The 115,343-nt window shown below is 50.9% G+C and carries 102 protein-coding genes, 4 pseudogenes and 1 other annotated feature (2 of these 107 only partly in view); of the genes and pseudogenes, 35 read left to right on the top strand and 71 right to left on the bottom strand.

Going from position 1 to position 115,343, the window contains the following annotated elements; genetic code table 11:
* Positions 1-272, top strand: the 3' end of a protein-coding gene (locus ACX1C1_RS08740; RefSeq protein ID WP_458956706.1) for an AraC family transcriptional regulator. It extends 2,056 nt beyond the left edge of the window; 272 of the gene's 2,328 nt are visible here — the last part of the coding sequence; its start codon lies beyond the left edge, outside the window; it ends in the stop codon at positions 270-272.
* A 97-nt stretch (positions 273-369) separates the two neighbouring features.
* Here ACX1C1_RS08740 and ACX1C1_RS08735 read toward each other — a convergent pair whose 3' ends face one another.
* Positions 370-1,317 (bottom strand): helix-turn-helix domain-containing protein, encoded by a 948-nt coding sequence (locus ACX1C1_RS08735; RefSeq protein ID WP_458956705.1) that lies wholly within the window; start codon positions 1,315-1,317, stop codon positions 370-372.
* A 148-nt stretch (positions 1,318-1,465) separates the two neighbouring features.
* On the opposite strand from ACX1C1_RS08735, the gene ACX1C1_RS08730 reads away from it, so the two are divergent.
* The gene (locus ACX1C1_RS08730; protein WP_458956704.1) at positions 1,466-2,599 is read left to right on the top strand and encodes a Gfo/Idh/MocA family protein; all 1,134 of its coding nucleotides are present in this window, start codon (positions 1,466-1,468) and stop codon (positions 2,597-2,599) included.
* On the opposite strand, the gene ACX1C1_RS08725 is transcribed toward ACX1C1_RS08730, so the two are convergent.
* Positions 2,586-3,419, bottom strand: coding sequence for a helix-turn-helix domain-containing protein (locus ACX1C1_RS08725; protein WP_458956703.1), 834 nt, complete (start codon positions 3,417-3,419; stop codon positions 2,586-2,588). The two genes, ACX1C1_RS08730 and ACX1C1_RS08725, sit on opposite strands and share 14 nt — an antisense overlap.
* Positions 3,420-3,567: 148 nt before the next feature.
* Here ACX1C1_RS08725 and ACX1C1_RS08720 point away from each other — a divergent pair, with 148 nt between their 5' ends.
* Positions 3,568-4,350, top strand: a complete 783-nt coding sequence (locus ACX1C1_RS08720) for a LamG domain-containing protein (RefSeq protein ID WP_458956702.1) — start codon at positions 3,568-3,570, stop codon at positions 4,348-4,350.
* 63 nt (positions 4,351-4,413) lie between these two features.
* Here the strand turns inward: ACX1C1_RS08720 and serS are convergent, their stop codons facing one another.
* Positions 4,414-5,703 (bottom strand): serine--tRNA ligase, encoded by a 1,290-nt coding sequence (gene serS / locus ACX1C1_RS08715; protein ID WP_458956701.1) that lies wholly within the window; start codon positions 5,701-5,703, stop codon positions 4,414-4,416.
* A 382-nt stretch (positions 5,704-6,085) separates the two neighbouring features.
* A complete protein-coding gene (locus ACX1C1_RS08710; RefSeq protein ID WP_458956700.1) occupies positions 6,086-6,730 on the bottom strand; it encodes a hypothetical protein in 645 nt (214 codons plus the stop codon).
* Between the two features lie 131 nt (positions 6,731-6,861).
* Here ACX1C1_RS08710 and ACX1C1_RS08705 point away from each other — a divergent pair.
* The 4 genes and pseudogenes from ACX1C1_RS08705 to ACX1C1_RS08690 all read left to right on the top strand — a co-directional run bounded on the left by ACX1C1_RS08705 (position 6,862) and on the right by ACX1C1_RS08690 (position 10,645).
* Positions 6,862-8,027, top strand: a pseudogene (locus ACX1C1_RS08705) (ISAs1 family transposase).
* A gap of 233 nt (positions 8,028-8,260) precedes the next feature.
* Complete coding sequence (gene tnpA, locus ACX1C1_RS08700) at positions 8,261-8,662, top strand: IS200/IS605 family transposase (protein ID WP_458955617.1); 402 nt, start codon at positions 8,261-8,263, stop codon at positions 8,660-8,662.
* On the top strand, positions 8,659-9,783 hold the full coding sequence (locus ACX1C1_RS08695; RefSeq protein WP_458956699.1) for an RNA-guided endonuclease TnpB family protein: 1,125 nt from the start codon (positions 8,659-8,661) through the stop codon (positions 9,781-9,783). The genes tnpA and ACX1C1_RS08695 overlap by 4 nt, the downstream gene beginning before the upstream one ends.
* A gap of 505 nt (positions 9,784-10,288) precedes the next feature.
* Positions 10,289-10,645, top strand: a complete 357-nt coding sequence (locus ACX1C1_RS08690) for an NADPH-dependent FMN reductase (protein WP_458956698.1) — start codon at positions 10,289-10,291, stop codon at positions 10,643-10,645.
* Positions 10,646-10,735: 90 nt separating this feature from the next.
* Here the strand turns inward: ACX1C1_RS08690 and ACX1C1_RS08685 are convergent, their stop codons facing one another.
* Positions 10,736-10,987: a DUF2164 domain-containing protein gene (locus ACX1C1_RS08685; RefSeq protein ID WP_458957638.1), complete on the bottom strand. Its 252-nt coding sequence runs from the start codon at positions 10,985-10,987 to the stop codon at positions 10,736-10,738.
* Between the two features lie 263 nt (positions 10,988-11,250).
* Entirely contained in the window at positions 11,251-11,784 is a 534-nt protein-coding gene (locus ACX1C1_RS08680) for a YceI family protein (RefSeq protein WP_458956697.1), read from the bottom strand.
* Between the two features lie 263 nt (positions 11,785-12,047).
* Between ACX1C1_RS08680 and ACX1C1_RS08675 the strand changes: the two are divergent.
* Positions 12,048-13,290, top strand: a pseudogene (locus ACX1C1_RS08675) (ISL3 family transposase).
* Positions 13,291-13,945: 655 nt separating this feature from the next.
* Here ACX1C1_RS08675 and ACX1C1_RS08670 read toward each other — a convergent pair.
* The 5 genes from ACX1C1_RS08670 to ACX1C1_RS08650 form a co-directional block, all read right to left on the bottom strand.
* Positions 13,946-15,970, bottom strand: coding sequence for a DUF5050 domain-containing protein (locus tag ACX1C1_RS08670; protein WP_458956696.1), 2,025 nt, complete (start codon positions 15,968-15,970; stop codon positions 13,946-13,948).
* Positions 15,951-17,186, bottom strand: coding sequence for an ABC transporter permease (locus ACX1C1_RS08665; RefSeq protein WP_458956695.1), 1,236 nt, complete (start codon positions 17,184-17,186; stop codon positions 15,951-15,953). Before ACX1C1_RS08665 ends, ACX1C1_RS08670 begins: the two co-directional genes overlap by 20 nt.
* 11 nt (positions 17,187-17,197) lie before the next feature.
* On the bottom strand, positions 17,198-18,052 hold the full coding sequence (locus tag ACX1C1_RS08660; RefSeq protein WP_458956694.1) for an ABC transporter ATP-binding protein: 855 nt from the start codon (positions 18,050-18,052) through the stop codon (positions 17,198-17,200).
* A 40-nt stretch (positions 18,053-18,092) separates the two neighbouring features.
* A complete protein-coding gene (locus ACX1C1_RS08655) occupies positions 18,093-19,154 on the bottom strand; it encodes a beta-glucanase/beta-glucan synthetase (RefSeq protein ID WP_458956693.1) in 1,062 nt (353 codons plus the stop codon).
* Positions 19,155-19,281: 127 nt separating this feature from the next.
* Positions 19,282-19,686, bottom strand: a complete 405-nt coding sequence (locus tag ACX1C1_RS08650; protein ID WP_458957637.1) for a hypothetical protein — start codon at positions 19,684-19,686, stop codon at positions 19,282-19,284.
* Between the two features lie 525 nt (positions 19,687-20,211).
* On the opposite strand from ACX1C1_RS08650, the gene ACX1C1_RS08645 reads away from it, so the two are divergent.
* The 3 genes and pseudogenes from ACX1C1_RS08645 to ACX1C1_RS08635 all read left to right on the top strand — a co-directional run bounded on the left by ACX1C1_RS08645 (position 20,212) and on the right by ACX1C1_RS08635 (position 23,576).
* Positions 20,212-21,330, top strand: coding sequence for an LCP family protein (locus tag ACX1C1_RS08645; protein WP_458956692.1), 1,119 nt, complete (start codon positions 20,212-20,214; stop codon positions 21,328-21,330).
* Positions 21,331-21,361: 31 nt separating this feature from the next.
* Positions 21,362-21,994: a winged helix-turn-helix domain-containing protein gene (locus ACX1C1_RS08640; protein ID WP_458956691.1), complete on the top strand. Its 633-nt coding sequence runs from the start codon at positions 21,362-21,364 to the stop codon at positions 21,992-21,994.
* 339 nt (positions 21,995-22,333) lie between these two features.
* Positions 22,334-23,576, top strand: a pseudogene (locus ACX1C1_RS08635) (ISL3 family transposase).
* Between the two features lie 251 nt (positions 23,577-23,827).
* Here the strand turns inward: ACX1C1_RS08635 and ACX1C1_RS08630 are convergent.
* A complete protein-coding gene (locus tag ACX1C1_RS08630) occupies positions 23,828-24,112 on the bottom strand; it encodes a hypothetical protein (protein WP_458956690.1) in 285 nt (94 codons plus the stop codon).
* Between the two features lie 227 nt (positions 24,113-24,339).
* On the opposite strand from ACX1C1_RS08630, the gene ACX1C1_RS08625 reads away from it, so the two are divergent.
* From ACX1C1_RS08625 to ACX1C1_RS08600, 6 genes are all read left to right on the top strand, one after another.
* Positions 24,340-26,472 carry a multicopper oxidase family protein gene (locus ACX1C1_RS08625; protein WP_458956689.1) on the top strand — a complete coding sequence of 711 codons (2,133 nt, stop codon included), beginning with the start codon at positions 24,340-24,342 and terminating at the stop codon, positions 26,470-26,472.
* Between the two features lie 71 nt (positions 26,473-26,543).
* Positions 26,544-27,056, top strand: coding sequence for a hypothetical protein (locus ACX1C1_RS08620; protein ID WP_458956688.1), 513 nt, complete (start codon positions 26,544-26,546; stop codon positions 27,054-27,056).
* Between the two features lie 23 nt (positions 27,057-27,079).
* A complete protein-coding gene (locus ACX1C1_RS08615) occupies positions 27,080-27,565 on the top strand; it encodes a hypothetical protein (RefSeq protein ID WP_458956687.1) in 486 nt (161 codons plus the stop codon).
* Between the two features lie 63 nt (positions 27,566-27,628).
* Positions 27,629-29,947 (top strand): ATP-binding protein, encoded by a 2,319-nt coding sequence (locus ACX1C1_RS08610; RefSeq protein ID WP_458956686.1) that lies wholly within the window; start codon positions 27,629-27,631, stop codon positions 29,945-29,947.
* Positions 29,948-29,952: 5 nt separating this feature from the next.
* Positions 29,953-30,720, top strand: a complete 768-nt coding sequence (locus ACX1C1_RS08605) for a futalosine hydrolase (protein ID WP_458956685.1) — start codon at positions 29,953-29,955, stop codon at positions 30,718-30,720.
* Positions 30,721-30,826: 106 nt separating this feature from the next.
* Positions 30,827-31,708: a 1,4-dihydroxy-6-naphthoate synthase gene (locus ACX1C1_RS08600; protein WP_458956684.1), complete on the top strand. Its 882-nt coding sequence runs from the start codon at positions 30,827-30,829 to the stop codon at positions 31,706-31,708.
* A gap of 94 nt (positions 31,709-31,802) precedes the next feature.
* On the opposite strand, the gene ACX1C1_RS08595 is transcribed toward ACX1C1_RS08600, so the two are convergent.
* Both ACX1C1_RS08595 and ACX1C1_RS08590 read right to left on the bottom strand, forming a co-directional pair.
* Positions 31,803-32,144, bottom strand: a complete 342-nt coding sequence (locus ACX1C1_RS08595; RefSeq protein ID WP_458957636.1) for an ArsR/SmtB family transcription factor — start codon at positions 32,142-32,144, stop codon at positions 31,803-31,805.
* A gap of 4 nt (positions 32,145-32,148) precedes the next feature.
* Positions 32,149-32,580 carry an SRPBCC family protein gene (locus tag ACX1C1_RS08590; protein ID WP_458956683.1) on the bottom strand — a complete coding sequence of 144 codons (432 nt, stop codon included), beginning with the start codon at positions 32,578-32,580 and terminating at the stop codon, positions 32,149-32,151.
* 216 nt (positions 32,581-32,796) lie between these two features.
* Between ACX1C1_RS08590 and ACX1C1_RS08585 the strand changes: the two genes are divergently transcribed.
* From ACX1C1_RS08585 to ACX1C1_RS08575, 3 genes are all read left to right on the top strand, one after another.
* Complete coding sequence (locus ACX1C1_RS08585; protein ID WP_458956682.1) at positions 32,797-33,375, top strand: beta-class carbonic anhydrase; 579 nt, start codon at positions 32,797-32,799, stop codon at positions 33,373-33,375.
* A 322-nt stretch (positions 33,376-33,697) separates the two neighbouring features.
* On the top strand, positions 33,698-35,071 hold the full coding sequence (locus ACX1C1_RS08580; protein WP_458952756.1) for an IS110 family RNA-guided transposase: 1,374 nt from the start codon (positions 33,698-33,700) through the stop codon (positions 35,069-35,071).
* A gap of 549 nt (positions 35,072-35,620) precedes the next feature.
* Positions 35,621-36,475 (top strand): alpha/beta hydrolase family protein, encoded by an 855-nt coding sequence (locus tag ACX1C1_RS08575; RefSeq protein ID WP_458956681.1) that lies wholly within the window; start codon positions 35,621-35,623, stop codon positions 36,473-36,475.
* A 64-nt stretch (positions 36,476-36,539) separates the two neighbouring features.
* Here the strand turns inward: ACX1C1_RS08575 and ACX1C1_RS08570 are convergent, their stop codons facing one another.
* From ACX1C1_RS08570 to ACX1C1_RS08540, 7 genes are all read right to left on the bottom strand, one after another.
* Positions 36,540-37,463, bottom strand: a complete 924-nt coding sequence (locus ACX1C1_RS08570; RefSeq protein WP_458956680.1) for an alpha/beta hydrolase — start codon at positions 37,461-37,463, stop codon at positions 36,540-36,542.
* A gap of 26 nt (positions 37,464-37,489) precedes the next feature.
* On the bottom strand, positions 37,490-38,494 hold the full coding sequence (locus ACX1C1_RS08565) for a glycoside hydrolase family 88/105 protein (RefSeq protein ID WP_458956679.1): 1,005 nt from the start codon (positions 38,492-38,494) through the stop codon (positions 37,490-37,492).
* A gap of 23 nt (positions 38,495-38,517) precedes the next feature.
* A complete protein-coding gene (locus tag ACX1C1_RS08560) occupies positions 38,518-42,486 on the bottom strand; it encodes a fibronectin type III domain-containing protein (RefSeq protein ID WP_458956678.1) in 3,969 nt (1,322 codons plus the stop codon).
* Positions 42,487-42,664: 178 nt separating this feature from the next.
* Entirely contained in the window at positions 42,665-44,239 is a 1,575-nt protein-coding gene (locus ACX1C1_RS08555) for an extracellular solute-binding protein (RefSeq protein ID WP_458956677.1), read from the bottom strand.
* Between the two features lie 130 nt (positions 44,240-44,369).
* A complete protein-coding gene (locus ACX1C1_RS08550) occupies positions 44,370-45,245 on the bottom strand; it encodes a carbohydrate ABC transporter permease (protein WP_458956676.1) in 876 nt (291 codons plus the stop codon).
* Between the two features lie 14 nt (positions 45,246-45,259).
* Entirely contained in the window at positions 45,260-46,177 is a 918-nt protein-coding gene (locus ACX1C1_RS08545; RefSeq protein WP_458956675.1) for an ABC transporter permease, read from the bottom strand.
* Positions 46,178-46,449: 272 nt separating this feature from the next.
* A complete protein-coding gene (locus tag ACX1C1_RS08540) occupies positions 46,450-48,762 on the bottom strand; it encodes a helix-turn-helix domain-containing protein (protein WP_458956674.1) in 2,313 nt (770 codons plus the stop codon).
* 220 nt (positions 48,763-48,982) lie between these two features.
* On the opposite strand from ACX1C1_RS08540, the gene ACX1C1_RS08535 reads away from it, so the two are divergent.
* Together ACX1C1_RS08535 and ACX1C1_RS08530 are read left to right on the top strand one after the other, a co-directional pair.
* Positions 48,983-49,432 carry a hypothetical protein gene (locus tag ACX1C1_RS08535; protein WP_458956673.1) on the top strand — a complete coding sequence of 150 codons (450 nt, stop codon included), beginning with the start codon at positions 48,983-48,985 and terminating at the stop codon, positions 49,430-49,432.
* A 95-nt stretch (positions 49,433-49,527) separates the two neighbouring features.
* The gene (locus ACX1C1_RS08530) at positions 49,528-49,722 is read left to right on the top strand and encodes a hypothetical protein (protein WP_458956672.1); all 195 of its coding nucleotides are present in this window, start codon (positions 49,528-49,530) and stop codon (positions 49,720-49,722) included.
* Positions 49,723-49,736: 14 nt separating this feature from the next.
* Here ACX1C1_RS08530 and ACX1C1_RS08525 read toward each other — a convergent pair whose 3' ends face one another.
* The 9 genes from ACX1C1_RS08525 to murQ all read right to left on the bottom strand — a co-directional run bounded on the left by ACX1C1_RS08525 (position 49,737) and on the right by murQ (position 59,403).
* On the bottom strand, positions 49,737-50,924 hold the full coding sequence (locus ACX1C1_RS08525; RefSeq protein ID WP_458956671.1) for an anhydro-N-acetylmuramic acid kinase: 1,188 nt from the start codon (positions 50,922-50,924) through the stop codon (positions 49,737-49,739).
* A 133-nt stretch (positions 50,925-51,057) separates the two neighbouring features.
* Positions 51,058-51,972: an N-acetylglucosamine kinase gene (locus ACX1C1_RS08520; protein WP_458956670.1), complete on the bottom strand. Its 915-nt coding sequence runs from the start codon at positions 51,970-51,972 to the stop codon at positions 51,058-51,060.
* 199 nt (positions 51,973-52,171) lie between these two features.
* Positions 52,172-53,320, bottom strand: a complete 1,149-nt coding sequence (locus ACX1C1_RS08515; protein ID WP_458956669.1) for an exo-beta-N-acetylmuramidase NamZ family protein — start codon at positions 53,318-53,320, stop codon at positions 52,172-52,174.
* Positions 53,321-53,357: 37 nt separating this feature from the next.
* On the bottom strand, positions 53,358-54,065 hold the full coding sequence (locus ACX1C1_RS08510; RefSeq protein ID WP_458956668.1) for a PIG-L deacetylase family protein: 708 nt from the start codon (positions 54,063-54,065) through the stop codon (positions 53,358-53,360).
* Entirely contained in the window at positions 54,062-55,033 is a 972-nt protein-coding gene (locus ACX1C1_RS08505) for a GNAT family N-acetyltransferase (RefSeq protein ID WP_458956667.1), read from the bottom strand. The genes ACX1C1_RS08510 and ACX1C1_RS08505 overlap by 4 nt, the downstream gene beginning before the upstream one ends.
* A gap of 28 nt (positions 55,034-55,061) precedes the next feature.
* Entirely contained in the window at positions 55,062-55,922 is an 861-nt protein-coding gene (locus ACX1C1_RS08500; RefSeq protein ID WP_458956666.1) for a carbohydrate ABC transporter permease, read from the bottom strand.
* 17 nt (positions 55,923-55,939) lie between these two features.
* Complete coding sequence (locus ACX1C1_RS08495; RefSeq protein ID WP_458956665.1) at positions 55,940-56,839, bottom strand: carbohydrate ABC transporter permease; 900 nt, start codon at positions 56,837-56,839, stop codon at positions 55,940-55,942.
* A 130-nt stretch (positions 56,840-56,969) separates the two neighbouring features.
* Positions 56,970-58,415: an ABC transporter substrate-binding protein gene (locus ACX1C1_RS08490; RefSeq protein ID WP_458956664.1), complete on the bottom strand. Its 1,446-nt coding sequence runs from the start codon at positions 58,413-58,415 to the stop codon at positions 56,970-56,972.
* A 73-nt stretch (positions 58,416-58,488) separates the two neighbouring features.
* Positions 58,489-59,403 (bottom strand): N-acetylmuramic acid 6-phosphate etherase, encoded by a 915-nt coding sequence (gene murQ / locus ACX1C1_RS08485; protein WP_458956663.1) that lies wholly within the window; start codon positions 59,401-59,403, stop codon positions 58,489-58,491.
* A 498-nt stretch (positions 59,404-59,901) separates the two neighbouring features.
* On the opposite strand from murQ, the gene ACX1C1_RS08480 reads away from it, so the two are divergent.
* Together ACX1C1_RS08480 and ACX1C1_RS08475 are read left to right on the top strand one after the other, a co-directional pair.
* Complete coding sequence (locus tag ACX1C1_RS08480) at positions 59,902-60,255, top strand: deaminase domain-containing protein (RefSeq protein ID WP_458956662.1); 354 nt, start codon at positions 59,902-59,904, stop codon at positions 60,253-60,255.
* A 14-nt stretch (positions 60,256-60,269) separates the two neighbouring features.
* Positions 60,270-60,617 carry a hypothetical protein gene (locus tag ACX1C1_RS08475; protein WP_458956661.1) on the top strand — a complete coding sequence of 116 codons (348 nt, stop codon included), beginning with the start codon at positions 60,270-60,272 and terminating at the stop codon, positions 60,615-60,617.
* Positions 60,618-60,756: 139 nt separating this feature from the next.
* On the opposite strand, the gene ACX1C1_RS08470 is transcribed toward ACX1C1_RS08475, so the two are convergent.
* Positions 60,757-61,620 (bottom strand): MurR/RpiR family transcriptional regulator, encoded by an 864-nt coding sequence (locus tag ACX1C1_RS08470; RefSeq protein WP_458956660.1) that lies wholly within the window; start codon positions 61,618-61,620, stop codon positions 60,757-60,759.
* A 325-nt stretch (positions 61,621-61,945) separates the two neighbouring features.
* On the opposite strand from ACX1C1_RS08470, the gene ACX1C1_RS08465 reads away from it, so the two are divergent.
* Both ACX1C1_RS08465 and ACX1C1_RS08460 read left to right on the top strand, forming a co-directional pair.
* Complete coding sequence (locus tag ACX1C1_RS08465) at positions 61,946-63,235, top strand: 6-phospho-beta-glucosidase (RefSeq protein ID WP_458956659.1); 1,290 nt, start codon at positions 61,946-61,948, stop codon at positions 63,233-63,235.
* A 16-nt stretch (positions 63,236-63,251) separates the two neighbouring features.
* Entirely contained in the window at positions 63,252-64,247 is a 996-nt protein-coding gene (locus tag ACX1C1_RS08460) for an N-acetylglucosamine kinase (RefSeq protein WP_458956658.1), read from the top strand.
* Positions 64,248-64,366: 119 nt separating this feature from the next.
* Here ACX1C1_RS08460 and ACX1C1_RS08455 read toward each other — a convergent pair whose 3' ends face one another.
* From ACX1C1_RS08455 to ACX1C1_RS08430, 6 genes are all read right to left on the bottom strand, one after another.
* Entirely contained in the window at positions 64,367-65,278 is a 912-nt protein-coding gene (locus tag ACX1C1_RS08455; protein WP_458957635.1) for an NAD(P)/FAD-dependent oxidoreductase, read from the bottom strand.
* A 184-nt stretch (positions 65,279-65,462) separates the two neighbouring features.
* Positions 65,463-66,092, bottom strand: a complete 630-nt coding sequence (locus ACX1C1_RS08450; protein WP_458956657.1) for a flavin reductase family protein — start codon at positions 66,090-66,092, stop codon at positions 65,463-65,465.
* Positions 66,093-66,097: 5 nt separating this feature from the next.
* Positions 66,098-66,712 (bottom strand): alpha/beta hydrolase, encoded by a 615-nt coding sequence (locus tag ACX1C1_RS08445; protein ID WP_458957634.1) that lies wholly within the window; start codon positions 66,710-66,712, stop codon positions 66,098-66,100.
* A gap of 27 nt (positions 66,713-66,739) precedes the next feature.
* A complete protein-coding gene (locus tag ACX1C1_RS08440) occupies positions 66,740-67,726 on the bottom strand; it encodes a VOC family protein (RefSeq protein WP_458956656.1) in 987 nt (328 codons plus the stop codon).
* A gap of 91 nt (positions 67,727-67,817) precedes the next feature.
* Positions 67,818-68,273, bottom strand: coding sequence for a MarR family winged helix-turn-helix transcriptional regulator (locus ACX1C1_RS08435; RefSeq protein ID WP_458957633.1), 456 nt, complete (start codon positions 68,271-68,273; stop codon positions 67,818-67,820).
* A gap of 209 nt (positions 68,274-68,482) precedes the next feature.
* On the bottom strand, positions 68,483-69,904 hold the full coding sequence (locus ACX1C1_RS08430; protein WP_458956655.1) for an MATE family efflux transporter: 1,422 nt from the start codon (positions 69,902-69,904) through the stop codon (positions 68,483-68,485).
* A 224-nt stretch (positions 69,905-70,128) separates the two neighbouring features.
* Positions 70,129-70,408, top strand: a binding site (T-box leader).
* 79 nt (positions 70,409-70,487) lie between these two features.
* On the opposite strand from ACX1C1_RS08430, the gene trpS reads away from it, so the two are divergent.
* On the top strand, positions 70,488-71,477 hold the full coding sequence (gene trpS / locus ACX1C1_RS08425) for a tryptophan--tRNA ligase (RefSeq protein ID WP_458956654.1): 990 nt from the start codon (positions 70,488-70,490) through the stop codon (positions 71,475-71,477).
* 61 nt (positions 71,478-71,538) lie between these two features.
* On the opposite strand, the gene ACX1C1_RS08420 is transcribed toward trpS, so the two are convergent.
* Together ACX1C1_RS08420 and ACX1C1_RS08415 are read right to left on the bottom strand one after the other, a co-directional pair.
* Complete coding sequence (locus tag ACX1C1_RS08420) at positions 71,539-72,654, bottom strand: MBL fold metallo-hydrolase (RefSeq protein WP_458956653.1); 1,116 nt, start codon at positions 72,652-72,654, stop codon at positions 71,539-71,541.
* Positions 72,655-72,843: 189 nt separating this feature from the next.
* A complete protein-coding gene (locus tag ACX1C1_RS08415) occupies positions 72,844-73,590 on the bottom strand; it encodes a MerR family transcriptional regulator (RefSeq protein ID WP_458956652.1) in 747 nt (248 codons plus the stop codon).
* A gap of 234 nt (positions 73,591-73,824) precedes the next feature.
* Between ACX1C1_RS08415 and ACX1C1_RS08410 the strand changes: the two genes are divergently transcribed.
* On the top strand, positions 73,825-74,211 hold the full coding sequence (locus ACX1C1_RS08410; RefSeq protein ID WP_458956651.1) for a hypothetical protein: 387 nt from the start codon (positions 73,825-73,827) through the stop codon (positions 74,209-74,211).
* Positions 74,212-74,472: 261 nt separating this feature from the next.
* Here ACX1C1_RS08410 and ACX1C1_RS08405 read toward each other — a convergent pair whose 3' ends face one another.
* The 6 genes from ACX1C1_RS08405 to ACX1C1_RS08380 form a co-directional block, all read right to left on the bottom strand.
* Positions 74,473-75,699: a glycosyltransferase family 4 protein gene (locus ACX1C1_RS08405; RefSeq protein ID WP_458956650.1), complete on the bottom strand. Its 1,227-nt coding sequence runs from the start codon at positions 75,697-75,699 to the stop codon at positions 74,473-74,475.
* On the bottom strand, positions 75,650-77,578 hold the full coding sequence (locus ACX1C1_RS08400; protein WP_458956649.1) for a CotS family spore coat protein: 1,929 nt from the start codon (positions 77,576-77,578) through the stop codon (positions 75,650-75,652). Before ACX1C1_RS08400 ends, ACX1C1_RS08405 begins: the two co-directional genes overlap by 50 nt.
* 212 nt (positions 77,579-77,790) lie before the next feature.
* On the bottom strand, positions 77,791-79,656 hold the full coding sequence (locus ACX1C1_RS08395) for a family 20 glycosylhydrolase (RefSeq protein WP_458957632.1): 1,866 nt from the start codon (positions 79,654-79,656) through the stop codon (positions 77,791-77,793).
* A 221-nt stretch (positions 79,657-79,877) separates the two neighbouring features.
* Positions 79,878-82,157 (bottom strand): helix-turn-helix domain-containing protein, encoded by a 2,280-nt coding sequence (locus ACX1C1_RS08390; RefSeq protein WP_458956648.1) that lies wholly within the window; start codon positions 82,155-82,157, stop codon positions 79,878-79,880.
* Positions 82,158-82,159: 2 nt separating this feature from the next.
* Positions 82,160-83,707, bottom strand: a complete 1,548-nt coding sequence (locus ACX1C1_RS08385) for an extracellular solute-binding protein (protein WP_458956647.1) — start codon at positions 83,705-83,707, stop codon at positions 82,160-82,162.
* A 135-nt stretch (positions 83,708-83,842) separates the two neighbouring features.
* On the bottom strand, positions 83,843-84,115 hold the full coding sequence (locus ACX1C1_RS08380) for a hypothetical protein (RefSeq protein WP_458956646.1): 273 nt from the start codon (positions 84,113-84,115) through the stop codon (positions 83,843-83,845).
* A 291-nt stretch (positions 84,116-84,406) separates the two neighbouring features.
* Here ACX1C1_RS08380 and ACX1C1_RS08375 point away from each other — a divergent pair, with 291 nt between their 5' ends.
* Positions 84,407-85,096 carry a stalk domain-containing protein gene (locus ACX1C1_RS08375; RefSeq protein ID WP_458956645.1) on the top strand — a complete coding sequence of 230 codons (690 nt, stop codon included), beginning with the start codon at positions 84,407-84,409 and terminating at the stop codon, positions 85,094-85,096.
* A gap of 229 nt (positions 85,097-85,325) precedes the next feature.
* Here ACX1C1_RS08375 and ACX1C1_RS08370 read toward each other — a convergent pair whose 3' ends face one another.
* The 3 genes from ACX1C1_RS08370 to allB are packed head-to-tail and all read right to left on the bottom strand — an operon-like array spanning position 85,326 to position 89,277.
* A complete protein-coding gene (locus ACX1C1_RS08370) occupies positions 85,326-86,594 on the bottom strand; it encodes a pyridoxal-phosphate-dependent aminotransferase family protein (protein WP_458956644.1) in 1,269 nt (422 codons plus the stop codon).
* A complete protein-coding gene (allC, locus tag ACX1C1_RS08365; protein ID WP_458956643.1) occupies positions 86,591-87,880 on the bottom strand; it encodes an allantoate deiminase in 1,290 nt (429 codons plus the stop codon). Before allC ends, ACX1C1_RS08370 begins: the two co-directional genes overlap by 4 nt.
* A gap of 17 nt (positions 87,881-87,897) precedes the next feature.
* Complete coding sequence (allB, locus tag ACX1C1_RS08360) at positions 87,898-89,277, bottom strand: allantoinase AllB (RefSeq protein WP_458956642.1); 1,380 nt, start codon at positions 89,275-89,277, stop codon at positions 87,898-87,900.
* Between the two features lie 291 nt (positions 89,278-89,568).
* On the opposite strand from allB, the gene ACX1C1_RS08355 reads away from it, so the two are divergent.
* A complete protein-coding gene (locus tag ACX1C1_RS08355) occupies positions 89,569-90,648 on the top strand; it encodes a Gfo/Idh/MocA family protein (protein WP_458956641.1) in 1,080 nt (359 codons plus the stop codon).
* Positions 90,649-90,849: 201 nt separating this feature from the next.
* Here the strand turns inward: ACX1C1_RS08355 and ACX1C1_RS08350 are convergent, their stop codons facing one another.
* From ACX1C1_RS08350 to ACX1C1_RS08340, 3 genes are read right to left on the bottom strand one after another with little or no spacing between them, the layout of a single operon-like run.
* Positions 90,850-91,407, bottom strand: coding sequence for a chromate transporter (locus ACX1C1_RS08350; protein ID WP_458956640.1), 558 nt, complete (start codon positions 91,405-91,407; stop codon positions 90,850-90,852).
* Complete coding sequence (locus ACX1C1_RS08345) at positions 91,394-92,062, bottom strand: chromate transporter (protein ID WP_458956639.1); 669 nt, start codon at positions 92,060-92,062, stop codon at positions 91,394-91,396. The genes ACX1C1_RS08350 and ACX1C1_RS08345 overlap by 14 nt, the downstream gene beginning before the upstream one ends.
* A gap of 19 nt (positions 92,063-92,081) precedes the next feature.
* Positions 92,082-92,567 (bottom strand): Lrp/AsnC family transcriptional regulator, encoded by a 486-nt coding sequence (locus ACX1C1_RS08340; protein ID WP_458956638.1) that lies wholly within the window; start codon positions 92,565-92,567, stop codon positions 92,082-92,084.
* A 229-nt stretch (positions 92,568-92,796) separates the two neighbouring features.
* On the opposite strand from ACX1C1_RS08340, the gene ggt reads away from it, so the two are divergent.
* Both ggt and ACX1C1_RS08330 read left to right on the top strand, forming a co-directional pair.
* Positions 92,797-94,386: a gamma-glutamyltransferase gene (gene ggt, locus ACX1C1_RS08335; RefSeq protein ID WP_458956637.1), complete on the top strand. Its 1,590-nt coding sequence runs from the start codon at positions 92,797-92,799 to the stop codon at positions 94,384-94,386.
* Between the two features lie 121 nt (positions 94,387-94,507).
* Positions 94,508-95,722 carry an amidase gene (locus tag ACX1C1_RS08330; RefSeq protein WP_458956636.1) on the top strand — a complete coding sequence of 405 codons (1,215 nt, stop codon included), beginning with the start codon at positions 94,508-94,510 and terminating at the stop codon, positions 95,720-95,722.
* A gap of 105 nt (positions 95,723-95,827) precedes the next feature.
* Here the strand turns inward: ACX1C1_RS08330 and ACX1C1_RS08325 are convergent, their stop codons facing one another.
* Positions 95,828-97,252, bottom strand: coding sequence for an SH3 domain-containing protein (locus ACX1C1_RS08325; protein ID WP_458956635.1), 1,425 nt, complete (start codon positions 97,250-97,252; stop codon positions 95,828-95,830).
* A complete protein-coding gene (locus ACX1C1_RS08320) occupies positions 97,239-97,784 on the bottom strand; it encodes an RNA polymerase sigma factor (RefSeq protein WP_458956634.1) in 546 nt (181 codons plus the stop codon). The genes ACX1C1_RS08325 and ACX1C1_RS08320 overlap by 14 nt, the downstream gene beginning before the upstream one ends.
* A 183-nt stretch (positions 97,785-97,967) precedes the next feature.
* On the opposite strand from ACX1C1_RS08320, the gene ACX1C1_RS08315 reads away from it, so the two are divergent.
* Both ACX1C1_RS08315 and ACX1C1_RS08310 read left to right on the top strand, forming a co-directional pair.
* Positions 97,968-98,297: a PadR family transcriptional regulator gene (locus ACX1C1_RS08315; RefSeq protein ID WP_458956633.1), complete on the top strand. Its 330-nt coding sequence runs from the start codon at positions 97,968-97,970 to the stop codon at positions 98,295-98,297.
* Positions 98,294-98,980, top strand: coding sequence for a VanZ family protein (locus tag ACX1C1_RS08310; protein WP_458956632.1), 687 nt, complete (start codon positions 98,294-98,296; stop codon positions 98,978-98,980). The genes ACX1C1_RS08315 and ACX1C1_RS08310 overlap by 4 nt, the downstream gene beginning before the upstream one ends.
* Positions 98,981-99,164: 184 nt before the next feature.
* Here the strand turns inward: ACX1C1_RS08310 and ACX1C1_RS08305 are convergent, their stop codons facing one another.
* From ACX1C1_RS08305 to rlmN, 10 genes and pseudogenes are all read right to left on the bottom strand, one after another.
* Positions 99,165-99,359 (bottom strand): hypothetical protein, encoded by a 195-nt coding sequence (locus ACX1C1_RS08305; protein WP_458956631.1) that lies wholly within the window; start codon positions 99,357-99,359, stop codon positions 99,165-99,167.
* Positions 99,343-99,492 carry a hypothetical protein gene (locus ACX1C1_RS08300; protein ID WP_458956630.1) on the bottom strand — a complete coding sequence of 50 codons (150 nt, stop codon included), beginning with the start codon at positions 99,490-99,492 and terminating at the stop codon, positions 99,343-99,345. The genes ACX1C1_RS08305 and ACX1C1_RS08300 overlap by 17 nt, the downstream gene beginning before the upstream one ends.
* A gap of 21 nt (positions 99,493-99,513) precedes the next feature.
* Positions 99,514-99,942, bottom strand: coding sequence for a DUF1801 domain-containing protein (locus ACX1C1_RS08295; protein ID WP_458956629.1), 429 nt, complete (start codon positions 99,940-99,942; stop codon positions 99,514-99,516).
* A 229-nt stretch (positions 99,943-100,171) separates the two neighbouring features.
* On the bottom strand, positions 100,172-100,978 hold the full coding sequence (locus ACX1C1_RS08290; RefSeq protein ID WP_458956628.1) for an ABC transporter permease subunit: 807 nt from the start codon (positions 100,976-100,978) through the stop codon (positions 100,172-100,174).
* 12 nt (positions 100,979-100,990) lie between these two features.
* Positions 100,991-101,788: an ABC transporter permease subunit gene (locus ACX1C1_RS08285; RefSeq protein WP_458956627.1), complete on the bottom strand. Its 798-nt coding sequence runs from the start codon at positions 101,786-101,788 to the stop codon at positions 100,991-100,993.
* Between the two features lie 6 nt (positions 101,789-101,794).
* A complete protein-coding gene (locus tag ACX1C1_RS08280; protein WP_458957631.1) occupies positions 101,795-102,679 on the bottom strand; it encodes an ABC transporter ATP-binding protein in 885 nt (294 codons plus the stop codon).
* A 60-nt stretch (positions 102,680-102,739) separates the two neighbouring features.
* Positions 102,740-103,363, bottom strand: coding sequence for a TetR/AcrR family transcriptional regulator (locus tag ACX1C1_RS08275; protein ID WP_458956626.1), 624 nt, complete (start codon positions 103,361-103,363; stop codon positions 102,740-102,742).
* Positions 103,364-103,622: 259 nt separating this feature from the next.
* The gene (locus tag ACX1C1_RS08270) at positions 103,623-104,972 is read right to left on the bottom strand and encodes an ABC transporter permease (RefSeq protein ID WP_458956625.1); all 1,350 of its coding nucleotides are present in this window, start codon (positions 104,970-104,972) and stop codon (positions 103,623-103,625) included.
* An 89-nt stretch (positions 104,973-105,061) separates the two neighbouring features.
* Positions 105,062-105,730: pseudogene (locus ACX1C1_RS08265) on the bottom strand (ABC transporter ATP-binding protein); the annotation flags it as partial.
* A gap of 218 nt (positions 105,731-105,948) precedes the next feature.
* Complete coding sequence (rlmN, locus tag ACX1C1_RS08260; protein WP_458956624.1) at positions 105,949-107,010, bottom strand: 23S rRNA (adenine(2503)-C(2))-methyltransferase RlmN; 1,062 nt, start codon at positions 107,008-107,010, stop codon at positions 105,949-105,951.
* A 252-nt stretch (positions 107,011-107,262) separates the two neighbouring features.
* On the opposite strand from rlmN, the gene ACX1C1_RS08255 reads away from it, so the two are divergent.
* Positions 107,263-108,780, top strand: a complete 1,518-nt coding sequence (locus tag ACX1C1_RS08255) for a BCCT family transporter (RefSeq protein ID WP_458956623.1) — start codon at positions 107,263-107,265, stop codon at positions 108,778-108,780.
* A gap of 63 nt (positions 108,781-108,843) precedes the next feature.
* On the opposite strand, the gene ACX1C1_RS08250 is transcribed toward ACX1C1_RS08255, so the two are convergent.
* The 8 genes from ACX1C1_RS08250 to ACX1C1_RS08215 form a co-directional block, all read right to left on the bottom strand.
* On the bottom strand, positions 108,844-109,968 hold the full coding sequence (locus tag ACX1C1_RS08250; protein WP_458956622.1) for a TlpA family protein disulfide reductase: 1,125 nt from the start codon (positions 109,966-109,968) through the stop codon (positions 108,844-108,846).
* A 32-nt stretch (positions 109,969-110,000) separates the two neighbouring features.
* Positions 110,001-111,215, bottom strand: coding sequence for an S-layer homology domain-containing protein (locus ACX1C1_RS08245; RefSeq protein ID WP_458956621.1), 1,215 nt, complete (start codon positions 111,213-111,215; stop codon positions 110,001-110,003).
* A 153-nt stretch (positions 111,216-111,368) separates the two neighbouring features.
* Entirely contained in the window at positions 111,369-111,719 is a 351-nt protein-coding gene (locus ACX1C1_RS08240) for an MmcQ/YjbR family DNA-binding protein (RefSeq protein ID WP_458956620.1), read from the bottom strand.
* A gap of 110 nt (positions 111,720-111,829) precedes the next feature.
* Positions 111,830-112,573, bottom strand: coding sequence for a Bax inhibitor-1/YccA family protein (locus ACX1C1_RS08235; RefSeq protein WP_458956619.1), 744 nt, complete (start codon positions 112,571-112,573; stop codon positions 111,830-111,832).
* Positions 112,574-112,651: 78 nt separating this feature from the next.
* On the bottom strand, positions 112,652-113,395 hold the full coding sequence (locus ACX1C1_RS08230) for an MOSC domain-containing protein (RefSeq protein ID WP_458956618.1): 744 nt from the start codon (positions 113,393-113,395) through the stop codon (positions 112,652-112,654).
* 101 nt (positions 113,396-113,496) lie between these two features.
* Positions 113,497-114,081 (bottom strand): xanthine phosphoribosyltransferase, encoded by a 585-nt coding sequence (locus ACX1C1_RS08225; RefSeq protein WP_458956617.1) that lies wholly within the window; start codon positions 114,079-114,081, stop codon positions 113,497-113,499.
* 177 nt (positions 114,082-114,258) lie between these two features.
* Entirely contained in the window at positions 114,259-115,128 is an 870-nt protein-coding gene (locus ACX1C1_RS08220; protein ID WP_458956616.1) for a carbohydrate ABC transporter permease, read from the bottom strand.
* A 42-nt stretch (positions 115,129-115,170) separates the two neighbouring features.
* On the bottom strand, positions 115,171-115,343 hold the end of the coding sequence (locus ACX1C1_RS08215; protein ID WP_458956615.1) for a carbohydrate ABC transporter permease. 700 nt of this gene lie beyond the right edge of the window; 173 of the gene's 873 nt are visible here — the last part of the coding sequence; its start codon lies beyond the right edge, outside the window — the gene reads right to left on this strand; its stop codon occupies positions 115,171-115,173.

Raw genomic sequence — 115,343 nt, 5'->3', positions numbered from 1 at the left:
ATCTGACGCTGGAGGAATGTGCGGCCCGGCTGCATTACAACGCCAACTACCTGAGCAGCGTCTTCCGCAAAGAAACCGGGCATTCGTTCAGCGAATATATGACAATGTATCGGTTCAACATGGCTAAACGCTGGCTGGCGGACAGCGAGATGCCGATCAAGGATATCGCAGCCAAGCTGCGCTACAATAACCCGCAGAACTTTATTCGCTCCTTCCGCAAGCAAGAAGGCATCACGCCAGGCCAATACCGCGAACGCAAGCGGAGCGGATAAACCCGCGGATCGCGCAAGAAAACTGGGCAACGTAGAACGAGCGCCGGAGGGGCGCTCGTTCTTGTCAGCTATTCTTTATCCTCGATCTTCCCTACTTCTACATTCTACGCGTACTGTCGATCTTGCCCAACACTTGTATCGACTTGGCATATTCAGAAGGTCCCATGCCAACCGCCTTCTTGAATGACGCCGAGAAATAATGAACACTGCTGTAGCCCAGCAGCTCGGATAACTCCGTTACCGTCCGCATTTCTTCCCGAATATATTGTTTGGCGCGTTCAATTCGCAGATACCCGAGATATTCCATAATCGTTTGACCTGTATGACGTTTGAATTGCTCCTTCAGCTTGGTTGTAGAGATATGAAGCTCGCTGCTGATTTCACTGAGCGTCGGTCTAGCCGTTATGTGTTGTTCCAGATAAGCGATGATAGACTTCACCAATCGCTCCTCCTCCATGTCGCGGGCAGGCGTGTGCAGTGAAGGACCATCAACGTCTAACACTGTTCGATCCCCCACCGATTTCATCGCCGGGTCTGCCCCTGCTATCCCGTTGTCTCTCAATAGTAGGATCAACAAAATCTCCAGCCAGTTTTTGATCAATTGCTCACTTCCCGGCGGCGGATCCGGCTTGCGGACGATGGGGTAACGGAAAGGGTAGGCGAACGCATTCGTCCCCTCATTAATGATTGAACCCAGCAGATATTTTTGTTGATTATTTAGTTTGAATACACGATTGGCGAACCCATCCATGGCCTCGGAGCTGCAATCAAACGTTAATACGATCACATTCGAAGAGCTTCCGTTTACAGCGGATAGATCATGAAATTCATTCGGTTTATGAAAAATGAGACTGCCCTGCGACAATAGGTATCGCCGCTCATCCGCCCCCACTCCAATTTCTCCGGCATCGACGTAGACCATCTCCCAGAAGTCATGGGACTCCCCTGTGAATACAAAGTCCTTCCCCAGCTCGAAATAAAACATCGTAATGATATTCCGAATGTCGATGGTTAAGTTTAACGGTGTTCGCATTAATTCCGTCACTGTCGATGCCTCCCTCCAAAAAAGATAAAAAGTCCGTCTTTTATCGCAAAGATTATGTGGCAACGCTTCCACTATAATGAAGCCAATTCCTCTATTCTCAACTTACATGATCAGTATTCATAATACAACTAACAGGATGGTGTTATTGATGAAAGTTGGCGTTATCGGTTATGGTTTGCGAATCTCCAATGTCATTGCAGAGCTGAAGAAGGTAAACCCGGCATGTACAATTACCGCCATCGTTGACCCTAATGAACATGCGATCAAAGCCAAACAATTAGACGTACTCGCGCAGGCCGAATATTACGAATCTGCTCGTGCAATGATAGATGCCGGCGGACTCGATGGGATCATGATCGGCACTCGCTGCAACCTGCATACCGAGCTCGCTCTGCAAGTTCTGCCTTCTCGCATCCCGCTTTTTCTTGAGAAGCCGGTCGCCACTACGATGGCAGATCTTCAGCGCTTAAAGGCAGGATATGAAGAGTCACGAGCTCCCGTATGTGTCTCCTTCCCGCTGCGTGCAACTTCCATTGTGAAGCAGGTAAAAGAAATTATAGACTCGGGCCGCATCGGAACCGTAGAGCATGTACAAGCGGTTAATAACGTCCCTTACGGCGCTGTCTATTATCATAACTGGTATCGCGACGCCTCGTTAACCGGCGGTTTATTCCTGCAGAAAGCGACACATGATTTCGATTATATCAATTATATTCTCGGGATGACTCCTGTCACCGTGAGTGCGATGACATCCAAACAAATCTATAAGGGCAGTAAGCCGGCAGGACTGACTTGCAAGACATGTTCAGAGAATACAACCTGTCCTGAAAGCACAGCATTTGCGGAGGATGCGACGATACGTGAGAGCTGGACGCATTGTGTATTCGGCGAAGATACCGGCAACGAGGATTCTGGAAGCGCGCTCGTCATGTATGACACGGGCATGCATCTCTCCTATTCTCAAAACTTCTTTGCACGCAGAGGAGCCGCGGCCCGCGGAGCACGTTTCCTTGGTTACAAAGGCACGCTAGAATTCGATTTCTATACAAGCCAGATTAAAGTGTTTATGCATCACACGGGACGGACGGAGACGTATGACTTCGATGCAGGCGACGATCACTTCGGCGGAGATCGCTCGCTGGTCGTGAACTTCAACGATATGATGTTAGGCAAGGGCAGCTCGATCAGCTCGCTCGATGATGGATTGCTCAGTGCTTTGCAATGCCTCAAGGCGCAAGAATCAGCGCGAACACACACCTTCCAGCAAATCAGCTGGGACTAGCGGCCGTCCGATTATCGCCGAAACCATCGTTTCTAGCGGATTTTTCCTTGTAGAAGGATGAAGGCGATTGACCGGCCCAGCGCTTAAACATACGGTTAAAATACGATTGATCACAGTATCCAAGCCGATCTGCAATAACCGCAATCGTCATATCCCCATAGGTGAGCATATCCTTGGCATTCGCAATTCTCACCTGATGCATGTAGTCGATCGGCGTAATACCCACTACCTCACGGAATATCGTAGAGACATAATTGGGTGTCCTGCCAATCTGCTCTGCGAGCTGCTCGAGGCGAATCTGCTCCGAGTAATGTTCGATCATATACTGTTGGAGCTCGCGTACGTGAGCGGATTTCATCGTGGGTACCTTCATCTGCTCGAAATCGCGGCATGCCAGCGCCAACAGCTCCATGGTCAATCCGATAACATAAGGCTTGTAATAGGGCAAATTCCCGATCCATTGCTGCATTAATAATCCAAATCGTTGGTTGGCGTAATTATATTGACTTGCTGAGGTGTGGCAGATGGAATCACGGGGCTCCTGAAGGATCGGGAAGTGATCCCTCCACTCCCCAACCCCTGTGAAGTGCACAGAATACTTATGATGGGGCTGACCATCTATTGGAGCCGCATTCCGGAGGGAGCCTGACGGTATATACGCCCAATCCCCTTTGCTCAGCCGATGTCGTCGTCCGTTAACCTCATACAACACCTGTCCTTGCGTAACAAAGATCAGCATATCGTATAGGGTTATCGAACGCGGCTTTACCCAGCTCGCATCTTGAATATTATCGGCAAAGACAGCATGTAATTGTATCATCGCATTGTTCCTTTCTGCATGGCAGTTCGATTATCATTAAAGTCATGATCATAGAATTATACAAATAATTATAGGATTATTAATGGAGCGCTGACAAGAAGAGAAGTATGCTTTTCCTATAGAAGCTTAGAAGGAGAGTAGACTTGTTATGACTGACAATCAGCGTTTAATGGATGCTTTAATTTCGAATGAACATCTCGTAAGTTTATGGGACTTTCAAGAAGAGGGCGGGTCTCCGCGTGTAGCCAAAGGCCGTTGTGAATATGCGCTGCAAGAGATGGCAGGGCCTGTACATCGAACAGAGGAAGGCGTTCTGGGTCAATATTCAGCAGATATCGTGCATGGCCAGTGGTTCAGTATTCCAAGAAGCCTATGTCCGGAGTTAAACTTTCATAGTGATCGCAGTCAATTGACCGTCGCGGCTTGGGTGAAATGGGAGCTGCAGGAGCATCGAGGCTGCAAGGCGATTGCCGGCATGTGGGATGAAACACGAAGCAAACGACAATATTGCCTCTTTATCGATCTGAAAATATGGGACAGCGCTGAACAAGTATGCGGTCATGTATCCTCTGTTGGCGGTCCGACACCTGGGTATGAATATTGTATGACTACAGCAATTGGGAGCACACCGATCAGCAAAGGAGAGTGGCACTTTATTGCCTTCACTTACGATGGTCAATATGCCTCCTGTTATTTGGACGGCAAGCTTGATACCAGAGCACATTGGAACCCGTATTTGTACGACGAAGGCGGATTGTTTGACGGGGGAACCGATGGGGCAGATTTTACAGTGGCAGGCGTAGACCGCTCTAGCGAGCCAGGTAATTTCTATTCTGGCTTATTAGGAGGACTAGCCGTATTCGACCGTGCTCTCAGCGGAGCCGAAATCGCCCAGCTCTCGGAGTTGTCAGTCCTTCCTGCTGCAAGATAACATCAGTTGAGGAGCCTCAAACTTTGAGGCTCCTCTTCTATCTTCCCTTCGGCTTACAGCGGACTAGGTCGCTTGCGGCGCTCTCAGTTCCGTCATGCCGTACATATAAGGACGCAGCGCTTCTGGAATACGAATCGAGCCGTCCTCCTGCTGATGATTCTCAAGCAGCGGAATCAGGATACGCGGGCTTGCCACCGCCGTATTGTTGAGTGTGTGGCAATATCGTAATGTCCCGTCTTCGTCGCGGTAACGAATGTTCGAGCGCCGCGCCTGGAAGTCATGCAGATTCGACGACGAGTGGGTTTCGCCGTAGGCTCCGCGGCTTGGCATCCACGTCTCCAGATCATATTGTTTATAGGTCTTCTGCGACATATCGCCGGTACAGACCGCCATTTGACGGTAGGGAAGCTCCAGCATGGCCAGAAGCGCCTCCGCATGTCCGGTAATTTCTTGGAGAAGAGCCTCCGATTGCTCCGCATCCGCTTGGCAGATGACAACCTGCTCCACCTTGGCGAATTGATGCACGCGGTAGAGTCCATGTACGTCACGACCTGCCGAACCCACCTCGCTGCGGAAACACATCGATGCCGCCGCCAAGCGAATCGGCTCGCTCACGTCCACGATCTCTCCACCATAATACATAATCAGCGGCACTTCCGACGTTCCGACCAGATAACGCTCCTCCTCCGCGATCCGATACGTCTGATCCTCCCCTTGCGGGAAAAATCCTGTGCCTTTCATCGCTTCCTCCCGAACCATTAGCGGTATGTCCAGCGGCGTAAAGCCTTGCTGGAGCAACAGATCAAGCGCCAGCTGCTGCACGGCTCGATGCAGCAAAACGCCGTTCCCGGTCAAATAGTAATGGCGGCTACCCGCCGTCTTGACACCGCGCGGCACGTCGACCAGCCGGTGCAGCTCGGCGAGCGCCATGTGGTCCCGCCATTCGAAGTCGAATACAGGCGGCTCCCCCACCTTCTTGAGCTCCACATTTTCTGCATCCGAGCCCCCGACTGGTGTATCCGGCGACACGATATTCGGCACTCGCTCCCCGAGCAGCTCTACCTTGCGCATTACGGCTTCAAGCTCGCGCTCCACTGCAGCGAGACGCGCATTGAGCTCCCGCACCTCAGTCCGTCCTTGCTCCGCTTCCTTGAGATTCCCGCTTCGCATCCATGCGCCGATCGACTCCGACAGCTTGTTGCGCTTCGCTCTCAGTTCGTCCGTCTCGCCTTGCGCCTTCTTCCTTGCTTGGTCCGCCTCCAGCAGCTCTGCAATCGACAGCTTGATCCCTTTGAGATCCGCCGTCCGCTGTACTTCATTCGCATGCTCCCTGATCCATTTCATATCCAACATGTGTACCCGCTCCTTCAATTTGTAGTGGCCTGATCGATCCTGTCCGCAAAAAAACACAAAAAGCGCCCTCATCCCACTGGGACGAGGAGCGCTTCAAACTCGCGGTGCCACCCAAATTGACCGCGCGCGCATAGCCGCACGATCCACTTTGTTCCGCGATAACGGGCGGATTCCGGTTAACTTAGGAGCGGATCAGCGACGCAGACACCATCGGTCGTACGGTCTTGCTGCTTCCGTCTTGACGAGAACGCCTCCGAGTTGGATTCTCTTCATAGGCATAATGTCGAAATCGATTTTCACGTATTATAGCGTATGCAGCCTTGGCGACGCAAGCACCACATTACGGAAGTGTGCTTGGGTGCATATTGATGCCTCTTTTTGGTTATTCCCAATCTATATATCGTTCATCTCCGGCAAACAATTTATGAGCAACTAATCGCCCATTCTCATCAAACGCTCGTATCGTCCAGGTATCCTCCGAATAATCATCGAGAACAAATAACGCATACTGATTCTGCAACTCTTGTATCTGGTATGTGTCACTGTCTCTCCTGACTTCATCCAATGTCAGCGAATACGGATCCCATGGAGAAACTCCCTCCATATGTCCTCCGAACACAATGTATTTAATTTTCGAGTCTTGTGCCGTCTTGACGCCTGCCACGAACCGATCCTTCTTCTCACCTGTTCCTGTCGCGATGCCTGCAGCCTGGAATGGTTTACCCTCTTCCACTCGATAACCACTCGAACCTCCGTCGTAACGATACAATACGTCCCATTTGCGATCGACACGGGCGACTCCGAAGCTGCCGTCGAGCTCGTTCTCGAACAAAATCGCTTTACCGAAAGCCGTATCCTGCGATAGCATCACTTTCACTTTGCCCGGAATATGGCGGGTCTGCTCAAAGCTCCACCCTGTCATGAATTGCCATAGAACTACTACGATTAGCATGCAGCCTAATGAAACCAGAAATTTCTTCACTGGCACGGCTAATTCATGATGAAAGAAATTGAATGAATCAAACAAATGCTGGGTCCCCTTTTGCCAGTGAGGAGTAATATTTAGTGGCTCCATGAGTAGTCAGACCTCTTCTGCTACTTTCAAATCCGTTCCTCCTGAGGTAAGCTTGAAATTAACAGCATCTTCGGAGGGATCATATGAGTAACGAAAGATACGAGGGAACGTTTTTTGAGTATTTTGGCGATATGTTGGACACAAGGCAAGAAGGTAAAGTCTATCATCGACTAACAGATATCCTGTTCATTGTTGTGAGTGGTGTGCTTTGCGGCTACGATGAGTGGGACGACATTCATACTTGGGCTAACGTGCCCACTACACAAGCATGGTTAAGCAATCATATTGCGCTACTTCATGGCGTACCTTCCTTATCCACCATCAAGAGAGCACTTTCTATGATTCAGCCCGAAGAGTTTTCTAGTCGTTTTATCGACTGGATGTCGGGCACATTTACAGTGGGAGAGAAAGATGTCGTTTCCATTGATGGAAAAACAACACGTGGCTCTAAAAGCAAAGACCAAAAAGCGCTCCATACGGTGAGTGCCTTATGCCACTCCAATGGCCTCATCATCGGACAAACGAAGACGGACGAAAAGAGTAATGAAATCACAGCGATTCCAGCCTTATTAGAGCAATTGATGATCAAGGGATGTATCGTGACGATTGACGCCATGGGAGCTCAAAAGAAAGTGATAGAGCATATCGTAAAAGAGAACAAGGCAGACTACATCATTAATCTTAAGGGCAACAAGGATCCCTCCACCAAGAAGTGCGAGACTATTTTACAGAGGCAGAACGAGCCGGCACATTGGACAATGACGCAGAAATACAACAGCATTGCACCATTGACAACGGACATGGTCGCCAAGAACGCCGTACCTATTGGTATGCAACGAATCTGTTTAGGAAGATTGACGTAGCGCCGGACTGGACGAAGTTAATCGGAATCGGCATGGTGAAAAGAGAAGTTACAACGCTCACGAACCCTGAGCGCACGACGACTGAGACAGCTTACTTCATCGGAAGCGTAGATCATGTAGCCGACTTTGCTCGTGCAGCGCGAAGCCATTGGGGCATAGAAAGTATGCACTGGAGCCTAGATGTTATCTTCAGAGATGATCAGAACCAAACGCTGGATTTGGCTGCTGCTCAAAACTTAGCCATCGTCAAACGGATTGCCTTCAATATATTAAAGAACGAAACCACCATCAAGCCCAAAATGAGCAAGCCAAACAAACGAATTGTTGCGGCACTGGATTTGGAGTATCGTGATCATTTAATCCGCCAAGCGTTCAACCAGTTGTGATCTTGGTTGCATTACTAGTTATGTATTAAATTGGTTTCATGAATTAGCCGTGTCTTCACTGGCCCCTCCTTTCCCCCTTCCTATATTCCCTTTTTTCTTATTTTAACCTCATACGGCAAGAAGTCTCCTATCCTCTATAGGTGGGAGATGAATTCCCGTCTTCGAAGCGTTGCTTACAAAATACACGCCGTCATGATACAATCAGTAGTATAGTAGTAAATGGCGGTGATACTGTGGAATTAGACAATAATAATCATTCAGTATTCTTGATGTACTATCACCTTGTTTTAGTTATCAAATATCGTCGAAAAGTGATTGATGATCAAATATCGAATCGTCTCAAGGAGATATTCGAATATATTGCACCGAAGTACAATATTGCATTACAGGAATGGAATCACGACAAAGACCATGTTCATATTTTGTTCAAGGCACAGCCAAACAGTGAGTTATCTAAATTTATCAATACCTATAAAAGTGCATCATCACGTCTGGTCAAAAAAGAACATTCTATCATTAGAAAATCACTATGGAAAGAATATTTCTGGTCGAGAAGTTTTTGTCTGCTAACAACAGGCGGAGCACCCATTGAAGTGGTCAGACGTTATATCGAAAGCCAAGGTGAGAAGATATGAACAAAGCATTCAAATATCGGATCTATCCGAATGCCGAGCAAGAAATTCTCATCAATAAAACGTTTGGTTGTGTGCGATTTATCTATAATCAAATGCTTGCGAATCGAAAAGAAGTTTACGAGTCATTCAAAGACGATAAAGAAGCAATGAAGAAACAGAAATATAGGCTTCCAGCCGACTTCAAGAAAGATTTTGTTTGGCTCAAAGAAGTAGACAGTCTGGCGCTGGCGAATGCACAATTGAATCTGCAAACGGCTTATAAGAATTTCTTCCGAGACCCGTCTGTGGGTTTTCCGAAGTTCAAGAATAAGCATCACGATAAGAAATCCTATACTACGAACAATCAATGCGGCACGATTCGGCTCATAGACAGCAAAACCATCCGACTGCCTAAACTGAAAGATGTGAAGATTAAGCTTCACCGTCAGTTGCCAAAGGAAGCCATCATAAAGTCTGCAACGCTAAGTAAAACGGCAACGGGTAAATATTTTGTCTCCATATTGATCCAATACGAAGCACGAATAAATCTAGTAGAGCCAACCCCTGAAACGGTAGTAGGTTTGGATTATTCGTCTCGTTCATTGTTTGTCGATAGTCAGGAAAACAGTGCTGACTATCCAAAATTCTACAGAAAGGCAGAAGAAAGACTGAGAAAAGCTGCGCGCAAGCTGTCTAAACGCAAAAAAGGCGGTAAAAACCGTGAAAAGCAACGCCTTAAAGTAGCCAAGCTCCATGAAAAAGTAGCGAACCAGCGCAAAGACTTCTTGCATAAGCGCTCCAGGCAGATAGCCAATGCCTGCTCAGCCGTTGCCATAGAAGACTTACATATGCGTGGAATGGCGCAAGGACTCCGTCTGGGAAAATCTACGAATGACAATGGATTCGGGATGCTAAAGACCTTTTTGGGGTATAAGCTTGCGGAGCAAGGAAAACAACTTGTTGTGATTGACAAATGGTTTCCATCCAGCAAACGGTGCAGATATTGCCAAAACGATAACAAGGAACTTACAATGGCAGATCGAACTTGGATATGCCAGCACTGCGGCACAGCATTAGACAGAGACGTAAACGCGGCAATCAACATCAAAAATGAAGGTTGCCGGAAGCTAGGTATAGCCTAATCGGCACGAATCAGAACCGTTGGGCACACGGGGATAGCTTGGTCATGATGCTGGCATTAGCTGGTATGTCCCAAGAAGCCCCCACCTCTAAGCGTTAGCGCAGGTGGTGGGAGTATGTCACCTTATATTCTCATCAATGTCCTCCAGCATGCACCAGCAGCTGACGATTGAAGCGCGGAATTGAACCCCGCTTCCACTCCCTCTCCATTCACGATATGGAACCTACAGTTGCAAGACGATTCACGACTCGGAGAGGAGCGATGAATCTCTTATTGCCCAACACCAGCTATCAGTCAGTAGATACTGTAGGAGGCGCGCTGCCGCTTCACGCGGGTAGTAACCGCAAAGGGGCAACCAGCACAAGGTTGTCGGAATATGTAGCGTCGATTGTTGAAGCGAATGGCCATCAAGCGGAGGTTATAGAATTGTACGCGAAGCCGCTGCCTTTCTATTCGCCGGATAGCGAGTATGACAGCACCGAAGCGATCTCGGAGTGCAGCAGACGATGCGGGCTGCGGACGCGATCGTGCTGGCCACGCCAGAATACCACAGCGGTATTTCCGGCGTGCTTAAGAATGCGCTGGACCACTTGGGCCAGGATCATTTTCGCGGGAAGGTGGTCATGTCCATGAGCTCAGCAGGAGGCGCCGTAGGAACTAGCTCACTGCAGCAGCTGCAAGCAAACGTCCGCAACCTCCACGGTATCAATCTGCCGGAGTGGATTTCCATCGGCGGCGCGCAGCGTAATTGGTTCATGGAGTCGCATACCGACAATGAGGGCTCTGGCGGCGACATTCTCGACCGAGTCAAACGTGTCACCTTATCGTTCTTGGAGCTGGCTACGCGCTTGCGAGGCAAATAAAACGATCTTCTATACCTTATCTGCATACGTACCTTCATCCTAAGCACTAGCCGGATCTCGACAATCCAGCAAGTGCTTTTGTTTGTGTAACTAACGTCTGCCGCTCGGCAACGATTTTTTCAGGGCGTACATATCATCATCCACCGATGCCATCCGTTCCTCTAGCAGCTTGCGCGCATCGTCGATGGCAGCGTTGTAGAGATGAGGCGTCAGCTCGCTTAGCAAGAAATCAAGCAATTGCTCACCGGCGAGCTCCCCTATTTCCTTATCAAGCTCGGTCTCCATATAATTTTGAATACTGGATACCAGCTGCTGCTTCGTTTCTCTTGGCAGTTTCATCATCGTCACGGTCTATCGCCTCCCCGGTTAATCGTCTGGATTGCTCACGAAGCAAATGATACATTCATTTTCATTTTGCATCAAATATGCCCTTATGATCCATCAAGGTGAAACGGCTACGCCGTCCTTTGGCGGCGGGGCGCGTTTCATTCCGAGAATTCTAAGTCCAGATAAGGTGCGAAACTTATAAATTCTTAGAATTCAAGTAAAAACGGTCTGCCGGAGCATTCTCCGACAAACCGTTTCTTCTCATGAGCAGGCTGTTATTACGCCTGTTGCAATGCTTCGATCTCGATCGAAATTTTCACTTCGTCGCCGATCAGTACGCCGCCTGTTTCCAGTGCTGCGTTGTACGTGAGGCCGTAGTCGCTGCGGTTAAGAGCACCTTTTGCGCTGAAGCCTGCTTTGGTGTTGCCCCATGGATCTTTGCCAGAACCTTCGAAGCTCACTTCGAACGTTTCGGAGCGTGTTACGCCGTGCAGCGATACATCGCCAGTCACTTCGTATTCGCCTTCGCTGGACTTCGCGATGGATGTTGCTTTGAATTCAAGCGTTGGGAATTTCTCAACGTCGAAGAAGTCGCCGGATTTCAGATGCGCGTCGCGGTCGCCGTTGCGAGTGTCAACGCTGCTTAAGTCGATTTTGAACGAAATGTCAGCCGTCGTCAGATCGTTCACGTCCGCTTCGATGCTTGCTTCGAATGCGTGGAACGAACCTTTTACCTTGGCGATCATCATGTGACGAACGGAGAAGTCCACCGCGCTGTGAGATGCGTCTACTGCCCATGTTGCTTTTGTCATGTTAAAAACCTCCATATGGTTTATTGTCCTGCTGCTGCAGGCAAGTGATTCTCGTTGTCGCCATTTACTAACCTTTAATAATTAACTTACTTATGTTTTGCTGATGGATTTATCTTAAAACAAAGATAATTAATTGTCAACAGCTTTTTTGGCTCAACCTCAAAATCAGTGCTTGACGAAATAATCCAAGGCTGAAAATGGAAAAACATCTGCTAATCCTGTATTGTTGTAAGTCCTACCCAACAACAAAAAGGAATAGACAGATGCAGACTCAGTATATCAATGAAATGCTCAACTTGCCAAAGCTAAAGATTCACCATATTCTTTCCATCGATGCCGATGAACTTCATATAGAAGCTCAGCCACTAGACGACAAGCAATACTGCCCATGCTGTAGATCCGATCACAATGTCATCCGTAAAGGAAGCAATGACATGCGGACCGTCCGTCATCTTAGCGTATTTGAGAAGAAAACCTATCTGCACGTACCGTCTATTCGGATGTATTGTACACACTGCCGAGTCGGGTTTGTTTGGGCCTATGAATTCGTTGGATCCAAACAGCGTTTCAGCAGGCTCTTTCTCTCCCATACCGTTGAACAGGCTCTTGGTTCCACGGCTGCGCATAGCGCCCGAATGCAACAAGCGCAGGCCAGTACCGTACAACGCATGCATAACGAGGCGGTTCCAGTGGAATGCGAGCAGATCTATGAGCGCGTGTGGGAAGAAGCGCAGGGAACGACAGATCTGGTTTTGGGTGTCGATGACTTTGCCATCAAGAAAGGTCATACGTATAACACCGGTATTCACAACCTCAAAGGCGAGTCGATACTGGATTTTGCTGCCGGGTCGAAAGCTAGAGGAATTGCGAACATATTCTCGGGAGCACCCGGGATTCCTGCTACTAAACCCCAAAGCGGTGGTTATGGATTTGGCAAAGGCTTATCACACCTGGATCAACGAGTGCTTTCCGAATGCGATCCGGATAGCGGATCGTTTTCATGTTCATGGCTATGTGATCGAAAGCGTGCAAGAAGTTCGGAAATCCGTTCAGCACGCGCTGTCGTCACGGGCTAAAGCGTATCTTAAAGCTAACCATCGGTTGCTGAATCCGCCAGCGGAATCACTTGGTGAAGAAAGCAGAAAACGATTGGAGACGCTGCTGAACTACTCTTCGATTCTTCGCAGCGTGTGGGAATGGAAAGAGACGTTCACGATCTGGTATGACTGCTCCTCTAGCTTTTCCGTTGCTGAACTGGGATTTGAGCGTTGGTGTGAGCAAGGCGATCGAATCGATCATGACGCCGTGCGAAGCACCCTCAAAACGATGCGCAATTGGAAAGAGGAAATTGTGAACTACCATAAATGCCGTTGGACGAATGCGACCGTTGAAGGCCGCCATAATCGTATTAAAGCCTTCCAACGCCGCCACTATTTCACGAGGAATCGTAGTCGCTATGAAGCAGGTATTCTCATTAAATGTAACCGACATCGGATGTCGGGTTAATAGTCAAGCACTGATTTCGGTTTTGAGCCAAAATGATATTGATAAATCGAAATTTCAAAAGGTCAAATTTTGCCCGCTCCTGTTCTTCAAAATTGTTCCTGTATTAATTTCAATGATATTCGCACATGCCATCAGACCTTATTACAACCCACTCCCTGCCTCTCTAACCTCTTATAACCTTTCTAATGAGTATTTGCCCTCGCGATGATCTTGACGGTCTTATGGACGTATCTGTATATACATATAGAAATAGATCCACCCCATTTGAGAGCGGATCTATTCTTCTTGTATTATACCTGCCGTAATTTAGATCGTTTGCTCTGGTTCCAAGGTGATTTGGCGCTGTCTGTCCACAGGAAATCACTTAATTTCAGGCGTAAATTCCCGGATATATACTTCTAACTCCTGCACTTTGAATTGTAGATATAAAAAAGCCCGCTCTCAGCTGGTTTCAGCCAATCATCGGGTTTGTGTGATTATTCTCAGGTTGTTATCCATGAAGTATTTTAGTCGTCGTCATCTTAACGACCTCTGTTAATGTAGAGATGTCGATTAGGTACAAGTTCAACTTGTTGGCCATTTTATAGAACATTTCGTATAACACCTTCTTTTGAGCAGCCATCTTTTATTAGGAATGGATTTAAGATCGCTTCAATTACGAATCGAGCTCCTTATCCAAATTTATCCGATGTCGTTCAGGATCGCCTTTACCCACGTAGTTGATTGATTGCTCATCGTAATAAAATTCTACTACCGACACATCCGTGATCCTTTGAAGGGTCAATGAACTTAAATTCATAGCATATAATTTTTGCTGATCCTTTCGGTTTTGAAAAAATAATTGATTATTAGTCAATATAAAGTATTGTGTAACCACATCAGGAATGACTACCTCTATATCCGTCGTTGTATCATACTTGACCACTTGTGATTTCTCATTGATGTAGTAGATCATTTGTCCATCAAATGCAAGATGCTTTAGTACAGAGAAACGAATAATAACACGCTCCATACCTGTCGTTTTATGAATTTGGCGGATCTCGTCATGTCCTACAAAATAAATATTTTTCTCATCTAGAAAAAAACCGTTAATACTATAATAGAAAGCCAAATCTTTGTCATTCCTTTTGTTTGCGTTTATGAAAGTCTTAATCGTGTTTAGATTCTTTTCAAAGACGATTTTTTCATCAAAAGTTTCTGTATTTACTTCAATAACCGAGAGGCGGATTTTTTGCTCACGTGTTTTAGACTTATCTGAATCATATTTCATATAGTAGACATATATTCCATTTCCGAAAATCATCTTCTCCACTTTCGTTAAAGCTGTCATAGGGTTTCGGACAAAGTTTTGTTTTTCTTCTGTTAGTTTATCCTTAATCTCGATCATATTATCACTTTCACTTGTTTCATTCAGGTAAAAAAGATACTTCTCATTTTCAAATGAGTGTCTTAAGGAATAGTTATAGATATTATTTTCAGTGGGTCTTGTATTTATCGTGCAAGCAGATAGAAAAAATATAGAAACAATTAGCATTAAATGAAATGAACGCAGTTTGAATCTAGGTTTTACTATACACCATTTATTTGTATTCCTAATTAAAATAAACAGGAACATACCGGCACTTAGGCTGAGTGTGATAACAAACAGAACGAGCAATAACATGGTTGAGACTTCCTTAAACACGAATATTTTTTGATCATTTGCCATGTTATGAACATACTCATTTCCTCTAAATAACCCCGCTGATACAAGGAAACCGAGCGGGCCTGGCATAAAATATTTCGTTGACTCTAAATGGAATGCGAAATTAGGAATAAAAACGAGCGAAAAACAGGTAAATAGAGTTAATGCGTATTTTTTAATTAGAACGGATACAAACATGATTAAAATCACAAAACTTACGCTACCGAAAAGCTTAGAGGCTGTTAACCACAAAAATGTTTCAAACAAAGTGCCACTCTTATTTGATGTTGCAAAATAAGATAGACTTTGCAAAGGATAGTCTCCGTTTTCCAATCCATACTTCACGAAATAAAATCCGTATTTAAAAGCAGCATTGAGTAAACAAAGCATAACAACTATTATTAAAACCAATCCAACTTTACAAACAGCTTGATTTCTACTGCCCTTTTTCAGTGTTAGGATTATAAAATTCATCTTACTTTCAAATTCGAAACAAAACACAGGAGTAACAAGAACCAACAATAAAAGTATATATAAGAAGTCCAATCTGTCATTTGATAACAGTCCATCCCAACCATTGGTATACAAAAAAAATCTATTCTCCGGATTTTCTCTTATATATGTATATTGATCAAAAATAATCCTATAGCCTTTCTCATAGTTCAGAATTTCCAAGAGAGGAGTTGAGTTCAAAGTATATTCGTATTCATCAATATTTCCATCATAATAATCATCGCCCAACTCTTTTAGCTTAACTTCCGCTTTAGATATTTTTGCAGATTCATTTGTGAAGAAAATTTCTGTTTCCCCGGTATATGCACCGTTTACTTGATCGAGATAATGTGAATATTGTGATGCATTCAATTCGATTTCCGAGTTTGCAGGCTTGTCTAATATAACCATTAACGAAACACTGAAGAAAAAATACAGACCAATATAAAGTAAGCCCTTTTGATATAAGAGCATTTTCTTCGTTTCATAGATCCATAATGGCATACTTTTTTGCCCCCTTACGTAAACCATTCTTCTTTATGAAAACACTTATACCGATAGTGAATATAAATCCCCAAACAGATGCTAATAATAATGCAGCCATGTAGTTAATTATTGGGTACCCGAATAATGGAACGAATTCCGTTTTACGAAACAATTCCCGATTTACAACGAGTAAAAATGGATTGACTATTTTTAGTAATGTGCGTCCTGAACCGATATTCACTTCATGAATAAAAATGAAGCTAACCATTATTGAAAGGTTGATAATGAAAGGAATTAAAGCATTTCTGAAAAAGCAAGAAACTAATAAGAAAAACAGACTAATTACCAAAATCCCTATTGTTTTAACTAGGCCGGATAAAAGTGTATATTGACCTAAATTCACAGTAATTGAGGAATTCACGAAATCCTCAAGCGCGTACAACGGAGCAAAAAAGGATTCAATTGAACCGAAAAACAAGGAGAATGCAGCATAATCAATTGTCCAGAACCATGAGCAGAGTATGAAGACAAATATAACCGAGGCAAATAGTTTAGCAAAAACCATCTTGTTGTTCCCTAAGATTGTAGTTAGTATCAATAACTCCATATCCGTTTCTTTATCAGATATAAATACATGCATTAGGCTGTATAGACAAATCAACAACACTAAAACGGCAGAAAAATCGTACTGAACATAGTAATGGTACATTTCCTTATAAGTGAATATAGCGATTGATCTCTCCTGGAAAAGACCCTTCATGACTGCACTCTTCTTATACTCATAAGTATTTCCAATTTCTTGAAAAAAATCCATGTTACTCTCTGCAGCAGATGCAACTCGTTTAGCATACATTTTATATTCATAAGCATACTTTATAGGGTTCACAAAATTCCATAAGAAAAAGTTGCGATCCGTATATGCGTTCCCCCCAGTATAGGAATCCAGGTTACGTTCTGAACTTGCGGTAAGATCGGCGGTTTTAATTTCAAGGGGTCGATAAACCGCCATCAATTTCTCAATTTTTTCGTTTGTTATAGTTCCTCCGAATTCTTCATATTGGTTCCAGTAGAGTCCCTTCCAAGTCGGACTAGTGACACTATCCGAAAGTAACGAATTCGTATTCTGAATGCTGTGTATTTTAACGACACTCAATAAGGAGAATAACAGTACAGCCACAAGAATCGAAGGTTTAAGAAAGTGTTTTCGAAATTCAAAAACAATCAACTTAATCACTGTTCTCCTCCTTAAAAATAATGCAAAAATACATCTTCTAGGTTCGCTTGAACATTTACAGCGTTCACATCAGGTTTTTCTTCATGAATGACTCTTATGTGAATCTTTTCTTGATCCCGCATCATATTACTTATTTTAAACTGCTGTAACGATTTAATCGTTTTTTCGTTGGTTGCAGTAACCATCCACACCTTTTCTTTCAAACCGTCAATGAGGGATTGGGGCGAACCCTGTTTCATGAGTCTCCCTTCTTTTAACAAAAGGACCTGGTTCGCGATGTATTCAACATCAGAAACGATATGTGTAGCTAATAATACGATGCGATTTTCAGAAAATTGGGCTATTAAATTACGAAACCTGATCCTTTCTTGCGGATCAAGCCCAGCGGTCGGTTCGTCTAAAATTAGGATATTTGGATCATTGAGCATTGCTTGTACAATACCGACGCGCTGACGCATCCCTCCAGATAGAGCACCAATCTTTTTGTTGTAAGCATCACTCAGATTCACGATTTCCAATAATTCTTTTGCTCTTTTCTCTCCTTGATTTTTTGGAATATCCTTAAGAATGCACATATATCTTAGAAAATCTATCACTTCAAAATTTTTATAGAATTGCGGATATTGGGGCAAGTACCCAATATGGGATAGAAAGTGATTCCCCATTCTCTTGGTATCCATATCATTTATATAGACTTGACCATTATCGCTTTTCAAAATCCCCACAAAGATATTAATCAGCGTAGTTTTCCCCGCACCATTTGCTCCCAATAGTCCACATACACCGTTCTCTAGTTTTGCAGAAAAATCTTTTAAAGCATACTTTCCTTTATATCTCTTGGAAAGATTGTTAAACATCACTTCCATAAATAATTTCCTCTCTCTTAATAGGATTTATGAAATGCTCCTACTTATAAAGCAAGAGAGATGGCGTTTTGTTCATAAGGATTGCATCATTAGGGTAATCGTCCGCATTCAATGGTACAGAAACAATATAAAAGGTACTGAACTCTTCCAATTTATCTAAGTTAATTTCCGCTTTAACAGCTGACACATTCCCTTCTGTAATAACCGTTTCGAAGGAAGAGCTATTATTATTGGTAACTGCACTGTGGTTCATATAGAACGTATTTTTGTACCTGACACCTGGATGGCCGAACATATTAAAAGTCACATGAAGAACACCGCTTTTATCCACCCGGAAATTCTGATTGCCTACTTCATCATTAACAAACAACTCAGTAAACACACTTCTACTTAATGCAACTGCATCCAACCCCTTAGAGGAACTATGCCTCTCCAATAATTCTTTCGTGATCGGCTCTGTAGATACTTCTACCTTACTCAAAACTTCTTGATCAATAATCGGAGTGTAATCACTATACTCTGTATCTTGATTAAAGCTCAGAGATATTCCGGATTCTAAGGACCTATGGTATCCGCCATACGAGCTTGATTCTTTCATATCTGGTCTAAAGCTTGGATTGTATATACTCGATACACTTACGTGTAATATCTCTCCCTTTTTACCTGTTACAGGTGTAAATAAAAATTTAAATGTCGTTTCTTTATCATCCTCTATTAGATCAAAGATATGCATATATTCATATGGAGCGTCAGTTGTATCGATTTTGTAAGGCTGAGGGATTCCATCAACAAAAAGAAAGAAACCAACATTCTTTGCCTTCCCGGAAGCAGTGACGGAATAATCAATGCTTAATTCACCACCGTTGTACTCTAATGGTTTAACCTGACCTTTATCATCAAATTGGAGATTTATAAAACTATGGTTCATGCTACCCATTACTACCGTATTCTTTTCATCTGTTTCAAATGGATTATGATCTGTATCTGTCGCAATTTCAGAAGAGTTTTCTGCTTTCATAGATTGATTCGTAAGTGAGCAACCTGTTGCCAACGCAAATAAGACTATAATCACAAGTATTTGATATATCCCTAATTTTCTCACTCTACTATCCCCTCTTTTAAAGATAATCAAAACAATTTATACCCAAACAGAAAGAGCTATTTCAAACTCTGTCTGTTGGGTATATAAATTTTCTTAATTCTTTTTGTTGTTGAACGGTTGTTCCGGCTTAAAGAAGCGTGTAGGTGTAGACAGCTTTTGCGCTATATGTACTGCCACCTTGTACACCATGTGTTCCAAATGCTTGGTAAGACTGTGCGCCGAACAACGTCCAAAAATCAAACAGCGATGTCGCTCCTCGTGATGAAGGTACAGCAGTACCCGTACCTTCTGTAGCTCCGGTTTGGCTTTGCCATTCGACATTTCCTGTCAAGTAAGCATTATCATTATTCTGTGTTACGTTGGTAGTAAGATAAAAGTCACCAAGACTATAGTTCATCGAAATTGCGCCAGACAGTGTTCCGTATCCAGTAGCAGGTGTGCTAGAGTAAGCTGCAAATGCACCTGTAGCTACCATCGAAACAGAAATTGCAGCAACTGCCAAAGAACTGATGAGTTTTTTACCAAATTTCATTTTCACAAAACCACTCCTCGAATAATGTAATGTGAGTTTAAGAAAATAACCCTTAACATTTCACCACCTCTTTAAAAATCCCCCTAAACTCACTTCCAACTATATACAAAAATATCTTTTTTTGAAATAAACAAACCATAAACTTCCCATAAATGTTTTGTTAAATTTATTGTCCGGAAGTATTTGATGTTTAAGAATGTTTAGGTACTATGATTCACCTTTTAACTCTCTGATAGCAATCTACAGAACGCAGTTATCAATTGTTTAATTTCCGTTGAATATACCTGATTGGAGTGTCGAATTGATCATAAATTGCTTGATCGACAAGTGAAACATACTTACTAACTGGTTTAATTTTTTCCCAATTTAGGAATTTATCGAAATCCAAATTCGAAGGTTTGGATAAAACGAACCAGAAATGTTGAATTTCTATCTATATAATAAATTTGTAGATTTTTGTTACAAATCCCTCATATTATGTGATAGGATAATGTATGAATTCATAAGATTGGAGAGATAGAAATTATGGAACAACAAAAAAAGAGACGGAAAACGACGAGAACCAAGAAAAAGATGATTGTAAGAACATTTATAATCTTGTTGAGTGTTATTGTACTCTCGACAACCTTTATTATTTATCAGCTGAAATCGAACCTTGATGACATGATTTTACCTAGAACAGACAGCGCCATAGATCTTCCATCAGGAGATGGTAGCGAAATTGAACAAGAACAACCAGAAGCAAATGAAGATTTCTATGCTTTGGTGATTGGTTTGGATTATCGCGGAAATCATAATGCTTTTCTTACCGATTCAATGATGGTACTGCATATTATCCCTAAAGAATCAATGGTTAAAATGCTTTCGATACCTAGAGATCTGCTAGTCGAAAATTCTAGGGGGAATACGGTCAAAATTAACACCTTGTTTGGAGAAGGGTATTCACTCTATCGTGATAAAGCAGAAGACGATCCATCCATATTAACTGGAGATACAGTTCAATTGGGGACAATAAAATTAGATAAAGCCATACTAAGCGGATCGATGGCCAACACCCGTGATAAAATTCAAAGTTTATTAAAGATTGATATCGATCAAACGGTACTAGTCAATTTTAGTACTCTAACATCTTTGGTAGATGAAGTCGGTGGAATAGAAATAGATGTTAAAAGATCTATGAAGTACAGACCAACAAGTCTCTATTTAGAGCCAGGGTTGCAAGTATTAAACGGAGAGGATGCCTTAGGTTACGCTCGTTTCCGAGAGGATGATCGCGGACATCGATATTACGCTAGTGATTTCGAGCGAGGTCTACACCAACAGGAAGTTGTGAAAGCGTTAGTCGAAAAGATTCGATCTTGGGGAAATATGACAAAAGCTCATAACCTACTAGACATTGTATCGGACAACGTGAAGACAGATATTACTTACACGGATCTTTATGAGTTGATTACGAAATATTATGACAAATTTAATGGGGATTCCTTGAAATCGATTTCGTTTCCGGAGTTTTATTCTCCAGATGGAGATGTCATCATCCCTGACGAAGCACTCGAAAAATTACAAACAGCTTTTCGTACTACCGAGTATGTGGAAATTAGTGAATCTCGTGTAAATACTGATCATGAGGTCAAAATGAATTGATTCCAGTGAAATATAAGACATGGAGGTAAAAATGAATATATTATTACTCTCACATTGTATGGGCTCATCATTTAATATATTGTCAGAATTATTGCAAAGGAAAAATCATATTATCACAATTACCGATGAAAGTTGTTTACAACATATCTCTACAAAATTTATCGATCTCGTGTTATTGTATTATCCCAAGTTTGGAGAAAAGGAGTTAGGAATTAGCTTATTTATTCGCGAAAAGTGCCAAGCACCTATCCATATTATCAATAAATATTGCGATATCGTAAATGTATCGTTTTTAACTCAAAAAAATATTACCATAAATTCCGATCCTATCTCGTACCTAATGCAATTGATTCCTTTACATAAACCCAAGTCGGAAGAAGCACTCATTCATTTTAAATTAGATGCTCCCAGGCGAATTGTCATTATTAATAATCGAGAAATCGATTTAAGTCACAGGGAATTTGAAGTCTTACAGTTTTTATACACCTATAAAGGTGAAATCGTTGAACGTGTAGATTTGATTAATTCGATATGGGGCGGGATGTGCTCTGATGCCAACGTATATATCACGATTCAGAAATTACGAGACAAGATTGAAGATAATCCCAAGAAACCAAGTTTTATAACAACCAAAAGAGGCGGAGGTTACTTGTTGTCAATTTAAAACGAGTGACGATAAAGACGTTTAACCCTTACAAGCAAGTCCACCAAATCGATTATGCCCCAAATTCTTAGACAAGGTGCAGACTTAAATAACTGCGTATTGCTGACTTTAACGTTATGATGTATTTCAGCAGCTATCATGGCGATTACAAGCGATAAATTACTCTAACTCACTTCTGTCACAAATTTTCAGTTTGATCCTATAAGATATAGCATTTATAAATAAAGACTCAACCTCAAAATCAGTGCTTGACGAAATAATCCAAGGCTGAAAATGGAAAAACATCTGCTAATCCTGTATTGTTGTAAGTCCTACCCAACAACAAAAAGGAATAGACAGATGCAGACTCAGTATATCAATGAAATGCTCAACTTGCCAGAGCTAAAGATTCACCAAATTCTTTCCATCGATGCCGATGAACTTCATATAGAAGCTCAGCCACTAGACGACAAGCAATACTGCCCATGCTGTAGATCCGATCACAATGTCATCCGTAAAGGAAGCAATGACATGCGGACCGTCCGTCATCTTAGCGTATTTGAGAAGAAAACCTATCTGCACGTACCGTCTATTCGGATGTATTGTACACACTGCCGAGTCGGGTTTGTTTGGGCCTATGAATTCGTTGGATCCAAGCAGCGTTTCAGCAGGCTCTTTCTCTCCCATACCGTTGAACAGGCTCTTGGTTCCACGGCTGCGCATAGCGCCCGAATGCAACAAGCGCAGGCCAGTACCGTACAACGCATGCATAACGAGGCGGTTCCAGTGGAATGCGAGCAGATCTATGAGCGCGTGTGGGAAGAAGCGCAGGGAACGACAGATCTGGTTTTGGGTGTCGATGACTTTGCCATCAAGAAAGGTCATACGTATAACACCGGTATTCACAACCTCAAAGGCGAGTCGATACTGGATTTTGCTGCCGGGTCGAAAGCTAGAGGAATTGCGAACATATTCTCGGGAGCACCCGGGATTCCTGCTACTAAACCCCAAAGCGGTGGTTATGGATTTGGCAAAGGCTTATCACACCTGGATCAACGAGTGCTTTCCGAATGCGATCCGGATAGCGGATCGTTTTCATGTTCATGGCTATGTGATCGAAAGCGTGCAAGAAGTTCGGAAATCCGTTCAGCACGCGCTGTCGTCACGGGCTAAAGCGTATCTTAAAGCTAACCATCGGTTGCTGAATCCGCCAGCGGAATCACTTGGTGAAGAAAGCAGAAAACGATTGGAGACGCTGCTGAACTACTCTTCGATTCTTCGCAGCGTGTGGGAATGGAAAGAGACGTTCACGATCTGGTATGACTGCTCCTCTAGCTTTTCCGTTGCTGAACTGGGATTTGAGCGTTGGTGTGAGCAAGGCGATCGAATCGATCATGACGCCGTGCGAAGCACTCTCAAAACGATGCGCAATTGGAAAGAGGAAATTGTGAACTACCATAAATGCCGTTGGACGAATGCGACCGTTGAAGGCCGCCATAATCGTATTAAAGCCTTCCAACGCCGCCACTATTTCACGAGGAATCGTAGTCGCTATGAAGCAGGTATTCTCATTAAATGTAACCGACATCGGATGTCGGGTTAATAGTCAAGCACTGATTTCGGTTTTGAGCCGCTTTTTTTTGCCTCATTGTCCAGCAATAGAGACTCCCACTATACAATTCGATTGTCCGGCTGACTCCCAAACCAAAAACCGCCTCTGCAGCCGTTTCATACCGGCGCCGAGGCGGCACTTATTTATAGTTATAAACTTCTGAAACGAAGTACTTGTACATCTTCAAGGACTGCCATCTGGCATTCGACCAGATTCGAGCAGTCTGTCGTATTGCGGCGGTACTACTCTTCTGACTCGGAAGCCTCTTCAGCCTCTTCATCCGAAGATGCAGCCGCTTCTTCAGCTTCCTCTTCCAGCTCGGCTTCTGCCGCTTCAGCCTCTTCGGCTTCGGCTTCGTCCTCCGCAGCTTCCTCAGCGGCAGCATCCTCCTCTACAGCTTCTTCAGCTGCAGCTTCCTCTGCTTCTACCGCTTCAGCTTCAACTGCGGACTCCTCAGCTGCTGCTTCTTCCTCGATAAGTTCCACGATTTCTTCATTTCCTTGAACCACGTCTTGATCTTGGCTCATGTATATCACCTCCCACTTGTTAGTATCTTAATTGTAGCGCTTTCATAGAATGAGACAAGGGGTGTAAAATGTCGGATAATAAGAAGTTTTCGCCTTCTTTCGACGTTCCGCCTCCCCCCCGACCTGGGTCTAGGTATAGATTAAGACTACCGCCCGTTCAAACCACACGCTTACGCAGTTAGGATGGTTATAGTGAAAGTGTGTGAAAAAACGGGGGGCTTATCGCCATGTTTAGTTTGTTAGTTAACACAGGGCAAGCAGCAGTCGTGCTGCTTCTTATCGCGAGTTTGATTACCGCGAACCAATCCTCAAAGCTGATCTTCAGTCATAATGAAGCCATCTTGTATCAAAAGACGCGCAAGCTGATCAAATGGAGCTGGATTATCATTGCTCTAGCCCTGCTATCGATCACAGCGGATGCCATGCTGGCCGCTACGTTCCAGCCGATATTCTGGATGGATCGATTGCTGCTCAGAACTCCATTACTCCTGTTGACGACACTGTCGATACCGCTCGTTGCATTGCCGCGCATCTATAGACTGTTGCAACGGACGCGGGCGAAGTCTGAACAAGAGCTAGACGTTGCGCGAAGACGTCAAGCTACGGAGACCGGACTTATCATGCCGTTTAAGCTGACCGCGCTCAGCACTGCCGGCGCTCTCTACTTCTTGCTTAACCCGCCACTTCCGTTCCTTTGGTTCGAGGTATTGGTTCCGATCACGATCCTTGTCTTCGTCGGCGGTTTGCTCTGGATGCATCAAACAAGCCGTAACCAGATCGCGGCGGCCTCGGTGGAATCTACGATTTACCGCCCATGGAAACGCAGACTACGCATCAGCGTCTCCACGCTAGTCGCAGTAGCGGTGATGAGCCTGCCACTGCTAATCGCGGCTGACGCCAGCCGCTTGCCAGATCGTATGTCGATGATGACGGGGACGGCTGATTTCGGCTACCATACGACTACTGGACTCCAATCCGCGTCATTCATGAACCAATTGTTCCACGCCGATCACGAGTCACACAGTAACGAAACCTTAAGCAGACCGCATACCTCCATCACCACCCTCTCCGGTCCTACGGAGGGTAAAGCAGACCGCGTCTTCGAGCTTACCGCCAAGCAAGCCGAAATAAAACTGGAATCCGGCAAGGTCATCAAAGCTTGGACCTATAACGGCCAAATCCCGGGACCCGAGCTTCGGATGAAGCTGGGCGAGCTCATCGAAGTTCGGCTAACCAATTTGGATATCGAGGACGGGGTAACCATCCATTGGCACGGACTCGATGTTCCGAACGCAGAGGACGGCGTCGCCGGCGCCACACAAGACGCCGTGATGCCCGGTGAGTCGCATATCTACCGCTTCATTGCGGATCAGACCGGCACGTACTGGTACCACTCGCACCAGCATTCCAAGGAAGCAGTCGAAAAGGGATTGTTCGGCATGCTGATCGTGGATGCTCCGTCGTCAGCCAGCGAGCTCATGGAGGACATCACCGTTGCAACGCATGTATGGGACGGCGTTGGTTTCGCCATCGGGACAAATACGTCGCTTCAGCGCAAAACTATTCAGCCAGGCACACCAGTCAAGCTGCGACTGCTGAATACGGACAACTGGACACGCAAGGTCCATCATATAACCGGGACTCCTTTCAAAGTGACGGCCATCGACGGCATTGATCTGAACGAGCCGGACCAGTTAAACGGTACTGCCTTATATCTGACAACTGGTGCGCGGTACGATGTCGAATTTATTATGCCGGATACGCCCGTTTATATCAGCGTCAACCAGAGCAAGAAGCTTGGCATCCTCTTGACGCCAGATGATCAAGCCGACTATAGCGTGCCCGCGATCGACGAATCTGGCGGCACATTTGACCCGACGCATTACGGCAAGCCTGCCGAGACGCCCTTCGGACCGGACAGCAAGTTCGATCGCGAGTTCACGATGCTGCTCGATAACGGCCTTGCCTTCTATAACGGCTTGCCAGGTTTGTATGATACAATTAATGGGAATGTATTCCCTGATACCCCGATGTTTGTCGTCAAGGAAGGGGAGCTTGTGAAAACAACGATCATAAACCGCGGCGCCGTGGATCATCCCATGCATCTGCATGGGCATCATATGCTTGTCCTAAGCCGGAACGGCGAACGGGTCAGCGGCAGCCCTTGGTGGTCAGATACGCTCGACGTCCTCCCCGGCGAGGTATATGAGGTGGCTTTCTTGGCCGACAATCCTGGCCTCTGGATGGACCATTGCCACAATCTCCAGCATGCGGCGGCTGGCATGACGATGCATCTGATGTACGACGGCTTCACATCGCCTTTCGAAATCGGCGAGGAAGCGGATAATCATCCCGAATAAGCGGCTTTCATCTTGAATCATTGGATTCCTATAATCAGTTGTATATACTAATAGAACGGAGTGTATAAACCATGAATATGAAAAGCGTCAAAACAATCGGAGGCACCGTCATCCTGCTGCTAGGTGTCCTGCTGCTCATGAATCAAGGAGAAACATTCGGACCCGGCACCATCTTCGCTTACTTCTGGCCGTCCCTGTTCGTCATGCCGCTCGGCTTGTTCTTCCACTGGCTGTACTTCGGCGTTACCGGCCGTAAAGGAATCGGATTGTTAATTCCCGGCGGTGTGCTGATCACGGCAGGCATCGTATGTCAGATCGCCATGTTGTTCGGCAATTGGGCGTATATGTGGCCCGGCTTTATCCTAGCGCCTGCCGTTGGTTTGCTGGAGTTCTATTGGTTCGGCAACCGCAACAAATGGCTGCTCATTCCCATCAACATACTAACCGTGCTGTCGGTGCTGTTCTTCGCAGTATTTTCGTTCGGCGCCCTCTTCAACGAATTACTCAAGGGCCAACCCTATTTCGCGATCCTGCTCATCCTGGGCGGCGCCGCTCTGCTGACGCTGCGCAAGAAAGCCGACTAAGCGCTCACATCCAAGGAGGCAACATGTTAACCTTTCAGCAAAAAATCGATATCATAACGTCCTTTCCTGAACTTCAGCGAAAGGACGTTTCGCTTGGGCGCGTCAACTTCCATTACGAGGACAGCGTCCACGACAAGAAGACGGTCGTGTACCACTTGCATCCGAATGGCAACGGCTATGTCTATGCCGCCCTGCTTGGAGATGTGCCCGTAGATCCCAAAGGACTCGCCAATATTCGCGATTGCTCCGAGGAGGAGCTCCGTTCGCTTGTAGCTCGTGCCATTGCCTCTCTCTCCGGTGAAGACGAGGAAGCGGCGGAGTCTGATCGCCCTAGCCGCAAGCCTCTGCCGATTACGGAAATCTGGCTTAGCCCCGGCGGAGAAGCCTACACCTTGCTCTTCGACGAGGAAATGTGGTATTTGTATGCCGGAGAGCATATTGATATGGCTTTCGAATCGTACAAAGAAGCATTGGAATATTTGGCAGATGAGGAGTTTCGTCGCAACTAAAGGAATTTGGTCCCTCCGCGTCTAATTGTACTTAGTACAACTTAGAATGCGGGAGGGACATCCGTGTCCATTAAATCCAAGTTATCGCTCTCTATATCCGGAATTGTAACCATTATCCTCATCTTGAATATCGGTTTTTCTTATTATACGTCCAGGCTGCTGCAGACAACCGCGCTGGAGAATCAGATGCGCAGCATTGCGGAGCAGCTCGTCGTATCGGCCGACAATCAGGAGAAAGTGAAAGCCCAATTCGAAGTGGAGCTTGCACATAAACTCCGTTATGCAGCCATCGCCGTACAGATGAAGCTCGACCCCGATATTGCAAACGTTTCAAATTTGGACTTGATCAACCTCAGCAAGGAGCTGGAGCTGCACGACATTACGTTATGGCAGCGCATTGACGGAGAGATCGTATCCGTTCGTTCTTCGAACCCCAAAGAACGAAACCTTAACTCGACATCATGGGATTATTGGAATACGGCCTTCGGCCAACTGCTCGATCGGGAGCCGGTAACGGTCAAGAAGGGCTTCGCGTCCACAAACTTTTACTCCGGACCCATTAATTTCGCCGTTTCTAATCCGAATGAAATCAATAAGTGGGGATATTATTACGATGGTTCCACCAATTATATGATTAATACGATTATTAACGTTCAGAAAGATGGTATTTTTGATATGCTCGACAGCACCACTAAGCTTGTCGACCAGCTCATGGCATATGACAGCAGCTTGCTTGAGATTACCGGATTTGATCCCGAATTTTTTGGTCAGAAAAAAATCATCAAGATGAAAGATGGTATACCCGTCTATAATCTGGACGTCCGGGATATTAAGTTCGGCAATTACAATTACAGCAACATGTCAGGCGAGGATGCCGTCCACATTCAGAATGCGATTAAGCAGAACAAGGTTATTACCGACAAATTTGAGGCAAACGGCAAGAAGGTCGTTCGCAGCTTTTTCCCGATCACAACGAATGGATCGCCCTACGTTATCGGCGTAGCGTTCGATGAACATCAGCTCATGCAGCCCATCAGGCAGCAATTGATCGTTCATTCGATCATTTCGATTGGACTTGTCTTATTGGCCACGGTCGCAAGCTACTTTATCTCCGGTTACATGCTGCGTTCGCTGCATGCAATCATGCGTAAGGTTAACGCCATCGCATCAGGCAATTTTAACGATAGCATTACGATCCGCAAGAAGGATGAGATCGGATTGCTTGCAGCCAGAGTGAACACCATGGGCGCCAATATGCTCAAATATACGAATCAGTTGCGTGATGCAGCGACAGAGCTGCAGAGCACCAAGCAGTACCTAGAGTCGTTTGTTAACAATACATCCGACGCCATACACGTAGTCGACTTAGAATATCGAATCATGCAAGTGAATAATGCCTTCGAGAAGATGTATGGCTGGAAGAGCGAAGAAGTATTAGGCAAGCCGTCCCCAAGCATTCCCGAGGAATACTTGGAAGAACAACATCTGATGATAGATAAAGTGTTAAAGGGCGGCTCCGTCTCGGACTACGAAACCTTGAACCTTACGAAACGCGGGGAACGGATTGATGTAAGCCGAACGATATCTGCCATTCGCGATGAGTCGGATCAAATCGTCGCCATCGCCTCTATAACGCGTAACATTACGTCACGGAAACAAGCCGAAGAGATCCTGCGGCGATCCGAGAAGCTATCCGTCATCGGTCAGCTGGCCGCTGGCGTCGCTCACGAAGTACGTAATCCGTTAACCACGCTGCGCGGTTTCGTGCAGCTGCATAAGCAGACAGGCTCCTTATCGGCATCTCATCTCGATCTTATGTTATCCGAGCTCGACCATATCAACATGATTGTCAGCGAGTTCCTTGTTCTCGCCAAACCTCAAGCCAATCGTTACGCTCGTGTCGAGATTATGCCGATTATCAGCGATATCGTCATGATTATGGATTCGGAAGCAAGATTGCATCAGGTGAACTTATCCTATGCTGCAACCGAGAATTTGCCAGATATCATAGGTATCGGCAGTCAAATTAAGCAAGTGTTGATTAATTTAATCAAGAATGGCATCGAAGCAATGCCAACCGGCGGCGATCTTGACATCCGTGTCACAAAGTCGGAGACCGAGGAAATCGTCATTCAAGTGATTGACCACGGGACTGGCATTTCCGAAGCGGACATGATCCGACTGGGCGAGCCCTTCTTCACGAATAAGAATCAGGGCAATGGCCTTGGTCTGATGGTCTGCCAACAAATCATCGACAATCATAAAGGCCGCATTACCTTCCGTAGTACGCTGGGACAAGGCACCTGTGTCGAAGTCCGGCTTCCTGCCGCAGGCAGCGGTCCCATGGTCAGCGGATTCCTTGCAAGCGGCGAAGGAGCTTAACTGAAATGAGAATATTAGTTGTAACCGCCGTCGATGCCGAGCGCGATGCTGTGCTGCGCGGCATCCAAAGTGGCGAGATCCTGAAAGCTGATAGCGGCATGTCCATCCAAGAGGAGTCATTCGCTGGGGATGGAGCCGCAGTTGTCGGCAGATGTAATACTCGCTTCGAAGTCATCGCCGCAGGCGTAGGGCCTGCGTATGCAGCAGCTAGCACCGCCGCAGCGCTCTCTCGCGGCGATTACGACCTTGTCATCAGCGCGGGGATCGGCGGCGGCTTCCTGGGTGTCGCCGACATTGGCTCGCTCGTCGTTGCCGATGCTATTGTCGCCGCCGATCTCGGAGCGGAGACGCAGGATGGGCAGCTTTCCCTAGACGAACTAGGCTTCGGCACCTCCAGAGCGCCTGTCGACTCCTCGTGGAGCCACGAGATAGTTGACTTGTTATCGTCTGCCGGGCTCGATACGAAACTTGGATCGATCCTTACGGTTTCTCTAGCTACAGGACGAGCTGAGACGGCGGAGCTGAGGCAGCGACATGTGCCAGGCGCTGCCGCCGAAGGTATGGAAGGCTACGGCGTTGCTATCGCCGCAGCCCAGTTAGGCGTCGCCTGCACGGAGCTGCGCGCGATCTCCAACGCCGTTGGTCCACGCGACCGTGCGTCTTGGCGAATCGGCGACGCTTTGCGAGCGCTTGAGAGCGCCTTTCACGCGATTGCCGTCAAGTGCAACGATGCAGACTTCACCTGTGAAACCCGTGAAGGGATTCAATCCTAATGCCCAAATGAATTGCCGGCTATCCTTAGGTAGCATGGCACGTTATAAGCCCCTGTCGCTAACCGCGCAGGGGCCTTACTTCTAGCTCGAAAGGAGCGTATACGCTATGAATATCGCTTACTCACCATGTCCCAATGACACGTTTATCTTCCATGCCTGGGCGCACGGTCTCGTGCCGGGAGCTCCAGCGCTGAATGTCACCTATGCCGATATCGATATTACCAACCACCTTGCTGCGCGTCAGGAAGGTCCGGAGGTGATGAAAATCTCTTTTGCCGCCTTGCCATACGTGCTTGAGCATTATCAATTGATCCCTTGCGGCGGCGCGTTAGGACGCGGCTGCGGTCCGCTTGTGCTGACAAGGCCGGCTGAGCATAGCTCGGACAATGCCGACCTCGCGAGCGGCTCATTCCGCGGCGACGAGCTTGCAGGCAAAGTTGTCGCTGTGCCGAGCGACCGTTCAACGGCTTATATGCTGTTCCGCCTGTGGGCTGAGCAGCAAGTGAATGGCGGGATCGGCGAGATTGTTGTCATGCCGTTCCATGAAATCATGCCCGCAGTACGCGACGGCCGCGTTGATGCTGGGCTTGTCATCCACGAAGCTCGATTTACTTATGGCGACTACGGACTACGCATGCTTGTCGATCTCGGGAGCTGGTGGGAGTTCGACACAGGTCTTCCCATCCCGCTTGGTGCGATTATCGCACGTAAGGGGCTTAATGTAGAGGAGATCGCCGGCTGGATCCGCAGCTCTCTCGACTACGCCTGGAGCCATCCCGAAGCTTCTCGCGACTACGTTATGTCGCATGCGCAAGAGCTCTCGCCTCAGGTAGCCAAGTCGCATATCGATTTGTACGTTAACGACTTTAGCCGCGATCTGGGCGAAGCCGGCTATGCAGCAATCGAATCGCTGCTCGGACGCGCCGCGAAGCAAGGACTCGTGCCGGAGTTCGACTTAGGTTTGTTGCGGGATGGAAACTGCGATTGAACCCTTGATTCACAGATGTTACAAACAACGGCGGGCGTCCATAAGACTTTATCAGTCTTGGACGTCCGCCGTTTGTGATTCAATGATCGAGGGTTTAGGGAACTTGATTTCCTTCTTCGCCGGATTCTACGTAATGCTTCAGCATCGACAGCTTGTTCTCCCAATAGCGGTCGAAATACGACAACCAACGTTTCAGCTCCGAAAGCGGCTCTGGATTGAGTCGGTAGCGAGTCTCCCGTCCCACCTTTCGATCCTGCACCAACCCCGCATCGGACAATACGCGCAGATGCTTGGACACCGCCGTGCGGCTAATGGGGAAGTGGCTGCTGATGGCGCCGACCGGCATCTCTTGCCCGCCTAACATTTGTAATAGCTCACGTCTTGTCGGGTCGGCGATTGCCTGGAATATATCGAATTTCTGCTGCGGGATCCCCATCGGCTTATTGCCCTGCGTATGCAGCAAGCTTCTTGACGATGCCAACCCATCCGCCAGCCATACGTTCGCGCACGACAGCATGTTTTTCGCCAAAAGCTGTTGCCGTATCTGCGTTCCAGCCGCCATGTGTCAGCGTAAAGTTGGTGCCGCCTTCTGCTGCCTCCAGCTCGAACGTAACCGTCCAATCCTTGTCCCACTTGAAAGCAAGCTTATGCGGTGGATCCAGCTCCACAACCTCACAACGGGATTTCCCCCACTGCGGAGCCTCCAGATGAAATACATGTCCGAGCTCCGGCTGGAAGTCGTTCGGCATGAACCATGCGGCAATCCCTTCTGCCGTCGCCACTGCCTCCCACACCTTAGCTACTGGAGCTTGTATAAATACGCGTTGTACAACATCCTCCAGTTTCGATTCCGCTTGTTGTTTTTGTTCCATATGTGTATGCCATCCTTTCGTTTGTGTATCGAATTGGCTTTTTGACAAAGCGTGTTCTTCTTCACCAAATAGGAAACCTAAAGGTTTCATGTTTTGAATTATATGACACCCATAGGTTTCATGTCAACAATCGGATTTGACGTATGCGCTTACGATATGAATAATATAATAAAATCTATTTTTGACGATACATCATTAGATCGAGGAGGATACACCATGTCTATCGTTTCACAGCTTATGGAATTTAATAAGCAATTTGTCGAAGAAAAGCAGTACGAAGCTTATTTGACTGACAAGTTTCCAGAGAAAAAAATAGCAATCCTCACGTGTATGGATACGCGTCTTGTCGAGTTGCTGCCTAAAGCGCTCAACCTGCGGAATGGAGACGCCAAGTTCATCAAGAACGCCGGCGCGATCCTGACACAGCCGTTCGGAAGCGCAATGCGCAGCATTCTCGTAGCTGTCTACGAGCTTGGCGCGCGCGAGGTGCTGGTCATCGGTCACCATGGCTGCGGCATGACCAACCTGGATGCCAAGGGCATGATCAGCAAATTCAGCGATCACGGCATCGACCCGCTCGCTGTGCAAACGCTGGAGAACGCCGGCATTCGTATGGAACGTTTTCTTCGTGGATTCGCGAGCTCAGAAGAAGGCGTGATGCATAGCGTTCGCATGATTCGCAACCATCCGCTCTTCCCACCGGCGATTCCTGTTCATGGCTTCGTGATCCATCCCGAAACAGGCGAGCTCGAAGTCATCGTTGAGGACTATCGCGAGCAGAACGATCTAAAGTAGCATGGAACCACCTGTGTAGCAAGGTGAAACGGCTATCGCCGTCTTTGGCGGCGCAGCGCGTTTCATTCCGAGAATTCTAAGCTCAGATAAGATGCAAAAACTTATAAATTCTTAGAATTCAAGGTGAAACGGCTATCGCCGTCTTTGGCGGCGCAGCGCGTTTCATTCCGAGAATTCTAAGCTCAGATAAGATGCAAAAACTTATAAATTCTGGCGTGTAATATACTCCTTTTATAAAGGAAAATCCCCAGCGACTATCGAAGAAAGAAGCACCTGACGAAGAGCTTCAATCTAACCACCCACCACAGGAGGTTGAAGTCACATGGGGAAATCCCAACATATTCAAGGCTTAAAGGGAACAAAGTTCAGTCAACAACTGCGAGGTGTTAACCTGGAGCAAGTACTCATCGTAGCGATCGATGCGGCAAAGCTCCACCAAAAAGCACTCATATGCAATTATTTCGGCGACGTGATTGAGAAACCCTTCTTTTTTTCCGTCAGTCAATCCGGAATGAAACTCCTATACGACACGATTGAAAGAGCCATTCGAGACACGGAAGCCGTACGCTTGTTTCTTGGCATTGAAGCAACCGGCCACTACTACGAGGACATTGTCAGACAGATGACCATGCATGGGTACCACGTTCAAATTCTCAACGCCTACACGACCTCTGAAGAGCGTGCCAGCGCTCTTAGTTGGTGCAAAACCGATGACCTCGACCTCGTCGCCATTGCTCACGCCATTCGTAACAATAAAGCGACGGAGTATCGTTTAACGGAAGGCCTGCAAAGACAGTTGCGCGTCCTAACTCGTGCAAAGCGCTCAGAAATTCGCAAGCGTTCTAGCCTTCGTATGGAGATCCGAAACATCCTGGATATCGTCTGGCGTGAGTATCAAGGTTACGCCGAACACCAGAATGGAAGAGCTAAGAAAATAAAAGTGTTTAGCGACTTGTGGGGGAAAGCATCTCTCTACTTCATGGAGTACTACCCGCACCCCGCTCTCGTTTTGCAACTTGGTGAGATGGGGCTACGGAAGCTTTCCGTTCAGCACAACTTGAAGTTGCGTACGAACGCAATCGGCAAGCTGCTTCATGTGGCAAAGGAATCACTTGCCTCAGACGTGCAGACGCTCCGTCCCGAGCTCATGGTGCTACGTATGAAGCTACAGGACCTCCGCGCCTTCGATGCCAAAATCAATACGCTGGACAATGAGATTGAAAACCTGTTGCTTCAGACCGACGGTAGCTTACTCCTTACGGTTCCTGGACTCGGCGTATCCTTGGCGGCAGAGCTCTACGCGGAGATCGGTAATGTCTTGGATTATCAGCATGCCGGGCAACTCATCAAGAAGGCCGGTACCAATCCGATCGTCAAGCAGTCAGGCGGCGGCGCGGGCTCTTATCGCAAAATCTCCAAGCAGGGCAATACTCACTTACGCTATGTCACTTATCTAGCTGGGCGGAGCCTCTGCTTGCATAATGAGGACCTGAAGCCGTTTTACGAACGTCTCAGAAGCCGAGGCAAGCACGAACGCGCAACCTTTGTAGCAATGGGCAACAAGATGCTTAAGATCGCTTTTGCCATGTTACGCGATAAGCAGCCGTTCCATTCCTCCAAGCCAGCTTATCGGCTCGTGCAGGAAATCAACAAAAAGCTCGCCTTTAATTGCATGATCACATCAAGCGCTGCCTAGATACAAAGAAAAATGATGAAGTCGGTATGTCTGGGACCGAGGGAAGATCGGATCAAATTCTGGAGGCCCAGACCTCGTACTAAAGCGTTATCCACCTCGTCCTGTCAATGCGAATTGTACGTTAGAACAGCTATCTGCACTCAGCCAGATTGCATACAGGATTGAAACGAGGCTATTTCTTCAGATTCGAGACATACCGCTTTCGTCCACCGCTTTTCGTCAGTTGGTAACCCTATTTTTAAAATTCTACAGGTTAGGTGTGTTTGGGGTGCTCTAAAGTCCGTAAAAAGTAGTTGACATAGTACGCTTAGAATTTTAAAAGCATGTTAAGGACGCTTCTCGCGTCAGTGACATGCTTTTTTTGATGTTCTGGTCCCTGTATCGTTTGCAGCATTCTGCAACGATCAAGAGCCAGCGCAAGTTAGCCCGTTTCAATTGGAGCCTGCAGAAGCAAGCTTAATAGGAACTAGCCGCTTCAAAGTAGGAGCATTCGCCCACTCCCTGCATATGTTGAATCAACATGTATCGCGTGCGGAGAGGGGAAACATCATGAAAATCGCGGTCGGAATCATTCATGGCATCGGCAGACAACTCCCAGATTTCCATCTGGAGCTGGCCAAGGAGCTGACGGAGCGTCTATCTCTTATATGTCCGGAGATTGAATTGTTTGTAGAAGGCATCTACTGGGGGGATATAACGGAGCGGATCGAGGAGAAGCTGCTATGCAAGCTGGCTCCGTATAAGCTGCGATGGGACAATTGGATCGATGCACGCGGCTTCATGGTGAGCTTTGCCGGGGATGCCATCGCCTATCAACCAATCCCCCGTGCAGATAATCCGCATCCACACGAATTCATCTATACCGATATTCATGAACGCGTCGCGCATAAGCTGCAATGCCTGGCTAGACGCGCGGGCCCGGATGCTCCACTTTGCCTCATTGGTCATAGCCTTGGCTCCATCGTCGCAAGCAACTACCTCTATGATCTACAGAACCGGAAACTCCCGCCCCGTATCCAATCGATCATTGCACACGGCAACTCCCCGCTTGAGAAGGGCGAGACGCTCTCCCATCTCTACACGCTGGGAAGCCCCATCGCGCTTTGGACGCTCCGGTACGATGATTTCGGCAAGCCTGTAGTCGTACCCGCTCCCAAATTCAAGCATCAGCATGTCGGCGAATGGGTCAACTTCTACGACAAGGACGATGTCATCGCCTACCCGCTCAAATCATTAAGTGTGCCCTATAACAAAGCAGTGACCGAAGATATCGAAGCACGCAACCCCGGTTTAATGGCTTGGACACCGCTAGGTTCGCATGGTGGATATTTTCATTCCTCGGTTATCCAAGAGCGGATCTGCCAATCCTTAGCGAAGATGTACCACAGCCTAAATCCGATGTGATGTCGACAATACAAAAGCGGCAGCCCAGGGGAAATATCCAACCTGGATTGCCGCTGTTTATTTGTTATCTGCTCCAAAGCCCGATGTCGGCCAAAAAACGATCGATATCGCCTAGCGCTTCCAAGCTCTCCTCCACTGCCGCCGTATAACCGAATAAAATGAACGCATGCTTCGAGCGGGGGTACAGAATAAGCCTCGCGTCGTTGCCTAAACTACGGTGCGTTTCTACATACCGCACGGACTGCTCCGCTTCGACCGTCCGATCGAGCAAGCCATGCAGCGTCAGCGACGGCGGTTGGCCTGTGCGGGCACGCTGCAATGGGGAGATTAACCTCATCTCCTCGCGCTGCTGAAACCAATCCCGTACAGCCTCCTCCTTGTCAAGAAGCTCCGTACCTAGCAAGGAACCGCGCGCAGAATGGCGCCATTTGTCCGTCACATCAACGATGCCGTTGCAATTAACAACCGCAAAAGGATGGAGCGGACTGCCTTCCGGCAGCGTTCCGAGACAAGCAGCTAGATGTCCGCCTGCGGAATCCCCTGCAACGACGATGCGTTCCGGGTTTATACCCAACTCTGCCGCGTGCTCGCGAAGGAACGTTAGCGCATCCAAGCAGTCGCTCAAGCAATCCTCCACCTTAGATGCTGCAAAAGAGGGATTAGCAACCGGTACCGATTCCGCCCTCGGGATGAGTCGATACTGCACGCAAACTCCGACGGCTCCCCGCAGCGCTGTGTATCGGCTATGGGGCACGAACTGTTCGGGCTGCCCGCCTGACCAGCCTCCTCCGTGAATCCAGAGAATCACAGGACGTTGATCCTCCTGTCTCCACCCTGCCGGTTTCATGACAAGCAGGCGAAGATCCAGGTCTCCAATGCTCTTGTAGATCAGCGTCTCTGGCTCCGCTCCGTCCAGTAGTCTCTCGACCGGCAGCTCCGATTCAAGGCCAGAACCCATCGCTTCCTCGCACCTAATTTTCATTGCCATGTTCCCGCTCCCTTCGCTTATCCTGCTTATATCTCTTCAGACAGCATCATAAGCAGCAACCCTTGGCCGTAGCCCTCCTGACGGCCGCGCGCGATAACGTGGTATTCGCCTGGATGGCTCTGCACGCCCGTGCCGCTTGACACGCCGCGCAGTACACCTTCATGATCGATGAGCGCGCAGACGGCCCGGTACGCCTTGTGAGCCATAGCGGCGAACTCAGGGTCTACCACCCCCTCGCGAATGCCTCGCAGCACGGCGTATGCGATGCCTGCCGCCGCCGAGCTTTCCGTATACGTGCCTGGTTCCGTCACGACCGTCGTCCATAATCCCGACAAGTCCTGATAGGTCTGCAGCCCCTTTAGCTGCTTGTGCAGAACCTCCCGTATCGCCAACCGATCTTCCGCATAGGCTTCCGGAACAATACGCAGCAACTCTACCGCTACAACGGCAGCCCAAGCGTTGCCGCGCGCCCATTGGCAGCCGATAACGTTGCCCTTGCCTTCGTCCCAACCATGATAGAACAAGCCGTTAGGCTGCTGCAGTCCCGCAACATGCACATGGAACTGCCTCAATCCCTCACGAACCGCTTCTTCGTTCCCAAGTCGCAAGCCCGCTTCCGTCAGGAACAATCCCGCCATGAACAGCGTATCGACCCACATCTGCTTCTCGAACTTGGTTTCCGTCAGCGTATGCTCGTAAGCGCCGTTCTCCAGTCTAAGCGCACGGTACAGCAAGTGATCGACGCGATTCGCTAGCCGTTCATCGTAATCGACGATGTCAAGCTTGCCCGACATCCTCATTAAACCCGCCCAAGGAGCCGTGGCATTTACCGTTTCCGGTATCGCGCCCGTACTAAGCTGTTCGCCATACCAGCGTTCGAGAAAAGCGCGAATACTCCCCGAGCCCGTGCTCTCCCATAACGTCGTGAGACCGTACAACGCCACTCCCTCGCTCCAGTTCCACTCACGCAGCGGCATCCGCAGCGTCGCGTCGACAACAGCCTTTCTTACTAACTCGATCGTTCTTGACATCTCTATCGTCCTCTCCCGTTCCATTATGCCTGCGGATATGGCGGCAAGCTGCCCTTCCGCTCATTCTCCCAGAAGTTGAAGCCGTTATGGCCGTATTCATGGCTGCGGATGTAGCGGCGGAATGTCTCGTCCGGCTTTGGATCCCAGTCGATAAGCCCACCCGGAACGGTATCCCTCTCCAGCGAGCAAAGCCCCTCCCCGTTGCCGTTCAAGGCCGCGATGCTATACGCATATTGGCTCTCCGTCTCATCCTGCCCTGCGCGATCGTCCAAATATTGACGCTCACGACCCTCGTAGATCAATTCGTTATGAATCTCTCCCAGCTTCCGCCGATATAGCCGGTAGCTCTGCGCCCCCAGCACCATTCCCCAGGATGCTTGAATCGCCCCGTCATCGCGCTTCAACCGCAAACCTTGAGGTGCTGCGGGAGGAAGCTCCGTCGGATAGATCGGGAACGGCTCGCTCCATTCTCCCGCCGCTTCTCCCCTGCAAGCGCGGACCTTAACGTGAAGCTTCGTTCCCGCTGCCAACCCTTCCAGTTGGAAGCGTTGCGTCGCAATACGATCAACCATCACCTTCCAGGAGCGACAATTATCCTTGCTGATGGCCAGCTCATAACGATCCGCGCCCGCAGCAGCGTCCCATTCTACGTCCGCGGCAGTCGGGGAAGCAATCGATACGCAGATCTTGCCCGGCTTGCCCGGCACGGCATCGCACGCTGTCCATTGCCACTCAGTCCGACCGGCAGGCAATACAAATTCCAGCACCGTCTGGATGCCGCTTCCGCTATGGAGCGTCGACACCTCGTACGCCTTGCCGTCTACGTATAGCCTATGCAGTCTGGACATATGGGAGGACGGCAGCTCCAACCGGACGTTGATCGGCACCGATGAAGAAGAGCGACCACTAAGCGAACCGGCTACGGTAGCAAAGGCGAATGCAGCCTCCGATTCGTTACCGCCTGCGCTTCCTGCTGTGCCACAGTCAGCGGAATTCTCTCCGGCTACCGGCTTGATCGTCGCCGCCAAACCCGCCGCCGCGATGTAACGGCCGCGGAACAACGCCGCTTCAGCATGATTGTTGCCGTAGAGGCGCACGATGCCCGCGTAGCCGTCGAATGCCGCATTCTCTCCGTGGTGGCGAATGCGCGTTGCGCTGCGGAAAATATGATCCTCGCGGCCGACCAGCGCGACGATGGCGCCGTAAGGCATCGCTTTGACGGCTTTAATTTGAGGCTGCCATTCGCCTCGGTGAGTAACTACCGTCAGGAAATCGCCAAAGCCGTCATAATAGCGACCAACAGCGCCGTCCGGGTAGCCATGAGCTTTCCGATTGATCCGGTAGTCTCCGGGTTTAACCTGAGGGCCGTCAATCGGACCGCCCAAGGTCACCGGCGACGAAGCCGCTCCCGGCTTTAGTTGGTAAATAGACGGGAAGGGATCCTCTCGATGCGAGAACCAGGAGAAACGGCCTCGCACCCTCATATCGGCCACCTCATCGTAGATGACAATATAGTCGTTGCCGGACATCAGCACGCTGCGGGAGCGGTAATGAGGCAGCGCATCCGGTCCTGCCAGCAGTTCGGCAAACTGGGCAAAGCGGAAGTCATGCAGCGGTCCCGTCAGCTCGCGTCGACCGATGCTTTTGTATTCATGGCCATCAAGTACAGCAAAGGTAGAGCTGCCTTCTCCCGTCCCCATATTGTCGTCTCCGACATCCTCGGGACGGTTATAGCTGTACCGTTTGCCGTCCGCGTAATAATAGATAATGCCGTTGCCGCCATCGCCGGATCGGCCCCAGCGGTAATTAGGACCTTCGTCGATCTGCTGCAGATGCACCGACATCTCGCCGGATGTCCCGACTGCGGATCGCAAGACGTGACCGTAGCCTGTCATTTTTACCGACTTCAGCTGCGGGGGCGTGCCGACATTCGTTGGCGATTCGTCTTGCAGCATAAGGCGCCAGACGTCGCAATGCGCCTTGCTTTCGAAGCCCGGAGCCTCTACCGGACATACCGCCAGCAGCTGCTCGGCCAGCAGCGGATCGTAGTGTTTCAACATTTCCCCCAGCACCCGAAGCGCGTAAGGCGGGGTCAGCGGATCGTTATGGACACCGGCATGCGCACCCTGTGGCGGATAGGAGCGGCCGTCTCTAAGCGGAGCGCTGAGACTCTTCAGCAGATAGCCCGCGAGCTTGGCCAGATTGGGATACAACAGCGCATTGTCGCCATACGTTTTGCGTATACACCAGGCGGATCGCAGCATCGGTACAAGCGCAGCCCAGACATAGCAGCCCAAATTCTCCGTCCAGCGGCCGCCCTCTGCGTTCCATGCCGCCACATCGGGACGGGTATGATATTTCAGATTCAGCGCCATCGCCTTCTCGTAATGCTCCACCCACCGGCCTGAATGGGGATGATTCGGGAACAGCCCGGACATATAACCGAGGACAGCTTTGTAATCCGCCAGAAAGTTGGGATGACCCGACAGCATCGTATGGATCGGAGCCACATACTCGTCTTCGCGCACATACGCCATCATCGCACTGGACGCCTTGAAGCGGCGGAATTGCTCCGGCGTCATGTCTCTGGCTGACAGGTCGAATACCGGAGTCCAGAAGGCGAACTCACGGCTCGATACGGGAGACGTGCCCTCTACCTGATTGAAGTTGAAGGACAGCTTATCGACGATTTCTTCCATATCCTCCGGTCTCGGCAGCTCATGCAGATCGAAGTACCATAGATGCCCCTCCTCCGGCAGCTGCTCCGGATCGAACAGCCTTGGATATTGCGCCTGCGGCTCCTCCCAATCCAGCACCCAGTCCTTCGTCTTGTCAAGCGCCAGGAAGCTATGCCAGAGTGCCAATTCATCAATTAGCGGAAGTACAGTAAGCGTGATGGGAACTCGAAACGCCGCTGTAGACTGAGCCGCACGCTTCCGATCGGGGTCGTATAACGCAATCTTAGTCGCCCTGACGCCAGAAGCAAGCGGATAGATCCAGCTAAGCCTCTCCTCATCTGCAGCTCCCCCGCTTTCGCCGCAGTATTGGAAAGAAATCGCCAATGTATCCGACGATCTCCAGAGCGCATATTCGCCATCGTTCCATTGCATAGGATCGCCATGAAACAGCCCAGCGGCCAGATGCTGCTCTTCATCCACGAACGCGGCAGATCTTCCGGTATGCCAGGAGTGGAAATTGTCATACGGCAGAATGCGAAACGGCAGCTCTCCGCCACCGCCCAGATAAGCGTCTATCGCCTCTTCGCCCCGGCTCTTCGTATAGCGGCGGGTCGGATTCAGTCCCGTCCAGTCGACAACCAGCCGATTGCCGGACATCCCCTGCATATGCTCCTCCAGCTCGACAAAAGGCATCTCTGCCGCCAAGCGGATTGTAATGGCGTAAAGCGCATCGTTATCCCACAGAAAGGTGATTCGCTGCTCATGAAGAACAGGCCCGGAAGAGACGATCTCGCTCTGCACCGAGCATAACAACTGCCCGCTTGCCAGACGCGCCGTGGCCATCTTGCCGCCGTCCGCCAAATGCAGCCCGAACACCTCTTGCAACGCGGCGGATCCCGCAATCGTTATACCGACGCGCGGTACTGCGACCTCGATCAACCCGTTGCTGAAGCGAAGCGTGTCCCCTTCCTCCCTTACCGTTATCCCACGGGATGAAGCTTCTCCTTCATGCGCTTCTGCAATTGCCACCAAAGCTGGTGCCGCAGTCATCCCGTATGTCAGCTCGTAGCGCCGCGTCGCTCCTCTCGGCAGATCGGTTAGGAATGCGATGGCCCCGCCGGTGACAAAACCTTCCCGCAGTTCGGCCCCTACCAGTTGGGCCGGTACCCGCCGACCTTCTCCGTCCCGCAGAACCAAGCTGTCGGGAGTCGCCTCTCCGGGCTGAAGCTGCAAGGGATACCGCACCAGCGACAGCGGCCATTCATATTGTTGATGATCCAAGTGATCCTTCAATTCGTACACGATTTTCCCCATGATTAACCTCCTGCTGCACATTCTTTGCGCCTCTTGTTCACCTGCGCTGCTTCACCTTAACAACCGGACCGTTATAGATCAAAGCACATCCTCATGCTATCGCTTACATGTTCATGCAGAAAGCCGGGCAGGATATAACCCCCCTGCCCGTCCTTCGTTTCATGATCTGAATGCGCGCTTATTGTAACGAATCGTACAACTCCTGTGCTTCCTTCTGCAGCTGCTCGCCGCCCATGTCATTCCATTGCTTCACGAAGCTGTCGAAATAATCGATTGGCTGATCGCCGCGGATGATCATGGCATACGTTTCGATCTTCAGCTTCTTCAGATCGCCCCAGTATTGGCCGGCCGAAGGCAGGATGTCAGGTTTTCCGAAGATATCCGCAACCGGATTAGCGGCATATTTCTCATTAATTTCACGGAGCTGGTCACCGTAATATTTGTAGAAGATTTCAAAGTTAGGGCGCCCGCCGAAGAACGTTTCTCCGGATTTGATGCCTTCTTCCTTAAGCTTGACTGCATCGTCATACGGCGGCAAGTATTTGACGCCTTCCTTCAGGTCGGTTCCGTTCTTAAAGTCCCAATGCGTACCTTGCGTCCCGTAAGCAAGCGGCACAAATATTTCTTCGTCGTTAATGACAGCATCAATAATTTCGAGTGCGCGCTGCAGCTTCTCCGGCTCATCTTTCATTTGTGCACCAAACGAGATCCCGTTGGCCGCTGTTCCCCATGACCATCCGCCGCTTTCGCCTCGCGGCCCTTTAACTAGCGGACTGAATTCGATCTTGCCTTCTGGATTGATTGCCTTTAATGCAGAAATCGCGGAGTTCGGATTACTTTCGTCCGTCGAAAAAATACTGGTGTTATCATTAAAAGCGAAGGTCCCGTCGATAAACTTTTCGCCAAGATTTTGTCCGGTAACAAATTCGGGATCGATATACCCCTTGCTATACCAATCGGCAAGCAATGTCAATGCTTCCTTAGCCTCCGGCATAACGGCTCCGTTTGTCACCTTGCCGTCCTTGACCGTCCACTGAATTGGCATAACGCCGAACGCGCCGAATATTTTTTGGAAAGCCGCATAATCGGAATTACCGTTAGAGCTCATGCCGTATACGTCGATTTTTTTCAGCGCCTCGAACGCCGCCGTCATTTCGTCGATCGTCTCCGGAATTTTCGTTACTCCCGCTTTCTCCAGCAGATCGACGCGCCATGCGTTCGGAGTCGTGTTCTTGCCGCCGAACAACGTCGGAACGCCATAATTGACGCCTTTATGTTCCGTATAGAACCAGCCCTGCGGCGAATTGGTGTCGATCTCAGCCTTTGTTCGCGGCGCGTATTGCTCGAGCAGCTCCATCGGCACCTCGGCAAGCAAGCCTTGATCCGCATATTTCTTCATTTCGTTGGGATCCATGACGATCATCACGTCCGGGACTTCGCCCGTCGTCATCATGATTTGCTGACGCTGCGCGTAATCGGCACGTGGAATTGAAACGATATTCAGCTTAACGTTAAATTTCTCCTCCACTAACTTCTGACCGAACGAATCCTTCAACGTGACATCGTTGACCATCCACGTCAGCTCGACCGGTCCAGCCTCCTCCACGACTTCTTGGGTGGGGCTTGCCCCCGGCGATGACGGCTCTACCTGATTATTCGAATTGCTGGAGCAACCTGCCGTCACGAGAGTTGTTGCTGCAATCAGTGCCAGACCCTGTAATGCCAAGCTCTTCTTTCCCTTTTTCCATACCATCTTGTTTCCCCCGTTCATAAATGTAGAGTTGCCTATATTGTATAAAGTCTTACGACTTGATACCAGTCGAAGCGCGGTGACTCTGCCCGCGCCATGGCTGCGACCTGCCGAACTAATCCGGCCTGACCTATCAGCCTTTTACAGAACCCAGCATAATGCCCTTCACAAAGAAACGCTGAATAAACGGATATACACAAAGGATGGGCAGCGTTGCAATCATGACGGTTGCAGCTTTAAGCGTCTCCTTCGAATAGGTTGTGGCATGCAGCAATTCCGCCTCGGTGGCAAGCGCATCGCTCCCTTCAATTACGGTTCGTCTGACGAACAATTGCAGCACCTGCTTATCCATATCCTGTATATAAATCATGGCATCGAACCAAGCGTTCCACTGACCGACACCCGCCCATAACGCAATGACCGCTAGCACCGGAAGCGACAATGGAAGCACAATCGAAGCAAAGGTACGCAGCTCGCCTGCTCCGTCTATTTTGGCCGAATCCATAATTTCCTCCGGGATGGACTGGAAGAAGTTGCGCATGATGATCAAATTAAACGCACTCACGGCCCCCGGGAGCACTAACGCCCAAATACTGTTGAGTAGTCCGAGGTTGCGGATCAGAAGGTACATTGGAATCAGACCGCCGCTGAACAGCATGCTGAAGACGTAAAGCTTCATTATGAAGCTGCGATGCGGAAACGATTTGCGCGACAACGGATATGCCGATAATGAGGTGAAGATCAGCACGAGAGCCACGCCAAGGACCGTTCGCATCCCCGTATTCAGGAAAGCTTGAACAATGCCGCTTTGGTTAAACACCTTCTCGTACGATTCCAGCGTCGGCCGCATCGGGAACAGATGGAGTCCGGGCAGCTTGGCGTCAACTGGCGTACTAAGCGACATCGTCAGCGTGTACAGAAATGGATAGAGAGTCAGCAAGGCCAATAAGAGCAGAAGCACGATGTTGAGACTGTCGAAAATTTTCTCACTGCTTGTGCGATGATGCATATCATGCCTCCCTTCTACCAGATGCCCTGGTCTTTATCGTATAACTTGACCAGTCGGTTCGCGATGATAACCAGCAGCAGGCCAAAGGTGGAGCTGAATACCCCTGCAGCCGCGCCAAGCTCGTAATTCATCGTGAGAAGCCGGCGCAAGACGTACGTGTCTAGAATATCGCCGACCTTGGTGGTCGTGGCGGTCATCAGGTTATAAATTTGATCAAAGCCGACGGACAGGAAGTTGCCGATCGACAGCAGCAGCATAATGGTAATGGTAGGCGCAAGCGCTGGCAGCGTAATGTGCCAGATTCTTCTCCAGCGGCTCGCTCCATCTGCAATCGCCGCTTCGTATAAGGTAGGGTCGATGCCCGCCAGCGCCGCGAAATATACAATGGAGCCCCAGCCTACGCTTTGCCAAATATCCGTCGACACGATAATGCCGTAGAAGTAGGAAGGCTCGATTAACCAACTGACGGGCTCGAAGCCTAGATAGCCGAGAATTCGGTTGAAGCCTCCGTCGCGCCCAAGAAAGGTGAAAAGGATACCGCCGAGAATGACCCAAGAGAAAAAATGCGGTAAATAAGTGATCGTCTGAAAACTTCGCCTAAGCCAGCCCAGTCTGACCTCGTTCAACATAATCGCGAGTATGATGGGAGCTGGAAAAACAAACGCGTACTTCAGCAAGGCGATGATGACCGTATTTCGCAAGGCATCGGTAAAGCCCTCACCCGCAAACAAATAATTAAAATGCTTGAAACCCGCCCATGGACTTCCCATAATGCCCTCTAGTATTTTGAAGTCCTTGAAGGCAATCAGGATGCCGTACATCGGCACATACTGGAATAACAGGAACAGCAGAAATCCTGGCAAAAACATGAGAATCAAATATTTATTAGACGCATAGGAACGAAGCGTTGCATTGATTCGACGATGTCCCACCTTCTCACCCCTTACGCAAATGAATTTCGGCAGCAGGTCCGTTGCCTGAATCCAATGTATCCCGGAGCGGCGTTTCGTATCTATTCACACTTTTTGAAATGTGGAATTATGCCTTCCAGCTGTAGCTTTCGAGGCAAGGAAAAAGATGTTCATGTATCCGTAATGCACGAATTAAAGCGGATTTCGTAATCCTCAGACAGCACTTCGCTCCGCCATTGAGCATGAAAAAACCTTCGGCGCCGCGCAGCCGCGATTCCGAAGGTTACATTCATTTATTCTGTTGTTGCATTCTCGCGGTATTCTCCCGGCGTCATGCCCAGCTTCTTCTTGAACACGCGGAACATCTGCTGCACACTCGTGTAACCGATGGCGTCCGCAACCTGCTGCATGGTGAGCTCCGTCTCGACGAGCAGCTCCTGTGCTTTCTCTAACCGGATGCGCGTCACGTAATCGATGAAGGTTTCGCCGAGCTCCTCCTTAAACAGCTTGCTCAAGTAAGAAACGCTAATTCCCATTTCATCCGCCGCCATCTGCAGGGACAGATCGGAGGCATATCGCGCGCGGATCAATTCGACGGTTTGCCGGACCATCGTATCCGTCTTGCGCCGTTTGACAGAATCCATATAAAGCAAGGTCGGGGACAGCAGCTTCTCGCGGAACCATTCGTCGATCTGACGAATCGATTCCATCCGGAAGAAAGCTTCATAAGGATTGTAGCCGAACACGGCAACGATATCCTCCTCGTATTCTTGCACTAACCGAATAACAGCGACCAGCAACTGCAAATAAAACGTCTTCGCCATAGAGACGGAGGCAAACTCCCCCTCCAGCTTAGCCCTGAATTCCTTCAGGCTTCGTTCAGCAAGGACGGCATCCCTGACTCTGAGCGCGTTTAACAGATCCTGCTCCTCCGCTCCGGGATATTGCACCAGTTTCTCCGCCACAAGTGTCATATCGGTATAAGGCAGCACCTCGTCATACGCATGGGCCAGATTCATTTGCAGCGCCTGGAGCGCTTCCCTATAGGAATAGGTCAGGTCATGAGCCGAATCTACCATCGTACCTAAGCCGATCGTAATCGTTTGCTTCAGAATTTGTTTGACGACCGAGCGGAGCTTATCCGCCAACTGCACCGGCAGCTGATCCGCCGCGAGATCGCCAGGACAATTGACGATTATGACCGCATGCCTGTCTGTAATGATCGTCTCGATGTGGAAGGGCGGGTCTTCCCGCTGCTGCAGCTTGCTCAGCTCTGTTCCGATGTTCGATACCGCGAATAGAAACAGCTCTCGCTCTTTGCGGAACGAGCTGCTCTCCGAATCATCCATCTGGGCAATCATGACGCTTAGCTTGTCGTAAGGGAACATCTCGCTTTTGTCGATTTCCCTTGCCAGCCGGGATACGTCAACGGCGTTGCCGTGCAGCAGGGCGTTCAGATAATGCGATCGCAGCAAGGTGAGATGGATATCGCGTTTATTCTGCCCTTCCTTAACCGCAGCGAGCAAACGATTGATCCCTTCCTGCACCTCCATAATTGCGTCTCCTTGCGGCAGCTGGGGCCCCGGCGACTTACTCGATACCGTAATCCGTTCCAGCAGGGAGCGGATACTACGCTGAAACTTACTGTGCGTGAAATAAGCGGAATAGACGGCTAATAGGCACAAAATAACCGTGATGACGATAATAATCCGCTTGAACTCCTCCACTTGCTGCCGAGGTACATTAGCCGGCACTGCGATAGCGTACTTCCAGCCGTTGTTCTCGGATTGCAGCACGGAGAGAAAGTGATCGCCTACCCGGCTCGTCCGCACTCCATCTTGTGTCATTTGTTCCATCTCGCGAAGAAATACTTGCGTCTGGCCATCCTCCGCCTGATGATCCGGCATTCTGGCAACCAGCTGCCCCTCATTATTCGTCACGATAAACTCTCCGTCTGCATTAAGCGGAAACCTGGAAATTGTTCGATCGAGAAAATCGGGCTTCATATTCACAACAATAACGGCTTTCGGTTGATTGTAAAGCATGGGTAGTATACGAATATGCGACAACGTCGATATCGTCTGGCCGTTCAGGCTTGACAGCTCGCGGAGACCCAACCACTTCTGCGTTTCCCTGGACTCTATCATCGCTTCGGCATCGTCTAACCAGGATACGTCTCGGAACACCCGCGTTTCATGAACCTTGGTTACCAAATCATGACTAATAAGCATCTCCTGCCCGATGTGATAGAAGTAAATGGAGTGAATCGTATCGGTCACGTTTTTGATCTGGGATAGACGATCCCGGACCTCATTGGTGGGCGGGAACGCACCGAGCGTTACCTCATTTTTGACGTTCATTACCTCGATGATGTTAGCCTGCAACGCGAGCTGATTGGACATCTGCTCAATATTAAGCATATTGGACTCTACTTGATAACGAACCTGGGACAGGCTTTCCATGGACGAGCGATGAATTTCTTGCTGCACGATCCGTGAGCCCATGTAATAGGTCAACGTACCGAACAAGATGACCGGAATGATCGACAGCAGCAGGGTATTTGTAATCCATTTCGATTTTTTGAATGTTAAAGGAAGGCCCCTCATTCGCATAGTCCCCCTATGTCGTTTCACTTCCCTCCATCATGACATACTGAGCATTACGATTCTATTAACATTTTAGTTTTAACTCCTGAATGCCTAGCTCATCAGCTCTTTTTTGGGGTTCTTAATAATTCCCTTCCGATTAAAAGACAACTTTCCGTCACTCTCTTGCGTAATATATGTATTGGAATTGGAATATTCAGGGATGAAGAGGTGCTGCAGGATGAGATCCACTGCGAGGGTATCCATATTCATGATCTTCTTTTGCTTAGTTTCGGTGCTGCCCGTATTTGCCGATTGGGCTTCCAGTATCGTCGTTCACGATGGCAGCTCATATACAGTGACGGAAATGACGATTACCGAGGATCGGATTGGGCCCGAAGTCGGCAAAGTCACGAAGTATTCGGACATGGAAGGGACATACAGGGGCAACTTCTCCAACACGTTCCCAAAAGGGACGCCTTATTACGCCATTCTAGATACCAGCAAAGACGAGGCTATCGCGATTCTCACGTCCGACGGCAGGTACATATTGGCGGTCTATAATGGGGTGTACCCGAAAGTGCCGCTCTGGACGTCGGCGTATTTTTGGATCGGGGTGGGCGCAGTCGTATTGGGATTCATGTTCATAAGTGTGTGGCTGGCGAACCGCAAGAAGAGGGAAGGTCGCTAAGTTAGATGCGTTGATCGTAATAAGAATAAGCATTGCTGTAATTGCATGGTTTGTCTCGGCGCAACGTTCGATTATTGGGGAGAAGAGGTGTAATCATGGAAGCGTTTTTTACGATATCTGCTGTCTTGCTGATGCCGCTGTATGCATTCGGGTTTATCATGTTTGCAGCTGGATTATTGTACAACCTGAAGAAGGATGAGCAGATATCCGGCTACGCGATAGCAGCCGGTATCTGTTTCGCCCTTATGATGTGGACGATCAGCGCTACTCTGTTTGTCAGAGGAGGCTAAATTTCGATTAAACTTTACGGCAATGCCAGCTTACCCATGATTGTAGGTCTGGACGCGCCGGTCGCCGCCGGAATGTTGTTGCTGATGCCTCTTAGGAAATCGTTGCCGAGCAGGGCAAAAATAACGGCTTCCTTCGCATCATCCGCCAGTCCGAGCTCGCTGGAAGTTAAGATTCGTTGCTCCGGCAGAAGCTCTCGAAGCTGACCGAGCAACGTTAGATTGTGCGCACCTCCGCCGCTGACAATGACTTCGTCTATGCGGCACCGCGGCATAACGAAACGAAGGCAGGCATCGGCGATCGAGCGTGCCGTGAAAGCCGTAGCGGTCGCCACGATGTCGGCGCTTGTTAGTCCGCGCTCCTGCGCTCGTGTTAGAAATTCGGCTGTATATGAAGCGCCGAACAATTCGCGACCCGTAGATTTCGGTGGAAGCTGGCCGAAATACGGATGCGCCAGTATACTTGCGAGCAGTTCCTCATTCGCTTCTCCCTCAGCGGCCCATGCGCCGTCCGCGTCGTAACTAAGTCGTCCATCACTAAGCGTATGCACGACTTGATCGATAATCATGTTGCCTGGTCCGGTATCGAACGCAAAGAGATCGTTAGCGCTCGCTCCTGCCGGAAGCGCCGTGCAGTTGCCGATGCCGCCGATGTTTTGGAGTAATCTCCCCTTCGATGGGTGTCCGAATAGGATCAAGTCGCCATAAGGAACCAGCGGTGCTCCTTGCCCGCCGACGGCCATGTCCGCGGGACGGAAATCGCCGATCGTCAAGCAGCCCGTCAGCTTCGCGATAACGGACAAATCCCCGATCTGCAGCGTCGAACGCGCGAGGAATGGATCACTTGGCGTTGCCTCTGGCATATGCCATACCGTCTGGCCATGCGAGCTAACAAAAGCTATTTGGTTCATTTCGAGCCCCGCCTCCCGCACCGCTTCAAGAGTCGCCTCAGCAAAACGTTCGGCAATGTACACGTTCATCCCGGCGAGCTTGGCAACATCCGAAGTAGCAGGGTCGCAAAGCTCCTTTAACCGCACTTTCAGCGCATGATCATAAGGACGGCTATAATAGTGGACCAGTTGCACCTGTGACTCCAGCCCGCTGCCTTCGATCCGCACAACCGCCGCATCCACCCCATCAAGCGACGTTCCCGACATCAACCCTACCGCATACACGTAGGGCTTCTCTTGCGTCCATTGAAACATACCGTCTCCCCCGTTTAGTTCGCAATATCGACTATAGCTTGCAATACGTGCTTCAAGTTACTTCCGCGCTACAGGCACAATGGCGTGCTTATCCCGCCATTTCTCTGCCTGCTCCCAAGCTTTAGCGCATCCTCTACAGCTTGGTCATCGCGAGCAGCATTGCACCATAGGCAGCGTTTCGCCGAGCATCGATGCACCTCAGCCGAGGATGGCGAGCCGACATGCCGTTCTCGAACGCCGCGCGCACCGCCTTGCTCTGCAGCAGCACGCTGCCAAGCAGAGCAAGCTCGCCGCCGTCCGTAAGGCCAAGCTGCTCCGCAACCGCGGACGCCGTCTCGACAAGAGCGAGCGCGTTCCGCTCCGCGATGCGCAAAGCGACGGTGTCGCCGGCTTCGCAAGCTACTGAGAGCAGCGGTGCGAGCGCGGCAATGTCGGCTTTGTTGCGCTCCTTGTCATAGACGAAGCCGACAATCTCGTGCACGGTTGACACTCCAAGCTGCGCATACACCAGCTCTGTTACCACAGTCGGCGCCTCGCGTCCATCCGACGAGCGGACGACAGCGGACAGCAGATCACGACCGATACTGTAGCCGCTTCCCTCATCGTCGATCAGGTGACCAAAGCCCCCGGCGCGATGCACCGTATCATCTCCGTTGCGACCATAAGCGATAGAGCCGGTACCAGCGATCAAGATCATGCCATGCGGCCCTTCGTGAGCGCCCCACAGTGCCGTCTCATGGTCGCCTACCAGCACCAGCTCGCCTGCGAAGCCGCCTTGCCTCAGTCCGTCATTTAGACGTCCGCTAACGGTCGGGTTACTGATCCCTGCCGCTCCGACCGCCATCACCGCGCATGCCTTGAGCCCGCCTTCGCAGCAAGCAGCGATCTCCTCACAGATCTGCAGCAGCGTCGAACGCACACTGATCTCGTCTTGCCCATTCAGATTCAATGGACCCGCCACAAACGTGTGGACGATTGCTCCGCCTTCTTCGGCCACCGTTACCGCTGTTTTTGTTCCGCCGCCGTCCAAGCCAGCTACATAACGCATCTTCGCCAACCTCCAGTATTTATTTGCAAGGTGAAACGGCCACGCCATCCTTTGGCGGCGGGGCGCGTTTCACCCACTACAAAGAAAGCACCCGCCTGCCAGCCGCGATTACCCTGCCAGACTTCGGTCTCCCTCCATCTTAGCGAGTATCACGGGCAGCAAGCCCGGTGCTTCTTCTTCGTGCGCGTACGCATGATACTTAATACAGATGGAACTCCTGCTTCCGTTCCTCGAACGCCGCGCTTTCTTCTGCAAACCTGCCCAGCAGATCACGAAGCTCGCCATCAAACTCGCGTACACCGGCTTCTCCGCACAGCAAGTCCATAAAGGGCCTTCCGCCTTCCCGAACCGGCGGTATAAACGCAAATTCCGGATACATCCCCTTGATCGTATAAAGCATCGTCAATCCAAGCTCGACAGGTCTCAGAACCGCTTCGTCCAGCACATGAACAAATACGCCGCGACACAATTCCCCTTGATGCTTGGAGAACGTTGGCTTAAAGTAAGTAGGCCTGAAATGTACCCCCGGCAACCGTTTCCCGTTCAGCTCTGATGCTAACCGATCAGCATCTACGAAAGGCGCGCCGATAATCTCAAAAGGCGCAGTCGTACCGCGACCCTCCGACATATTGGTCCCTTCGAACAAACAGGTGCCCGGATATAACAACGCAGTCTCTATACGCGGAATCCCCATAGACGGCGCCACCCAGACGCGGCCGCTAGCCGAGAAGCTCATCGTCCGCTCCCAGCCTTCGCAAGGAACGACGTGGAGTTCGGCACCGAGTCCTCTCTCCACATTCGCCATCGTCGCTACTTCTCCAGCCGTCAGCCCGTAACGTATCGCTAACGGATAGTTCCCGACGAACGATTCGAACCCTGGTTTGAGCACGTTGCCTTCGACCTTTACCCCACCAAGCGGATTAGGGCGATCCAATACAACAAACGGCTTGCCCGCCGCCGCACAATCCTCAAGCGCATATAACATCGTATAAATAAACGTATAATAACGCGTTCCGATATCCTGAATATCGTATACAATCATATCAACAGCTTCGAGCATCTCCGGCGTCAATCGCTTGGAATCCTTGCGATACAAGCTATACACGGGCACGCCAGTCGCTTCATCCACGTACGTATCCACTTGCGCCCCTGCCGCAAGATCACCCCTGACCCCATGCTCAGGTGAAAATAATGCCGCAAGCTCGAACTTCTCGTGCATCATATCAATGGTCGAACGGAAATCCGCCCCCAGTCCTGTAGGCGCTGTAATCAGTCCAATCCGTTTCCCGCGAAACAGCTCCTGGTAACCGTCGATACGATCAATGCCGACTTGTACACGTTGCATCATGATGATCCTCCTTGTCCAGCAGTCTTCTATCGCAGCTCTACAGCTCCGATTGACGAAGGCGCATCGTTTCTGGCGGGATCATGAATGTCTCCGCATATTCCTTGCGCGCTTCCAGACCGCGCACGCGAGCCAGCGACTTATAGTAATCCATGTAGTTGAACGACTTGCTGCCTGTTACGAACCAGTGCGTCGACAGCGCCTCGATCCACAGATCGAACGCCTCCTGATTAAAGTCCACGTACACGTAAGGCACGTAGTCGACGGCATCTTCCCAATTTTCCCCGTAATAGAGCTTAGCTGCAAAATGGGCTGGGTGCTCGCGTTCCATCGCGCGCAAGCCCGCGAAGAATCTGGCGTCGTTTACGATGCGATGCGTCGTGGCGTGATCCTTGTGCATACTATTGCAGTGATGCGTGATAATAATATTGGGCTTCACTTCACGAATAACATCGCACACGCGCAGACGAATCTCTTGATCATCCGGCACCTCGCCGTCAGGGATGTCGAACACTCGCGCTTCGCCGCCTAACATGCCTGCAAAGGTGTGAGCCTCGCGAATCTTCTGAGCCTTGTATTCGTTGACATCCTGCCAGTCGGGTACGCCACGTTCGCCGGCCGTCAGCGCGAGCGTCGCGATTTTGTCGCCTTTGAGATAATGGCTTGCAAGCACGCCTCCCGCTACGAGTTCTACGTCTCCAACATGCGCGCCAATTCCTAATATCGTAATCAGTTGTCTTTCGCTCATTGTCCAAGCTCCCTTCTCATCGTGGCGAATGTTCTCGCCGTTCTGAACCCTGCCCGCTCATAGATACGCAGAGCAGGGTTGTTGCTGCCTGTATATAGAGACATATAATCCGTGCCTATCGCTTGAAACGCCTCGCAAAGTCGGAAGAACAGACTAGAACCGAGACCATGTCCCTCATGTTCCTTCTCTACACCGATCCCTGCAAAATACCCTCGACCGTTTGCCTGCCGCACAACTGGTCCCGCGAATCCTACCGCGCGTCCATGCAGCGCAGCCACAACAACCGGCGTACCGTCAGCAAGGCTTTGGCCGATCTCTTTCTTCCATAGCGGATTGCCGAGCGCCTCAAGCATCTCATGCACGCCGCTGTGCTTTGCGGCATCCAGCATCTCGACCCTGTAGCCGAGCGCATTCGCCTTCTCTTCCTTGGCGACGATACTCTCTGGCACTTCGAAGCTTCCTAGCGGCAAATACATCGCGCACTGAATCGCGCGTTCAACATAACCAAGACGCTTCAGCGTCTCGTGCAGCAGGCTGCCTGTCGGCACCCCAGGTGCATTGTTATGCTCATGACGCGGGGTATCCGGAACGTACCAAGGCAGCTGCATCGGATTAAAGAATAGCGTGTCCGCCTGTTTCTTGCCCAGCTCGACAAATCTCGCCTCCATTGCCCGAACAAGCACATCTGCCGTGGCCTCATCACGATAATCTTCTGCAAGCAACAGACAGGTTAGATAACCAGCAATATCGCCGAGCGGAAGATCATTTCCCGTACAGCCGCATGCAAACCCTACAACCCGATTACTCTCCAGCCATACGAACGTGCATAACGGATCGAAATACGTATTCCCTGTCATAATAGCCGCGAAGGATTGCGCAGACATCTCCTTGTAACCATCCTGCACAGCGACATCATTCCATAAAGCGATGACTTCGTCTGTATAGCTGTCATTCCAAGTTGTAATCATGTGGCTCCTCCCTTACGCTAGCCTATAATTAACCTTTGACCGCACCAACCGTAACCCCTTCAAGGAAGTATCGTTGCAGGCTGAAGAATAGGATAAACATCGGAACCGCCGAGATCGTAGCACCCGCCATCATCGGCGCGAAATACGTCGTGTTGGCAAAACGGAAGTTTTTCAGGCCTACTTGAATCGTCTGCATATCCATCGAATTCGTAACGAGGAACGGCCAGAAGAATGTGTTCCACGACTCCATGAACGTCAGAATAGCCATTACCGCCATTACCGTCTTGGAGAGCGGCATAATGATTTTCGTGAAGATCTGGAATTGATTACAGCCTTCGACCTTAGCCGACTCCAGAATTTCTTTCGGGATCGAGCCCATGAACTGTTTGGCAAGGAAGATGTTGTACACCGTTACCAACGTTGGCAGTATCAGCGCTTCGTACGTGTTCTGAATTTCGAATATGTTGACGATCAGAATGTACAGCGGTACTTGCGTCACTTGATAAGGAATCATCATCGCTGCAAGCAGCACGGCGAACAAGACGTTGCGTCCGCGGAACTGGATCTTCGCGAATGCGTATCCTGCCATCGTAGCAAATACGACGTTAGAGATCATAATCACCACTGCAACGATAAGCGAGTTCAGAATCCAGCGGTACGAATACTCACTGAATGCGAAGAAAAATTTATAAGATTCTAACGAAAATTTACTTGGCCAGATCGAGTAGCTGACTGCTCCTGCCTCCACGGGATCACCGAAGGACGACATGATCATGAAGTAGATCGGGAATATCGTCGCCAAGGCGAACAGAAGAAGGAGGGTGACCAGTATCGTATTGCGGGTATATCTTGCTGTGCGGTTGCCCAGATGGTTGTTAAATAAAGCCATTGATAGTCCTCCTTCTCTTAATATTCCACGTCTTTGCCCAGAAACTTGAACTGGAGAAACGCGATAATGCCGATAATAGCTGCAAGCACGAGCGATTGCGCCGCCGCTTTGCCGAATTCGAAATATTTGAACGCCGTATCAAAGATCAGCAAGCCGACCATAGTAGTTGCATGGTCCGGACCGCCGCCCGTCATCAAATATGCGTTCTGGAATACCTGGAACGAACCGATTACGCCGGTCACGAGCAGGAACAACGTCGTTGGCTTCAGGCATGGCAATACAATGTGCCACATCTTCTGCCAGAACGTCGCACCGTCGATAGACGCCGCTTCGTAATAACTTTCGTCGATGCCTAGCAACGCCGCAACATAGATAATGATGCTCGTACCGTGGCTGGACAGCCAGGACATAAGCACGAGTGAGAACATCGAAGTCGCGCTCGTGCCGAGCCAGTTCTGGCTCGGAATGCCGAACATGCCGATAAATTGATTCAAGATTCCTCCTGGCAGCGGATCATAGATCCACAACCATACAACCGACAACGCGACGCCGGAGGCAACCGCGGGCAAGTAGTAGACAGCCTTGAAGGTAGTCTGCGCCCATTTCTTAAGGGGCATAATCATGATGGCGACTGCAAAAGAAATAAGTAGCGCAACCGGGACCGTCAGCACGGTATAAAGAAGCGTGTTCCAAAGCGCTTTCCAGAACAAGTCGCTGCTGAAGATACCCGAGTAATTGTCGAAGCCAATGAATTCCGACTTTAATGGGCTGTATTGTTGAAAGCTGATGAGCAATGCGCTCAGCACCGGATAGGCCGTAAACAAGGCATAGACGACTAGAGCAACAGCGATAAACGCATAAGCCCAGGCTCCGTCTCCGCGATTAAGTCGATTCTTGATGTTTGATGCACGAGCCATACTGGTAGACTCCTTTCCCCTGCCACAATCCATTTAAGTATTCCTTTTAAGTACTACATTCCGATAGCTATCATAGAAGTCGGATAGCCGCCCCGGGTGACAGAGCGGCTATCCGAGTGCTTACATTGTCTTAATCTTGCACGACTCCGTCTGCGCCAAAGGCATCAATTGCACCCTTCTTCACAGCGTCATACATGTCTTGCGGAGTAATTTCACCAGCAAGCAGAGCTTGCAGCTTAGGAATTACAACTTCATTTTCCAGCTTGATCGCTTTCGCGCCCAGCTCTACAGGGATGTCAGGACGGGCAGGAGCTGCGTGCTCCAGCATTTTGTCTACAGCCGCGATATTGTCAGGGTTGCGAGTCGACTCCATGTTTGCTGCTGCTTCACGAGCGCTTTTCGTAATATGCGCTGCGAACAGATCGTTATTCGTTGTAGCAGCAACTTGACCGCTGGACAAGAAGTTAGCCGCTTTTACGATATTTGCTTTATGCTCGTCAGTTGGGTCCTTTTTGCCACGGAAAGCTACGTAGCCATCAACAACTGCATGGGATACCGGCTCTTGACCTGCGAAGGATGGAAGCGGCAAAGCAATATAATCCACTTTGATGCTGCCTTCAACCGCGCTGCCGTCTTTGGCATCGATCTTCGCGTTATTTTTGTTAGCGGAGTTCTCGAATACGGCAAGGCCTTTGCCTGTGATCATCGTCTGGCCTGTCAGGAACATGTTCCAACGTTTGCCTGCGTCAACCGCGCTCAGTTCTTTCGGCATAGAGCCGTCGTCGATCAGCTCACGCACTGCATTCAGAACAGTCAGATAGTTTTTGCTTGTGTACGCATATTTAAGATCAGTCGTGAATGGGGATGGCATACCCGCATTTTTAACCAAGATGCTCAGATAATCCTTGGAAGCTACGCCCGCTGTCGCGAATACAAAGCCGTAACGGGACGTTTTGTCTCCATCCTTAACTACGCCTTTCTTGATTGCTTCGCGGAACTCTTCATACGTCCAGCCTTCTTGCTGTACTTTCTTCCAGTCGATGCCCGCTTCCTCCAGCATCTGTTTGTTGCCGCCGATCGAGTGAACTTCCATGTAAGCCGGCAAGCCATACAGGCCTTCGCCATTCTTCATGTAAGCAAGTGCTGCTTCGTCGTAGTCGGCGATGATTTCATCGCTTACCAGATCCTTGATATCAAGCAGCATGCCTAGTTGTGCATACTTGGAGATGCCGTCGGAGCCGATGAAAGCCAGATCCGGAGGGCTGCCTGCATTCACTTGCGTGTCGAGCTTTTGCGTCATATCTTCCCAGCTCGCTGGTTCGATTTTCAAAGTTAGGTTCGGATAAAGCTTGTTGAAATCAGCTTCCATTTGCTTGAAGTTCTCTTGATACGTAGGCGATACCGGTGGCAACAGAGCGGTAATGGTGTCTTTCGCTTCGGAAGCGCCACCATCCGTCGTGTTTGTCGGGCTTGGCGTGCTGTTATTGTCGTTGTTGCCGGAGCCACACGCGGTCAACGCACCCATGGATAACGTAAGAGCAAGCACTGATGCAGCAATCTTTGTTTTACTAGTCATGCTTAAGATCCTCCCTTAATTTGAAATTCTATTTATACGACGCCGCCAAGTCGATCTAACTAGATCTAACTACTTAGATCACCTTGGAGCAGGCACGTATTGCCTTTTTAAGGTTGCCTCCGGATTCCGTCAGCACCTGCTTTGCTTCTATTGCGCCAAGCCCGGACTTGATCATCATGATCGCCAGCTTGCTGTCGAGAGACGCTTCACGCAAATGTTTCTCCGCTATGGCTTCATCGACGCCTGTAGCTGTCTGGATGATGCGCAAGGAACGGTCAAATAGCTTTTTGTTGCTGGCCTTGAGATCGACCATCAAATTGTTGTAGGTCTTGCCTAGCTTTACCATTGTGCTAGTCGTCAGCATGTTCAGTACAAGCTTCTGTGCCGTCCCCGACTTTAATCGAGTTGATCCTGCAATAACCTCTGGACCGACAACAGGCGCGATCGTAATATCTGCCGCTTCTGCCAGCTTCGTACCCTTGTTATTGACGACTCCGATCGTTACAGCACCAATCTCTCTTGCTCTGCGAAGCGCTTCGATAACAAACGCCGCGCTGCCGCTCGCTGAGATCCCGATGACTGCGTCTTTGTTCGTCACGCCGATACGATCGACTAAAGCCCTTCCTTCGTCCCCGTCGTCCTCACAGCCTTCGACCGGAATACGAAGCGCTTGATCGCCGCCGGCAATATAACCTTGTACGAGTGACGGATCCACACCGAATGTCGGCAAACACTCCGATGCATCAAGCACGCCTAGTCTTCCCGAGGTGCCTGCTCCGATGTAGAACATTCTCCCGCCCGTTGAAAGCGACTTGTAAAGCGCTTCCACGGCAAGCGTGATTGCAGGAATTTCCGCTTGTACCGCTCCCGGCACCTTCGCATCTTCCTCGTTCATAAGCGCAAGCATCTGTTCCGTGCTTAGCTCATCGATCATCGCCGTATCGGGATTGATCCCCTCCGTTGTTAAGCTTGCAAGATAGTCATTCATTGTGTGATTCCCCTTACGTGATCCTGATTGGGCAGGAAGCCGCCCATGCGATCGATTTCCGTCCTGATGTTTTACCTGATGTTGCGATGCACATGTTCTCTTGCATGACTCTATATTAAGAATTTATTTCAGAACCGTCAATAGATTTTGAAATAAATTTTTAAGATGAAATAAAACATTGGCATATTAAATCATGGTTTGTGCGAATTGCACAAACGCTGTCGAACCAGCAGCGGCGGAGGTTTTTGCCTATTTTCGATGGAAAGCGCATACAGTGTGATCGCATGAAAATTGGAAAAAGGAATAAGCTGCGAAAGTCGAATCACCCCTTTGCCAGTTGTTTCGGAGTAAAATGCCACAATCATCCCTAAAGGTTAGGTTGAGCTATATCCATGGAAAAAATACGCGAGAAATCAAAGCCCAACAATTTGAAAAATATGACAACCATGGTATGATAGACGAGATAGACCATCATGCTAGAAGAGGCTGGATACGGAAGTGAGAGAGAGAAAGTACCGGACAAGTGAGTGGGGTATACTTCTAAAAGCAAAAGCAGATGAGTTAAGACGTGATATTACCCTGTACGAAGATTTATTAGGGAGCGCAATTACAAAAGCATTATCCTATAGTGGTAATGTCGCTGTTGCTTTTTATGATATAGATGGTCAAAGCGGATATCTGTACAGCCATAGCCAAGTCAATTATCCGACTCATAAAATTGCTAGTTTAGATTTGTTTGTACTAGTTAATGAAAACAGGGTATTTGAAACCCTAATTGTTGACTCTGATGGAACGATAGGCGAAGGATTTGATAGATTTACAGATTCCGAGTCGAAAAAGCATACTCGTTAAAGGAGGTCCTTCATATGCCAAGTTCAGTTGAAATATTAGATGCTATGGAAATAGCTGAAGTATTATATTTTCAATTTCGTAATGACGAAAAGAGTAATGCAGCCGTCGCTACTAGTCGTGTTATAGAGGAATTAAGAGATATGTTTTACAATGATGAAATTATTTATAAAGCAGCCATTCTAACGCAACTATCCATACTGAATAGAGATGACATAGCGGTCTCCAGGTATTTAAACAAATTTTTGGACACTCCAACTTATAATAGAATCCTTAATCAACTCTTTCAATTGCCCGAAGAAGGATATGTCCGAATGATAGATCGCACCGTTAAGAAGGTGCATAGTATAAGCGCTTTGGGTTAAGGATCAATTACGAATGGACAAATGATCGTCAAAAACAAGAAAAACCCTCATCGCGTAAGGGTTTTTCTTGTTTTTGATTCTGTTGTCAACTTGTCGATAATTTCAACTCGATAAAGAAACGACACTTCATCTTTGCGCTTTATCGTCTACGTTTATTCGTAATAATGCTCCTGCTCTTGGATAAGTACTTCTTCACCTGCTGATAATCTGCGCTTGCCACCCCGGCAAACAGCATATCGATGATCGTAAGCATGGCAATACGCGAACCCATTGCGCCGCTGCGGATGGAGATTTCGGGTGTGGAGATACTTAGAAGCGAATCAGCCTTCTCGGAGAGCTCGCTTTTGCTGTATCGGGTAATAGCAACGATGTGAGCGCCATTTTTCTTCGCGAGGTCCATAGCATCCAATATTTCTACCGTATCCCCGGAGTTGGAGATAAAGATAGCGACATCATCCTTGGACAATAAGGAGGCCGCGGTCAACTGGCTATGCCCATCCGTAAACGCATGGCAAAACTTGTTGATACGCGTGAACTTCTGTTCGGCATCCTGTGCCACCAAGCCGGAAGCCCCAATGCCAAAAAACATCAGACGTTTGCTCGTCTGAAGCGCCTTAATCGCACGAGCGACGGCCGCAGGATCGAGCACGCTTATCGTGTCTTCGATAGATCGTACATTGTTGCGTCCGATATTGGCGATAATGGTGTTTAAGTCGTCGCCAGGCTGAATATCGCTATATTGTTCGCCGCTCTCTTCGTCCATGGATCCAAGTGACGCCGAGATGCTGACAATGAAACTGCGATAACCGTTATACCCCATGGTCTTGCAGAAGCGCAGGACGGAGGCGTCGCTTGTTCGACTGCCCTGTGCCAGACTTTTGATCGATAAGTGCGGGATTTCTTCCTTATTCGCGAGGATATACTCGGCCACCAGCCGTTCGACTGGCGTGAGACTGTCCTTCCTGTCACGAATTTTAATCAATACGTTATCATTAATCGCCATATGACGTTACCTGCCGTTTCGTAGGTTTTATCGGCACTAAGAAGTCGGAATGAACGCATGCAGTCGCCATTTGACGCGCAGCCGCGTTACCTTATGTGGTTAAATAGTATACGCATTCCTGCTAATTTACAAGTGTTTGCATCGGATATGTGGACTTTTTTCCATTCGATCCAATTATAAAATAATATTTCAAATATTTTTATCATTTTGATATAAAAATTGCAACAATTATTGTTGAACTTTCTCTCCCTATGCTATAATCGGTATCAATTGACGGACATATACGCCATCATATTTGATCATAAAAGAGCAAAGGATGAGGGACATGGGAACAGGATTGAAAATCGCGATTATCGGCGCAGGCAGCACGTATACGCCTGAGTTGATGGAGGGTATTATCAAACGGAAGGGCAGCCTGCCACTGGTTGAACTCGCCCTGATGGACATCGATGAGCGCAAGCTCGACATCGTCGGAGGTCTGTGCGAGCGTATGGTGCAAGCTGCGGGGATGGACTGTAAGGTAGTGTGCACGATGGAGCTCGACGAAGCCTTGACTGGCGCCAGCTTTGTGCTTGGTCAGATCCGTGTCGGCAAGCTCCCTGCTCGCGTGCTGGATGAGAAGATTCCACTGCAGTACGATCTTATCGGACAAGAAACATGCGGTATCGGCGGCTTCTTCAAGGCTATGCGCACCATTCCTGTTATGCTCGACATTGCGAGACGGATGGAGCAGCTCTGCCCGGACGCTTGGCTGATCAATTTCTCCAATCCGGCAGGCATCATCACAGAAGCCATCTTGAACCATACGAATGTCAAGATGCTCGGACTTTGCAACGTTCCATATAATATGTACAAGAGCATTCGCGAAACGTTGGAGCTCCCGAATGCCGAGCTGACCTACGTCGGACTTAACCATTTGAGCTGGATTACAGAGATCCGTCAAGATGGAAAGGATTATCTGAAGGAAGCGCTCGACATGGGGCTGAACAGTGAATCTATGAAAAACATCCCTTCAAGCGGCTTCTCAAAGGAGCTCGTTCAGCTCGTTGGCGCGATCCCTTCCTCCTATATGGAATATTATTATTTCAAGGACAAGAAACTGAAGCTCCTTAAGGAAAGCGAGCAATCCCGCGGAGAAAAGTGTATGGACATCGAGGAGGAGCTGCTTGGCATCTACTCGAACGCGGAGCTTCATGAGAAGCCAGAGCTGCTGGCATCACGCGGCGGAGCGAACTACTCCGAGGTTGCGATCAGCCTTGTCGACGCTATCTACAATGATAAGCAAGAAGTACATGTCGTCAATCTGCTTAATGGCGGCGCACTTGATTTCATGGAAAACAATGACTCCGTCGAAGTTGCGGCCGTTATTGGCAAGGATGGCGCCAAGCCGCTTGTCATCGAAGGTTTCGACAATCGCCATATCATCGATTACATGCGGATGATCAAGGCGTATGAACGAGAGACTGTCGCCGCTGCGGTACAAGGCAGCGAAGAAGCGGCTATGCGGGCGCTTATGATGAACCCGCTCGTCGGCGATTACAATACGGCGCTAGCCTGCTTCCGCGAGTTGAAGGAAGCGCACAAGGATTATTTGCCCCAATTCACTAACGCGTAAGGAGCTGGATGAAGTCATGAGCAGGTACGTCATTGGCGTCGACGGCGGCAACAGCAAGACGGACTATTATCTATTCGACCTGGAAGGGACGTTCGTGGATCACATCCGATCCGGCACATGCAGCCACGAACAATTCCCGGAGGGTTACGCCAAGGCGTTCAGTGTAATGAATGAACAACTAACGGCTTTGTTACAACGGAATGGCTTGACCATGGCGGATATCGCCGCTGGCGCATTCGGACTGGCTGGCGCAGACATTCCTTCGCAGAAGTCACAGCTAAGCGACGTTATCGAGCGGCTAGGTTTTGCCCAATACGCCATGGACAACGACTCGTTCCTTGGTATCAAAGCAGGAACGGCCAAGGGTTACGGCATCTGCTCCATTAACGGCTCTGGCGTCTGCACAGGCGGCATTTCCCCTAGCGGAAGACGCCTTCAGGTCGGCGGTGTAGGCAGCGAACTGGCAGGTGACGAGGGCGGCGGCTTCTACTTAACGCGCCGCGTACTCCGTGCCGTCTATGACAGCTTCTACCGCTTGGGACCAGAGACAGCGATGACAGAACCCGTTATGACCTTAATTGGCGCCACGTCCAAAGAAACATTCATGGATCGCGGCCTCGAGGGATTGGTTGCCCGGAGTTTGCCCTACACGGAGATCGTCACAACGCTGCTAACAGCAGCGGAGCAAGGCGATCCGGTCGCATGGAGCATCGTTGACCATTCCGCCCGGCAGCTTGCCTATTCTACAGTGGGCTGCATCGGACATCTCGACTTCCACGATGATGAGCCCGTTGACGTAATCATGGCCGGTTCCGTATGGGCGAAGGCGGCTTCGCCAGTGATGCGCGAGTGCTACAAAACATATGTAACAGAGATGACGGGACGTGCGTGTACGTTTATTTTGCTGCAAGAGCCTCCTGCAGCCGGCGCAGTGTTATGGGCGCTCGAGCTGGCTCTCGGCGCTCCCGTAGATGCCGCGCTAAGAGCCAAAGTCATCGGCACTGTCAGCTGATGTATTGAAACAGTTGCAACACAAGCAGGGACTGCCCTACAAGTCATTCGGGATGACTTGCGGAGCAGTCCGTTTGGCGTTCTTACAACTTCTAAGTTTCGACCTGCAGCAACCGTCGTTCAAACGTGGAAATCTTCTCTCACCAGATCCGTATTGATACCAATTGCCGCGCGACTGCCTTCACCAGCCGCCATAGCCGTCTGGGAAGGAGCAATTACCACCGTATCGCCTGCCGCATAGACTCCCGAGATGTTCGTTCGCCCCATGCCATCCGTTATGATACCTCCCTTCTCGCTCATTGCGCATCCAAGCTGTTCGCCGAACGGCGATGCTTGCCGCCAATACGGCGAGAGGAAACCGCCTGTACGGAAGGACTCACTCCCATCCTCGAAACGTACGGCTCTAAGCTGCCCATTGGCTCCAAGCAATCCGGCAATTCGGCGCTGCGAAACCGCAACCCCTCTGCTTGCTAGTGCTCGACACTCATCGTTGCTCAGCGACCTCGACTGCCCGTTGGTGCATACCAGCAGGTCTCGGCTCCACTGATAAGCAAGCCGCGCCAACGAGAACGCGTCGGAGCCTTCTGCAATAACGACCAATGGCTGATCACGCAGCTCCCAGCCATCGCAATACGGACAATTAAACAAGCTGCGCCCATACAAAGAAGACGCACCCGGAATATCGGGAAGCGTCTCCTTAAGACCCGTTGCAAGGAGCAGCTTCCTCGCCCGATACAGGGCTCCGGCGCCGTCACGGAGCAAGAAACCTCCCCCTGCAAACGGCGACACGGTCCCCATTCGTCGGTTGATCTGGTGGACGCCGCGATATCGAGCGACCTCCTCCTTCGCTATTCTCCTCAGCTCCTGCGGCGAAACGCCATCCCGTGTCAGAAAGCCATGCGTATGTCTCGTTACCGCATTACGCGGCTTATCATCATCAAATATAAGCACACTACGTCTGGCTCTGCCAAGCACAAGCGCCGCGCTCAAACCTGCAGGACCGCCGCCAATAATTGCGCACTCTGCATCCATCGCCATCTCTGCCCTCCACAATCCAGCTGGCGTTAACGATACGCCGATCTCTTATATATATCGCCTGCCTGCCGCCGACATGCTCGGAATGTAGGTGTAAGCTACAGAAGACAAGGTAAGAGAGCGGATTCGCGGGGAGCGAGCGTTACATACCGTCCTGCAGACGAAATGCTAAGCCTTCTAGTCAGGTCGGGCGAATGAGCGTGAAACGTTCGCCAAGCGCGGCGTAATCGTCACCTGCCAAACGACTGACCGGCTTTAAGGCATCCGGATCGATCTTGCCATCCCGGTAAATCCGCTCGTCGACATGGAAACGAACAACTCGGCCAATCAACAGATCCGTTGACGGCACGCCTTCACCTTGCGCATCCAAGGTGCCGCCAAGCTCGATCGCTTGTTCCAACACGCACTCGAGTCGGAACGCCGCTTCCGCCACACCAGGGACGGCTATACCTTCACTTGGGATCCTGGTCAGTCCCGCCAGTTCCACCTCGCTGACATCTGATGCAACCGGTGCAGCGGCCGCATTCAACGCTTCGATATATCTTTCATCCGCGACATGGGCTACGAATTCCCTGCGAGCGATCGCATTGCGCGCTGTGTCCTTCTGCACGCCGCCGGTCTTGCGCTGGACCGACACGGCAATCATCGGCGGATCCGACGACACGATATTGAAGAAGCTGAAGGGAGCACCGTTTAGGACACCATCCTCCGACAACGTCGTAACGAACGCGATTGGCCTTGGGATAATACCGCCTATAAGCAGCTTGTAGTTATCCTTCGTGCTTTGAGAAGCCGGATCGATCGATATCATGACCATCACCCTTTCGCGAACGTTTGTTTGAACCAGTCAGCAGCGGCATGTGCTTCCGCACTGGTCAGTTGATGGCCGAATCGATCCCATCTCACTTCCAGATCGGCACCAGCGCCTTGAAGCAATCCATCCAGCTCACGCGTCTCGGATGGCGCACAGATGGGATCATTTTCACCCGCCGCGATAAACACCGGAATACCTGTTAGATCTGGAAGCTTGAGACCGCGTATCGGAACCATAGGGTGATGCAAGATGGCTCCCTTTAGCGAATGCTCATAGTGGAACAACAGGCTGCCAGCTATATTCGCCCCATTGGAGTACCCTACCGCTACAATATTGTTGCGATCAAATCCGTATTCGGCGGCGGCAGCATCTAAGAATTGGTGGAGCTCATGCGTACGGAAAACCAGATCCTCCAAATCGAATACACCTTCGGCCAATCTCCGGAAGAAACGCGGCATTCCGTTTTCGAGAACTTTGCCGCGGACGCTTAAGATGGACGATCCGGGGGAGATCAGCTCCCCAAGTCCCAGCAGATCCTTTTCGGTGCCGCCCGTGCCGTGGAGTAGGAGCAGAACCGGGGCCGTTTCGTCCTTGCCCTTTATAAACAGATGCAGCATATTCAACGTATCGTTACTCATGACGACTCACACCCCTTCCAGTTCGCGCACTTCAAATGGTGTCAGCAACGCTTCGATTTCGCCGCGATGTTGCTCGTACCATTCTGGCAGCATCAGTTTCTCGCCCAAATGTTCGACTTCTTCGTCCCGTGCGAAGCCCGGAGGATCCGTAGCGATCTCGAACAGGATTCCGCCTTCCTCTCTGAAGTACAGCGCGTTAAAATATTGTCTATCCACGATCGGCGTCGGCTGATAGCCGCTAGCCGCTACGTGATTTCGCCAGAGCGCATGCTCCGCATCATCTTTGGCTCTCCAAGCGATATGATGAACAGTGCCATGTCCGCCATGACCTTGCGCCATCGCTGTAGCATTCACATCGATGATGTTGCCGAGATCGCCGAACGAGCGGTAGCGTACATAACCGGCGTCTTGGCCTACTTTCGTCAAACCCATCACGTTTTCGAGCAGGCTGCCAGTCGAATCCGGCGCTCCGCTGAACAATACCGCCCCGCCAAACCCTTTGATGGCTTTGTCTGCTGGCACACCGCCGAACGACCATTCGCTGTTTGCCCCATCAGCACGGGCCACAATCTCACCGCGCAGTCCATCCGGATCGCGGAAGCCTAAATATTGTTCGCCAAATCGCTCCGACTCTTGCACTTCTACACCGAGTCTGGCAAGGCGTTCGCGCCAGAATCCGAAAGCCTCTTCCGGAACGACATACGTCGTGATGCCGACTTGACCGCCGCCGATGACCCCTTTGCGCGAATCTTTCCATGGGAAGAACGTAATGATCGTGCCTGGGCTGCCAACTTGATCGCCAAAGTACAGATGGTAAACTTCAGGAGCGTCGAAGTTGATCGTTTTTTTGACCAATCGAAGTCCAAGAATGCCCGCATAGAAGTCCGCTGTCACTTGTGGATCCCTTACAAAAGCCGTAATGTGATGAATGCCTGCCGTTTGAGTTTGTGATTCGTTCGCCGCCGATTGACCTTGTCTGCTCAGTTCTGTCATGGTTATCAAACTCCTTTGTATTAGTTGGTATTTGTGTATCTTAATATTAAGATATGTGTTGGCTTGAAGCAGTCCTTTCAGCCATGTGCGACTACTTGAAGGACTGCTGAGCGAACTTGCCTAACTTCTTAAGCAGAGTACTTGCTAATGCCTGTTCTTCGGCAGTTAATCCGCCTGTTGCTTCTTCAATGCATATCGTATGCGCCGGGAACACCTCTTCGATAAAGCGGCTTCCTTCGTCAGTAATTTCGCCATAGATTAAGCGTCGATCTTCTTTGGATGCGCGCCTGCGACACAGCCCTTTTTTCTCCAGCTTGTCGATAACGTAGGTAATGTTGCCGCTGCTCATAAGTACCTTTCCGCCGATTTGTTGAAGCGGCTGCGGCCCACGATGATACAGCATCTCCAGCACACCGAACTCGGTCCGATTCAATCCATGACTACGAATATCTCGATCGGTATGCGCATTGATCCACTGGCTGGCTCTCGATAGCGCGATGTAGAGGTCCAGAGAGACATTCGATTTCACAGCATCCTTGTTGTTCATCTCGTTTGGTTCGCTCAATTGTTGTTCGTTGCCATCCATCTTATCTGCTCCTTTCCTTCAAAATCAATTATCTTAAATTAAAGATATCAGAATAGAGATGCCATGTCAACACCTTTGCACCGCCCAATTTACTACGATATTCGCAATTAGTGCCGGAGCCTATACGCATGGTATAGACCCCGTATATTCCTCGACTCTAATTGTTCCAATCAAGCCTGCGCCGGAACGGTATCACCTTCAACCGACGGCAGTGATGAATCAGGTTTAACTAACGCGTGCCGCTCCCACTTGCGGCTGCGCCAGCGGAAGTAGAAGATAATTGCACGCAGCCATTCGTCCGCTGCGATCGCCAGCCAGATGCCCGGCAAGCCCATATCGAGCTGGAAGACGAACAGATAACCAAGCGGCAGACTCATCGCCACCATGGAGAACGCCCCGACATACAGCGGATACTTGGCATCGCCCGAAGCACGAAGCGAGTTGACGATAATAATGTTAATGGTGCGTCCTGTCTCCAGAATGAGCGCATACAACAACACCTGCGCTCCGAGACGGAGCACCTCCGGATCATCCGTGAAGAAGCCAATTAACGGCTCCCGCAGAATGACGACAACGACCAGCACCAGCAGCGTGCCAATACTAGCTGAACGAACACTCATCCAGACACGTTTGTACGCATCGTCCGGGCGACCGGCTCCGACCAACCTGCCCACCATAATGGATGTACCCATGCCCACCGCAAACGCGAACAAATAAATCAGCATGGATATGTTTGATGCGTATTGCTTTGCAGCAAGCGCGGCATCGCCCAGATAAGTAACATAGGCCAGGAATACGATCTGACAGCTTTGATACATGACCTGCTCCAGTGCGGAGGGGATGCCGATTCTTAATATTTTGCCGACATACTCCTTCGAAAGGTTCAGATAATAACTGAACTTGATCCTTATTTCCATGACGCGATACAGCAGCCAGAAGAACACGACTACCGCAATCAAGCGACTCGCGATCGTAGAGATTGCTGCACCTTCTACACCTAACGCCGGCATACCCCAATGACCGAAAATGAGCGCATAATTGCCGATGATATGAATCACGTTCATCCCCAGAGCAACAAACATCGCTTCCTTCGTATAGCCGTGCACGCGAATAATCGCCGCGAGAGAATTAATAATCGCCTGCAAGAAGATGGCGCCGCCGACGATCTTGAGATAACTATGCGCGTACTCGTACACTTCGCCTTGCAAATTAAGCGAGCTCAGCAAGAAACCGTTAAACACCACGAAACCAATACTGAGCAAGATCCCGACGAGCAAATTCAACGTTACCGCCAGCGCCGATATTCTTGCGGCTTCAAAGAACTTTCTGGAGCCAATATATTGCGCGACGACAATCGACGCGCCGTTGCCTATAACCTCCAGCAACAGAATCGCGATATGCAGGTATTGATTGGACGCGCCGACGCCCGATACCGCATTATCCGATATTTCGCTTAACATAAACGTGTCCGCAATGCCCATCATCATGAACAATGCCACTTCCAGGAAAATCGGCCACGTCAAATAGAACAACTTAAGATCCTTTGAACGCTCCCCGCTGCCAAGGACTTGTTGCCCCGTATGTTCTCCCAATCCCTTCACCTTCATCCTATGTCGTTTCTCTATATGTGTCTGACGTATATTAGCATAGAATATGTTCTTGCGCATCTGGCAAAATACAGATTAACAAAACATTCAAATCTTCGTTGTACGATCTATGGCAATCGAGAACATTTCGATCATCATCACCAGCGGTCGCCTGCACCTTGACTGCTCCCCGAATAACCGTTATGCTTATGAGCAATTACACGAATACAGTTACAGCCATGAGAAGAAAGAGTACCTTAATAGCGGATGCTCGCAGCGAGCCGGCGGTTGGTGGAAGGTCCGGCGCATACGCATAAGAGAATGGCTCTTCTCGCTTCGGTCCGAACCCCACTTTAGGAGCAGTAGGCACCGACGGCAACTCCCTCCGTTATCTCGGGGAGACTTGAACGCGGTCTCAGCTTGCAATTGGCTTTGCTCGGTTCATGGCTAAGAGCGGCCCGGGTGGGCCGAATTCGGGTGGTATCGCGGAGCATACGCTTCGTCCCTTTTATACAAGGGACGGGGCGTTTTTTTATTGCCTTGCGATGGGATCCGAAGCATTAATAATCCATAGAAATGAGGGATATCCATGACAACCAAACGTTTCTTATCCGGCATCAAGCCAAGCGGCGATCTTAACATCGGCGGCTACGTCGGCGCTCTGCGCCAATTCGTAGCTATGCAAGAGGATGGCGAATGCTTCTTCTTCGCACCCGATCTGCATGCCGTTACCGTACCACAAGATCCTAAGGAGCTTCGCGAGCGCTCCCGCCAGATCGCCGCGCTCTACATTGCAGCAGGCGTCGATCCGGTCAAAAATGCCATCTTCATGCAATCGCATGTGTCTGCTCACGCGGAGCTCGGCTGGTTGATGGAAACACAGGCGCACTTCGGCGAGCTTAGCCGCATGACGCAGTTCAAGGACAAGTCGGACGGCAAAGACACCGTCAGCTCGGCGCTGTTCACTTACCCGGCGCTTATGGCCGCGGACATTCTGCTGTATCAAGCGACTCATGTGCCAGTCGGCGACGATCAGAAGCAGCATCTTGAGCTGACTCGCGACCTTGCGACTCGCTTCAACAACCGCTTCGGCGAGACGTTCACCGTACCGGAGCCGATGATTCAAGAAATTGGCGCACGGGTTATGGGACTCGACGATCCATCAAGCAAAATGAGCAAAAGCAACCCGAACCAAAGCAGCTATATCCTGCTGCTCGACGAGCCGTCGGTCATTCGCAAGAAGTTCTCGCGCGCCGTTACCGACTCCGACATGAACGTCCGTTACGACTGGGACACAAAGCCAGCCGTCAGCAATCTGATCGAAATCTACTCGATATTCGCTGGCGAATCGATCGCGGATGTCGAGAAACGCTTCGAGGGTCAGGGCTATGGCACCTTCAAGAAGGAATTGGCTGAAGTCGTCGTCGCCAAGCTCGCACCGATCCAGCAAACCTACGCTGAACTCGTTCATTCCGAGGAGCTGGATCGTATCCTCAAGGATGGCGCGAACCGTGCGGCCGAGATCGCAAACCGCACATTAAACAACGCCAAACAAGCCATGGGTTTCTTGACGTTCTAACGAAACGATACAAGGGTTCGACGCACATGCTAGGCATGTGTATCGAACCCTTGTTTCTTTCTCATCGGCCTGCCGACTCCCACCATCGCTTGGTCGGATATGCGTCGCCCGTAAGCGGCACACTCTCCCCGATCATCGGAGTTGTAATACGAACGCCTTTGCGCGCAGCCTCCTTCGTCACTCGAATGGCAGGATCATCCCAGGTGTGGAGCGCAAGCGTAAAGCCGCCCCAATGAATCGGCAGCAGCAGCTTGCCCCGAACATCCTCATGCGCTTGCACAGTCTGCTCCGGCAGCATATGAATGCCTGCCCACTTTTCGTCGTATTGTCCACATTCCATCATCGTCAAATCGAAAGGGCCGTAGCGCTCCCCGATCTCCTTAAAGTGCGGGCCATATCCACTGTCTCCGCTAAAGAATACGTTCTCCTCGCGCCCCCGTATCACCCATGAACACCAAAGCGTGCCATCTCGGTTCGACATCCCTCTACCCGAGAAATGTCTTGCAGGCGCGCAGGTCAGCTTAAGACCTCCCGCTTCTCGTTCCTCCCACCAATCCAGCTCCGTGATTCGCGAAGGCTCGACCCCCCAGCGTTTCAAGTGTGCACCTACGCCAAGCGGCACATAGAAGTGACCAACCTTATGACTAATTCGCTTTATCGATGGATAGTCCAGATGATCATAGTGATCATGCGAGAGCAGTACCATGTCTATCTTAGGCAAATCGTCCAGCTCCATAGGGAGCTTGCCTCCATAGCGTTTGCCACCGACGATCGGGAACGGAGACGGCGCTCGTCCGAACATGGGGTCAATCAGAACTGTCAAACCATCTAGCTGGAGCAGCGCCGCCGAATGACCGAACCAGATCACGCGTGGACTGGCAGAGCTGGATCGCAAATCCGCTTCTCGCAGCGGAATGAATGGAATAGCCGTACGAGGATTGCGTTCCGGACTTCCCTTTAGAAATTCCCACGCCGTTGGAAGCATCTCTTTGAACCCTGTCAGCATTTTGGTTTCGATGGGATAACGGAACTTAGCACCATCATAATGCGACAGTCCATAATACCGCTCGCGCTCCGCCTTCGTTGGCTTACCGCCAAAGACAGGCAAAGCTTGCACCAGCATAACGACAGCGAGTACAACAACGATAATAAATACAACAATTATGGCTGTAATCATGTTTCTCCTCCATCTATCTCATCACTCGTCGATATCTCTAAGTACTATCCTAGACTTTCGACAGGGTAAAAGTAAAGAGCACCTCCTTCGGCTAACCGCCGCAATACGCACAAAGCAAAAAAAGCCCCGAACGTTCGTAAGAACATACGTCAGGAGCTTAATTGCAGCCAACTATCAAGACATGCAGCGCTATTCTGCAGGCTGGTTATCCGCATAATGTGCCATGGCATCTCGCATGAATAGGGATAACCCTTCTCCAAATTGATCGATGTTCCGCGTGAATCGCACATCGTCCACGTACATTTGACCAAGTCCTTTGAACGCCTCAAGCGAATACGATCCCATCTTGTTCAGCAGCTTAAACCATTGACCAATAGCAGCTTGCGCCGTTTCGGATGCGGGATCCTCTTGGCGCACTTCCGCCAGCTTGTGGTAGAGCTCATTCATTTCGTCTTGGAAAGCCTGCATCTTGCCATCGACTTGCATCTTTTTCATTTTCTTATTGGATTCATCGACAGCCTGATCGCCCCAGCGCTCTCTTGCCTCTTGTTCGTAGGGGTTGCTGCTGAAATCAAATCCTTTAAACTTCTCTTTATTGGACATCGTTACTTCTCCTTTCGCATGTTGGATTGTGCGCTCCACAGTGAGCAGCAGTTGATCCAGCTGGCTCCTCTTCTCATGAAGCATCTCCTGATGCCGCTTAAGCGCCTCCAGCCGATCGAACGATTCGCTCATGACGATCTCTTTGATTTTTTTCAAAGGAAAACCAAGCTCTCGAAAAAATAAAATCTGCTGCAAAAGCTCCAAATTTCGCTCTGAATACACGCGATAACCTGTGTCCGTCAACTGATCAGGAATAAGTAGACCTATTTCATCATAATGATGCAGAGTACGCACACTGATTCCGGTCAGCTCTGCAACTTCTTTTACCTTCACTTTGCCCCGTCCTCCTTTCTGCTTTTTACTTTAAAGTATCACGTAACGTGAGAGTCAATACGTTCTTCAAAAAAATATACAGAGACTCTTACTCTCGTTTCATCCCTTAATAAACTCTTAATAGAATCTTCCACAAAAACGACGATTGTCCGGCTTCATTCACCCAATCCAAGTGGCATTGCCGCTTATACAATATACGAGGTTCGCAAATATAATAGACGGAGGGATGACAACTTGTCTATCCTGGAACAAGTGAAGGAAGTACTGCAAACAAAGGATGTATTGAGTCTCGCCATTAGTTTTGATAATGGACGCACAAGCAAGATCAGCCTTGATGATGAAGGTCTCACGGATGCAATTCTCGAGCAACAACTCGCTGCTATCGACTGGAATTCTGTCGCCGAAGTAAACTTCGAAGTGTTGGATGACCAAGAGGATGCAGACGATAGTGACGACGACGACGATGATGACGATAATGACGACGATGATGACGACGATGATGACGACGATGATGACGACGATGACGACGATGATGATGACGATGATGATGATGACGACGATGATGACGACGATGATGACGACGATGATGACGACGATGACGACGATGACGACGAGGACTAGTTAATTGAGGTATTGAGCGTCTGGTCCTCATATGCTCCTTATCTTCATCGTTATTCCAACAGCGCTTTCAGCCGCTTGCAGGCCGGAAGCGCCTTTGGTCGTTGCACCGATATTTTAATAGCTTCACTCACGTTTTAATCCTTCCACCGTCGCTTCGACGAATCGCATCATTCGCTTATGCATGATAATAGCGAATTGATATGCCAAAAGAAGCGCCGCTATCCCAGCAGCGCTCCATCTATTGGCATTCACTTTGACACGTTAGCCCATTCCCTCTTCTCCGCCCCGCTCCCTGGCGATCGGCTGCTCGAGTGTCTGCTCAGCCGGCGAATCCACTCTGCTCGTTCTCGGGTTCTCCCATACATCCTGAATATTGCCAGAGACATGACTCCAAGTGAAATTGTCCTCCGCGAGCTTGCGACCGCTTAGCCCCATCTGTCTGGAGTCACCGATATTGGACAACATCGCGTTGATTTGGGTTGCATACTCCGCCGGATCCTCCGGATTCTGGATGATTACGCCGTTGTTGTTTCGGATAATTTCCGGGTTGCCGCCGCGCGCGGTAGTTATGAGCGGCAGCCCCGCTGCCATTGCTTCATAGTGCACGCGAGCAAGCGGTTCTTCCCAAATGGACGTACAGACGAAAAGATCCGCCGCGCAGAACCACTTATGCACATCGCTCGCCTGTACGTACCCGGTCGTCTTGACCGGTAGCGGCGACGTTTCCGCCATGGTGCGAAGGTAAGCGATATAATCGCTGATACGGTTGTCGCTGTACCATGCTGCGCCAACGATGACGAGCACCGCATCAGAATGTTTGATCTGGGACATCGCACGCACCAGTACATGCGGTCCTTTGTTACGGGACAGGCGCCCAACGAACAGGATAACCTTTTTGTTGCCAAGACCATGCAGGGAACGAATCTCTTCCCTGTCGCGCAGCGCCGACTGAGAGAGCTTCCATGGGGCGAATCTCCCCAAATCTACTCCAGAGTAGATCGTACGGATTTTCGCTTCGGCCTGCGGATAATCCTTACAGATCGCTGCGCCGATATAATTGCTGATCGTAATAATCGTATCCACTCGTTCCACAACCGCATCGCCTTCTTCCTTGGCCAGCTTCTGCGGATTAAACATATCGTTGTGCATACTCAATACAATACGAGCATTCGGCATCGCTTCCGCCACCGGCATAACTAGTCGAGGTCGATTAAAGATATGAACGACATCGTACGACTCACTGCTTGCCTCCAGATAAGGGAGCACATGACTCATATAAACCTCAAGCATCCCATTCGACTCAAAACGCAAGTACCGGACGCCGTCCACTCTCTCGTCGCTTGGCAGCTCCGGATCGTCTCGACCGATTACCGTGATAGAATGGCGCGCCTTCAGCAAGCCGACCACGCCGCCAATATAAGTCTGGATGGCGCCGCCCCTAATATTCGGAACCGGCAGCTTCTCCGTGCATATCATCAGAATGTTCAAATGAAGACCTCCCCACCAACGTCATACTCGGACGATACGCCGTTAGAAATAGCTTCACGCCGGCCTTTTGCGAACGACTTCTCCATGGTTTACTTGATTTGACACCGCCTGCGGTCTTTTTGCTGCCGCCCTTCACGCCTTTCTTCACACCGCTTTTCGCGGAGCCGCTTGCGTTTCTGGGCCTCGCAGCTGCAATCGATCTTCCCCCAGCTCCGCCTCCGGATGAGCTTCTCGATTTCTTCTTGCTTCCAGCAGACTTGCCAGACTTCCGTTTGGCAGGCAAGATCACTGCCCCCTCCGAACCTGACCAACGCTTCGACTCTTTTTTGTTGCGCTCCGGCTCAGAAGCTTCGACTTTTTGGGATTTACGTCGCTTCTCCGCTTGCTCAGCAGGCTTCAGCAGCTCCAGCTGCTCTGCCATCAAACGTCTCCGCTTCTTGCTTAGCTTCTTTTTCGCCGTCTCCTTCAGCTTCCGAACCTTCTCTTCTCCCTCTTTTGGCTTCTGAGCCTTTTCTTCGCTATCCTTCTGCTTGCGCACCTTCTCTTTTCCGTCTTTCAGCTTGCGCACCTTCTCTTTTCCGTCTTTCAGCTTGCGCACCTTTTCTTCGCCTGGCATGATCCGCGACTTCCCTTCGGGCTTCACGATCACACTAACCTTCTTCGATCCCTCTTCCGGCGATACCAGCAGCGGCGAAGTGCCCCCTTGCGCAAATTCCTTGTAACGGTATGGCTGACTTGGCGCAGCCGTTACATCCGGATAATCGCCCGCAGGGTAATTCATTTTGTCCTTCTCCAGCTCGCGAAGCACATCCCATTTGTTCGTCTCTGTTGCGACGACCCGGTCCAGAATCGCGTTTAACTCCGTATCCATAAAGATAACCGGATTAAACACGACCTCTTTCACATGCTTATAGAATTCATTCGGGAACGCCATATCAATCCACAGCAGCTCGAATGTCTCTTGATCCAGCGGGTTCGCTGCGTGATACGCGGCGATTACGCCTCTAATCCATTCCAGATCCCAAGCGCCCATATCGTCCATGGTGCTCGTGATGATTTTGCGAAGATCGCGCACAGGCAGGTCAAAGGCAACCCCGTCAAGATCAATGACCCAGATGCCGCCCGGCCCCATCTGACCGTTGGACCAACCGTAATCCTGATGAGCCAGCCCCCAATGTGCCTCACCTTTGGCTACCATTCTCTTATACGCCGATTCCTGGAATCGCTTCAGAATATCCTTTGCCTGCTGCTCAAAGATGTCCAGCACGGACAACAAATGTGAGCTTGCTTGCGTATTCGGATACGCGGTTGCGATATGCCGGAACCAGCCAATCTTCGTCGCAATTTTCTCATACTGGCTTTCCCACTTGTAGATCCGGGACGAGGTTCCTGCTTCAAGCGGCGGTTCGTACCCTTTGGACCATTGATGAAACTCCCCTAAACCATGGCAAAGCGTCTTTGCGCCCTCCAGATCGATCTTCGCGACAGGCGTTAAGGTGTCGATCCAATCCGTGACAATCCACAATTTCCCGCCAGCCTCGATGGAATTGTGTCCTTCTTTGGTCTTAATAATGCCAGGCACCCTGGCGCCCTTGCCTACTACGTACTCCTGCGCGCCTACGCTGAACAAGCTGCGCTGCGGCGTGCGATGAAGCACCTTCAAGCTTCGCGGGCCATGGTTCGTATCGATTCTCCAGATTGCCCCGCCTTTGTCCGGCTTCGATGTAATCAACTGCATATTGCTGATGCTCATATCATAAGATTTCATTACTTCGTACGCGAGACGCTCTAATTCTGGCGGAACATACTGCTCGAGGTTGATCGAAGAGGATTCATCTTGCTCCATATGATCCCAAGGCACGATTTGGTATAGTTCCAACTAAGCTACCTCCACTCTAAGAAGCTGTTTAAGTGATGTTCTCCTATTTATATGCTCTTAGGTTCACTATCGATTGGACAGAAGTGGAGATCGCGGGATTCAAGTTAGTGGACTTTGGAGATGCGGCGCGTTCAAAAAAAAGAAAAAAGCGAACCCGCCCACCCTATATAAGATGGACGAATTCGCTAGTCAACTGCTGTACAAGCAGTGGCTTAGAACGGATTGATGACATGGAAAAACACGTTCGGAGATGCCATCCGGTAGTAATAACTGCACCAGCCCACACCTTTTTCGTTGAACCGATTGACTGTACTGTAGACCAGACGCTCCTGCTCCAGCTCCTCGATCCGGTCGAGATGTCCGTCCGCATAATCGATAAGGCGCATTGCCGCCGTATCCAGACGACTCACAACGCCGCCGTATCGAATGTCAATGACCTCCCAGCCGAAAGGCTTGAACATCCCCAGCCACTGGGCGCGATGAGCGGCACGCAATTCCATGACGCCTTGGGAGATGGCAGGCAATACGTCCAGCGCGATGCGCTTCAGCTCGGCTTTGTCCCCGCCGTCATACGCACGCTTCAGCTCGATGCCGACTTCGCTCTTCAGCTTCAGAACGGCACACAGCTTCTGCGGCACCTCGAATAAGTAATCCAGCTCGGCTGCAGGGTTGCGGCGGCTCGCAATAGTTTGTTCGACTTGCGCATAATGTGCGTTCATCGGCAATCCTTCGATCTGCTTGTCGAACAAGCCAAGCAAGACGTCCTGGTACAACAGGAACTTCGACGGGTTGCTTTGCTTCTGGTTGTTCGGCTCTGCTCCCGGTGTCTCGTCGAGGTACTTCAGATGCAAGTACGCATCCGCTTCGATCCCCGTACAGAAGGCCACACGCTCCGCAACGGTTTCCATGCTCGGCGAGCCTTCCGAATACGCATGCTCGGCGTAGAATTGCAGCCCGAGCAGCGCGATGTACGGATTGCTCTCCATCCCGTCGTCGCCCCACATCGTCGCGTATACCTCGCGGATCCCCTCGCGCTTGCACACGGTCAGAGCGGCTTCCGTCGCCGGCAGCGACAAGCCGTAATTGACGCCAAATGTATTGAACACCCATACCGCACCAGCGAATATCAGATTATTCCCGAGCGGACGATGCTTCGCAATTAACGTCTCGTAATCGGACTCCAGCACATGGTTGTAATCCCAGTAGACCATGTCTACATCCTTCGGAATACGGCGAGCCATCTCTTCCGGAATTACCGTGTCGTGGCCGTAATAATCCTCTCCCCCTGCCGAAGCCAGCTTAAGGAACATATCGCTCCACATCATCGGCTTCAGACCCAGTCGGCGTACGGAAGCAAGCACCTTCTCCAGATGCTGCGTCATAATGTCGAACCGGCTTACAAAGCCGTTGCGATCCAGAAACTTGCCGCGGCCCAGCTCCTCCGCTTCATCCATGCCGATATGGATCTTCTTGCTTCGGAACGGCGCGCTAACGGCGGCGATCATGGATTCTACCAGCTTATCCGTATGATCGTCCTGCGCTAGCAAGGCCCCTTTCGTATCCTTATATGCCTTAACCGGCTCCCACTTCAGAAACTCCTCCAGATGGGCTAACGTCTGGATGCTCGGGAACGCCTCGATCCCGAACTGATCCGCATAATCATCGATTTCTTTCAGCTCCGCAGCCGAATAACGACCGCGCATGTAGCCGAAATAAGCCTCTCCCTCGATCTCGTAGGTGTCTTCCATATACAACATCACGTTGTTCAAACCCATAAGCGCCATCTTGCGCAACAGGAACTTGAAGCTATTCAGCGTCAGGACGCCATTGCGCGACAGATCGAACATTGGCCCGATTGCATCGAATTGCTGTTCTTCCCGAATATGGAACGCCTCTCCGCTTCGGCCATGCTGAACCAGCAAGCCAAGCGCCCGGAAGAACTGATGTTTCGCTCCATAGCGGATATACGCCTTGCCATTTTCCTGTCCAACCTCTAGCTCTCCACCCGAACGCGATACCTCAACCGGCAGTCCGCCTTCATCCAACGTGACCTTCAGGTCTGCTAGAAGCAGCTCCATTCCGGGTTGCAATTCTGCACGATCAACAATTACATTCAGCAACAAGTCGTTTCCTCCTATGCATATATATAAAAATTACGCAGGACACTAAGTCATTCGATCTTCAACTTATTATGCACTATTTATCATTGAATACTTCATAATAATGAACGAATTTTTCATTTTGTGCAAATTGTAATTTCAGCATAGGGCATCATCACCATCCCATCGTTCACGCTCAATCAATGTTGTTTGCGATATTCACCAGGCGTGATGCCGGTTTCCTTCTTGAACATTCTAATAAAGTTTTGCGAATTATTATATCGTAATCGATCAGCAATTTCGGAAACTCTCATCTCCGTAGATCGAAGAAGCTCCTTGGCACGGTCGATACGAGTCGCGATGACATATTCTGTAAAGGTAAGTCCGATCTCTTGACGAAAGACTTGACCAAGCTGAGCTTCCGGCACACTTAACATATCTGCCAAGCAATGAAGAGAAATATCCTGATCATAATGCAGCTGGACATAACCCATTGCACGCCTGACCAACTGATCGGCAACCCCTTCCCTCTCCTGCCTGCCCTTTATCACTTGCGATACGATAGGCAGAAAGACATCATTGGCAAGCCAGTCCTCAATCTCCGGCAACGAACGCAGCTCCTGCAACCGTTCATGAAGCGGATAACGGAATAAGGCGCCGATTGTCAGCGTATTTCCTTCGAACATAACGCGCATGACGGAAGCAAGTAGTATCATAATCGACTCGTAGATTTGTCGTTCGTCAGGCTGAACCGATGACCGCATCGCCGCACAGAATATGCGCAGAGCCTCCTTGGCTTGTTCCCCGTTTCCTAATTTTAATTGAGCCATAATAGCCTTCTCTTGCTCGAAGGGATACATATACGCTTGACTGCTCTGACCTTCATCCCGATGCAGGAACAGATATCTGCTGTCATCCGTAAGCCTCTGCTGCATAGCTTTTCGCGCACCTTCAAAACTATGGTGCAACGCTTCCCTATGCGTAAGTAACGGCCCAATCCCGATGATATGCAGATTTCCCTGTCCGCTCTCCATTTCCAGTAAACGCTGCGCCCATTCCATGATGACATGTTGCCCTTCGGGCATGTGCATGCGTTCAAGCTCGAACAGACCCCCGATCATATCGTAGCCCATTTGAGTGAACCTGCCTCCCGCAGAGTCCTCCATCCCGCGGATTCGCCGGAGCAGCGCCCCGGTCGCCTCGGCCTGCTCTTGCTCCGATCTTATGATTCGATCCCCGGACTGGATACAAATAGCGGCATAACCGGCCCCTCGATCCGACTGGAGAGATAAGGAACGGACAACTTCCATATCCTCTTCCCCAAGCGGCTCCTGAAGCAGCCTTCGCAGCCAGTACTGCTCTCTCTCAGGCGCGAACGACTCCACTTCCTTACTCAGTGCCGAATTGCGAGTATACAGCTGCTCCAGCATCGCACGGAATCGCTGGTACACGTTATTGGACAACAACAGGATAGCCGCAGCCGCAGCACCGACCAACAGCCATGTAATGACTCTGATTTTTTTGCTTACAGCACTTACCTTCGCAGTCAATTCCGCAAGAGGCACCACAGACAGGTAGGTCCAGCCTGTTCTCACGGACTGGATGGCATGAACGAGCAGTCGTTCCCCGCTGACACGTTCGCTGGAGGATACGCCTTCTAGACCCGGCTGCTTCCTGGCAAGCCATGTTTCCAATTCCTCTGCCTTGACATGCATCTGCACGAAAGCCTCTGCTTCCCTTGCCGCATACAAATGTCCCTGTGGACTGATTGCAACTAAACCCCCGCCGTTGTCGAATTCCACATCACCGTACATGTCATACAAGAACGGTTCGTCCAGCAATACGATATAATAACCAAGCGGCTTCTGGAAGGATGCCGGGATCCCCCTGACATATCCTAATCCATCTACAACCCGGTACTCATCGCCCTCCCCAGCTCTGGTCCGATCTAACCAGAAGGAGGGCTCCATCAACTCGCCTCGAAGCTTATTATGGAGCTGCTCACCTAGCCGCTTGGAAGACTCCAGCTCAACACCCCCTGCAGACACGAGCCAATCCCCATCCGTCACATACAGGTACGCGCCTTGTGCATGATCGATAAGCGCCTCCATAGCGCTAAGAACCGTCATTACACGCAGGAGCTCCTTGTCGTCGTGCTGCAAGCTTCCGTTCTTAAGCGCCACTGACAAGGAATCGTCGTCTAACGCATGCTGCAGCACAATACGCTCCACGGTATCCATCAGAGCGTCACTGCGCTCCTGAATCTGCTCAATTAACATCAGATGATACTGTTCAGTCTCCTCGATCAAGCTGTCGCGAGCTGCAGAGTAAGAGACCCACCCTACTGCAAACACGGGCAAAGCCGCAACCAGGACAGCGAGTGCAGCTATTCGAAGCCGTGCAATGAAGCGGGGCACAGGCACCTTCTCTTCGACAGCCTTCAGCCGGCTGTTCCCGCCTATGACGTTTCGCTCAGGCATACTCATTCCCCCGCTGTGCGTCCTTCTTGCAAGAACCACTCATTCACCTCTTGTGTAGCCTTCTCGCCGCCCCGCTTAAGCCATTCCTTCTTAAATTCAGCGAACGAAAGAACATCCTTTTTCCCCTTTATGTAATCCGCCTCGAATTGTTGAATCTGTCGTGTGTAGATACTGGCAACTGACGCCCCTGTCTCAGTCACATAGGTCAATGCGGGATTCTTGATCCCTTGTCCAGCTACCAGATCCAGCGCTTCTCTTTGCTTTGCTTGAATCTCCTCGCTTGCGTCTACGGACACATAGAGATAGGGATCGAACGGATTCATAAGAAACAGCTCGCCTAGCCGTTCCTCCCCGAGCAGCTCCTTGTTCAGATGTGTCATCTGATTGGAGGAGTCCAAGCGGTAATGAATATTCTCCAAACCGAATTGACGAATGTAGTAGCCTTCCTCGCCAGCCTGCCAATCCAGCCACTCGATTATTCGCTCCAGCTTGGCAGAGGACACATGACTTGATATCAGGATCCATCCATAGAAGCCGGGCTGCTCCGAGAATCCACGTATGCCACTTGGCCCTTCTGGCGGTCCTAACATAATCAATTCCGCGTCAGGCTCTCGCTCGCGCAATACGCTCACAAACTTGGCATAATCACTGATAGGCGCGATAATCATGCCGGTATGCCCCTGCATGAATCGTTCTCCTGCCTGGGCGGTCTTCAGCGTTGCAAAGCGTTGATCGATGCCCCTGTTCTGGTACAGATCACGGAGCCACTCCAAGCCGCGTTCTCTGCCCGGCGATATCTTGCTTGCGACTAACTGTCCATCCTCCTGCATAAGCCAGCCGTTACCTGCGCCGAAGGGTATAAACAGCTCGCTCAGGAAGCTCAACCCCTCGCCACCAGCAAACCCATAGGTATCCTTCTTCCCATTGCCATCCGGATCATCTTGACCAAATGAAGTTGCAACCTTATAGTAATCATCTATTGTAGCGGGAAGAGGCAATCGCAGCGCGTCCAGCCAGTCTTTGCGTATGATGACCGCCTTATCCACCGTGGCCCGAGGCCGCGGAATACCAAACAACCTTCCATCGAGCTTGGCATTCTCAAGCAGCTCTGGCGGAAGCTTGCTCAGATGCTCGGAGGATTCTACATAGGCTGTCAAATCATGAAACAGCCCTCTCCTTGTGTGGTTTAGCAATTCTGACTGAAAGGACGTCCACACCACAACATCTGTCAGCTTGCCCGATGCGGCGGCTGCCCTGAGTTTATTGGCATAACTGCTGCTAGATTCCGGCCGCTGCACCAGTCGGATATCGAATGTCGATTCTACGTAATCCTTAACTGTGCGGCTGCCCGTTTGCCGATTGTCGTACTTGGGATACATGAGCGATATGCTCATAGGACTCCCTTCCGAATCATCCATCGCTTGCGTGTACGAGATACGTTTGCTTTGCACGCCCACCACTACACAAGCTGCGACAATTACCGTCAGCCCTGCGGACAGTATCAGAAAAACCTTCAGTTTCTGGCTGATCACCGACCTACCGATCTTCATTCCCTCCCTAAAGCTCGTCTCCGCCATACAAAAAAGCCTCTCCCAATTATACTAGGAAAGGCATCCATTGTATGCAAATTATACTATTTCTCTTATCGATGCAGACTTTCCTCCAGAGTGCCCAGGACAGGACAGCTACTTGACGGAAGGATCGTCTTGATCCGTCTCGTCGACAGATATCACGCTTACCTTGCAGGTCCTGCCTGCTTCTATACCTTCAATACGCGCATACCCGCTTCCTCGCTGTACAGAGATACGTCTGTCCTTTATAGCCCCGTACACTTTCCAATCTACTGCTACGATGAGCAGATCCCAATCCGTGGCATTCTTCCATATTACATGAAGCACTTCGCCCTCCGTCAGAATCTCTACAGCGTTTGGATTGCCGGGAGCATCACAAAACCCCATTGCACCACCTCCCACCTGAAATCTACGTTCATTCTCTGCAACTCCATGGCTACGGAGATACGTTTCAATGTGTTACTTCCATCCTTCCTTATTTGAGCATGATTTGCCCCCAATGTAGCATGACGCCGGCCCGGATTCCTATAATCACTTCAAATGATTATCCCGTCTGTTGACACCACTCATACTCAAATCATTAGATTATAGCGACCCGAATCTCCCCCATGATACGCTCGGATGGAAACGGGGCCCCAATATCGCTCCGACTACATGTATGAAGGAGAGAGAATACGAATGAAGAGGAAAACGGTTGTATGGCTTGTAGTGCCGGCTATGCTGATCAGCTTTGCCGTCGGGGCAAGCGCAAGCACCGGACTAGAGAAGATCAGCGCGCACCTGAACTACAATTTGAAGTTCAAGATTGACGGCAAGGTGTGGAAGCCTGTCAAGGATGACGGGCTCAGCATTGCCCCTATTACTTATCAGGGCACCACATATTTGCCGGCACGAGCGATCGCCGAGGCGTTGGATGTGGTTGTAGGTTATGATGCGGCTACATCTACCGTACTCTTTGGAGAAGTCGTCGACGGCACACCCGTGACAGAAGAGGTCATTGAGCCTTCCTACGGCATTACACATACGAAGGATCAGAAGCGGACCATTGTTGGGGGCAAGGATTACAAAGAGGTGTATTATGCCGAGGATGTGGGCTCCTACTTCGGCGAATCGCTAATGTTCCATCCGAAGAAGAAGTATCAAACGCTTTATCTGCAGGTCGCTTCCATTCAACAAGATCTCATTATTGAAGTGTACGAAGGGGAGACACCTGTTCAAATTATGCAAACCAGTATCGAGAATGGATCCGATATGAACACAATTGAAATTGATGTCGGCGGCCTCGACTCTGTACTCGTCGTCATGAAGACTTTCCCTGAAGCGGAGTTCTCGGATATTTATGTATCATCTACTTCGTATTACAAATAATTGGATATAAGCTAGTTGTCTAACCTTCAACGGTACTAACATCTGCCTCAAAGTGAAACGGCTATGCCGTCCTCTGGCGGCGGGGGGCGCGTTGCATGCCAAGCAATTCCAGCGCTCCTCCAGCCCGTTCTCAAGGCCCCATTCTCTGCACAAAGAAGCTGTCCGTTTCGGTCCTCCGACCGTACTGGACAGCTTCTTCCTAACCCGCTTTGCCGCGCACGCTCATGCATCACTTGACGGCATATACATCCATCGCCGCCTGCAGCGCAGCGCCTGTGTCGACCTTGGCGCCATGCCGCAGCAGCACCGCTTCGAGCGCGCCAAGCGTCAGCAGGACATTACGTTTGCTTGCGCTGTAACCCATCGTGCCGATTCGCCAGATTCGACCCTTTAGCGCGCCGAACGAGCTGGCGATCTCGATGCCGAATTCGGATAGCAGCATGGACCGTACCGATTCACCGTCGATACCCTCCGGTATTTCGATACAGGCGACGACCGGCATCTTGCACGCCGGGTCCCCGAACAGCCGCAGTCCCATCGCCTCAATGCCCGCGACAAGCGCCTTCTCCTGCAGTCGATGTCTTGCAAATCGCTGCTCCAGCCCTTCTTCCAGCACGAGCCGCAGCCCTTCGCGCAGCGCGTACAGCATGGATGTCGCTTCCGTATGATGGTTGAGACGGGCCGGGCTCCAATAATCCTGCAGCTGGCTCAGATCGAGATAGTTGCTCTGGATCGGAGAACACGCCAGACCCCCACCCCCACTCCTAAGAGCCGCTGATTCAGCAGCCGCCATCGCCTCCTCAGCAGTCAACAGTCCCCGCTCGATGCGCTTGCGCTTCAGCAGCTTCGCTTCGGCTCTTGCATTATACGTAATCGGCGCCAGCCCGGCCGGCACCGACAGACACTTCTGCGTACCGCCCATAACCGCGTCGATCTGCCACTCGTCCGTCGCTACCTCGATCCCGCCGATCGTCGCCACCGCATCCACGACGAGCAACGCGTCCATCTCGCGGCATACATCGCCAATCCCCTCGAGCGGCTGCAGACGCCCCGTTGACGTCTCCCCATGCACAATGGCTACAACCGCCGGACGATGCGCACGGATGCCCGTTATTATTTCTTCAGGCGTGAAGACACTGCCCCATTCCTTCTCGAGCGTCGCCACCTCAGCACCACAGCGCTTGGCAATCTCTACTAACAGATGTCCGAAACGCCCATAGACCGGTACCAGCACCTTATCGCCCGGCTCGATCAGACTAACCAATACCGCCTCAATGCCGGATCTTGACGTCCCGTCCACCGGATAGGCCCACTCGTTGCCGGTCATAAACAGCTTGCGCAGCATGCCCATCGTTTCGTTCATAAGACCCGTGAACTCCGGATCGAACTGTCCCAGAATGGGATACGACATCGCGCGCAGCACACGCGGATCCACCTCAACAGGTCCAGGTGTCATGATCGTACGTGGAGACGGGGATAAATCTTTGTAAATGGTCATGACAGCATCCCCTCCTCCTCGTAACCCAATCGATATAGCAGCTCGATCAACACGAGCACGCCTGTAGCCAAATCCCTTGACGATGTAAATTCCTCGGGAGCATGCGACAGACCTCCCTTGCTTGGTACAAACACCATCGCCGAAGGGCACAGCCGCTGGAACATTTGCGCATCATGTCCCGCTCCGCTGACCATTCGCTTAGACGTTACGCCCAGCTCCGCGCATACCTCGTCCAGCTGTGTCTTAAGCGCTTCGTCCATCGGCGCTGGCTCCTCGCGGAACCACTCCTCGCACTCGAGAGTCAGCTTGCGCGAGTCGGCGGCATCTTGGAACGCGTGGCGCAACCACGTACAAAAGCCCTCCAGCTGAGCCCCGTCGGAATGCCGAACATCGACGGTGAAGCTTGCTTCGCCCGGCACTACATTCGGCACGTTCGGCGACACGAGCAGACGTCCCACCGTCGCTACCAGCGGCTCCCCGATGCGAATCGTCTCTTCGCGCAGCATTGCAATCATGGCTCCTGCTCCCTCTAATGCGTCTCGCCTCATTCGCATCGGTGTCGTTCCCGCATGGTTAGCCTCGCCAATAAGCTTAATCTGGTAACGTCTCTGTCCGACGATCGCGTCGACGATGCCAACGGACAATCCCTCGCTCTCCAGCACTGAACCTTGCTCGATATGGAGCTCCACGAACGCGCCAACATCCTTGCGACGCGCCGGACTGCCGCTCCCTTCGCCGAAGCCGCAGCTTTGCATCGCTTCTTCGAAGGATAAGCCCTCAGAATCGACCATTCCTGCAATGTCGCCAAAGCTCCTCTCGCCCACGATGCTGCCGGAGCCCCAATAAGCCAGCGGGAAACGGCTGCCCTCCTCCTCGCTCAGCGCCACCACCTCCAGCGTCCGAGTCGGCTGTCCATACTGATCGCGAAGATACTCCAGCGCCATACAGGCTGCGGCAATCCCGAGTGCTCCGTCATATCTGCCGCCGTTGACGACCGTGTCGATATGCGATCCGCTCACAATGGCAGGAAGCTCCGGTCTAAGCCCCGTCAGCCGTCCGAATAAGTTGCCAACCTCGTCGAACGAAGCGTCCAGCCCCATCCCTGTCAGCTTGTTACGCAGTGCAAGCTGCGCTTCCAGCCATTCGGGCGTATAGAGCAGGCGAGTCACACCCGCCCCCTCTGCGGAGTAGCTCGACAACCACGCCAGAACGGCATCTATCTTGGTTTCCAATCGTTCGAGGAGCGCCTCCCTCTCCTGCTCTGACAACTTCGTCCGCACTCCCATATGCCGTCACTCCTTGCCTAAGCTCTGCGATATTCCTTCCATTGCCCCGCCATGATTTCTGCAAGTCCCGCTTCTCGCGTATAGACAACACGCCCTCGCGAGATCGTTGCGTGTACGGCGCACAGCATCGTCTCGCCGATATAAGGGCTATGCTTATGTTTGTGATATAGCTGTTCTCTCTTCAGTTCATACGAGGCCGTGAGATCCATCAACACCAGATCGGCATCTCCGCCAATCCGGATCTCGCCCTTGCGGTCAGAGAGACCGAACCTTCTTGCCGGCTCGCAGCTAACCATTCGGCTGATCTCCGTAAGCGGGATCCCACGTTTCATATGACCTTCCCCTACGAGCAGCGTCAACGAGCTTTGAGCCCCGGCAATTCCGCCCCACGCCCCGGCAAACTGCTCCGCATTCTTCATCTCCTCCGGACATGGAGAATGGTCGGAAGCGATCACTTGGACGAGACCTTCTGCTATGGTCTCCCATAACTTCGCCTGCTCTGCCGCGCTCCGCAGCGGAGGCGCACATTTGGCGGCTGCGCCTTTGCTCGCCAGCATGTCGTCCGTCAACACGAGATAATGCGGACAAGTTTCTGCTGTTACGTCAACGCCTCTGCGCCGTGCTTCCGCAATGAGACCAATGCCTGCCGCACTGCTGACATGTACGATATGAATCGCGCAGCCGGTCTCCTCCGCGTAGAAGAGCGCACGATGAATCGCCTCCAGCTCGGCGACGATTGGTCTCGACGATACAAAGTCGGCGGCCGACGTGCGTCCTTCACGAGACGCAGCTTCCGCCAGCTTGGAGACGATGGGCTCGCTTTCGGCATGCAGCGCTAACACTTTGCCTGTCGTCGCAATGATCTTCATGCCCTCTAACAGTGTATAGTCGTCCACTCGGGCGAACGCGTCCTCGCCAGGTCCTCCCGGCTCAGACATAAACGCCTTGTAGCCGATCACCCCCGCCTCGTGCAAGGGCAGCAGATGCTCCAGCTTGCCAGGCACGAGTCCGCCCCATAACGCGTAATCGACATGGGATCGGTTCTGCGCCGCCGCAAGCTTCTGGCGGAGAGCCGTGACGGTGACCGTCGGCGGCACGCCGTTAAGCGGCATATCGATGTATGTCGTGACTCCCCCCGCCGCAAGCGCAGCAGAGCCTGTCTCGAAGCCTTCCCAGTCGCCAAGACCCGGCTCGTTCAAGTGTACATGGGCGTCAATCATGCCTGGCATGACGACAAGTCCCTTCGCATCGATCTCTCGCTCGCCCGTCGGCAATCCCGGTGCGCCCAGCTGCGCGATAACGCCGTCTTTGATACCGATGTCCATCAAACATATCTCGTCCCGGAGCACGACCTTGCCGTTCCGGATGACGGTGTCCATCCGATATTGATCCGCCATATGCGAAACGCACCCCCTTATGGTGTGAACGTTCATTACATCGATTTCTATGTGTTCCTACATCATAATCGCAAGCTCCGTCCGCTGTCATTGTGCAGGAGCTCCAAATTTCCTCCGATCTATTGAGTACTGCGCACAACTGGTTTTTTTGACTATTCGGCCACAGGCGCTGCATCATGTCGCGAAATTGCACATCAACAATGACGCAATGATCGACTACTTCCCTCTTGGAACAGATGTTACGATGTGGGTAATGTCACAATTATCGAATAAGGAGCTGACTAAACGTCTATGGGCAAAACCATTCGTATCGGTATTATCGGAAGCGGCGGTATCGCAGGCGCACATCTGAGGGCTTATCAGAATATGGAGAATGTTGAGATTGTAGGAGCGGCAGATATCGTGCCTGGCAGAGCGGCACAGTTTCTATCGTCGGCCGGACTTTCGGAATCGGTTGCGTTTGAGGATCACCGCAAGCTGCTAGAGCTTGATCTGGACGGTGTCAGCATTTGCACGCCTAACGTAGCCCATTATCAAATGACGATGGATTCCCTCCACGCGGGCAAAAACGTCCTGCTCGAGAAGCCGATGTCCGTCACGCTGGACGAGGCGATTGAGATGACGCAGGCGTCCGAAGAAACGGGACGCATGCTGACCATTGGTTTCCAACCGCGATACGATCCCAATATGAAGCTGATCCGTCAAGTGATACAAGAGGGCAAGCTCGGCAAGGTGTATTACGTAGAAGTGGGCGGCGGACGCCGCAGAGGGATGCCGGGCGGCACGTTTATCCGCAAGGATCTGGCGGGCGCGGGCGCAATGGCCGATATCGGCTGCTACTCGCTTGATTTCGCGCTCCAAGCGCTGGGTTATCCAAAGCCGCTGACGGTATCGGCGGTGACTTCGAACTATTTTGGCACCAACCCAACCTATCATCCCGAAGCCAGCCGCTTCGACGTTGAAGACTTCGGCGCTGCCTTTATCCGTCTGGAGGGCGGCATTACGCTGCAGTTTAAAATTTCGTGGGCCATGCATATGGATTCACTAGGCGCATCCACGTTCCTCGGCACCGACGCAGGGCTTAAGGTAACGTCTGCAGGCGAAGGCCCTTGGTCAGGTGTATGGGACGGACAGGTCGGCAGTATGACCTTATTCCACGATCTGCTTGGACAGCATACACAGACGCCTTTGCCACGCATCGAGCATAACCTCGACGTCTTCGAGGAGAAGGTCAAGGACTTTGTCCGCGCCTTGCGCGAAGGCGGCGCCGCTCCGATCCCGGCTAAGGAAATCCTGTACAACCAAGCCATTATCGATGGGATACTCCGCTCCTCGGCGGCGGGCAAGGAAGTAGCAATCGATCTGCCGTAAGTGGTGCACGGAGCGTGAGAGCTATCTGGCGCCTAGCAAGGCAGGAGCGGAGGAGCACGTTAACCGTAAGGGAAGAATCTAGCATATCGGCAACATTTGAAATACACATCACCTACTAGATGATGTGTATTTCACGTTTCTGAATCAAGATTTTAACTGCTGCAGTAATAACAAACTTGTTTCATGACCATGAAACGACAGTTACATCCACGTTCCCGTATGCGGGATGACAAGTCCCCCATAGACAAACGCCGCCACGATAACCAAAGCCGGGTGGATCTTGCGAATTTGCATCGCCCAGAACGCCACCGCCGCGATGAGAAGCGACTGCAGCCAGCCGATGGATTCGATCGCACTCTCCCCCATCTGCCAAGTGAGGATCAGCATCATGATAGCAATGACGGGCTGCACCAGCAGCGTCATCCCTTTGACGACTGGCGATTGGCGGTGTTTCTGGAGCATATTCAGCAGGATTATCAAAGCGATGGCTGAAGGCACGATCGTTGCCGCCAATGCGACAACGACTCCGACCCAGCCGCCAACGTCGTAACCTACGAATGCCGCGATCTTGGTCGCGATCGGTCCAGGCAGCGCATTGCCAAGCGCAAGAATATTGGAGAACTCCTCCGGCGTGGACCACGCGTGATTGGTTACGACCTCGCGGTACATAAGCGGGATAGAAGCCGGACCGCCGCCATAACCCAGCACGTTCGCCACGAAGAAGCCAATTATAAGCTGGAGCCATTCAGTCCATTCCACGCGTCACGCCCCCTTTCTCCTGCTGCCGCAATCTCGCGTCCTGCTCCCGCTTCAGCTGCCTTGCTTCTCTGCGCTTCTTCCAAGCCGCGGAGGTCCTCATATGGAATGCCCCGTAACCAAGGAACACGACGATGACGAAGGCGGGATGCAGCTGCACCAGTTGAAGCAATCCGAACGCTAACGCAAAGAAGGCGATGCCTGCATAAATCCCCAATCCCTTAACCGCCCGCTCCCCGAACTCGTATGCCATGACGCCAAGCATCACCGCGATTACGGGGATGACGGCTCCGATCATGCCTTGGATTATTGCCGATCCGCTGAACCACTGAACGGCGGATAACAGCGCGATCATCGCGATGCCCGAAGGCACGATATGCGCCAATACCGAAACGACAGCACCCAGCACGCCTTTTTTGCGGTAGCCGAGGTAAGCCGCCATTTTGGTCGCAATGGGACCTGGCAATGCGTTCGCGAGCGCCAATATTTCGCCGAACTCCTCATCCTCTAACCACTTGTAGTGCGTAACGGCCTCATATCGAATGAGCGGAATGACGGAAGGACCGCCGCCGTAGCCGATCACGCCCGTTTTCATCATGGCCCAAGCGATCTGCAGGTATGGGTTGTTTAATTTGTACGGCTTTTCTCTCCCGGCCATTTTCGCCTCCGCTCCCATCCTACAACCTCATTCCCATTCGACTCTTGTATCGATTGATCAGCAATTGGCAATCTACACTCATAATGCCGGGAAGCACGTATAGCTTTTCCTTCATGAATCGTTCCATCTCCGCATTGTTGCGGAACAGCCCGTGCATATGCAACTTGCTCGGTCCCGTCATATGGTAGAGACTCGTCACATACGGCTCTGTCGACAGTTGATCGGCGGCGGCATGCAGATGTTTGGGCTCCACCTCCACGTTGAAGAACGCAGATACCTGAATTCCAATCCGCTCCGGATTAATAACAGCCGTGAACCTTTCGATCACACCCGCTTCCATTAGCGCGTTAACCCTCGCCTGTACCGCTACACGCGAAAAACCGATTTCTTTGGCCAGATCCGTGTACGAAATCCTCCCATTCGCATTCAGCTCCCGAATAATTTGACGATCGATATCATCAATTTCGACGATTGGCAATTCCGTTTCATCCCTTGGCTCCTTCATCCCCGCAGCTCCCATCGCTATTATTTATATTCATTTTGTCGTTATAATTACTCATTCGATTACGATATGTATTAATATATACGCACTTATAGACGTTTTCAATATAAATATCACAATACGCTTACTTTGTTATTGCGCAGATCGAGGGATGGTGGTATTTTTAGATCAACAGGTTATGTGAATTATTCTAACATCGTTGCATCAACATCGAATTGGGAGAGTGGGCAAAATGAACGCATCGGTGATCGGAACGGAAGCGATGGTTGTAAGTCCTCATAAGCTGGCTACGGCCGCAGGCGCACGCATCCTTGCTCAAGGCGGCAATGCGTTCGATGCGGCAGTGGCCGTGAGTGCTTGCCTCGCCGTCGTCTACCCTCATATGACCAGCATAGGGGGGGACTCCTTCTGGCTAACCTATCATGCCGCCGAAGGAAAAGTACGCGGCTATAACGCCAGCGGCAGGTCTGGCTATAACGCCAAGCCCGAGCTTTATGCCGGACTGGACGCCATTCCGCATCGCGGGATCCGTGCAGCGATTACCGTACCGGGCATGGTCGACGGCTGGGATGCGGTACAGCGCACCTATGGAAAACTACCGTGGTCGGATGTGCTGTCTCCCGCAATTGGGTACGCCGAGGATGGCTTCCCCATGACCTATGACCAATACGCGCACGCTGCCCAGCATGCCGGCATGTTGTCGTCGACGATGGAGACGGCGGCGATTTATTTGCCAGGCGGGTCAGCGGCGGGGGCGGGCGAACGGTTTGTACAAAAGGATATGGCGGCAACGCTAAAGCGAATCGCGGCGGGCGGACGGGAAGAATTCTATACGGGAGAGACGGCCGGGGAGATCGTCGCTTATATGGAGAAACATGGCGGATTGCTGAGTGCAGATGACTTAGCTGATCATACAGGCGAGTGGGTAGAGCCGATTAGCGGATCTTACCGCGGTTACGATTTGTTCCAAATGCCGCCGAATTCCCAAGGGTTCACAGGCATCATGGCGCTGCATGCGCTGGAGAACTTCGAGCTTGGCATCGGTGCTGTTGAACACGGATCGTATGAGTATTATCATCTCTGCGTAGAGGCGCTCAAGCTAAGCTTCCTGGACCGCAACGCTTATCTGACTGATCCTGCGTTCTCGCCTGTGCCTCTGGACCGACTGCTGAGCCAAGAGTACGCCGCGGGGCTAGCCGCCTCCATCGACTTATGCAGAGCGAGCTCGCAGGAGCTGGCGAAGCCGCTTGGCAGCGATACGGCGTATGCGGCTGTGGTCGACAAAGACGGCAATGCCGTCTCGTTTATCCAGAGCCTCTACTTCGAATTCGGCTCTGGCGTTGTTGCCGGACGGACCGGCGTGCTCTTGCAGAACCGCGGCTCCTTCTTCTCGCTGGAACCTGGTCATGTGAACTTGCTGCAGCCGGGCAAGCGCACGTTCCACACGCTGATGCCAGCGATGGCCTGCCAAGGCGGCAAACCCGTTATGCTGTACGGCACGCAAGGCGGCGAAGGCCAGCCGCAGACGCAGACCGCGCTATTTACGCGGATGGTCGACTACGGCATGGACCCGCAGTCTGCGATTGACGCGCCGCGCTGGGTATGGGGCCGCACATGGGGCGCGCCGACCCAGGAGCTCAAGATCGAGGGGCGCGTGCCGGACGGCGTGCTCGCGAAGCTCGGCGCTGCGGGCCATCTCGTCCGCAAAGTCGCCGACTTCGACGGCATCATGGGCCACGCCCACGCCATTCGCCGCGACGAGCGCGGCTTTCTGCAAGGCGGCGCCGACCGCCGCAGCGACGGCAGCGCCATTGGCTGGTAGGCGCGGCGCTCACCCGCCGACATAACGGGCGCCAGCGGCGCTCTTTCGGGCAGTTATTGTCGGTCTCACCGACATACAGCCCGCCACCCGCTTTCGAGTCAAACGTTAGGAGGTCAACTCGATGGATCCATGGAATGTTTACGCCAATGAGCACCTTACGGCGATGCCTACAGGCAGCGGGCCGCTTGACGGCCTGTCTTTCGCGATAAAAGATGTATTCGACATTCAGGGACATACAAGCAGCGCGGGGAATCCCGACTGGCTGCGTACACACAAGGCGGCATCTCATCATGCATCAGTTGTCGAGCAATTGCTGGGCCAAGGCGCGCGGCTGCGTGGCACAACGATAACCGATGAGCTGATGTTCAGCATCAACGGCGAGAATGTCCACTACGGCACGCCCGTCAATCCCGCCGATCCCGTCCGTATCCCCGGCGGCTCCTCCAGCGGTTCCGCCGTGGCAGTAGCTGCCGGGCTGGCCGACTTCGCGATCGGCACAGACACCGGCGGCTCCGTCCGAGTGCCCGCCAGCTATTGCGGCGTTTACGGCATTCGGCCCACGCATGGCGCAGTGTCCTCCGAAGGGCTCATCCCGCTCGCGCGAAGCTTCGACACCGTCGGCTGGATGGCACGAGATGCGCGGACTTTGCTGGATGTAGGACGCGTGCTACTAAGCAGTCAAGGCGCCGCGACCATTGATAGAGCTCCCTCCCATGGCTTGACTCGCCTCCTCATTGCAGAGGATATGTGGGAGCTTGCGGACTCGGCAACCAGAGATGCTTTGGCCGCCTGCCTGCCAGCCATCACAAATCTCATGAGCCAAGGCGAATCCATCACCGTCGCATCTGCCCCTGGCGGACTCAACCATTGGAAGAATACCTTCCGCATTATCCAAGGCCACGAGATATGGCGCGAGCACGGCAACTGGATCACCGAGACGAAGCCCACTTTCGGCGCCGATATCGGCGACCGATTCCGCTGGGCGTCAACCATTGCGGAGCCCGAGCTGCAGGACTCCCTCGCCGTTCAACAAGCTGCTATCCTGCGGATGACAGAATTGCTCGACGAGCATACCATTATCGTCGCGCCTACGGTACCGTCTATTGCTCCGCTCAAGAACGGCTCCGGCGAAGATATCGAGCTGCGACGCCAACAGACGTTCCAGCTATGCTGCGTAGCCGGCTTATGCGGACTGCCTCAAGTCACGATGCCGATACAAGGCGAAGGCGGTCTCCCCATCGGTATTTCTTTTATCGCCAGACAAGGTCATGATCTCCAGCTCTTGCAGTGGCTCGTCGACGTATCGGAACGTTTGACGAAGGAGCAGCGCTTATAACGCCTGCTCCTTCCAACCTCATCTCCCCTATCACGATAAACGGCCCATCACTTGGCATCCTTGCCAGGCGATAGGCCGTTTTCATGCACGCTACTTAACTTCCCTCTATTGCATCGGCATCCAACCAACCTTCCAGATGCCTGCAGCATTCCGGTGGATTTGGAAGCCCATCTCCTCTTCCCCTGTTCCTCTGTCGAATGGAGTCATGCGGATTAGAGCATACCCATCCTCCAGCTGTTCCACTTCCTCCGCCAGTCGATAATCCAGCTTCAACCGCTCCCATAGCTGCCAACCTCGTAATAACGTCTCAGCATCTTCCGGAACCTCACGCATATAACGCTCATAGTCCGGTGCTCCATAATCCGCGTTGTGGATATATAACGCATATTGCGTTTCCCAATCGTTGTCCATGCTCGCTTGCACATAATAACGGAATACCTCAATCGGCGAAAGTCCACGCAGCAGCTCTTCATCCCGGTTAGCCGCAAACTTTTCATACCCCGCGAACTCCGCTGACGTCATATGCCATGTCCAAGTCATCTGATTAGACAACAAACGTCTGAACTCCGTGTGCGCTAAGAACGGATTCGGGATAAAATCTCGCCCCTGAACATAGCCAACAAAGCCGCCCGCCGCCCCAATTCTATACCTTCCGTCTTCCAATACCTCCGTTATGTTAACACTGCTCAGCATCAGTATACCCAGCTCCGTCCTATTCCCCTCGCTATCTCGAACATCTGCGCCTTCCCTAATGACACCTTCCCGAGCTAACGCCGGATCCCAGTCCGCGAGCTCAGACTTGCGCAGCCAGAATTCTCCGCCGTACGGCTGATCGTAAGTCGTGATACTGACGCAAACCCAGTCCTGATACTCCTTATATATCCTGACTACCCTCCCGGCACCTAGCTTAAAGCCAGTCGGCACAGCCTCCATCGGACTCAGACTAAACGAGACAGGATCCCCCACCAGCATCAAATACGGCGTGACGGCATTCACCGAAGCTTCCACCTTATCCCTTGTCAGATACCAATCGTTCACCCATCCCAATCGGCTCCCTGCTTGCTCTACCAGAGCAAAACCATTGACGCTGTCCTTTACCGTCAGCGGGACCCCCGGTTTCACGGTATTCTCCGGTCCTTCCATGGTCCAAACATTCGGTTCAGCGTACGCCCCTGTCTCTCCAATCACATAAAATACACCTTCCAGAGGCTCCGCCTCTTCAGCCTGCGTTGGTGTCGGCTGCAAAGTCGCCGATGGCTGCGGCGTAATGATTGGCTCTATTGTTCCTGGCGGCATCAATACCTCCGGCGTTTCCCCGAACCAGCGAGTGGGCTGCAGCACTAAGATCATAGCCAGGACGGCGGCCAACAGCCCTACTCCGGAGGCGACAAACCAGCCTTTATAACGTTTCTCCACTTTGCCGGCTCGAGCGTGGGCAACAACCTCCTTCATCCGTTCCTCCGTAAACGTCCTTTCCCGAAACGGCCCCGTCTTCATCCGCTCGTACCAATCCGGCCTAGACTCCTTCATACACGCCGCCCTCCTTCCACATGTCGGCAGCTTTGCGCCGCGCTCTAGACAGGCGGGACTTTACCGTGCCCATCGGCAACCCCGTCAGCTCCGCCATCTCCTTGAGACTGAGCTCGTATTTGGCATCGAGAATAAGAAGCTCTCTATACTTAGCAGGAAGTCCCATCACGACCTCCCAAATATCGTCCGTCAGCTCTCTGCCCAAAGCTACGGATTCCGCTGACGGTTCCCTGCCCGGTCGCTCCGGTTGTCCGACAAGTATGACCCGTCGCAGGAAAGCGGATCTTCTATAGTTAAACGTGCAATTCCGCGTAATCGCGAACAGCCAGGTCATCATAGACGACTCTCCCCGATAACGATTAACGCTGCGGAACACGCTAAGAAACACCTCCTGCGCGATATCATCCGCCCAGTCGGTCTTGCCGGTGAGAAAGTAGGCATAGTTCCACACCTCTTGACCATGGAGTAACATCAGTTCATTCAAATCTTCAGGCGACAATCGCTCTACAAACCGCCAATAATCCCGCTCCATCCCGATCACCTCTACCCAGTTAGACACATGTAAGGCGTGTTAGGTTCCACTTTGCCGTAATCTTTATATGTTTTATTGAACGAAGTTCCCAATTAACGAAATCCAGTGAACAGTACCCTAGATGGATATTCAAACTTGTATAGCGACATATGTCGTTATACAATGTAGTGGGAGGTGAACAACATGGACAAAGAGATTTTAAAGGGCAGCATTGATATACTTCTTCTCTCCGTAATCGCACGTAAGGATACTTACGGTTACGAAATTGTCCAACATTTGAAAGAGCTCAGTCGCGATACGTATCAAATGAGCCAAGGAACGCTTTATCCTGCGCTAAAAAGGCTTGAAAATAAAGAACTTCTTCATTCCTATTGGGTAGACAATGATGCAAGCGGGCGGAGAAAATTCTATGCGCTCACAGAAACAGGACGAGCGGAGTTGAAAGATAAACTGGCAGCTTGGGATCAAGTGCATTCACTGATCCAATCGTGCAGAAAGGCGGGCTTTGCATGAAAGATTTTGATACATATTTAACGAATATTCTCAAAAACGTTGACGCCTCATCGGAAACAAAACATGACTTGTATTCGGAATTCCTCGATCATCTGGAACAACTACGTATGAGCTATGTCGCAGACGGAGCAAAAGATGAGCACGCGATAAAAATGGCTATTGACGATTTTGGTGAGTCAGACTTGTTAAGCGGACTGATGAACAAAGCGATATCACCGAATCGCAAATGGCTTCAACCCTTGGCTTGGTGTGTTTTTGCAACTTATGCGATAGTCGTTGTTTATCAACTGCTTTTAAGTCCAATGCGGCTTTCATATCGTGGAATTTTACCACCTCTTTCTAACTTAACGCCATTTCGCAGCTTACTGCAATACGCAGAAGGTTTTCAACACTACGAATTTGAGACGTGGTTCTTTAATCTCTTCGGTAACGTCTTGCTCTTTGTCCCTCTTGGTTTCCTGCTGCCTATCCTAGTCGTACATGCGCGGCGTTTCATATTAATGATCATCTGGACGTTGATTGTCAGCCTCGTCATCGAACTGACCCAATTCGGGGCACGGCTCGGAGTTTTCGATGTTGATGATCTCATTCTGAACGTCCTCGGCGGCGCGATTGGTTACGGAGCATGGATAATATGCGCTGCGGGTTGGCGGCTGGCGTTGCGCAAGATGGTCCTTCACTAAATGACTTGATAGAGACAAAGCACAACGAATAGACCGCCGATCTTGCTGGCGGCATATGGGTACACTGTATTCATTACTCTACTTTAAAAAGGAACTGCCTCGGCAAGCCCGCAGCGAGAACACATCACAGATCAACAAGGCCCATGCACCTACGCATGGACCTTGTTCCCGTTGCCTTACAATCTCATCGTTGAGATTTGGTCTGTTTCAGCAACGCCTTATTTTTTTCGTTGAAAGCACCGTTGTGCGACGACACATATGCCGCGGAAGAGGCTTGGGGCTCCATGTGCAGCTTGGCGCCATGAACGGCGAGTGCCGCATGTCCATGGTTAATAATAACGGCATCCACTTCTACCTTCACCTTATCGTCTGTCGCCATCGCCGTGCAGCTGCAGGATCACGTAAGGAGCCATAACCTCTATATCCGACTCCATAATATGTCTGACGTTTTTCTCGTGACCTCCAAGCTTGTCACGTCGATGGACCATCGTGATGCTGGCCGCGATAGGCATCCCATTTCGCCCCTTCGTCCCTTACCCCTGCGAAGGATACTTGGCTTTCATATAATCCATCGAAGCGACGATCATACGTTTCAACACATCGAGATCGATGTCTGCCAGCTTGTTCACGTAGACGCAGGATGCGCCTGATGTATGTTTGCCGAGCTCGCTCAGCATCTCCTCGCGGTTCGGCTCGTCCGGGGCCAAATACAGGCTGAGCTTCGCCTTGCGCGGTGAAAATCCGGCCAGAGGCGCCACACCTTCGTGGCCGGAATCATATTTGTAATGATACGACCCGAATCCAATGATGCTCGGTCCCCACATCTTCGCCTCGAAGCCGGTCGTCTCCTCATGCAACTCCAGCAAACGGTATGCGTCCTCGCGTTTCTTGGGGTTCTCAATCGCCTCAATGAATTCGATTACGCTTTGATCCGTTTCCTTCATCTTCTGCTCGTATGCCATGCGAACATCTCCTCCATATCTAGATACCGTTCCTTGTCCCGATTATATCAAATACGCGAGAGCGCCACACAACGATACTCCGCAACAAAACAAATAACGGCGAGCCGCAATCGCGACCCGCCGTCCTAGTTCGGCAATCGGCCCGGGGGGCGAGCCAAATTGCTTAACCCTATCATACGACAACCGGATCATTAGGTTTCAGGTTAACCAATCGACCGGCAGCCGAGGACTATGACAGGATATCCCTTCGCGTGTATCCCGCGAACGTCACGACCAGACAGATCACCACGATCAGCAGCGCGAGCCACACGAAACCCGCTTCAAGCCCCCGATCGATAACGGACGAGGCATCCACATATTGAAACGGCGTCAGAAACCGCAGAGCGTCGAGCTTGCCGCTCACCTCGATAACCATCGAGAGCAGATAGGCAAGCAGCATCACTGTTGCAGACATCGCGACAGCCAGCTTAGGTCTACGCCCCGCCCCCGCTATCGCGAGTCCGATGCTCATAAACACAAGCTGTACGAGCAGCATGCCCAGCATGAGCGGCCAAATCTCTTTGGTGACGGGTTGCCCCTCCGCATACATGCCGACGGACGAGATCGAGCTCACCAGCATAACGACATTAAAGATTAGCACATTCACGACAGCTGCACCAATTTTCGAGCCTAGTATCCAGCTTCTCGTTATCGGCTTGGTCAACAGAAACTCCGAGGTTTTGTCCCGCTCTTCTTTAGACACTATATTCGCTCCAAGCATGGATGCATGAACGGCCGCCATGATCAGGAGATATAAGAACAACACACCATAATAGCCTACGGGTGTCGCGATATCGAGCTCCCCGACTCCGAACACCGCCTGCATCGACTTCGGCAAGTCAGCCATCAGCTCATTCATCGAATCGCCGGACTCCGCCATTCCCGCATATTTGGCCATACCGCTCATGACCATCACAACGATACCAACCGTCCAGATCATTAGAGATTTCAGGCTGGCTTTCATTTCTCGCCCAAACAGATTCATCACCATCACCATCGCCATCCCCCTCTAGACCGCATGTACGTCGCGCTTCACATATCGCAGGACGCCAAAGGCGATGCACACGGCAATTACAGCAGCCGACATCACCACAAATTCCGGCTCGTACCGCCCGTGCTTTACGATATACGCTCGGTCGTAATATTGAAACGGCGTTAGATAACGCAGCTTCCCATCGCCCGTAGACGCCCCGACAAAGGATATCGCGAAGAACGTAAACACCGTCCCCAGAGTGACTGGAAGCACCGTACGAATGCGAGGGAGCAACAGCGCCGTCACAATGCCAATCGCAAGAAACACAAGCTGGATCAGCAGCAAGGACAACGACAAAAGCAGAAATGTGAGATAGTCGAAGCTCTCCAGTTGGACGAGCGATGCAATTATACTGGCTGCTGCGACATATACGACATTGGTTACCATAATCAGCGTCAGTGCCGCTAGCGTCTTGGCGCCAAACACTTCTCCGCGCGTCACCGGCTTGGAGAGCAGGAAGTCTGCCGTCTTCTCCCTCGATTCCTTAGACAGAATCGACACGCCCAGATGCATGGCCTGGATCGCACCGGCCAGCGTCACATAAAGGAAAATATACGAGTAGAAACCAAGCAGCGACGCAATCGAATCCAGCTGGATGCCGATAGCCTTCATGACGGATTCCGGCATCGATTGCAGCACCTCACGGAACGTATCCGCATCCCGCGCGAAAGTCGGATAGATAGACATCATCAGCATCACGAGTCCCACCATCGACCCTATCCAGATCAGCGTCGTATTACGGTAAGCTCTCAGTTCATAGCGCCACATATTCATGGATTCTCACGTCTCCTTTGCGTAATAATGCATGAAGATCTCCTCCAGATCCGGATCCTCCACCCACAAATTATGGAGATCCAGCTCTGCAATCCTTCTGTTCACTGCGTTGATGTTGCCCTTGTAGAGAAAGCTCACGCCGCCTTCTTCCTGCTTCCATTCGGTTACTCCCGGCAAAGAGAAGTCCGCTTCATCTAAGCGGGCTGCACTCTGAAGCTTAAACCGTTTGTATGTGTTCTCCCGCAAATCGCTAATTTTCTCAAGCGCCATCAGCCGGCCTTCCTTAATAATCGCAACTCTGTCGCAAAGACGCTGCACTTCGCTCAGAATATGCGACGAGAACAGAATCGTCGCGCCGCGCGCGTTCTCCTCTTTGAGCAGCTCAAAAAACCGTTGCTGCATAAGCGGATCAAGACCGCTGGTCGGCTCATCGAGAATAATCAGCTTGGGCGAGTGAAGCAGCCCTTGCACAATGCCAACCTTCTTTTTGTTGCCGAGGGACAGATCATCGATTTTTTTGTTCAAATCCAGCTCCATCCGCTCCGCGAGCTTCTGCATGCGCGCTTTGCAGTCCCTCTTATAGAAGCTCGCCGAATAGCTAAGCAAGTCCTTCACGCGCATGTTGTCGTAATAGAATACCTCGGAGGGCAAATAACCGATCTCCCGCTTAATCTCCGCACCATGCGTGCTGCAGTCCTTGCCAAAAATGCTGGCGCTTCCGCTAGTCGGATGAATCAGCCCCAACATCGTGCGAATCGTTGTGGATTTGCCCGCGCCATTAGGTCCGATAAAGCCGAATATCTCACCCTCCTCAACCGTGAAACTCAAATCGACGATACCCCTAGCGTCTCCGTACGATTTGGTCAGTCCGTTCAGCTCGATAACAGCCATTCCCCATACCTCCTTCGACATGCCTTGCACCCCTTAGGGTCACGCTCATCCCATGATCGTTTATTGCTTATAGAAACCGGTCCGGAATACAGCCAAATAACGCTCGAACTCCTCCATCAGATAGTCGACGTCAAGGTCGGTCCCAAGCGCCTGATGTTTCGCTCGCTCGGTCTCGCCCAGGCCCTCCAGCGCCCAGAGCATCACTTTAATTGCGCGGTCGGCATCGATGTCCGACCTGAACTTGCTTTTGTCGATATCGGATAACAAGCGGTAGTAGGCGCTCTGCCCGATCTCCTTGCTGCGAACCTTTAATTCCGAACCAACCTCGGCATTGTCCTCGAAGTAGACGGTCTTCTGGAAGCCCAGCAGATCGGGATGCTCGTTAAGCACGGTCAGCTTCACACTTGCGATCTGCTTCAACCGCTCGAAGTAATCGCGTTCGCCGAAATCGACGATACGTTCAACTGTCTCCGTTAGCAGCCCCACCGTATAGTCGTACAGATAGAGGTACAGATCCTTTTTGCTCGTAAAATAATGAAACAGCAGCCCCTTCGAAATACCCGCCTCGCGCGCAATCTCGTTGGTCGATGCGGCGCCGTATCCGCTCCCCGCGAACACCTTGAGCGCTGCGTTAATGACGCGCAGCCGCTTCTCCTCTTCGATATTCAAGAACTTGTCGAACAACTAGAGTCCTCCTGTTCTATGATTGGTTGGTTGACTGACATGAAAGCAGAATAAGCATTGACCAGTGTGGTCAATGCTTATTCTATACCTGTTGACCACATCGGTCAACGCTTGTACAACCTCTCCAAACGATCGCTTCTACCCGAATTCGCCCCTATATATTCGGCAGCTCAGCTTAAAGCGATAGTCCCAACAAATTTCTCGATCTCACGCGTCATTCCGATGGACTTTGACCTATGCTCACCTTCGACTGGCGTTCTTATACCTCTCTGCGCAGCGCGCTGAGCACGTCGATCCGCGTCGCCCTTCTTGCGGGACGCTGGCCCGATACAAGCGCAACGACTAAAGCGATGACGAAGGTTAGCACGGCCAGGAACGGAGGGATAACCGAGAACCGGAAGTTCGCGGGGATCTCTTCCTCCATAAACATTTTGATTACGATCGGCAAGCCGGTATTTACCGCAATGGAGATCCCATAGGAAACCAACGTTCCAATGATCGCCCCGAACACCCCGATTAACCCGCTTTCCAGCAGGAACACGCGGCGGATAACGGAAGGATGTGCGCCAATTGCCTTCATAATGCCGATGTCCTGCGCTCGTTCTGTCACCGCCATCGTCATCGTGTTGAAGATGCCGATCGATGCGATCAGAACGGCGATCGTACCAACAAAGATCAAGCCGATCTTCATAATCGTGAAGAGCATGTTGACTTGCTTAAGCTCATCCGCGATAGAGTGATTGTAATAACCTTTCTCTCTTATCGTCTCGGCAATTCCTTTGACCTTGGAGGCGTTCTCCGCGATCACTTTCACGTCCTGATATTGACGCTCGCCGGTAGGCGCCGGGATACTGGCCAATGCTTCTTCGAGCTGTTCTTCTGTTGGCGTCTCCTCGAAGTAGGGGAGCTGCCCCAGCTGTGTACCGGTAATCCCCTCGATTTGCGCAAGGAGACCTTCACCCATGTAAATATTCGTATCGAAATTCCATTCCCTCGTCGGCTTCTCGACGACACCGACAATGAGCGCTTCAAGCGGTTTTTGCGCCAATTGTCCGTTCTCATAGTAGCTCACTTGAAGCTGCATCGACTTCCCTATCCACTCGGATGCATCCGGCAGCTCTGCAGCTTGCTGCCCTTCTACCGGCGGTTCCAAGCGAATATGGTAACCAACCACGATTTCGTTCGGCGCCTCTGGCAGTTTGCCCGCGCTTAATTTGAAGCCGGCCGTTTTCTCCGCCTCGAAGTCCATGCTTATGCTTTGATTAACCCCAACAGCTGCGCCGTCTACTGAAGGATCCAGGTTAGTGGCAATTTGATTGCGGTACGTAACAGCCTTCACATTCGGGAGTGAGCTGAAGTATGTGATATCCCCATTCTGAATCCCGCGAGTCTCAAACTTGTCCGGGTTTTTGTCATAGATCGAAATCTCTGTCACGAGCCGATCTCCCGTGATCTCCTCCACCATGCTCTGCTGCAAGCCGAAGCCGACGGAGGCGAGTACCGTCAAGAACGCGCACCCCATTGCCGTCGCCAGTACGGTCATGAACAGGCGCGTTTTGTTACGTTTCATATTTTGCCGGACGAATTGAAGCTGATCTCCGAATTTCATCGCTGAAGCCCTCCTGTCTGCTGAAAGTCACGCTTCACTTCCGCCGGTTCCTGCGCGATGGACTTCGCATTGTCGTTGAACGCTTGCACCAGCCTGCCATCCTGCAGTCGAATCGTCCGATGCGCTACGGAAGCAACCTGATCATCATGCGTAATGATAACGAAGGTAATACCCAGCTCATGATTCAACTGGCGAATCATCGTAAGCAGCGCCTTCTCGTTCTCGCTGTCAAGACTGCCGGAAGGCTCGTCCGCAAGCACGATCGGCGGATCCAGAATCAGCGCGCGCGCAACCGATACACGTTGTTGTTGCCCGCCGGACAGCTCGCTAGGGTAATGACTGGCAAAGGCTGCGATATCCACGCTCTCCAGCAGCTTCATCACACGTTTATGTCGCTCGGACTTAGCAACACCCTTAAGCACAAGCGGCAGCTCCACGTTTTCGTAGGCGGTCATGCTCGAAATCAGCTGGAAGTTCTGAAAGATAAAGCCGTAATGGGCGAGGCGAAAATCCGACCAAGCTCCTTCATCCAGCTTCGTTACATTCCGTCCTGCCACCTCGATTGACCCTGCGGTCGGCCGAATGTACCCCGACATCAGATTAAGCAGCGTCGACTTGCCCGAGCCGCTTCGCCCAACAATCGCCACGATCTCTCCTTTGGCTACACTTAACCGGATATCGTGCAGTACCGGCACGATGCGCTCTTTGCCCTTCTTCCCTATCTTGAACTGATGATTGATTCCCATCATCTCGATCATCATAGACTCATCCCCTCTGTATTCAACAATCGAATGTTGATTCCCGTTCATTCTATCAATCAGAACGTAAGGCAACCGTAAGCAAAGCTAAAGAAAACCTTAAATAATCTTTTCAATCGAAAAACTGCCGGCTGGATCCATAGAAAAACTCCCGCGCAATCAGCGTCAGGTTTCAAACCTGCTTCTCGCGCGGGAGTTATTATCGTGTAAGTTAGTTGTTAGTTGGCAGCCTTCATCTGTTTGCTGCGGAGTTGACCACATGCTGCGTCGATGTCCGCTCCGTGCTCGAGGCGAACGCTGACGCTAATCCCTTGTTTCTTCATGACATCGTAGAACGCGCGGATCGAATCCTGCTCGCTACGCTGGTATTGGCTATGCTCATCCACGGGATTGTACGGGATCAGATTCACGTTGACCAGACTCTTGCGCGGCTTCATAAGCTCGGCTAGCTCCAAAGCCTGCTCCGTACCGTCGTTGACGTCCTTCAGCAGAATATATTCCATCGTCATCCGTCTGCGTGTCTTCTCCAAATAATAATCGATTGCATCCATCAGCTTCTCGATCGGGATTGCTTTGTTGATCTTCATGATGCGGGTACGCAGCTCGTTGTTCGGCGCATGCAGCGACACCGCCAGATTGACGCCAAGATCGCTGTCCGCGAACTCTCTGATCTTGCCCGCCAGCCCGCTCGTCGACACCGTAATATGGCGCGCTCCGATAGCCAGCCCCTTATGATCCTTGACGATGCGGATAAAGTTAGACATATGCGTGTAGTTGTCGAACGGCTCGCCGATCCCCATTACAACGATGTGACTGACACGTTCGCCCCCGCCCGCCGCATCCAGATGGAGCTGCACATTCACGATTTGTTCGACGATCTCGGCAGCAGTCAGGTCTCGACTCTTGGCGAGCAGACCGCTCGCGCAGAAGCTGCAGCCGATGTTGCAGCCCACCTGAGTCGTTACGCAAACGGACAGACCGAACTTATGGCGCATCAACACGGTTTCGATGAGATTGCCATCCGCTAGACGGAACAGGAACTTTACCGTGCCGTCGACCGACTCCTGCTTCACATGCTCCTCCATCGAGCCGATCACATAATGCTCCTGGAGCAACGATACGCATGCGGGATGAACCTCCTCCATACGCTCGAAGTCCGTCATACGCTTGCGGTACAGCGCCTCCCATACCTGCGTGGCGCGAAACTTCTTATGGCCGCGCTCCAACAGCCATGCTGTCAGTTGTTCAAGCGTCAATCCGTATATAGATGGTTTATCCATAATCTTGTATCCTCTTCTCAAGCCTTCATCTTCATGTTTATCTGCCAGGCATGCCAAGGCTAGGCACACAGCCTATTGTCCCAAAATTTAATGAGGAATACAAGAGCAAGCCGCCTTGTCGCGGCGCTTCGAGCACGCACAAAGGAAGATTCGACGCATTTCCTCATTTCCACCTTCGATTGAATAAAATTCACTCCATGTTTCCATAATAAGGGCAGTCTTTTCATTCAAACTACCCGGAGGCCGACTTTCATGAATTCCAGTTCTAAATCCTTGCATGCCTTCTCCCGTAATCCTGTATTCTGGATATCTGCCATTCTGCTCGTTCTGTTTGTCGTATGGGGGGCTTTATTCCCCGACCGATTAGCAGATATGGCTGCTTCCGTCTTCGACTTTACGACTTACGCATTTGGTTGGTTCTACTTGCTAGCCGTATTCGTCATCATTTTGTTCTGCCTGTTCCTGGCCATTAGCAAATACGGCAAAATCCGACTTGGCGGGGACGCAGATCGCCCACAATTCCCCTTCTTCACCTGGGTCGGCATGCTCTTTAGCGCAGGGTTCGGGGTGGGACTTGTCTTCTGGGGCGTAGCGGAGCCTATGAGTCACTACGCCGTTACGCCGATCAAGGATGTGGTGCCGTTGACACCGGAGGCAGCGCGTTTGGCTATGCGGTATTCTTTCTTCCACTGGGGCATCAGCCAGTGGTCCGTCTACACGCTCGTCGGCTTGACTCTCGCCTACTTCCAATTCCGCAAACAGAAAGACGGGCTCATCAGTTCCTCGCTAGAGCCGCTAATCGGAAGCAATGGTCGCCAGTATCTGCGGGCTCCGGTCGACATTCTCGCCGTGGTGGCTACCATTACCGGCGTGGCCACCTCGCTTGGCATGGGTGTGCTGCAGATCAACGGAGGGTTGAACCATCAGTTCGGCTTATCCAATTCAGCCGGCATGCAGGTCGTCATTATGGCCATTCTGATGTGCCTGTATATCACCTCATCGACGACCGGACTTGAGCGGGGCATTAAGTGGCTGAGCAATTTGAACCTTGCATTCGCCTTGCTGCTCATGTTATTTCTGTTCGTCTTCGGACCCACCGTGTTTATCTTGAACAGTCTGGTGCTCGGCATAGGCGACTATATCCAACATTCCATCGAGATGAGTCTGCGGCTCACGCCTTATAAGGGCGGAACATGGGTGAGGGACTGGACGATTTTCTACTGGGCCTGGGCCATCTCTTGGTCACCGTTCGTCGGTTCATTCATTGCGCGTGTATCCAAGGGCAGAACGATTCGCGAATTCGTGTTCGGCGTTCTGTTCATCCCCCCTGCGATCGCGATTATATGGGTTGCCATCTTCGGCGGTGCGGCGCTCCATCTGGATCTGAAGCAAGGAGAAAACATCGCGGCCGCTGTACAGAACAATGTAACCAGCGCGCTCTTCGTGACGCTGCAGCACTTCCCGCTGGCGGGAATGATGTCCATTCTCTCCATCTTGCTCATCCTAACGTTTCTGATTACGTCCGCCGACTCCGCCACGTTCGTGCTCGGTATGATGACGACTCGCGGCAGCTTGCATCCGTCCTTCCTGATTAAGATCGTCTGGGGCGTGCTTATGGCGGCAATCGCCTCTGTGCTGCTGCTGAGCAGCGGTCTTCAAGGCCTCCAGACCGCCTCGCTGATCTCAGCGCTGCCGTTCACCGTTGTTATGCTATTAATCGGCGTCTCCCTATTCATGTCCTTGCGAAAGGAGAACCTCAAGAGAAAGTAAAGTTACCCCCTATTCGTATAGCCGGTTCTTGCCATCCATTCATGATGGACTTCTCGCTTGCCGCTAACCCGCTTCATGCGAAGGATACTTCTCTTGTACTCGCTCGATTCGTTTCTTCATATCGTTGTAGCTTATGGCGCCAAGAAACCGCTCGCGCACGATGCCATCGCCATCGATGATGAAGGTTGAAGGATACGCAGCGACGCGATACGCGTCCGCTGTATTGCCCTTCGAGTCAAGCACGATCGGGAAGGTTAACTCTCGCTTGTTTACGTATTGCTCGACTCCCTTGACGCTCCCCTCTTGGCTCGTCACGTTGACCGACAAGATGACGACATCGCCCCCCTGCTTCTGATAGTGCTCAAATAACTTCTGAACATGCGGCATCTCCGTCTTGCATACCTGGCACCAAGTCGTCCAGAAATTCACGAGCACGGTCTTTCCCTTATAATCGGCCAAAGAAACGCTGTCACCATTCAGCCTATCCAGCTCGATAACTGGAGCCACATGACCCTCGCGCGCTTTGACGCTTTCCGTTCCGGCTTGTCGCTCTGCATGGCCGGTCAGCAATCGATCCGTCTGATCATATGCCATATAGCTGAGCAATGCCAGCAGCAGGAGCGCCCCCGCTGCTGGCATCATCCATCTTCGCACGCTTGCCTCATGACGACCTTCGCCGGCCGTCGATGACGAGGCTGCTAGACGCGTACCGACACCCCACGCATCAACGAGAATAAAGCCAGCCGCAATAGCCACGAACATCACCAGCCAGTGCGCATAGCGAGCAGATGCGACATCCAAGATGATGGTGGCGAGCATATAGATGCTACTCCAACCGGATGCAAATGCGGTAGTGACCGCCCACCCCTCCGCTGCGCCATACAATCGTCCGTAACGGAGACAAAGATAACCTGCCGTAGCAACGCAAGCAAACCAGAAGCCTACCTCGCCGCCATCATAATATAGCAAAGAAAGCGGCTGGCGTATCACGCCAGCCGCATCGGTCAGAAGCAGACTCCCCTTCCATACCGCAATCCATATCATCATGGCGTTCCAGGCGGCGGACAAATCACGCTCGGACTGACGCCGATGCCTTAGTCTGACAGCGAGCAGGCCCATGATGCCCGCTGCCAGCGCAACAAGCAGCTCCGTATTCAGTACCAGCGAACCCAGCTGTATATTCGTCAACGTCGCCATCGCCTTTCTTTCACTTTTATCTTTTAATTTCTAGTGTATAAGCCTGGTCCGTAGCTGCCTACCAGCGCAGCCTTGTATACACCTTTATCATCAAGCAGCAGGAACACCTCAAAGAATTCATATTGACCGTCGAATAAGGTTTGCTCCATTAGCATGTAGTATGGCGTTACCTTCTTGCCATCCACAACGATAGGATCGTATTGCCATACGCCGTAGCCAGAAGCCTCCAGAAGGTCATTGCCTTCCGTCGTTTCCACTACGCCCGAAACCATGCCATCAGCCGTCAATTTGGCATGTGTGATGCCATAGATTCCATATTCGCCCCACTCTTCGGAATCCTCATATACACTCCACTCATAAGGCAATGCGATCGACTTCTTGCCAGCTGCAGCCAGACCGAAGAACGCATCGAAATTCACTTCCTCACTGTAGCCCTTGAACAACTTAATCACTTCGGATACCGCCTGTGAATGCTCGTGTTGCAGACCCGAAGCTTTCGCCAAGTGTTCATCTGTCCCCTTATAAAGGTTAGGAATCACATCAAATACAAACTCTTGAGCTGTCGGATTATAGACATTCATGTAATCATAGTCCAAGAAGGCGCTAACCTTCTCTTCGCTTAGCGTAGGGATCAGGTTAATCAGGAAAGTCTCCTCTTCCTCTTCCGCTTCCTCACCCTCTGCGGCTTCGCCCACCGATATCCACAATGTCTGCACAATGAGCTCAAATACGTCGCCCCGTGTCATGTTCTCGGTCGCAGGCTTCTCAGACGACCATAAAGTAATTCCGAGCTCATAACCTTCTTCGACCGCATTGGCATAATCAATATCGTATCCAGCCACTCGTGCCATGAACGTCACGGCCTGCTGATACGTCACTTTATGATCTACGCCGAATTTGCCTTGACCAATACCCGACGTAACGCCATTCGCATACGCCTTCTCGATATCGGCATATGACCATTTCGTCTTTGGTACATCCGTAAACGAAGGGGCAGCCGGCGGCGTGAATGCCGAATCTCCGGCACGAACGCTCAGACGATTCACGATCGCGATCATTTGCTCGCGAGTCAGCTCCTTGTCTTCGTCCAATCCGCTGTTAGAGCCATTTATCAGTCCGAGGTCGAACAATAATTCGCCATACGTTTTTCTGTCATTTTCTTCGGCAGCATAAGCAGCCGTACCTACGCTCATCAGCAGCACAAAAGCCACTAGCAGCGTTGTCCATCTTTTCAACATGCATTACACCTCATCAGTTTCGTTTTTTATGGGCATCCCCCTTTACTTTCGATAGATTCCCTCTATTTACCTGCATGAACTAGGCGCCGATTTACCAAAAGTCCTGAATTCCTTTATATCGATGTACCTACTTCATCCACTAACAGATCGGTATTATACAAACTCCGCGCGCTGAGCCTTTGTTAGACCTCGAACAACGAGCTCATAGGAGTGCATCATCATCTCGCATAGCTCCTCATCCGATAGCGAGCCGTCGATTGTGACGGTGTTCCAATGTTTTTTGTTCAAATGGTAGCCTGGTTTGATCGCCTCATGCTGCATCCGAAGCAGCTCCGCCATATGCGGCTCACATTTCAATGATAGGTTGATGACCCCATCATTCGTACCGAGTAAAGCATACATTTTGCCGCCAACCTTCATCACGAGCGGCTCCGGTCCGAACGGATAGTCCTCCGTCGTCCCTTTTAATCCTTGGCAATAGGCTCTAATCGAGAGCATGTCCATTCATTTCTCACTCCTTACGTTTATTGTGTAGCCATTCTTCTCTGCTAGTTAAGCTCCAACGCAAAAAAAGCGGGACATCCGTCCCGCTTCCCGCTCCAGCCTATAACCTGCTAGTCGCGACTTGCCAGCTTCGACAGCAGGCGGAGAATTTCGATGTACAGCCATACCAGCGTGACCAGCAAGCCGAATGCGCCGTACCACTCCATATATTTGGGCGCGCCTTGCTCGGCACCCGATTCGATAAAATCGAAATCCAACACGAGATTAAGCGCTGCGATAATGACGATGACGACGGAGATCCCGATGCCGATCCAGTTGCTTTCATGCAAATATGGAATACTGACACCAAAGAATCCTAGTACAAAGCTTAGCAGATAAAGCAGCATGACACCCATCGTAGCCGCGAATACGCCAAGCTTGAAGTTTTTGGTCGCTTGGATAATACGGAAACGGTAGGCCACAAGCAGTGCGATGAACACGCACATTGTAAGCGCGGATGCTTGCAATGTAATACCATCGTACAGACTTTCGAATTGCGCAGAGATCGCACCAAGGAATAACCCCTCGCAAGCTGCATAGATCGGCACGAGATACGGCGCAGCCTTCGGCACGAAGCTAATAATCAGTGCAAGGATAAAGCCTGCAATCGCACCGCCGATCGCCAGTGCCATAATGTTCGTTTGTCCATTGTAGAACATGCTCCATGATGCGAACGCGCCGCCAAGCAGGATAGCGAGCGTAATAAACATCTTGTTGACCGTGCCTTCGATCGTCATGCGTTCTCCGCCAGTAAGCGGGCCTGTCCTCTCGAACGTCGAATCTCTTAACGTGGGGTTGCCGCTGCGTCCTAACACGCTATATCACCTCTTCGGATAGATTAGTCCTATCGTATCATATTCTTACATATCTGACATCATGTCCTACAGGACTCTTTATGTCCAAAAAATCTTGTCCCCAACCGCTGCTCGTCCCTGCTTGACCACCGAAGCATAAACGCCAAAATTCAATCCGAACTTCTCATTCACCTGCTTCAGCACGGCTGGTGTTCGTTCGAGGTGAGTCGGATCGTATGTAATCATGCTGCATCTATCGCAGAAGCCGTCAACCTGCAGCTCTGCCGTTCCAAGCCTAAGACGTTTGCCGATCCACATTTCTTCTTCCGGCGCATCCTCAGACACAGCGATGAGGAAGTTCCCCCGAAACCGCCGCTGGTCCAGATCCATGCTGCAGGCGCTCTCCAGCGCCTTCAGACTCCTGTCAGACACTAACAGAATACTAGCAGCATCAACAGACAACAGCCCCTCCTCCTCGGGATGGCTCTCTTGAAGCCGGGATAGAGACAGCTTCCGTTTGTCCGTGAGTCGCTGAACGTCTTCTAGCAGTGCCTCGTCCCACCCGAATATTCTGCCATCCTCCGCCGTGACCTGGACACTCCCATGCTCCGCTTGAAAGACGGCTTTATAGGACAGCATCCGCGGTATATCGCGAGCCGTCACGAAACGCGACCAGCCCGTTCTGGACTCATCATAGAACGCGGCATAACGATCGCCGCGAACACCGTAAGATACAATATCGCAAGCCTCTAGACTTTCTCCCGCCATGGACTTGACCGGGTATCGGTTAATTGCAATGATTTTGCCCAACGTTGTTTCTGCAGCTGTTGATTCCGTAGCCAAGCTTATACCTCCATCATTAAACTTTCTTTCTTATTAGTATTTCTATCATGCTTCGAGTTAAACTTTGCCTGCTTAGACTTCAGGATTCGGCAGTATGCGATTCAAACATCTCTCTCTTCGACGAACGTCACTTCTCCCGGCTTCATGGATGCGATACGTGCAAGCGAATGAATCGTTACGTCCTTGGCCTCCAGTAGTCCCCTGCCCTCCTGAAAGGTTTTCTCGATGACGCAGCCAACCCCGATAAGCTCGGCACCCGACTCCCGGACGATATCAACAAGACCCACGAGCGCAGCCCCCGTAGCGAGAAAATCATCGACGATCAATACCTTATCTCTAGGGGCAAGATATCGCGAATCGACCGTTACCTGGTACGTCTCGCCTCGAGTGAACGAATGGACGGAGGCTGCATACACGTTCGCAGACTGGGTCACGGCTTTTCTTTTTTTGGCATACACAAACGGTACGCCCAGCGCTATCCCTGCAGCCATGGCGAATTGGATGCCGCTTGCTTCGATCGTAAGCACCTTCGTAATTTCGCGATCCGCGAACAGCCTCGCAAATTCTTTGCCAATTTCAAGAGCAAGAGCTGTATCCACCTGATGATTGAGGAAGGAATCGACTTTTAATATCGTATCGGACAGGATCGCCCCATCCTCTCGAATTCGATCTTGCAGTGCTTTCATGCCATACAGCTCCTTATTCTACGTAACTTGTTTGGTCTGACTGCCGCCTTATGCACATAGTATCTTTCTTTGTAATACTAACGACTCAGCCCCTTCCTCGCAAGCCAAAGGTCATTCCATTCAATCTCGATCGTTGCGTTACACATCCTGATAACAAAAAAACTCGGGCAAAGGTGATTAACCTTTGACCGAGCCTGCGACCATGCCCTTCATAATCTGTTCTTGGAAGATCAGATAGATGACGATAGTCGGGATGACCGCGATAAACATCGCACCCATCGTTAAACTGTAATCCGTGCCGAAGCCGTCCGAGAATAGCGACAGGCTGAGCGGCAACGTCTTGAGCGCTTGCGAGTTGATGAACACGAGCGCGAAGGAGAAGTCGTTCCAGAAGCGCAGGAATGCCAGAATTGTGACCGTCGCGATGACAGGCAAGCACAGCGGGAAGATGATCCGTCCGAAGACGCCCCACCAGCCGTTGCCGTCAATCATAGCCGCTTCCTCTACTTCTCTTGGTATCGATGCGAGATAGGCGATCGCGAGGAAAATCGCGATCGGAAGCTCGAACGCCGTGTACGGCAGTATAAGCGACCAATAGGTGTCGAGCATGCCTACCTTGTTCATGAAGATAAAGAGCGGAACAAGGGTACTATGGATCGGGATTAGCATACCGAGCAAGAAAATCCCTTTAATTGCGCCGTTTAGCTTGAATTCAAATCGTCCTAGCGCATAAGCCGCGAGCGTGCCAAGCACGATAGTCAGTACAACGGACACCAACGTAACAATCGCCGAATTGAGCATCGCTTGGCCCATATTGCCCAGATCCCAAGCCCGGATGATGTTGTCGACCTGGAAGTGCTCCGGCCATGCATACGGACGATTGAAGAACTCTTGATTCGTTTTGAACGCGCTGATGATGAGCCAATACAGCGGGTATAACGTTACGATTGCATATACAAGCAGCAGCGCTTTGACGACGGCGGATATCGGCTTCCGCCAGAACGCACGGCTTTCGCTGGAGGACCGGACGTTAGTCGTTCCTTGCATCGTCTATCACTCCTTTATTCGGGTACTTATTCGCCATGTCCTTTACCCGCGTCTCTTCGTAATGATGTAGTTAAGCCCTATGAGCAAGGCGCTGATCAGAATGATCATGGTGGATACGGCCGAACCGTAACCGTAACGATATACCGTGAAGCTATTGTTGTACATGTACGTTGCCAAGAGCTCCGTCGATTGCGCAGGACCGCCGCCCGTCATGA

It is taken from the genome of Paenibacillus sp. strain BS8-2 (assembly GCF_054483835.1).
The sequence above is the reverse complement of the archived record's forward strand: the minus strand, read 5'-3'. Positions and strand labels throughout refer to the sequence as shown.

Coding starts and splice junctions, on each gene's coding strand:
- ACX1C1_RS08730 (WP_458956704.1), top strand. CDS start 1,466: ATGAAAGTTGGCGTTATCGGTTATGGTTTGCGAATCTCCAATGTCATT.
- ACX1C1_RS08725 (WP_458956703.1), bottom strand. CDS start 3,419: ATGATACAATTACATGCTGTCTTTGCCGATAATATTCAAGATGCGAGC.
- ACX1C1_RS08720 (WP_458956702.1), top strand. CDS start 3,568: ATGACTGACAATCAGCGTTTAATGGATGCTTTAATTTCGAATGAACAT.
- serS (WP_458956701.1), bottom strand. CDS start 5,703: ATGTTGGATATGAAATGGATCAGGGAGCATGCGAATGAAGTACAGCGG.
- ACX1C1_RS08695 (WP_458956699.1), top strand. CDS start 8,659: ATGAACAAAGCATTCAAATATCGGATCTATCCGAATGCCGAGCAAGAA.
- ACX1C1_RS08690 (WP_458956698.1), top strand. CDS start 10,289: ATGCGGGCTGCGGACGCGATCGTGCTGGCCACGCCAGAATACCACAGC.
- ACX1C1_RS08685 (WP_458957638.1), bottom strand. CDS start 10,987: ATGATGAAACTGCCAAGAGAAACGAAGCAGCAGCTGGTATCCAGTATT.
- ACX1C1_RS08680 (WP_458956697.1), bottom strand. CDS start 11,784: ATGACAAAAGCAACATGGGCAGTAGACGCATCTCACAGCGCGGTGGAC.
- ACX1C1_RS08670 (WP_458956696.1), bottom strand. CDS start 15,970: ATGCCATTATGGATCTATGAAACGAAGAAAATGCTCTTATATCAAAAG.
- ACX1C1_RS08660 (WP_458956694.1), bottom strand. CDS start 18,052: ATGGAAGTGATGTTTAACAATCTTTCCAAGAGATATAAAGGAAAGTAT.
- ACX1C1_RS08650 (WP_458957637.1), bottom strand. CDS start 19,686: ATGAAATTTGGTAAAAAACTCATCAGTTCTTTGGCAGTTGCTGCAATT.
- ACX1C1_RS08645 (WP_458956692.1), top strand. CDS start 20,212: ATGGAACAACAAAAAAAGAGACGGAAAACGACGAGAACCAAGAAAAAG.
- ACX1C1_RS08640 (WP_458956691.1), top strand. CDS start 21,362: ATGAATATATTATTACTCTCACATTGTATGGGCTCATCATTTAATATA.
- ACX1C1_RS08630 (WP_458956690.1), bottom strand. CDS start 24,112: ATGAGCCAAGATCAAGACGTGGTTCAAGGAAATGAAGAAATCGTGGAA.
- ACX1C1_RS08625 (WP_458956689.1), top strand. CDS start 24,340: ATGTTTAGTTTGTTAGTTAACACAGGGCAAGCAGCAGTCGTGCTGCTT.
- ACX1C1_RS08620 (WP_458956688.1), top strand. CDS start 26,544: ATGAATATGAAAAGCGTCAAAACAATCGGAGGCACCGTCATCCTGCTG.
- ACX1C1_RS08615 (WP_458956687.1), top strand. CDS start 27,080: ATGTTAACCTTTCAGCAAAAAATCGATATCATAACGTCCTTTCCTGAA.
- ACX1C1_RS08605 (WP_458956685.1), top strand. CDS start 29,953: ATGAGAATATTAGTTGTAACCGCCGTCGATGCCGAGCGCGATGCTGTG.
- ACX1C1_RS08600 (WP_458956684.1), top strand. CDS start 30,827: ATGAATATCGCTTACTCACCATGTCCCAATGACACGTTTATCTTCCAT.
- ACX1C1_RS08595 (WP_458957636.1), bottom strand. CDS start 32,144: ATGGGGATCCCGCAGCAGAAATTCGATATATTCCAGGCAATCGCCGAC.
- ACX1C1_RS08590 (WP_458956683.1), bottom strand. CDS start 32,580: ATGGAACAAAAACAACAAGCGGAATCGAAACTGGAGGATGTTGTACAA.
- ACX1C1_RS08585 (WP_458956682.1), top strand. CDS start 32,797: ATGTCTATCGTTTCACAGCTTATGGAATTTAATAAGCAATTTGTCGAA.
- ACX1C1_RS08580 (WP_458952756.1), top strand. CDS start 33,698: ATGGGGAAATCCCAACATATTCAAGGCTTAAAGGGAACAAAGTTCAGT.
- ACX1C1_RS08575 (WP_458956681.1), top strand. CDS start 35,621: ATGAAAATCGCGGTCGGAATCATTCATGGCATCGGCAGACAACTCCCA.
- ACX1C1_RS08570 (WP_458956680.1), bottom strand. CDS start 37,463: ATGGCAATGAAAATTAGGTGCGAGGAAGCGATGGGTTCTGGCCTTGAA.
- ACX1C1_RS08565 (WP_458956679.1), bottom strand. CDS start 38,494: ATGTCAAGAACGATCGAGTTAGTAAGAAAGGCTGTTGTCGACGCGACG.
- ACX1C1_RS08560 (WP_458956678.1), bottom strand. CDS start 42,486: ATGGGGAAAATCGTGTACGAATTGAAGGATCACTTGGATCATCAACAA.
- ACX1C1_RS08555 (WP_458956677.1), bottom strand. CDS start 44,239: ATGGTATGGAAAAAGGGAAAGAAGAGCTTGGCATTACAGGGTCTGGCA.
- ACX1C1_RS08550 (WP_458956676.1), bottom strand. CDS start 45,245: ATGCATCATCGCACAAGCAGTGAGAAAATTTTCGACAGTCTCAACATC.
- ACX1C1_RS08540 (WP_458956674.1), bottom strand. CDS start 48,762: ATGAGGGGCCTTCCTTTAACATTCAAAAAATCGAAATGGATTACAAAT.
- ACX1C1_RS08535 (WP_458956673.1), top strand. CDS start 48,983: ATGAGATCCACTGCGAGGGTATCCATATTCATGATCTTCTTTTGCTTA.
- ACX1C1_RS08530 (WP_458956672.1), top strand. CDS start 49,528: ATGGAAGCGTTTTTTACGATATCTGCTGTCTTGCTGATGCCGCTGTAT.
- ACX1C1_RS08525 (WP_458956671.1), bottom strand. CDS start 50,924: ATGTTTCAATGGACGCAAGAGAAGCCCTACGTGTATGCGGTAGGGTTG.
- ACX1C1_RS08520 (WP_458956670.1), bottom strand. CDS start 51,972: ATGCGTTATGTAGCTGGCTTGGACGGCGGCGGAACAAAAACAGCGGTA.
- ACX1C1_RS08515 (WP_458956669.1), bottom strand. CDS start 53,320: ATGATGCAACGTGTACAAGTCGGCATTGATCGTATCGACGGTTACCAG.
- ACX1C1_RS08510 (WP_458956668.1), bottom strand. CDS start 54,065: ATGAGCGAAAGACAACTGATTACGATATTAGGAATTGGCGCGCATGTT.
- ACX1C1_RS08505 (WP_458956667.1), bottom strand. CDS start 55,033: ATGATTACAACTTGGAATGACAGCTATACAGACGAAGTCATCGCTTTA.
- ACX1C1_RS08500 (WP_458956666.1), bottom strand. CDS start 55,922: ATGGCTTTATTTAACAACCATCTGGGCAACCGCACAGCAAGATATACC.
- ACX1C1_RS08495 (WP_458956665.1), bottom strand. CDS start 56,839: ATGGCTCGTGCATCAAACATCAAGAATCGACTTAATCGCGGAGACGGA.
- ACX1C1_RS08490 (WP_458956664.1), bottom strand. CDS start 58,415: ATGACTAGTAAAACAAAGATTGCTGCATCAGTGCTTGCTCTTACGTTA.
- murQ (WP_458956663.1), bottom strand. CDS start 59,403: ATGAATGACTATCTTGCAAGCTTAACAACGGAGGGGATCAATCCCGAT.
- ACX1C1_RS08475 (WP_458956661.1), top strand. CDS start 60,270: ATGCCAAGTTCAGTTGAAATATTAGATGCTATGGAAATAGCTGAAGTA.
- ACX1C1_RS08470 (WP_458956660.1), bottom strand. CDS start 61,620: ATGGCGATTAATGATAACGTATTGATTAAAATTCGTGACAGGAAGGAC.
- ACX1C1_RS08465 (WP_458956659.1), top strand. CDS start 61,946: ATGGGAACAGGATTGAAAATCGCGATTATCGGCGCAGGCAGCACGTAT.
- ACX1C1_RS08460 (WP_458956658.1), top strand. CDS start 63,252: ATGAGCAGGTACGTCATTGGCGTCGACGGCGGCAACAGCAAGACGGAC.
- ACX1C1_RS08455 (WP_458957635.1), bottom strand. CDS start 65,278: ATGGATGCAGAGTGCGCAATTATTGGCGGCGGTCCTGCAGGTTTGAGC.
- ACX1C1_RS08450 (WP_458956657.1), bottom strand. CDS start 66,092: ATGATATCGATCGATCCGGCTTCTCAAAGCACGAAGGATAACTACAAG.
- ACX1C1_RS08445 (WP_458957634.1), bottom strand. CDS start 66,712: ATGCTGCATCTGTTTATAAAGGGCAAGGACGAAACGGCCCCGGTTCTG.
- ACX1C1_RS08440 (WP_458956656.1), bottom strand. CDS start 67,726: ATGACAGAACTGAGCAGACAAGGTCAATCGGCGGCGAACGAATCACAA.
- ACX1C1_RS08435 (WP_458957633.1), bottom strand. CDS start 68,273: ATGAACAACAAGGATGCTGTGAAATCGAATGTCTCTCTGGACCTCTAC.
- trpS (WP_458956654.1), top strand. CDS start 70,488: ATGACAACCAAACGTTTCTTATCCGGCATCAAGCCAAGCGGCGATCTT.
- ACX1C1_RS08420 (WP_458956653.1), bottom strand. CDS start 72,654: ATGATTACAGCCATAATTGTTGTATTTATTATCGTTGTTGTACTCGCT.
- ACX1C1_RS08395 (WP_458957632.1), bottom strand. CDS start 79,656: ATGGAGCTGCTTCTAGCAGACCTGAAGGTCACGTTGGATGAAGGCGGA.
- ACX1C1_RS08390 (WP_458956648.1), bottom strand. CDS start 82,157: ATGCCTGAGCGAAACGTCATAGGCGGGAACAGCCGGCTGAAGGCTGTC.
- ACX1C1_RS08385 (WP_458956647.1), bottom strand. CDS start 83,707: ATGAAGATCGGTAGGTCGGTGATCAGCCAGAAACTGAAGGTTTTTCTG.
- ACX1C1_RS08380 (WP_458956646.1), bottom strand. CDS start 84,115: ATGGGGTTTTGTGATGCTCCCGGCAATCCAAACGCTGTAGAGATTCTG.
- ACX1C1_RS08375 (WP_458956645.1), top strand. CDS start 84,407: ATGAAGAGGAAAACGGTTGTATGGCTTGTAGTGCCGGCTATGCTGATC.
- ACX1C1_RS08370 (WP_458956644.1), bottom strand. CDS start 86,594: ATGACCATTTACAAAGATTTATCCCCGTCTCCACGTACGATCATGACA.
- allC (WP_458956643.1), bottom strand. CDS start 87,880: ATGGGAGTGCGGACGAAGTTGTCAGAGCAGGAGAGGGAGGCGCTCCTC.
- allB (WP_458956642.1), bottom strand. CDS start 89,277: ATGGCGGATCAATATCGGATGGACACCGTCATCCGGAACGGCAAGGTC.
- ACX1C1_RS08355 (WP_458956641.1), top strand. CDS start 89,569: ATGGGCAAAACCATTCGTATCGGTATTATCGGAAGCGGCGGTATCGCA.
- ACX1C1_RS08345 (WP_458956639.1), bottom strand. CDS start 92,062: ATGGCCGGGAGAGAAAAGCCGTACAAATTAAACAACCCATACCTGCAG.
- ACX1C1_RS08340 (WP_458956638.1), bottom strand. CDS start 92,567: ATGAAGGAGCCAAGGGATGAAACGGAATTGCCAATCGTCGAAATTGAT.
- ggt (WP_458956637.1), top strand. CDS start 92,797: ATGAACGCATCGGTGATCGGAACGGAAGCGATGGTTGTAAGTCCTCAT.
- ACX1C1_RS08330 (WP_458956636.1), top strand. CDS start 94,508: ATGGATCCATGGAATGTTTACGCCAATGAGCACCTTACGGCGATGCCT.
- ACX1C1_RS08325 (WP_458956635.1), bottom strand. CDS start 97,252: ATGAAGGAGTCTAGGCCGGATTGGTACGAGCGGATGAAGACGGGGCCG.
- ACX1C1_RS08320 (WP_458956634.1), bottom strand. CDS start 97,784: ATGGAGCGGGATTATTGGCGGTTTGTAGAGCGATTGTCGCCTGAAGAT.
- ACX1C1_RS08315 (WP_458956633.1), top strand. CDS start 97,968: ATGGACAAAGAGATTTTAAAGGGCAGCATTGATATACTTCTTCTCTCC.
- ACX1C1_RS08310 (WP_458956632.1), top strand. CDS start 98,294: ATGAAAGATTTTGATACATATTTAACGAATATTCTCAAAAACGTTGAC.
- ACX1C1_RS08305 (WP_458956631.1), bottom strand. CDS start 99,359: ATGGCGACAGACGATAAGGTGAAGGTAGAAGTGGATGCCGTTATTATT.
- ACX1C1_RS08300 (WP_458956630.1), bottom strand. CDS start 99,492: ATGCCTATCGCGGCCAGCATCACGATGGTCCATCGACGTGACAAGCTT.
- ACX1C1_RS08295 (WP_458956629.1), bottom strand. CDS start 99,942: ATGGCATACGAGCAGAAGATGAAGGAAACGGATCAAAGCGTAATCGAA.
- ACX1C1_RS08290 (WP_458956628.1), bottom strand. CDS start 100,978: ATGGTGATGGTGATGAATCTGTTTGGGCGAGAAATGAAAGCCAGCCTG.
- ACX1C1_RS08285 (WP_458956627.1), bottom strand. CDS start 101,788: ATGAATATGTGGCGCTATGAACTGAGAGCTTACCGTAATACGACGCTG.
- ACX1C1_RS08280 (WP_458957631.1), bottom strand. CDS start 102,679: ATGGCTGTTATCGAGCTGAACGGACTGACCAAATCGTACGGAGACGCT.
- ACX1C1_RS08270 (WP_458956625.1), bottom strand. CDS start 104,972: ATGAAATTCGGAGATCAGCTTCAATTCGTCCGGCAAAATATGAAACGT.
- rlmN (WP_458956624.1), bottom strand. CDS start 107,010: ATGGATAAACCATCTATATACGGATTGACGCTTGAACAACTGACAGCA.
- ACX1C1_RS08255 (WP_458956623.1), top strand. CDS start 107,263: ATGAATTCCAGTTCTAAATCCTTGCATGCCTTCTCCCGTAATCCTGTA.
- ACX1C1_RS08245 (WP_458956621.1), bottom strand. CDS start 111,215: ATGTTGAAAAGATGGACAACGCTGCTAGTGGCTTTTGTGCTGCTGATG.
- ACX1C1_RS08240 (WP_458956620.1), bottom strand. CDS start 111,719: ATGGACATGCTCTCGATTAGAGCCTATTGCCAAGGATTAAAAGGGACG.
- ACX1C1_RS08225 (WP_458956617.1), bottom strand. CDS start 114,081: ATGAAAGCACTGCAAGATCGAATTCGAGAGGATGGGGCGATCCTGTCC.
- ACX1C1_RS08220 (WP_458956616.1), bottom strand. CDS start 115,128: ATGCAAGGAACGACTAACGTCCGGTCCTCCAGCGAAAGCCGTGCGTTC.